This window comes from Polaromonas sp. CT11-55, from assembly GCF_047303325.1.
In the GTDB taxonomy this organism is placed as follows: domain Bacteria; phylum Pseudomonadota; class Gammaproteobacteria; order Burkholderiales; family Burkholderiaceae_C; genus Polaromonas.
Window position 1 is genome coordinate 56016 of sequence record NZ_JBKBEX010000007.1, and the last position, 108877, is coordinate 164892.

The following is a 108877-nucleotide window of genomic DNA, read 5'->3' on the forward strand; positions in this document are numbered from 1 at the left end:
ACCTGGGAGGAGGGTGAGCCCGCCGCACGCGCTCCGCAGCCGCTGTCGGGCAAGACCTTTGTCATCACCGGCACCTTGCCCACCCTGAGCCGCGACGAGGCCAAGGATCGGGTGGAGGCTGCGGGCGGCAAGGTGGCCGGCTCGGTCAGCAAAAAGACCGATTTCGTCGTGGCGGGCGAGGAGGCCGGCAGCAAGCTGGCCAAGGCACTGACGCTGGGTGTGCCCGTGATAGAGGAAGCGGCCTTGCTGGCCATGCTGGCCGGGCCGTCCGAGTGATGTTTCCTGACGATCTTCTCATGCTGAGCCAGGGCTGCCGCGGGGCCAGCACCACGAGGTAGCTGTCTCCGGCCTCGGCTTACATGGCGTTACCGGGGTTTGCACGCCGGACGTCAGGCCGGCTGCCCTCGCCGGACGTTGAAAAGACCTGTACACACAGGAGCTTTTCCATGAATAACAAACGTTTGCCCGCCTTGCTGGCCGCCGCCGGCTTTGCCGCCTTGCTGTCCGGCTGTGTGGTGGCGCCGATTGCCCCGCGCCCCGTGGCGGTCTATCCGGCTCAGCCCGTCTACGTCGAACCTGCTCCGGTCGTGGTGGCTCCGGGCTACTATCGCGGCTGGGGCTACAGGCACTGGCGTTAGAGCCGCTCAAAACCCTCCTGGTGTTGTTGCGCCGCCTTGCCAGGACCGCTTCGCTGGGTTTGTGAGCGGCTCCAAGTCATACCCAAACGAGCCTCGCGCCGCCATAATCGGCGCATGACCATTCGCGAAATCCTCAAGATGGGCGACCCCCGGCTGTTGCGGGTTGCCCAGCCCGTCACCGCCTTCGACACCGATGAGCTGCACCAGCTGGTCTCGGATATGTTCGACACCATGCGGGCCGTCAACGGCGCGGGCCTGGCGGCGCCGCAGATAGGCGTGGACCTGCAACTGGTGATTTTCGGCACCGACGCGGTAAACCCGCGTTACCCCGACGCGCCGCTGGTGCCGCGCACGGTACTGCTCAACCCGGTGATCAAGCCCCTGGGCCCCGAGGAGGAAGAGGGCTGGGAAGGCTGCCTCTCGGTGCCCGGGCTGCGCGGTGTGGTGCCGCGGTTTTCGCGCATCCACTATGCCGGTTTTGACCAGTACGGCGATGCGATAGAACGCACGGTGGAGGGCTTTCATGCGCGTGTGGTGCAGCATGAGTGCGACCACCTGATAGGCACGCTCTACCCCATGCGCATCCGCGACTTCAGCCGCTTCGGTTTTACCGAGGTGCTGTTTCCCGGGCTGGACGCATCCGACGACGACTGAATACCGGCCCAGGGGCTACACTGGCCACGGTTGAGGGCTATTTCGCCCCGTTTGAGCGTGTTGTACGCAAGGAAAGTTTTCCGCATGCCGCACGCTCCCGTCCCCGGGGTGGTTCCCGCCGCCGGAACCGCCCCTTCGTCGTCCTACCAGCTCAAGTATGAAACCGTGTGCGGCAGCGGCGAAGACCTGCAACTGCGCTCGTTGTTGGACCGGCAGCAATTCCACGATCCGCTGGGTGAGGCCGAGCGCGAGGGCATTTCTTCCTCGGCCTGGCCGCTGTTCGGGCTGCTTTGGCCCTCGGGCCGGGTGCTGGCCCATGCCATGCTGACCTTCGAGCTGGAAGGCAAGCGCATCCTGGAACTGGGCTGCGGCCTGGCGCTGGCCAGCCTGGTGGTCCACAGGCGCGGCGGCAACATCACCGCCAGCGATTGCCATCCGCTGGCGGCGGAGTTCCTGCTGGAAAATCTCAAGCTCAACCAACTGCCCGCGATGAAGTACCAGACCGGCAACTGGTCGCGGGCCAACCCCCTGCTGGAGCGCTTTGACCTGATCATAGGCAGCGACGTGCTTTACGACCGCGGCCAGCCCGAGGCGCTGTCGCGTTTCATCGAGCTGCATGCGCAGCCGCGGGTCGAGGTGCTGATCGTGGACCCGGACCGGGGCAACCGGGCCAGCTTCAATCGCAGGATGGATGGGCTGGGCTATTCACGCACCGAGACGCGTGTGACGCAACTGCCGGCCGGCGGCAGCTACAAGGGCCGCCTGTTGCAGTACTTGCGGGCTTGAAACTCAGGTATTGAGCGCTTCGAGCAGTTCGGTCTCGATCGCGATCTGCGCCTTGTTGTGCTGCAGTTCGGGGCCGTCGATCAAAAACGTGTCTTCCACGCGCTCGCCCAGGGTGCTGACCTTGGCCAGCTGCAGGTTGATGCGATGGCGTGCCAGCACCCGCGCGATGCGGTACAGCAGCCCGACACGGTCGCTGGCCGAGACGCTGAGCAGCCAGCGCTGGGCTTTTTCGTCGGGCCGCAGGTCCACGCGCGGCGCGATCGGGAAGCTCTTGACCCGGCGCGACACGCGGCCCTTGCCCGGCGGGGGCAGGGGGCCGGGCTCCTCGATGGTGCGGTCCAGGTCGGCCTCCACCATGGCCGCGAGTTCGCGGTAGTGGTCGGTCAGCGTCGGGCTGACGACCTGGAAGGTGTCCAGCGCATAGCCGTTTTGCGCGGTGTGGATCTTGGCATCCAGAATGCTGAAACCGGCTTCGTCAAAGTAGCCGCAGATGCGTGCGAACAGGTCGGGCGCGTCCGGCGTGTAGACCAGCACCTGCATGCCCTCGCCGGCCGAGGAGCGGCGCGCGCGCACCACTGCCTTGGCCTTGCCGACGTGGCGCGAGAGCTGGCGTGCGTGCCAGGCGATGTCGGAGGCTTCGTGGCGCATGAAATAGCTGACATCCAGCGTGTCCCACAGCGTCTTGTGCGCCTCGAAGGGCTCGGCATGCAGGGCCAGGATGGTCAAAGCCTCGCGCTTGCGGGCTTCGACCTCAGCATCCGCGTCGGGCGCGCGGCCGCCCAGCACGCGCAGGGTGTAGCGGTACAGGTCCTCGAGCAGCTTGCCTTTCCACGCGTTCCACACCTTGGGGCTGGTGCCGCGTATGTCGGCCACCGTGAGCAGGTAGAGCGCCGTCAGGTAGCGCTCGTTGCTCACACGCTTGGCGAAGGCCGCGATGACTTCAGGGTCGCTCAAGTCTTCCTTCTGGGCGATGCGGCTCATGCTCAGGTGCTCGCCGACCAGGAATTCGATCAGCCTGGCGTCCTCGGCCGCGATGCCGTGCTGGCGGCAGAACACATGGACGTCCTTACAGCCCAGCTCGGAATGGTCGCCGCCGCGGCCCTTGGCGATGTCGTGGAACAGCGCGGCGATGTACAGAATCCAGGGCTTGTCCCAGCCGCCCGCCAGCTGCGAGCACATCGGGTACTCGTGCGAGTGCTCGGCCATGAAAAAGCGCCGCACATTGCGCAGCACCATCAGGATGTGCTGATCCACCGTGTAGACGTGGAACAGGTCGTGCTGCATCTGCCCGACGATCTTGCGGAAGATCCAGAGGTAGCGGCCCAGCACCGAAGTCTGGTTCATCAGCCGCATGGCATGGGTGATGCCCTCGGGCTGCTGCAGGATGCGCAGGAAGGTCGCGCGGTTGACCGGGTCCTTGCGGAAGCCGGCGTTCATCAGGCCGCGGGCGTTGTAGAGCGCGCGCAGGGTGCGCGCCGACAGGCCTTTGATGCCGACAGTGGTTTCGTAGAGCAAAAAGGTCTCGAGGATGGCGTGCGGCTCGCGCGCGTACAGGTCGTCGCTAGCCACCTCCAGCATGCCGGCCTTGTCGCAAAAGCGCTCGTTGATGGGCCGCAGCGGGTAGGTGTTGGGGTTCAGGCGCTCCTCGATGTTGAGCAGCAGGATCTGGTTGAGCTGGGTCACGGCCTTGGCGGCCCAGTAGTAGCGCTTCATCAGCGCCTCGCTGGCGCGGCGCGGCAGCTTGCTGCCGTCGTCGGCCTCGGCCGAATAGCCGAAGGACTCGGCCACGGCGGTCTGCAGGTCGAACACCAGGCGGTCTTCGCGCCGTCCGGCGATCAGGTGCAGGCGCGCGCGTATCAGGCTTAGCAGGGCTTCATTGGCCTTGATCTGCCGCACCTCAAAGGCCGTGGCCAGGCCCTTACGTGCCAGGTCGTCCCAGGACTTGCCCAGGCCGGCGGCGCGCGCCACCCAGAGGATCACCTGCAGGTCGCGCAGGCCGCCCGGCGACTCCTTGCAGTTGGGCTCCAGCGAGTAGGGTGTGTTCTCGAACTTGTTGTGGCGCTGGCGCAGCTCCAGCGTCTTGGCCACGTAAAAAGCCTGTGGATCCAACACGGCGGCCAGGCGTTTTTGCAGCTGCTGGAAGTTCTTTTTGGCGCCGGCGACCAGGCGCGCCTCCAGCAGCGAGGTCTGCACCGTGACATCTTTGGAGGCTTCCTCCACGCAATCGGATGCCGTGCGCACGCTGGAGCCGATTTCCAGGCCGACGTCCCAGCAGGCGCCTATGAAGCGCTCGATCTTGGCCTTCAGTGCCGGGTCGGCGTCGACATCGGTGTGGTCGGGCAGCAGCAGCAGCACGTCCACGTCAGAGTGTGGGAACAGTTCGCCGCGGCCGAAACCGCCCGCGGCGACCAGGCAGGCCGCGGCCGGAAAGCCGGCGCCTTCCCAGAGCGCCTGCAGCGTGGCATCGGTGTGGCGGGCGAATTTTTGCAGCAGGCTGTGGATGCCGCGCGAGGACGCGCCGCTGGCGGCCAGCGATGCCAGCAGGGCGGCTTTGCCGGCCTTGTACTGCTCACGCAGCTGGGGCAGGCCGGTCATTGCCGTAGAGGCCGTGTCAGGGGACGCGCGCGGCACGGGCATGGAGGCCATGGGGGCGCCGCTCAGGCGCTGACCGTGGCCTGGACCGGGCTTTGCTGCGGCACAAAGGCCGGAATCGCCGGGCTGCCGGCCGACAGGGTCAGCACCTCGTAGCCGGTTTCGGTCACCAGGATGGTGTGCTCCCACTGGGCGGACAGCGAATGGTCGCGCGTCACGATGCTCCAGCCGTCTTTTTCGGGACCGTCCTTGATGTCGCGCTTGCCGGCGTTGATCATGGGCTCTATGGTGAAGGTCATGCCGGGAACCAGCTCTTCGAGCGTGCCGGGGCGGCCGTAATGCAGCACCTGGGGTTCTTCATGGAAGTTTTTGCCTATGCCGTGGCCGCAGAACTCGCGCACCACCGAAAAGCCTTGTTTTTCGGCAAAGGTCTGGATCGCAAAGCCGATGTCGCCCAGCCGTACGCCGGGTTTGACGCGCATGATGCCCTGCCACATGGCTTCGTAGGTGATGTTGCACAGCCGCTTGGCGGCAATCGAGGCCTCACCGACCAGGTACATGCGGCTGTTGTCGCCGTGCCAGCCGTCCTTGGTGATGACGGTCACGTCGATATTGACGATGTCGCCCTTTTTGAGCGGCTTGTCGTTGGGAATGCCGTGGCAGACCTGGTGGTTGACCGAGGTGCACAGCGATTTGGGGTAGGGCACATAGCCCGGGGGGCCGTAGCCCAGGGTCGCGGGAATGGTGCCCTGGACCTGGGTCATGTAGTCGTGGGCCAGCCGGTCGATTTCATTGGTGGTCACGCCCGGTTTCACGAAGGGGGCCAGGTAGTCCAGTACCTCGGAGGCCAGCCTGCCGGCCAGGCGCATGCCTTCGATCCCAGCCGCATCTTTGTAAGTAATACTCATGGCCCTGATTATCCCACCGCTCCCGTGGGCATGCATTTTCAGCATGAGTGCAAGGGCCTTTGGGGTGTTTGGCCCGAATGGATAGCGAAACTTGCCCGGCTTTGGCGGCTCCTCGCCTGCCGACACCCCAGTCGCTGATAAAATTACGGGTTAACGCGAACCCCGCAAAGGCCGGCCACAAACAGGGCAACAGGCGCTTGCAGGTGGTGTTAAACCCCCAGCCATGAGCTGCCTACTTCCCACTACAAGGCCACCGCTACCGTGACCCTGCACCTGACGACTTTTGAGGGCGAACCCCACGGGATCAGCGCCCTCAGCGACTTCCGCGTCCAGCAACTCCTTCCCCGCCTGCAAGCCATCCACGACAAGATCGTCGGCATCAGCGCCCGCTTTGTGCATCTGGTGGCGACCGAATCGCCGCCATCAGAGGCCGCCAAAGCCCAGCTCGCGGCGCTGCTCAGCTACGGCGAGCCTTGCGCGCCGGCCGCCGGCAAGGAGGGCGATGCCCTGGTCTTTATCGTCTCGCCACGTTTCGGTACCGTCTCGCCTTGGGCTTCCAAGGCCACGGATATTGCCCACAACTGCGGCCTGGCCGTCAAGCGCGTGGAGCGCATCACCGAATACCGCGTCACACTGAAAACCGGTTTTTTCAGCAAGACGGCCCTGAGCGCCGCCCAGCGCGAGCAGGTCGCCGGCCTGCTGCACGACCGCATGACCGAAAGCGTGATGTTCGATCGCGCGGAAGCCGCGGGCCTGTTCACCGAGCTGCAGGGCGCGCCGCTGCAGACCATAGACGTGCTGGCCGGCGGCAAGGCCGCGCTCGAAAAAGCCAATGCCGAGTTCGGCCTGGCGCTGGCCGCCGACGAGATCGACTACCTGGTCAATGCCTTCACGCAATTGAAGCGCAACCCGACCGACGTCGAGCTCATGATGTTCGCCCAGGCCAACAGCGAGCACTGCCGCCACAAGATTTTCAACGCCGATTTCACGATTGACGGCGTGCCGCAGGAAAAAAGCCTGTTCGGCATGATTCGCAACACCGAAAAGCTGCATCCCCAGCACACGGTGGTGGCCTATTCGGACAATGCCTCCGTCATGGAGGGCTACAAAAGCCAGCGCTTTTACGCCACGCCGGACGCCACCGGCCGCCAGACCTACAGCGCCACCGAGGACGTGCAGATGCACGTGCTCATGAAGGTCGAGACGCATAACCACCCCACGGCGATTTCGCCATTCCCGGGCGCTTCCACCGGCGCCGGCGGCGAGATCCGCGATGAGGGCGCGACCGGCCGCGGCTCCAAGCCCAAGGCGGGTTTGACGGGCTTTACGGTGTCCAGGCTGTTTGACGATGCTGCCACGTCTTATGGCAAGCCCGAGCACATCGCCAGCCCACTGCAAATCATGACCGAGGGCCCACTGGGCGGCGCGGCCTTTAACAACGAGTTCGGCCGGCCTAACCTTGCCGGCTATTTCCGCGAATACGAGCAGACCGTGGCCGGCCAGCGCTGGGGTTACCACAAGCCCATCATGATCGCGGGCGGCGTCGGCACGATTGACGCGGCTTTGACCAAGAAGATTCTGTTCCCGGCCGGCACCTTGCTGATCCAGCTGGGCGGACCCGGCATGCGCATCGGCATGGGTGGCAGCGCCGCCAGCTCCATGGCCTCGGGCGCAAACGCGGCCCAGCTTGACTTCGACTCGGTGCAGCGCGGCAACCCTGAAATCGAACGCCGGGCCCAGGAAGTCATCAACCAGTGCGCCCAACTGGGCGCGGCCAACCCCATCCTGGCCATCCACGACGTGGGCGCCGGCGGCTTGTCTAATGCCTTCCCGGAACTCGTCAACGACGCCGGGCGCGGCGCGAAGTTCGACCTGCGCGCCGTGCCGCTCGAAGAAAGCGGCCTTTCGCCCAAGGAAATCTGGAGCAACGAAAGCCAGGAACGCTATGTGATGGCGGTCGCGCCTGAGTCGTTGCCGCAGTTCCAGGCTTTCTGCGAACGCGAGCGCTGCCCGTTTGCCGTGATTGGTGTCGCCACCGAAGAAAAACAGCTGGTACTGTCCGACAAGGACACCGCGGCGCCCGTCGACATGCCCATGAATGTGCTGCTGGGCAAACCGCCCAAGATGCACCGCGACGTGAAAACCGTCAAGCACACGCTCAAGCCTATAGACCTGACCGGCGTGGACCTGCAAAAAAGTGCGATTGCCGTGCTGAGCCACCCCACGGTCGCTTCCAAGCGCTTTTTGATCACCATAGGCGACCGCACCGTGAGCGGCCTCACGCACCGTGACCAGATGGTCGGGCCCTGGCAGGTGCCGGTGGCCGATTGCGCCGTCACGCTGGCTGACTACAGCGGTTTTGCCGGCGAGGCCATGAGCATGGGCGAACGCACGCCGCTGGCCACCGTCAACGCGGCGGCCTCAGGCCGCATGGCGGTCGCCGAGGCCATCACCAACCTGCTGGCCGCGCCGATTGAGCTGCCGCGCGTCAAGCTCTCGGCCAACTGGATGGCCGCCTGCGGCGAGCCCGGCCAGGATGCCGCACTGTACGAAACCGTCAAGGCCGTGGGCATGGAGCTGTGCCCGGCGCTGGGCGTGTCGATTCCCGTCGGCAAGGACTCCTTGTCCATGCGCACCGTGTGGAGCGAGGGCGATACCGGCAAAAAGGTCACCTCGCCGGTCTCCCTGATCGTGAGCGCCTTCGCCACGCTGCCCGACGTGCGCGGCACGCTGACGCCGCAGCTGGACCGTGACGAGGCCGACAGCACGCTGATCCTGGTTGACCTGGGCAAGGGCAAAAACCGAATGGGCGGCTCCATCCTCGCGCAGACGCTGGACAAGGAAGAGGGCGAAGTGCCCGACCTCGACGACCCCCAAGACCTGGTCAAGCTGGTCAATGCCATCAATGCGCTGCGCAAGCAAGGCAAGCTCATGGCCTACCACGACCGCAGCGACGGCGGCCTGTTCGCCGCGGTCTGCGAAATGGGTTTTGCCGGCAATGTGGGCGTGTCGCTCAATATCGACATGCTGCTGGTCGAAGGCGACGGCATTTCCGACAGCCGCATGGACACGGGCGACAGCAAGAACTGGGCAAGCCAGGTCGGCGCGCGCCGCGAAGAGCTCACGCTCAAGGCCCTGTTCAACGAAGAGCTGGGCGCCGTCATCCAGGTGGCGACTTCCGCGCGCAACGAAGTCATGCAGACTCTGCGCGAGCACGGCCTCGCCAAATTCAGCCATTTCATCGGCAAGACCCGCCCGCAGCACGCCTCGCTGGAAGTTGGCAAGGGTGAAATCCAGGTCTGGCGCGACACCAAGGCCGTGTTCTCGGCCAAACTGCAGGACCTGCACCAGGTCTGGGACTCGGTCAGCTGGAAGATCTGCCAGCAGCGCGACAACCCCGACTGCGCCAACGCCGAACACGCGGCCGCCGGCGATCCCGCCGACCCCGGTCTGCATGTGCAACTGACGTTTGACTCGGCCAAAGTACCGGCGGCGCCCGCGCTCAACCTGTCGGCACGGCCGCGTGTGGCGGTGCTGCGCGAGCAGGGCGTCAACTCGCACATGGAAATGGCCTACGTCTTCACCGAAGCTGGTTTTGAAGCCTGCGACGTGCACATGACCGACCTGCAGAGCGGCCGTGCCAAGCTCGCCGACTTCAAGGGCATCGTCGCCTGCGGCGGCTTCAGCTATGGCGACACCCTGGGAGCCGGCGTGGGCTGGGCGCGTTCCGTGACCTTCAACCCGGTGCTGTCCGAGGAATTCAAGGCCTTTTTCGCGCGCCAGGACACCTTCGGCCTGGGCGTGTGCAACGGCTGCCAGATGTTCGCCGAGCTGGCCGACATCATTCCGGGCGCCGAGGCCTGGCCGCGTTTCACCACCAACCGCAGCGAGCGCTTCGAGGCGCGCCTGAGCATGGTCGAGGTGCTGGAATCGCCCAGCATCTTCCTTAAGGGCATGGCCGGCAGCCGCCTGCCGATCGCGGTCGCGCACGGCGAGGGCTATGCCAACTTCGCCTTCCGGGGCGACGCCTCCAAGGCGATTGCCGCGATGCGTTTTACCGACAACCACGGCCAGCCGACGGAGGCCTACCCGGCCAATCCCAACGGCAGCGCCAGCGGCCTGACGGGCGTGACCACGGCCGACGGCCGCTTCACGGCCATGATGCCGCACCCCGAGCGCGTGTTCCGCAATATCCAGAAAAGCTGGACCTCAGGCAGCCCCAGCGAGCGCAGCCCGTGGATGAGCCTCTGGCACAACGCGCGCAAGTGGGTAGGCTGATCGTCAACAACGCAGATGGGGGATGTCCATGAACCGGTTGTTTAAAAACATTTTCATTGCCGTCCTGTCCGGATTGCTCGCCTGCGGCGCCATCGCCGCCGACATGCGCGTGGCGCTGCCCGAGCGGCCGGCACTGATCATTCCGCTTCCCGTGGGCTGGCGCGGCCAGGTGCGGCGCGCCGCGCCTGAGCTGCCGCCCACCGTCCTCCTGTCGTCCATCACCGAAAAAAACTTCCAGATTCTGGTGACGCCCATATGGTCGGCGCGTGCCGACGCCAAGCCGCTGACGCCGGAGTTCCTGCGCGCGATGGTGGCGGCCGCTGCCGAGAAGGCCAAGCCGCAGGCTGTCGAGGCGGAGCTTCCCGTGCGTGAGCTGTCGGGCCAGGGCCTGTCCGGCGCCTACTTCTCGGCCACCGACCGGGCGCCCAAGTCCGGGGAATACCGCAACCTGACCCAGGGAATGGTCGCGATCGGTGAGCTGCAGGTGGGCTTCACCATCCTGAGTAACGGCGACGCGGCGGCGGTCAATGTGCCCGCGCTGCAGATGCTGCAATCCCTGCGGCGGGAGTGATTCCCGGGCGCTAGCGGCCGGGCGGCGCGACCGCCGCTCCCTGGATTCCGTGTCGCGCCAAGGCCTGCGCCACAAAACCCGAGGTCTTCATCTCTTCAATGAAGGACTCGAGGTAGCGCGCTCCGGCCTCACGCCCCTTGGGCAGGCCCATGGCCTGGTTGATCACCATAAAGCGCCCCGGCAGCAGGCGCAGGCCGGGCAGGCGTTTGGCGTCGGCTTCCAGCTGCTGCTTGACGCCCGCCGCCACTTCCAGGTTCTGCGCGACCATGACGTCGCTCACCGCCGGTGAGGTCGGGGCCTTCACCAGCCTGGCAGCCTTGAGTTCACGGCTCAGGTACAGGTCATAGGCGCTGCCATTGCCGACCACGACGCGGTTGCCCGCCTGGTCCACCTCTTCGTTGCGGCGTATCGGCGAGTCGTTTCGCACCAGGTAGGCCCCCTCGATGATGACGTAGGGCGGCGTCTGCAGCATGTCGGCGCCGCGCACCGGGTCTATCGCGACAAAGGCAATATCGACCTGCGCGTCCCTGACCGCTTCGACCACCTTGCCGGCCGACGTGAAGGTCACCAGTTCAACGGGTACGCCCAGCCGCCTGCCGAGTTCGCGCGAGAGGTCCACCGACACGCCGCGCGGCTCGCCGCTGGCGGCATCTTTCATCGCCAGGATGGGGTTGCCAAAATTGATGGCGGCTTTGAGCTTGCCGGAGGGCGCCAGCTCGGCCACGGGCGCCGGCGGCGCGGTGGCGCAGGCCGTCAGCGCAAAAGCGGCCAATGCGACAAGCCACCACAAGCCGTGCATGCGGGTGGAGGGTGAAAAAGCAGGGCGCTTGGGCATGAGGTCTCCAGAAGGTGTGAGCCATTGGAACGACCGTCGCCACCGGCGTCAATCGGCAATTCGCCCCATCTGCTGGGCTCCAAGAAAAAAAGCAGCCCAAAGGCTGCTTTTCTCAGGAAGGCGGGACGGGCAGGGTGCCCGCGGCGCTGTGCCGCTTATTCGACCTTGGCTTTTTTGCGCAGGTCGGCCTGGAAGGCGGCCAGTTTTTGCTGCTGCATCGACTGGGCAATCTGCGGCTTGACTTCGTCATACGAAGGCAGTTGCGCCGCGCGGATGTCGTCGACACGAATGATGTGGTAGCCGAACTGGGTTTTCACCGGGGTTTCGGTGGTCTGGCCCTTGCCCAGCTTGCCCAGCGCTTCGCTGAATTCAGGCACGTAGCTGGAAGGGTTGGCCCAGTCCAGGTCGCCGCCCTTGGCGCCGGATCCGGGGTCCTTGGACTTCTTCTTGGCGATCTCGTCGAACTTGCCGCCTTTTTTCAGGCTGGCGATGATTTCCTTGGCTTCGGCTTCTTTTTCCACCAGGATGTGGCGTGCCTTGTATTCCTTGCCGCCATTGGCCTCGGCGAACTTGTCGTACTCGGCCTTCATTTCTGCCTCCGTGACCGGGTTGTTCTTCTGGTAGTCGGCGAACAGCTCGCGGATCAGGATGGTCTGGCGCGCCAGCTCCATTTGCACCTTGACGTCCTCGCTCGTGGAGAGGCCGCGTTTTTCGGCTTCCTGCATGAAAACCTCGCGCGCGATTACTTCCTCGCGCAGTTGGGCCTCCATGTCCGGGGTCACGGGCCGGCCCGACTTGGCGACCTGCTGCGCCAGCGAGTCCAGGCGGGTCTTGGGAACAGCCTTGCCGTTGACGATGGCGAGGTTTTGCGCCAGGACGCCTTGGGCGCCCAGGGCCAGCAGGGCCGCAACAGCGGTAGCCAGTACAAATTGTTTCTTCATGGTGTCTTGCAGTCCTTTGGTGAATGCTTGGGTTAGCGTCTGGATGGTGCCTGGCCTTCGCGGCCGGAGTGACGGAGGCGCCGCGGATTTCAGGGTGACTCGACGATCTCGATCGCCAGGGCATGCAGGCCTTGGTCAATGAAATTTTGCAGTGCATCATACACAAGGCGGTGGCGCGCCACCCGGCTTTGGCCGGTAAAGAGCGGGCTCGCGATGCGGATGCGGAAGTGGCTGCCGTAGCCCTCGGCATTGGCGCCCGAATGCCCGGCATGGGCGGCGCTTTCATCGAGCACCTCCAGCTTTGTGGGCTGCAGCCGCGCCCGCAGCTGCAGTTCTATGTCATGGGCGCGCACGGGCAGGGCGCTGGAAACGCCGGCCATCATGGCGTGGTGCCGGGTTTGATGTGTTTGTTGAGGTAAACCGCCTGCGCCAGCACAAACACCACCATCAGGCCCAGGCCGCCGAAGAGCTTGAAATTGACCCAGGTGTCGGTGGAGAAGGTGAAGGCCACCCACAGGTTGAGCAGGCCCATGACGGCAAAAAAGCCGATCCAGCTGAAATTGACGGCACGCCAGATGGCGTCCGGCAGCTCCATCTGCGCACCCATCAGCGACTTGATGCCGTTTTTCTTGAAGACCAGCTGGCCGACCAGCAGGGCGCTGCCCATGACCCAGTAGAGCACGGTGGGCTTCCACTTGATGAAGTTTTCACTGTGGAAATAAATTGTGGCGCCGCCCAGCACCGTGACCAGCGCCAGGCTGACCCACAGCATGGTGTCCACTTTTTTGCCGCGTACCTTGAGCCAGAGAATTTGCGCCAGCGTGGCGATGATCACCACCACGGTGGCCAGCAGTACGGGTGCTTCCGATGGACCGACCACGCCGCCCGAGACCATAAAACCCAGCCAGTCGGTGGCCGTGCTGGCTGCCCAGTCCTTGTGGCCTTCGGCGTACTTGAACATGCCGAAAAACAGGACGATGGGTAAAAAGTCGAAAAGAAGTTTCATGTGCTGATTATCTGGCCTAAGCGCAGGCCCTTGAACGATCCCCAGCCGGGCGCGCGGCCCGGCCCCATGCTTTCCGTGCGCCTTCAGGCTTTGGGTTTGAAATCGAGGGAGGCCGAATTCATGCAATAGCGCAGGCCGGTTGGCGTCGGCCCATCCGGGAACACATGGCCCAGGTGGGCGCCGCAGCTGGCGCACACCGTTTCGGTGCGCACCATGCCGTGCTTGCGGTCCACGATTTCCTCGATCGCGCCCGGCACGGCTTCCTCGGAAAAGCTGGGCCAGCCGCAGCCGGCGTCAAATTTGGTTTCGGAGTCGAACAGCTTGGCGCCGCAGCAGATGCAGTGGTAACTGCCGTCGGCCCAGACGGCTTCGTACTTGCCGGTGTAGGGGCGCTCGGTAGCGGCGTGGCGGGTGACTTCAAAGGCGGCCGGTTCGGCCCCTTTTTCGGCCAGCAGGGCTTTCCATTCGGCGTCGGTTTTCTGGATCTTGGCGCTCATATTCCGGGTCCTGTGGTGTGGCTTTGATGTTACGAACTGCAACTAATTTCAATCGATGAAGCCCAGTCGGGCGGGAAACCGGCAAAACTCTCATGGCCGGGATGCTCCTCACATGGGGATTGCAGCAGGGCAAGCAAGGTATCGACACCCGAAAAGTCTTTTAGTTTCGCCGCGCGTATGGCTTCTTCGCCCAGGTGGTTGCGCAACACGAATTTCGGGTTGCTCCTGTGCATCAGGCCGGCCCGCAGCCCCTGGTCCGCGCCGGCCAGCCGCCGCGAATAGTCCTGCGCCCAGGGGTTGAAGGATTCGCGGTCGAAGAACAGGTCACGCACCGGCTCATGGCCGCTTTGCGGCGTGAAACCATTCAGGCGCCGCCAGAAGATGCTGTAGTCGACCTTGTTGGCGGCCAGCAGCTTGAAGCAGTTGTCCACCAGGACCTTGTCATCCGGCTGCTCGTCTGCCAGGCCCAGCTTGGTGCGCATGCGGGCGTACAAGGCGTCGGGAAACAAGGTCTTGTAGGGCTCCAGTGCGGCCAGGGCCAGTTCCTGCTCGCCTATCAGCGGCAACAGGGCCTGCCCCAGGCAGAACAAATTCCAGTAGGCCATATTCGGCTGGCGGTTGTAGGCATAGCGGCCCTGGGCGTCCGAGTGGTTGCAGATGTGGTTGGGGTCGAAGGCGTCGAGGAACTGGAAGGGGCCGTAGTCTATGGTCAGCCCCAGGATGCTCATGTTGTCGGTGTTCATCACGCCGTGGCAAAAGCCCACGGCCTGCCAGGCCGCCATCAGGTGGGCCGTGCGTTCGCTGACGGCTTCCAGCAGGGCCGCATAGGGCTGCGGCGCCTCGCGGCAATCGGGGTAAAAGCGGTCTATGACGTAGTCGGCCAGGGCCTTGAGCTGGGCATGCTGGCCGCTGTAGCTGAAGTGCTCGAAATGCCCGAAGCGGATAAAGCTGGGTGCGGTGCGCGTCACCACGGCGGCGGTTTCGATTTCCTCACGCCGCACCGGCGCGTCGGAGCCCGTGACGCACAGCGCCCGGGTGGTCGGGATGCCCAGGCCGTGCATGGCCTCGGAACACAAAAACTCGCGAATCGAGCTGCGCAGCACGGCCCGGCCGTCGCCCATGCGCGAATACGGGGTTTTGCCGGCGCCTTTGAGCTGGATTTCTTGCGGGCCGCCCGGGCTGTCTATCTCGCCCAGCAGCAGGGCCCGGCCGTCGCCCAACTGCCCGGCCCAGACGCCGAACTGGTGGCCGCTGTAGACGCTGGCCAGCGGCCGTGCGCCCGGCAGCAGGCGATTGCCCGTCAACGCCTCGAGTGTGTCAGCCGATTCCAGCCAGCTGTCCTCAAGCCCGAGCTCGCGCGCGAATGCGCGGCTCTTGCCCACCCAGTAGGGCGAGGGCAGGGGTGTGGGCTGAAGCTCGGTGTAAAAGTCCGGGCCCAGGGCGGCAAAGCTGTTGACCCAGTTCAGGCCGGGGGAGCCGGCCTGCGCCAATGTGTCTTCAGGCGTGTCGGTGGCGTGGAGTGCAGGGGTCATGACCTCATTGTGCTATTGCCCCAGTGCCTGTGCCGGGCTGGGGTTAAGCCTTGTCTTGCGTTGGCCGGCTGGCGTAGGCGGCCAGCGCCTGCTCATCGAGCAGGGCCACGCGGCCGAACTCCAGCGACACCAGGCCCAGCCCTTCCAGTGTTTGCAGCACGCGGTTGACGGTCTGGCGCGACAGGCCGGCCAGGTGGCCCAGTTCTTCCTGCGACAGCAGCAGCTTGCGCCGGCCTTGCCAGAACACCCGGCTCAGGTACAGCGCCACACGCTGCTCGGGCGCGCGCAGGCGGCCCGCCTCGATGATGGTCATGGCCTGGGCCAGGCGCCGGTTCAGGTGGGCGACCAGGTAGTGGTTGAAGTCCAGGGAACCGGCCAGCAGTTCGTCGAATTCGGCGCGCGGCAGGCACAGCAGTGTGGTGTCGCGCAGCGCGATCACGTCGTAGCGGCGCGGCTCGGTCTTGAGCGCTGAGCCTTCACCAAACCATTCGCCGTCGGGCACACCCAGGAAGGCCGACACCCGGCCTTCGGGCGAGGTGCTTTGCAGTTTCACCAGGCCCGACAGAACGGCATACCAGCCCTGGACCGGCGCGCCCGCGCCCAGCAGCACTTCGCCCTTGCGGCCGTCCAGCGTGAAGCTGCGCGCCAGCAAGCGCGCCTGGTGCTCCTGCGGCAGGCCGGGGAACCAGGGCTGGCCGCTGAGGAAGCGATGCGGCAAAGAGGCGAGGTCAAAGGGCATGGGTGTCATTGTCCTCCGGCTGCCGCACGGGGTATTTACCTAGGGTCTGCTAACGCTATTTATGCAAGATGCGTTGCGAGTCAAAAAGGCCTTGAGCAAGGCGCAAAACGCAGGCGGGGTGAACCCCGTCAAGGCTTTGCAACGCCGCGCAAGGCCTTTTTGATCGCAACCCGAAGGGAATGGGGTTAAAACGGCGCCACTGCGCGTTGCGCTCCTAACCCAGACGCCCGGTCTGGGCGTCGTCGCGCGCCTTGATTGGCACCGTTTTAACCCCATTCGCATTTGCATAAATAGCGTTAACAGACCCTAGAACCTGTCGGCCGGGCGACAGGCTTTGCCTTCCGCCCGCCAGGCGGCGACAGTAGGCTGGCCGGTGTCGCCAAGGCGCCGCCGCTGGGGACTTTCCCGAGGCCTGCGCGCAAGCCCCAGGGGTACCATGGCCGCGGAGAGATTTGATTCACCCATACGCCCACCGGGCAGGAAAGGAAAGCCGACGATGTTAGGTTTGATGCAAAGCCAGCCACTGCTGATTTCCGGTTTGATCGAATTCGCGGAGCGCCACCACGGCGACGCCGAAATCGTCTCGCGCCGCGTGGAAGGCGACCTGCATCGCTACAGCTACAAGGACATGGGCCGGCGCGCCCGCCGCGTCGCCAAGGCGCTGGACGGCCTGAAGCTGGCCTTCAGCGACCGGGTCGCCACGCTGGCCTGGAACGGCTACCGCCACCTGGAGCTGTATTACGGCGTGAGCGGCTCGGGCCGGGTGCTGCACACCATCAACCCGCGCCTGCACCCTGACCAGATCGCCTGGATCGCCAACCATGCCGAGGACCAGGTGCTGTGCTTCGACCTGAGCTTTTTGCCGTTGGTGCAGGCGGTGCACGCCCGTTGCCCGAACATCAAACACTACATTGCGCTGTGCGACGCCGACAAGCTGCCGGCCGACTCGGGCGTGCCTAACCTGCAAAGCTATGAAAGCTGGATAGGCGCGCAAAGCGCCGACTACGCCTGGCCCAGCTTTGACGAGAACACGGCTTCGAGCATGTGCTACACGAGCGGTACCACCGGCAACCCCAAGGCCGCGCTCTATAGCCACCGCTCCAGCACGCTGCATGCCTATGCGGCCGCGTTGCCCGACGTGATGTGCATCTCCGCGCGCGACGCCATCCTGCCCGTGGTGCCCATGTTCCACGTCAACGCCTGGGGCATTCCGTACTCGGCCGCGCTCACCGGCGCCAAGCTGGTGTTCCCCGGCCCGGCGCTGGACGGCAAGTCGATCTACGAGCTGATAGAGGCCGAGAAAGTCACCTATGCGGCCGGCGTGCCCACGGTGTGGCAGATGCTGCTGGGCCACATGAAGCCTGCGGGCCTGAAGTTCTCCACCTTGAAACGCACCGTCATAGGCGGCTCGGCCTGTCCGCCGGCCATGATCCATGCCTTCCGCGAGGACTACGGCGTGGAGGTGCTGCACGCCTGGGGCATGACCGAGATGAGCCCGCTGGGCACGCTGTGCACGCTCAAGAACAAGCACGACGCGCTGCCCGAAACCGAAAAAATGAAGATACGCCTCAAGCAGGGGCGCGCCATCTACGGCGTCGACATGAAAATCGTCGACGCCAATGGCGAGGAATTGCCCTGGGACGGCAAGGTCTTTGGCGACCTGTACGTCAAGGGGCCGTGGATCGTGCGCGAGTACTTCAAGGGCGAGGGCGGCGACCCGCTGGTGGACGGCTGGTTTCCCACGGGCGACGTCGGCACCATAGACCCCGACGGTTATTTGCAGATCACCGACCGCAGCAAGGACGTCATCAAGTCGGGCGGCGAATGGATCAGCTCCATCGAGATCGAGAACATCGCCGTGGCGCATCCGGCCGTGGCCATGGCCGCCTGCATAGGCGTGGCCCATCCCAAGTGGGATGAGCGCCCCATCATCGCGGTCGTCAAAAAGCCCGGCATGGATGTCACCCGCGACGAGTTGATCCGCTTCTACGACGGCAAGACCGCGAAATGGCAAATCCCCGACGACGTGGTTTTTGTCGACGCGATTCCGCTGGGCGCCACCGGCAAGATGCTCAAAACAAAACTGCGCGAGCTCTTGAAGGATTACAAATTGCCACAGTCATAAGTGTGGAAAAAAAGCGCGGCCGGTATTCAAACCAAGCAGGGGCCGCGGAACCGGCTTTGCCGGGCCGCAGGCGCAGCGGCCCCTCGGGGGCAGCGCACTACGTGAAGCGAGAAGCGTGGGGGTCACATCCGTGACATAGCGCTAGGGCATTCCCTGACGCAGTGCAGCATTAATTAACCTAACCTTTGCCGGTTCCCGTCAGGTTTCGTTCGCACATTCATAAATTTTCAGGAGACAAGGGATGACAACCCAAACCCGATTTTTCGCGCGGCATGCAGGCGTCGCCCTGGCGGTGTCCGCCATGTTTTACAGCGGCATGACACTGGCCCAGGCGCCAGCCAAGGCCGCCGCTCCGGCCAAAGCGGCCGTCGCCTCGCCCGCTGCCGGCGGCTCCGTGAACCTGAACCAGACCGTCAAGATCGCCTGGCTGGACCCGCTGTCCGGCCTGATGGCGGCGGTCGGCACCAACCAGCTCAAGGGCTTTCAGTTCCTGGCCGAGCAGTTCAGCAAAAAGAACAAGGCCGGCGTGAAGTTTGAAATCATCGGCATCGACAACAAGCTCAGCCCGCAGGAAACCACCAACGCGCTGAAGTCCGCCATCGACCAGGGCGCTCGCTACATCGTGCAGGGCAACGGCTCCGGCCCGGCGCTGGCCATCATGGACGCACTGTCCAAGTACAACGAACGCAATCCGGGCAAGGAAGTCGTCTACCTCAACTACGCCGCGGTGGACCCTGACCTGACCAACAGCAAGTGCGAGTACTGGCACTTCCGTCTGGATGCCGACACCTCCATGAAGATGGAGGCACTGACTGCCTTCATGAAGGAGCAGCCGGACATCAAGAAGGTCTACCTGATCAACCAGAACTACTCGCACGGCCAGCAGGTCGCCAAGTTCGCCAAAGCCAACCTTGCATCCAAGCGCCCCGACATCCAGATCGTCGGCGAAGACCTGCACCCGCTGGCCCAGGTGCGCGACTTCGCGCCCTACATCGCCAAGATCAAGCAGTCGGGCGCCGATACCGTGATCACCGGCAACTGGGGCTCGGACCTTTCGCTGCTGGTCAAAGCCGCCAACGAGGCGGGCCTGAACAACGTCAAGTTCTATACCTACTATGCCGGCGTCACCGGCACGCCGACCGCGCTGGGCGCGGGCTCGGCCGGGCGCGTCTACATGGTGGCCTACAACCACCTCAACATGGGCGGCGAGATCCAGCAGATCCAGGCCGACTACAAAAAGAAGTTCAACGACGACTTCTACACCGGCGCGATCTTCCACGCCTTCACCATCCTGACCGAAGCCATGGCCCAGACCAAGTCGACCGAGCCGGCCGTGGTGGCCAAGGCCATGGAAGGCCTGCGCTTCAAGAGCTTTAACGGCGACGTCGAGATGCGCAAGACCGACCACCAGCTGCAGCAGGGGCTTTACATCGACAAATGGGAAAAAGCCGGCGGCAAATACCCCTACGATGCCGAGAATACGGGCTACACCTTTGTGCCGGTCAAATACTATGAGCCCTATGTGGCCAGCACGCCCACTTCGTGCCAGATGAAGCGCCCGGGATGACACCGGCGTCCCGCTGACGGACCCAGGCCCGATCCGAGTTCGGGCCTTTTTTTCATCCGGCTTTTATTGCAACAGGCGCTTATCGATGAATCTGGAATCCTTCACCATCGCGATGCTCAACGGCCTCAGCTACGGCTTGCTGCTGTTCATGCTCAGTTCCGGCCTGACGCTGATCTTCAGCATGATGGGCGTGCTCAATTTCGCGCACGCGTCCTTCTACATGGTCGGCGCCTATATCGCCTACAGCACCTCGCAGGTCATAGGCTTTTGGTGGTCGCTGCTGGTGGCGCCGCTGCTGGTGTTTGCCATGGGCGCGGCCTTCGAGCGCTTTTGCCTGCGCAAGGTGCACAAGTTCGGCCATGTGCCCGAACTGCTGGTGACCTTCGGGCTGTCCTACCTGCTGCTGGAGCTGGTGCAACTGGTCTGGGGCCGCTCAGCCGTCAACTACGTGCTGCCCGAAGGCCTGCAAGGCCCGCTGTTCACGGTGTTCGGCACCAACTTCCCGAAATCGCGCGCCTTCATCATGTTCATCTCGCTGGCCATGCTGGCCGGCATCTGGCTGCTGCTCACACGCACCCGCATAGGCCTGGTGATCCAGGCCGCGCTCACCCATCCCGAAACGGTGGAGGCGCTCGGCCACAACGTGCCGCGTGTCTTCATGCTGGTTTTTGGCGGCGGCGCGGCGCTCGCCGGCCTGGCCGGCGTCATAGGCGGCAACACCTTCATCACCGAGCCCGCCATGGCCGGCTCGGTGGGCGCCATCATCTTTGTGGTCGTGGTGGTGGGCGGCATGGGCTCGCTGAGCGGCGCCTTCCTGGCCTCGCTGCTGATAGGCCTGATACAGACCTTCGCGGTGCAGATGGACCAGTCGCTGATGACCTTGCTGGCCCACTTTAACTACCGGGTGACGCCCGAGACCTTCGGCTACCCGCTGCTCAAGCTCACAATTTCGCAGGTGGGGCCGATATTGCCGTTCCTGTTCCTGGTGCTGATCCTGATCTTCAGGCCCAAGGGCTTGCTTGGTACGCGGGAAGGTTAAGGCAACAGCACATGTCCACCCCGTACTACCAATTCAAACCCTATAACGTCGGCCGCTGGCTGCTGTGGACGCTGTACGCGCTGCTGCTGATCGCCGCGCCGCTGATGTTCAAGAGCAGCCTGGCGCTGACCATGCTGTCGCAGGCCGGCTATCTGGTCATCATCTGCCTGAGCTACAACATCCTGCTGGGGCAGGGCGGCATGCTCAGTTTCGGCCATGCGGTCTATGCCGGGCTGGGCTCCTTCCTGGCCGTGCATGCGATGAACCTGGCCGGCAAGGGCTCGTTCTATATCCCGCTGTCGCTGATCCCGCTGGTGGGCGGCCTGTCGGGCCTGTTCTTCGCGGCGCTGCTCGGCTATGTCACCACCAAAAAGGCCGGCACCACCTTTGCCATGATCACGCTGGGCGTGGGCGAGCTGGTGTTCGCCATGTCGCTGATGTTCCCTGAGTTCTTCGGCGGGGAGGGCGGCATCACCACCAACCGGGCTTACGGCAAGCCGGTGTTCGGTATCAGCTTCGGCCCGCAGATCCAGGTCTATTACCTGATCGCGTTTTACTGCTTTATCTGCACCGCCGCGATGTTCGCCTTCACGCGCACGCCACTGGGGCGCATCCTGAACGCCGTGCGCGACAACCCCGAGCGCGTGGAGTTCATAGGCTACAACACGCAGCGCGTGCGCTACTACGCCTTCATCATCGCCGGCTTCTTTGCCGGCATAGGCGGTGGGCTGGCGGCCATCAACTCGGAAATCGTCACGGCTGAAGTCGTGAGCAGCCTGCGCTCGGGCAGCCTGCTGCTGTTCACCTTCCTGGGCGGGGCGACCTTTTTCTTCGGCCCCATCATTGGTGCCGGCCTGCTGGTGGTGGCGCTGATCCTGCTGTCGGAGCTGACCATGGCCTGGCTGCTGTATGTGGGCCTGATCTTTTTGTTTATGGTGATGTATGCGCCCGGCGGCATCGCCAGCCTGATCATGATGAATTTGCGCGTGGCCGCCTTCGGCAAGCTCAGGGAGTTGTGGGTCGGCTACCTGGGCCTGGCCGTGACGGCTTTCACCGCGCTGGCCGGCGCGGCCGCCATGGTCGAGATGGTTTACCACCTGCAGCTCAACGCGGCCCTGGGCCCCGAGCTTGGTTTTATGGGCGTGCGGCTCAATGCCACCAGCCTCAACAGCTGGCTGGGTGCGGGCTTTGTGCTTGCCACCGGCCTTGGGTTGTTTGAACTCACGCGCCGGCAATTCCTCACGCAATGGAGCCAGATCCAGGATGACATTGAAAAAGAAATCAAGCGGAGGGAACTGTTGTGAGTGCAATCACCTGTTCGCTTGAACTGAAGGATTTGCGGAAAAACTTCGGCAAGACCGAGATCATCCGCGGCGCCAACCTGAAGGTGCAGGCCGGCGAACGTGTCGCCATCATCGGCCCCAACGGCGCGGGCAAGTCCACGCTGTTCAACCTCATCAGCGGGCGCTTTGAGCCCACGAGTGGTGAGGTGTTGCTCAACGGCCAACGCATAGACGGCAAGAAGCCGTTTGAGATCAACAGGCTGGGCCTGTCGCGCAGCTTTCAGATCACCAACATCTTCCCCAAGCTCAGCGTGTTCGAAAACCTGCGCTGCGGCGTGCTGTGGAGTCTGGGCTACAAATACACCTTCTTCCGCTTTCTGGCCGATCTGGACGATGCCAACCAGCGCGCCGAGGAGTTGATGGCCATGATCAAGCTCGACAAGAAGCGCGACGTGCTGGCCACCAACTTGACCTATGCCGAGCAGCGCGCGCTGGAAATCGGTATCACGATTGCCGGCGGCGCCAGCGTCATCCTGCTGGACGAGCCCACGGCCGGCATGAGCCGCTCCGAGACCAGCCGCTTTATCAACCTGATCAAGGAAGTCACTGTGGGCAAGACTCTGCTGACGGTGGAGCACGACATGGGCGTGGTCTTCGGCCTGGCCGACAAGATCGCGGTGGTGGTGTATGGTGAAATCATTGCCTACGACACGCCCGAGGCCGTGCGCGCCGACCAGCGTGTGCAGGAAGCGTATCTCGGCTCATCCGTAGCTGACGCACAAGCAGGAGGGCACTGAATGCTGCATATCCAGAACCTCCACGCCTTCTACGGCAAAAGCCATGTGCTGCACGGCGTGCATTTCGACGTGCAGCCCGGCCAGATCGTCGCCTTGCTGGGCCGCAACGGCTCGGGCCGCTCCACCACCGCCAAGGCCATCATGGGCCTGGTCGACTGCCAAGGCTCCATACTCTGGAAAAAGCAGGAGATCGTCGGCAAGAAGGCCTACCAGATCGCCCACTTGGGCATAGGCTATGTGCCCGAAAACCGCGACATCTTCCCCAAGCTCACGGTGCACCAGAACCTGTTGCTGGGCCAGAAGGGATCCGGCAAGGGCTCGCGCTGGTCGTTTGAAGACATGTACCAGATGTTTCCCCGGCTGCGCGAACGCCAGCATACCGAGGCCGGTGTGCTCTCGGGCGGCGAGCAGCAAATGCTGACGCTGTGCCGCACGCTGATGGGCGACCCCGACCTGATCATCATCGACGAACCCACCGAAGGCCTGGCGCCCAAAATCGTTGAACTCGTGGGCCAGTACCTGCAGACGCTCAAGGCCAAAGGCATTTCGGTCCTGCTGATCGAGCAGAAGCTGACGATTGCCATGCAGATTTCCGACCGTGCGCTGGTCATGGGCCACGGCAGCATCGTGTTTGACGGCACACCCGACAGCCTGCGAGCCGACGCCTACATCCGCAAAGAGTGGCTTGAGGTGTAAAAAATGGTATGGACTGTCCCGGGCCTGTCACCGCAGGGACAAAAATAGACCAAACACCCCAACCCGGGCCTTGTGTCGTCACAAACGCCCCCTACAATAGAAAAAGAACGGTCGTACTTTTTTGGGCGACCGCTGGTGTCGCCACCAGGGCTTGCAGGGCCGCAGCGCCAGCCGAGACAACTGAAAACCGAAACTCCCATCAAGGAAAGAAGCACAGCAATGACCACTCTTTACGAAGTCCATGGCCCCGTCGCGCTCATCACGCTGAGCAACCCGCCCGTCAACGGCCTGGGCCATGCCACCCGCCTGAGCCTGACCGACAACCTGCAAAAGGCCAATGCCGATGCGGCCGTCAAGGCCATCGTGATCACAGGCGCCGGCAAGGCCTTCTCGGGCGGCGCCGACATCAAGGAATTCGGCACGCCCAAGGCGCTGACCGAGCCCAACCTGCTCAGCGTGATCCGCGCCGTTGAGAATTCCGCCAAGCCCGTCGTGGCCGCGATCCATACCGTCTGCATGGGCGGCGGCCTGGAACTGGCCCTGGGTTGCCACTACCGCATCGCCGCGCCCGGCACCAACATCGCCTTGCCCGAAGTCAAGCTGGGCCTGCTGCCCGGCGCCGGCGGCACGCAGCGCCTGCCGCGCGTGCTCGGCGTGGAGCCGGCCCTGAACATGATCGTGAGCGGTGAGCCCGTCAAGAGCGAATTGCTCGCGCAAATCCCCGGCCAGAAGCTGTTTGACAAGCTCGCCGCCTCGCCCGAATCGCTGGCTCAGGAAGCCCTGGCCTTTGCCCAGTCGATTTCCGACACCCGGCCGCTGCCGCTGGTGCGTGAGCTGCGCGCCAAGCACCCCAACGGCGACGCCTACTTCCAGTTCGCCCGCAACATGGTCAAGGGCATGTCCAAGAACTTCCCCGCGCCGCTCAAGTGCGTGGACGCCGTGGAAGCCGCCACCAAGAAGAAATTCGAAGAAGGCATGGCGCTTGAGCGCGAGTTCTTCATCAACCTGATGTGGACGCCTGAAAGCCGCGCGCTGCGTCACATCTTCATGGCCGAGCGCGCCGCTTCCAAGATTCCCGACGTGCCGGAAGACACGCCCAAGCGCGAGATCAATTCCGTTGCGGTGATAGGCGCCGGCACCATGGGCGGTGGCATCGCCATGAACTTCCTGAACGCCGGCGTTCCGGTCAAGATTCTCGAGATGAAGCAGGAGGCGCTGGACAAGGGCCTGGGCATCATCCGCAAAAACTACGAAGCCCAGGTCAAAAAGGGCAAGCTCAAGCAGGACAAGTATGAGCAGCGCATGAGCCTGCTCAGCACCACGCTGAGCTACGACGACCTGAAAGACGCCGACATGGTGATCGAGGCCGTGTTCGAGGATATGGGCGTGAAGGAAAAAGTCTTCAAGGAGCTGGACCGCGTGATGAAGCCCGGCGCCATCCTGGCTTCCAACACCTCGACGCTGGACGTCAACCAGATCGCCGCCTTCACCAAGCGCCCGCAGGACGTGGTGGGCATGCATTTCTTCAGCCCCGCCAATGTGATGAAGCTGCTCGAAGTGGTGCGCGGCGCCAAGACCGGCAAGGACGTGCTGGCCACCGTGATGGCGGTGGGCAAGAAAATCAAGAAGACGGCCGTGGTCTCCGGCGTGTGCGACGGCTTTATCGGCAACCGCATGATCGAGCAGTACGGCCGCCAGGGCGGTTTCCTGCTCGACGAGGGCTGCACGCCCGAGCAGGTCGACAAGGCCATCGAAAAATTCGGTTTCGCAATGGGCCCCTTCCGCATGGGCGACCTGGCCGGCAACGACATCGGCTGGGCCATCCGCAAGCGCCGCTACACCGAAAAGCCCGACATGAAGTACAGCAAGACCGCCGACCTGCTCTGCGAGAAAGGCCGCTTCGGCCAGAAGACGGGTGCCGGTTGGTACGACTATGTGCCCGGCAAACGTGACGCCATCCCGAACGCCGAAGTCGTCAAGATGATTGAAGACCATCGCAAATCGCTGGGCATCACGCCGCGCAAGATCTCCGACGAGGAAATCGTGCAGCGCCTGGTGTTCTCGCTGGTCAACGAGGCCGCGCACATCCTGGAGGAGGGCATTGCCTCCAAGGCCAGCGACATCGACATGGTCTACATCATGGGCTACGGCTTCCCCGTCTATCGCGGCGGCCCCATGCTGTACGCCGACCAGCTGGGCCTGTTCAACGTGGTGCAAAGCATGAACCGCTTCGCCCAGAACCCGCTGGACGACGCCAAATTCTGGAAGCCCGCGCCCCTGCTGGCCAAGCTCGCGGCTGAAGGCAAGACCTTCAACCCGACCGTCTGAACCCAGCGCACCGCACAGATCAACGCACCCAGATTCCGGAGAATTTCATGAGCTCAGCAGTCATTGTTTCCACCGCACGCACCCCCCTGGCCAAAAGCTGGAAGGGCTCTTTCAACATGACGCACGGCGCCACGCTGGGCGGCCACGCCGTCGAGCACGCGCTCAAGCGCGCCGGCATCGAGGCCGGCGAGGTCGATGACGTGATCATGGGCTGCGCCACGCCCGAAGGCGCGACCGGCGCCAACATCGCGCGCCAGATCGCGCTGCGCGCCGGTTGCCCCGTCACCGTGTCGGGCATGACGGTCAACCGGTTTTGCTCGTCGGGCCTGCAGACCATTGCCCTGGCGGCCCAGCGCGTGATCGCCGGCGAAGCCGACATCTATGTGGCCGGCGGCGTCGAAAGCATCTCCTGCGTGCAGCAGGAAATGAACACCCACATGCTGCAGGAAGCCTGGCTGGCCAAGAACAAGCCCGAAATTTACTGGAACATGCTGCAGACCGCCGAGCAGGTCGCCAAGCGCTACAACATCTCGCGCGACCGCATGGACGAGTACGGCGCGCTGAGCCAGCAAAAGGCCACGGCCGCGCAGGCCGCGGGCCTGTTTGAAGCCGAAATTGCCCCCATCACAGTGACAGCCGGCGTGGCCGACAAGGTCATGGGCCTGACGACCAAACAGGTCACCGTCAGCAAGGACGAAGGCATACGCGAAGGCACGACCAAGGAAGGCATCAGCGGCATCAAGCCGGCCATCCCCGGCGGCGTGATCGCGGCCGGCAACGCCAGCCAGTTCTCCGACGGCGGCGGCGCCGTGGTCGTCATGAGCGAAACCGTCGCGCAAAAGAAGGGCCTCAAGCCCCTGGGCCGCTTCCTCGGTTTTGCGGTTGCCGGCTGCGAACCCGACGAGATGGGCATAGGCCCGGTCTTTGCAATCCCCAAGGTGCTGGCCAAGCTGGGCCTGAAGATCGACGACATCGACCTCTGGGAACTCAATGAAGCCTTCGCCGTGCAGGTGCTGTACTGCGCCGACAAGCTGGGCATTCCCATGGACAAACTCAATGTCAACGGCGGCGCGATCGCCGTCGGCCACCCCTACGGCGTGACCGGCCAGCGCCTGACGGGCCATGCGCTGATCGAAGGCAAACGCCGCGGCGCCAAGCGCGTCTGTGTGACCATGTGCATTGGCGGTGGCATGGGCGCGGCCGGCATTTACGAAGTCCTCTAAACCGGGCAAGCACCATGGATGAAACCCTGCTCCTTCAGAAAGGGCAGGTGTTTCCTGCCTTCCCGCCTGCCTGCGTACCGGGGAGGCCGTCATGAGCCTCAGGCCCACGCTGGACTTCCTGCTGTACCACTGGCTGGACGCCGAATCGCTGAACCAGCGCGCGCGTTTCGCCGACCATTCGCGCGAGACTTTTGACGCGGTCTTCGACACCTGCGAGCGCATCGCGCGCGAGAAATACGCGCCTTTCAACCGCACGGTGGACACGCAGGAGCCGCATTTCGACGGCGAAAAGGTGATCCTTCCGCAGGCCACGCACGACGCGCAAAAGGCCTACGCAGCCTCCGGCATGCTCAGCGCCGCGCAGGACTATGAAGTCGGCGGCATGCAGCTGCCCTATACCGTCGAAGCCGCGGCCAACGCTTTTTTTGCCATGGCCTCGGTCAGCATAGGCTCGGGCCTTTTGACCACCGGCAATGCCAACCTGCTGATGGTGCACGGCACCGAGCTGCAAAAGGAAGTGTTCGCCAAAAACGAATTCTCGGGCCGCTTTTCGGGCACCATGTGTTTGTCCGAGCCGCAGGCCGGCTCCTCGCTGAGTGACGTCACCACGCGCGCCGTGCCCGACGGCGAAGGCTTTGAAGCCGACCCGCTGGGTGCGCGCTACCGCCTCAAGGGAAACAAGATGTGGATTTCGGCCGGCGAGCATGAGCTGACCGACAACATCATCCACCTGGTGCTGGCCAAGATACCGGGGCCGGACGGCAAGCTGATCGCCGGCACGCGCGGCATCTCGCTGTTCATCGTGCCCAAGAAGATGGTCAATACCAAGGGCGAGCTCACCGGCGTACGCAACGACGTGGCGCTGGCAGGCCTGAACCACAAGCTGGGCTGGCGCGGCACCACCAACACCTTGCTCAATTTTGGCGAGGGCAAATACCCGGTGGACGGCCAGGCCGGCGCTGTCGGCTACCTGGTGGGCAAGCCGCATGAAGGCCTGCGCTGCATGTTCCACATGATGAACGAGGCGCGCATAGGCGTGGGCACGGCCGCCACCATGCTGGGCATGGCGGGCTATTACGCGAGCCTCGACTATGCCAAAAACCGGCCGCAGGGCCGGCCTGTCGGCGTGGGCGGCAAGGACGCCTCCCAGCCGCAGATCCGCATCATTGAGCACGCCGACGTCAAGCGCATGTTGCTGGCGCAAAAAGCCTACTGCGAAGGCGCGCTGGCGCTGGAGCTGTACTGCGCGCGCCTGGTCGACGAGAACCATACGGCCGAGGCGCAAGCGGCCGATGATGCGCGCCTGCTGCTCGAGGTGCTGACGCCGATTGCCAAGAGCTGGCCCAGCGAATGGTGCCTGGAGGCCAATTCCCTGGCCATCCAGGTGCACGGCGGCTATGGCTACACGCGCGACTTCCCGGTGGAGCAGTATTGGCGCGACAACCGCCTGAACATGATCCACGAGGGCACGCACGGCATCCAGGCCATGGACCTGCTGGGCCGCAAGGTGCTGATGGAAGGGGGCAGGGGGCTGCAGCTGCTGGCCGCCCGCATCAACGCCACGATTGAAAAAGCCATACAGCGGCCCGAGCTGGCGGTGCACGCCAATGCGCTGGGCAAGGCGCTGCAGCATGTGGGCAGCGCCACCAAGGCGGCATGGGCCACGGGTGAGCCCGGCGAGGCTTTGGCCAATGCGGTACCCTATATGCAGGCCTTCGGCCACACCGTGCTGGCGTGGCTGTGGCTGGACGTAGCCCTGGCCAGCCTTTCATTAGCCCCGGATGCACCGCATGCGGGAAGAATGGGGGCCATGCGCTACTTTTATCATTACGAGTTACCCAAGATCGACGCCTGGCTCAAAGTGGTTGAAAGCCGCGACCTGACCTGCGCCGAGCTGCCCGAGGAGGCTTTTTAATGGCATTTTTCAAACCGTCCGCCGATCCTGTTTCCAACAAGAACGTGGCGCGCCTGCAGGCCCTGATCTGGATACTGATCTACGGCGGGTTGCTGACCCTGGTGCTGGGCCTGTCGGTCCAGCGCACGGACGACGCCATAGGCTGGTCGCTGGTGGTTGGCGGCGGCATTATCGCGGCGGTGGGTTTTTTGCTGATCTACGTGCGCTCCCGCATCAACGTGGGGTCGTGAGCACCGCCCCGGCGGAAGCCGCACAGAAGTCGCCGCCACGACAGCATGGGCTGCAACAGGCGCGATGTTGTGCCAACATGGCGAAGTCCCCACGCAAGTGAAAACACCGCGGCCTCGGCCGCCTGATTACCACCCTTGTTCCCAACCCATGACCCTAGCCCCAGGCCGCAAGCGCTGCCTGACAGGCAAACATGAACCACACACAGGAGACCCTCCATGACCCGTACCATCCAGCAACTGTTTGACCTCAAAGGCAAGACCGCCCTCGTGACCGGCGGCTCGCGCGGCCTGGGCCTGCAACTGGCCCAGGCGCTGGGGGAGGCCGGCGCCAGAGTCATCCTGAGCTCGCGCAAGGCCGAAGACCTGATCGAGTCCGCCGCTGAACTCAAGTCCGCCGGCATAGACGTCGACTGGATCGCCGCCGACTGCTCGAAAGAAGAAGACATACGCGCGCTGGCCGACGAGGCCATCAAGCGCCTGGGCCATGTCGACATCCTGGTCAACAACGCCGGTGCCGCCTGGGGCGCGCCCGCCGAGGACCACCCGGTCGAAGCCTGGGACAAGGTCATGAACCTCAACATTCGCGGCTATTTCATCCTGAGCCAGCACATCGCCAAGCACAGCATGATCGCGCGCAAGTCCGGCCGCATCATCAATGTGGCCTCCATCGCAGGTCTGGGCGGCAACCCGCGCGAGATGACCACCGTGGCCTACAACACCTCCAAGGGCGCCGTCGTCAATTTCACGCGCGCGCTGGGCTGCGAATGGGGCAAGTACAACATCACCGTCAACGCCATCTGCCCAGGCTTTTTCCCGAGCAAGATGACCGTCGGCACGCTCAAGGCGCTGGGCGAGGAAAAGCTCGCCTCGCACGCGCCGCTGGGCCGCCTGGGCGACGACGAGGACTTGAAGGGCCTGTGCGTACTCTACGCCTCCGATGCCGGCAAACACATCACGGGCCAGTGGCTGGCGGTCGATGGCGGCGTATCAGTAGTAACAGGTGGTTGATCAGGTGAAGGGTTGGGACGAGCTGATGGACTTCGGCGCCGACATTCCTTTCGTCAGGCATCTGGGCTTTGAGCTGGAGCTGTTCACGGGCGGCGCCTCGGCCATAGGCTATACGCCCCAACCCGAGCACCTCAACTCTTTTGCCGTGACGCACGGCGGCGCCATCATGACGCTGCTGGACGTGACCATGGCCACGGCGGCGCGCAGTGTGCAAAAAGACATGGGTGTGGTCACCATTGAAATGAAGACCAGCTTCATGCGCCCGGCGCCCGGCGACGGTAGCCGGCTCACAGCCAAGGGCCGGCTCATGCACCGCAGCGCCACCATGGCTTTTACCGAAGCCACGTTATACGATGTGCTGGGCCAGGCCTGCGCGCATTCGACCGGCACCTTTAAATACGTCAAACGCAAGCCCGCCGCCGTCCCGGCGGATGCGCCCGGCGGCGCGATTTCCACCGATTGACGCCCCCCGCCGCGACCTGAATCGCGGCACACACTATTCACAGGAGACCCCCATGCCCATCAACCAGCAAATCCTTCTCGACAACCGCCCCACCGGTGAAGCCAGCGCAAGCAACTTCATGCTGGTCTCCAGCGACACGCCGCCCCTGCAGGACGGCCAGGTGCTGGTGCGCCACCACTACCTGAGCCTGGACCCTTACATGCGCGGCCGCATGAACGACAGCAAAAGTTATGCGGCGCCCCAGCCGCTGGGCCAGGTCATGATTGGCGGCACGGCCGGTGAGGTGGTTGAAAGCCGCTCGCCCAAATTCCAGCCCGGCGACAAGGTCGTCGGCATGGGCGGCTGGCAGCAATACAGCGTGGTCAATGCCGACCAGCCCGGCGCGCTGCGCAAGGTGGACACCACCCATGTGCCGCTGTCGCACTACCTGGGCGCGGTCGGCATGCCCGGCGTCACTGCCTGGTACGGCCTGGTCAAAATCATAGAGCCCAAAGCCGGCCAGACCATGGTGGTCAGTGCCGCCACCGGCGCCGTCGGCAGCGCCTTCGCCGCGCTGTCCAAGGCCCGCGGCTGCCGCACGGTCGGTATTGCGGGTGGACCCGATAAATGCAAGTACGCGGTCGATGAACTCGGCTTTGACGCCTGCATAGACTACAAGCTGCACGCCGACGCGGCCTCGCTGTCCAAGGCCTTGCGTGATGCCTGCCCCGACGGCATAGACGGCTATTTCGAGAACGTGGGCGGCATGGTGCTGGACGCCGTGCTGCCGCGCATGAACGCCTTCGGCCGCATCGCGCTGTGCGGCGTGATCGCGGGCTACGACGGCCGGCCCTTGCCGCTGGCCCATCCGGCGCTGATCCTGACCAGCCGCCTCAAGATTGAAGGTTTTATCGTGGCCGAGCACATGGAAGTCTGGCCCGAAGCCCTGAAAGAACTCGGCACGCTGGTCGGCACCGGCAAGCTGCGCCCGCGTGAAAGCGTGGCGCAGGGCATTGAGTCGGCGCCCGAAGCCTTCCTCGGATTACTCAAGGGAAAAAATTTCGGCAAGCAGCTCGTCAAGCTGATTTAAGCCAAGCTCAGCAGGAGGTTTGCGATGAACCCCACCCATGAGGTCTTCAACCAGCCCGCGCCGCTGTCGGACTACAACCTGCTGGCCACCAACCGGCCGCTGCGCGATGCGTTGAAATTCAACGCGCCTGGCCTGGACAGCACGGAACTGGGCCAGCTGGGCGCCGCGCTGGGCAGCAGCGCCATGCAGACCCATGCGCGCCTGGCCAATGTGCATGGGCCGGTGCTGCACAGCCATGACCGCTTTGGGCGGCGTGTGGACCAAGTGGAGTTCCATCCGAGCTACCACGTGCTTATGAAACTGGCGACGGGTGCGGGTTTGCATGGCACGCCGTGGACCGGTGAGGAACCGTCCGCCCATGTCCGGCGCGCAGCAGGCTTCATGCTCTTTACCGAGCTGGAGCCCTCCATCCTGTGCCCCATTTCCATGAGCTATGCGGCCACACCCGCGCTGCGCGGCAACACGGCGATTTACGCCGACTGGGGCCCCAAACTGGCCAGCCGCGCCTACGACGCCGAACTCAAGCCCTGGCAGGCCAAGGCCGGCCTCACCATGGGCATGGGCATGACCGAAAAGCAGGGCGGCTCCGACGTGCGGGCCAACACCACGCGGGCCGAGCCCTCGGGCCGCGACGGCTGGGGCGAGCGTTATGCCATTACCGGCCACAAATGGTTTTTTTCGGCGCCCATGTGCGACGCCTTCCTGGTGCTGGCCCAGACCCAAAGCGGCCTGAGCTGTTTTTTCCTGCCGCGTGTGTTACCGGACGGCGGCCTCAACGCGATCCGCATCCAGCGCCTGAAGGACAAACTCGGCAACAAGGCCAACGCCAGCTCCGAAGTGGAGTTCGAGGGCGCCCAGGCCTGGCTGGTCGGGGAGGAAGGCCGCGGCATTCCGCAGATTCTGGAGATGGGCACCATGACGCGGCTTGACTGCGCACTGGGCACCAGCGGCCTGATGCGGCAAGCGCTGGCCCTGGCGTTGAACCACACCTCCCAGCGCAAGGCCTTCGGCAAGCTGCTGGTGGAGCAGCCCTTGATGCGCAATGTGCTGGCCGACCTCGCGCTTGAATCCGAAGCCGCCACGGCGCTTGCCCTGCGCCTGGCGCGGGCCTTCGACCGGCCGGGCGATGCCCACGAGGCCGCCATGGCGCGCCTGTTGACGCCGGTCGCCAAGTTCTGGATCTGCAAGCGCGGCAGCCACTTCGCGCAGGAGGCCATGGAATGCCTGGGCGGCAACGGCTATGTGGAGGAGGGCGGCGAAGGCATCATGGCCCGCGTCTACCGCGAAATGCCGCTCAACTCGATCTGGGAAGGCGCGGGCAACATCATGGCGCTGGACTTGCTGCGCGCCCTGCGCAAGGCCGATGCCGTGGCCGCGCTGGCGCAGGAACTGTCGGCCGCCAAAGGCGCGCACCCGGCGCTGGACAGGCTGGCCGCCGCCTTGCCCACGCGCATTGAAGAAATGGCCAGCGAAATCGAGGCGCGCCGCCTGGCGCAGGACGTGGCGCTCGCGGTGCAGGCCGCGCTACTGCTGCAGACGGCACCCGCTGCGGTCTTTGGCGCTTTTTGCGATTCCCGCCTGGCCGGCAACTGGGGCCAGTCCTTCGGCACGCTAGGCGCCGGCACCGATTTCGACGCCATCATCGCGCGGGCCATGCCTCGTTAATCCCACAAAAAATCCCGGAGACACCCATGAGTGAGCTGATTCTTCACCACTACCCCACATCGCCCTTCGCCGAAAAAACGCGGCTGATGTTGGGCTACAAAAACCTGGCATGGAAGTCCGTCATCATCCCGATGATCATGCCCAAGCCCGACGTGGTGGCGCTCACGGGCGGCTACCGCAAGACGCCCATTCTGCAGATAGGCGCCGACATCTATTGCGACACCGCATTGATCAGCGATGTGCTCGAACATTTGCAGCCGACACCCTCGGTTTACCCAGAGCCCAGCAAGGGCCTGGCGCGCACGCTGGCGCACTGGGCGGACAACACCCTGTTCTGGACCTCCATGGCCTACAACAGCCAGCCCAAGGGAATCGCGCAGATCTTCGAGAAAGCGCCGCCCGAAGCCGCGCGCGCCTTCGGCGAAGACCGCAAAGCCATGAGCTTTGGCATGCCGCGCCTGCGCGCCGGCGATGCTGCGGCGGCCTACAAGTCTTATTTGCGGCGCATCTCCGACATGCTGGACGACAGGCCCTTCCTGCTCGGTGAAGTGCCCTGCATCGCCGATTTCGCGATGTACCACCCGCTGTGGTTCACACGGGTGCAAACCCCGGTGCTCGCCGGCATTCTCAAGCTCACGCCGGCCGTGCTGGACTGGATGGACCGCATGGCCGCCATAGGCCAGGGCAGTTCTGAAAAGCTCAGCTCCACCGACGCCATCGCGGTGGCCGCCGCGTCCACCCCCGCGCCGCTGCATGACGACCTGTTCCAGGACGAGCACGGCATCCCGCTGGGTACCCTGGTACGAATCACCAGCGAAAGCTTCGGCCCCGAGCCCACCGAAGGGGAACTGATCGCCGCCACCCGCATGCACTACACGCTGCGCCGCAGCGACCCGCGCGCGGGCACGGTGCATGTGCATTTCCCGCGCATAGGCTATTCGCTGAAAGCCGCCACCCCCGAATGACCGGCATCCTCACCTGGCGTTTTCTGCCCTTCAGCGCGCTAAGCACGCTGGAACTGTATGAACTGCTGCAACTGCGCAGCGAGGTTTTTGTGCTCGAGCAAGCCTGCGCCTTCCAGGACCTGGATGGCTCCGACACCGAGGCCATGCATTTGCTGGGCGTGCGGGACGGCCGCCTGGCCGCGTATGCGCGCTGCTTTGCCGCCGGCGTGAAATTCGCCGAGGCCAGCATAGGCCGTGTGGTCACCCATGCCTCGGCGCGCGGCGGCGGAATCGGCCATGTGCTGATGAAAGAGGCGGTGGGACGTTTGCAAGCGCAGTGGGGCCCGCAAGCCATACGCATAGGCGCCCAGGCGCGGCTGGAGAAGTTCTACAACCAGCACGGCTTTGTGCAGAACGGCGAACCCTATATCGAAGACGGCATACCGCATATCGAGATGCTGCGGGCGGCCTGAATGACTCGAATGACCTGAGTTGCCTGGGTGACACGCGCAAGGACGTGCCTCATGGACAATTTTCCCATTCACGCAATCAAGGAAGACACGCAATGATCACGGACTTCAAAGGCAAAACCGCGGTGCTGACCGGCGCGGGCTCGGGCTTCGGCCTGGAATGCGCGCGCCTGGGCGCCAAACTGGGCATGAACCTGGTGCTGGTCGATGTGCAGCAGGACGCGCTGGACAAGGCCGAAGCGGAAATGAAGGCCGCCGGCGCCCAGGTGCTGTCCTTCAAGCTCGACGTCTCCAGCGCCGATCAGATGGAAGCCATGGGCAAGGCCGTGTTCGAGCGCTTCGGTGCGCCGCACTTCGTCTTCAACAACGCCGGCGTGGGCGCGGGCGGCCTGATCTGGGAAAACAGCCTCAAGGACTGGGAATGGGTGATGGGCGTCAACGTCATGGGTGTGGTGCACGGCGTGCGCATCTTCACACCCATGATGCTCGAAGCCGCCGCCAAGGACCCGTCCTGGCAAGGCCACATCGTCAACACCGCCAGCATGGCCGGCCTGCTGAACCCACCGAACATGGGTGTCTACAACGTCAGCAAGCATGCGGTCGTGGCCCTCAGCGAAACCCTGTACCAGGACCTGGGTCTGGTGACTGACCAAGTCGGAGCTTCGGTGCTGTGCCCCTTCTTTGTGGCCACCGGCATAGGCATGAGCCACCGCAACCGCCCGGCCGAGCTGGCCGCGGGCAAGCCCACCAAGAGCCAGATGATCCAGCAGGCCATGACCGGCAAGGCCGTGGGCTCCGGCAAGGTCACGGCGGCCGACGTGGCGCAGCTGGTGTTTGATGCCATCGCCAACAACCAGTTCTACATCTACAGCCATCCCAAGGCCATCCATTCGGTACAGACGCGCCTTGAAGACGTGCTGCAGGCGCGCAACCCGACAGACCCCTTTGCCGACAAGCCCGAGATCGGCCAGCAGCTGAAAGCCGCGCTGCGCGGCGCTTGATGCGCCACAGTCTCGCTGCCCTTGCGGGCCTGCTACTGTTTGGCTTGGCGGGGACGAGCGCGCTGGCGGATCAGATGAAAGTGGAGAAATGCCCCGACGGGAAATTCGCCGACGGGAGGGAGCGGGCAGGGGACAGCCGTCACTGCGTGGTGATCCGCAGATTGGCGCCTGATGCCACCACCTTTTCAACGCCGACCGCGCGTGCCAGGTTCAAAGTCCTGGTGGTCTTTCTGCACGGCGACAACGGCGGGCGCATTGAATTGAAGGCCGACAGCGGTACGACCGCCATGCTGACGGAAAAGCTTCAGGCCGTCACCATCGCCATCCAGCGGCCCGGCTACCGCAGCGAGTTGGGTGTGTCCGACGGCCAGTCGGGACCAGGCGATGACGACTACACGCCTGAGAATGTCGAAATAGTCGCCAGCGCGCTGGGCAACCTGCGCAGACTCAACTTCGACAAGAAGATTTTGCTGGTCGGCCATTCGGGCGGCGCGGCCATGGCCGCTTTGCTGGCCAGCCGTTTTCCGGGCAGCGCCGACGCCTACCTGCTGGCCGCCTGCCCTTGCGATGTGCCCGCCTGGCGCCAATGGCGGGCCGGCTCGGCCGGCAAGACCGGCGTTTGGACCAGCCTCTCGCCGCTGGCCGAGGCCGTAAAAATGTCGCCCGGTACGCCGATCAGCCTGGTCGTCGGCAACAAGGACGAGAACACCTTGCCCCTGTTCAGCGAAACCTACGCCAGGGCCTTGCAGGCCCGCGGCTTCAAGACCCGCGTGACCTATGCGATGAACGCGACCCATGTGTCGGTGCTGCGCTCACCGGAATTCTTCATGCTGGCGGGGGGATTGGTCGATTTGCTGTCGAAATAGGCTGGCTCGGCTATTCTTGGCCTTTCGTTCACAGACGGCCGACACCATGCCCAAACTCCTGTCCCCATTTTTCGCCACCGCGCTTATGGCCGCCACCCTGCTACTGGCCGGCTGCAACGATGCCCCCGAGGCTTCCTCGTCCAAAACCGCGGCGGCGGTACCCGTTTCGGTGGAAGCCATCGCGGCCGAGGCCAAGGGGTTTACCGCCGGCTCGCAAATGAGCAAGCGCACCGTCTATGTGTTTTTTGACGCGCAGTGCCCGCACTGCGCCGCGCTGTGGGAGGCCGCCAAGCCGCTCAAGTCACAGGCCAGGTTTGTCTGGATTCCCGTCGGCCTTCTGAACGCCGCCAGCACCTCGCAAGGTGCCACCTTGCTGGCCGCCGGTGACCCGGTGGCCGCCATGGATGAACACGAAGCTTCCATGAAAGCGGGGCGGGGCGGCATCAGCGCCGCCAGCAGCATAGACCCGCAAAAAGACGCCGTCGCCAAAAATACCGCCCTGATGACCCGCATGGGTTTCAGCGCCATCCCCAGCATCGTCGGCACCCATGCGCAGACCGGTGCGGTGGTGGCGCAGGAAGGCGCCTTGCCGACGGCCGCGCTGGCGAACCTGCTGGGTTTGCAGGTGCCGGCGCAGTAAGCCTCAGAACAAAACGCGGCTGCGTATGGTCCCGGGCACCTCGGCCAGCTTGGCCAGCGCCATGTCGGAGTGCGCGGCGTCGATGTCGATCACGACGTAGCCCACGGCTTCATTCGTCTGCAGATACTGCGAGGCGATGTTGATGCCGTTGCTGGCGAACACCTTGTTGATTTCCGACAGCACGCCGGGCACATTGCGGTGGATGTGCAGCAGGCGGTGCTTGCCGGGGTGGGCCGGCAGCGCGACCTCGGGGAAGTTGACGGATGAGGTCGAGGTGCCGTTGTCGCTGTACTTCACGAGTTTTTCGGCGACTTCGATGCCGATGTTTTCCTGCGCTTCCATGGTGGAGCCGCCCACGTGCGGCGTGAGGATCACGTTGTCCAGGCCGCGCAGGGGCGATTCGAAGATGTCCTTGTTGCTGCGCGGCTCCACGGGGAAGACGTCAATCGCGGCGCCCAGCAGTTTCCTGTTTTTCAGCGCTTCGGCCAGTGGCTCGATCTCGACCACCGTGCCGCGCGAGGCATTGATCAGCACGCCGCCGGGCTTGATCGCGGCGATTTCGGCCGCGCCCATCATCCATTGCGTGGCCTGGGTTTCGGGCACATGCAGGCTCACCACATCGGATTGGGCCAGCAGGTCTTTGAGCTGGGCCACCTGGCGCGCATTGCCCAGGGGCAGCTTGGTCACCACGTCGAAAAACACCACATGCATGCCCAGGGCCTCAGCCAGCACCGAGAGCTGCGTGCCTATGGAGCCGTAGCCGACGATGCCTAAAGTCTTGCCGCGAATCTCGTAGGCGTTCTCGGCCGACTTGAGCCAGCCGCCGCGATGCGCGACCGCGCTTTTTTCAGGCACGCCGCGCAGCAGCAAAATCGCCTCGGCCAGCACCAGCTCGGCCACCGAGCGGGTGTTGGAGTAGGGTGCGTTAAACACCGCGATGCCGCGCTCGCGGGCCGCGTTGAGGTCGACCTGGTTGGTGCCTATGCAAAAGCAGCCGACGGCAGCCAGCTTGGATGCCTGGGCGAACACTTCGGCCGTGAGCTGGGTGCGCGAGCGTATGCCGACAAAATGCACGTCGGCGATCTTGGCCTTGAGCTCGTCGTCCGGCAGGGCACCGGACAGGCTTTCAATATTGGAATACCCCGCGGCCTTGAGAACCTCCACGGCGGAGGGGTGTATGCCCTCGAGCAGCAGGAATTTGATTTTGTGCTTGTCGACCGAGGTTTTGTTCATGGAGGCGGGCGGGGGATGGATAAATGGCGTTAGCAGACCCTTCAGTATGACGCATGCCAAATACCCATGCTGCGCTGCATCATTCCAGCACCCGGCCCGTGGGCGGGTAGTCGCGCGACAGTACCTGCTCGTCTGTGAGGTCCTGGCCCTGCCAGATCGTGACTTCCGAAGCGCCGGCACCGAGGGCCATCTCGTGCAGGGCCCGTATCTCTATTTGGGTGAAGCCGCCGGCCGGATCGCCCTGGGGATGGAAGACCATGCGGGGCGAGGCGGCGAAGGCGCTACCCTTGGGCAGTTTTTTCACAAAGGCCTTGAGCACCTGCTCGCCCGCAGTGAAGTCGGACATCAGCGAGCGAGGGTGGCTGAAAGGGTTGAGCACCAGCGCCGACTTGCTGGATTTGTACAAGGCCGCTTCATCGCCAGCGCCCAGAACCTTGGGCTTGGGTCCGCGCGAGAGGGCGATTTCGGGTACTTCGGAAACAAAGGTGCCGGTTTTGACGTTGCGCACCGTCAGGCGAAAAGGGGACAGGCGTATATACAGAGGTGTCTGGAAAAGATCGAGCATGGTGCGAAAAATCTCAGTGAAATTCAGCCTTCGGAAAACGCGGCTTTCAGCGCCGCCAGCAGCCTGGCGCCCGCCAGCTTGAGCCGCGTCTTCAGGCGGCGCGCCACACGCCAGGCCCAGGAAGCCCTGGCCTGCGCGATGAGCTTGTCTTTCCAGGCCTTCCAGGGTGTATAAAGCCGCGCGAACCAGGCCATGCGCATCAGCGCCGGTTGCGTCAGCTGGAACAGGCGGGCCGCCATCGCCGTTCCCGCGATCTTCGCTGCAAGAATCAAGCCCAGCCCGACGGTGATGTGGCCCTGGCCAAAGAGGTACAGCGCCAGCAGCTTGATGGGAATCAGCGCCAGCACGGGCACGCCAAAGGCCAGCAGCGCGGCCCAGGGCGGCAGGCCGGTGATGAAACGCTCCAGCCGTCCCCACCAGGGCAACCGGCCCAGCGCCGCGAAGGCGGCGGCCAGCGGTTCCCAGCCCCATTCCTCGAACAGCAGGAACAGGGCCACGGGGGCCAGCAGCAGGCTTCGCAGGATTTTTTTGAGTTTGTTCACGCGGGCTTGGGCTCAGAAAGACGTGGGGTAAGCGCGGCTCCATCCCAGCAGCAGCGCACCGGCCGCCACGGCCCAGGCCAGGGTGGCGGTTGCCAGCGTCACCGTGAGCGAGGCGCGTATGCTGAGCCAGTACACCGCCAGCAGGTAAGTCGCATAGGGAATCAGCGACCACAGGCCGAACAGCGCGGTGGCGCGCAAATCGGCGGCGCTGCGCTCGCTGCCCACCATGTAGTGCGCAATCAGCGCGAAGGTGGGGAACAGCGGCACCAGGCCGGCAATGACAAAGTTGCGCGAACGGGACAGCAGGGCGATCAGCAGCACGGCCAGCGCGCCCAGCAGGCATTTGAGGAACAGGGAGATCATGCGAAAGAAAGGCGCGCGGGGCGGCAAGAAGGCATGCAACGGAGTTTAGCCAAGCGCCCGGCCCTCCTTGCGCATGGCAAAAACCCGCGCGTCCGACAGGTCGGGCACCACGGCAAAACCCAGGCGCTCGTAAATGGCCAGTGCCGGGTCGTTGTCGCGGTAGACGCGCAGCGTGAAGGCGGTGGCACCGGTGGCACGCGCGGCTTCGGCCATCAGCAATTCGCACAGCGTGGTCCCCAGTCCCTGACCGCGTGCCGTGGGCGCCAGGATGATGCGGGCCAGGTGGGCCACGCCGGGATCGCGCACCCAGAACTGCCCGAAACCCAGGGCCGGGGCTGCCGGGCCACGGCTCATCACAAAGCTGTTGGCGCCGGGTTCGGCCAGCAACTTCGAGAGCCGTGCCGGCCTGAACGGATACTTCAGCTTGGGTCCGGCCCAGCGCAGGCAGGTGTCGGCGTCCCGGACCCAGCCGCCCAGTGCCAGGTAGTCGGCGGCCTCAGGCGCGCGCAGGCCGGGTGGCAGTGAATAGGGCGAGGGCGCGGGCCGGGGATCCATTCCGCCATTGTGCGGCAAGCCTCAATTTTGCTAAACCGGGCATTGCAGGCTCACGGCCTGCAGGGTCTTGCCGGTTTTGGGGTCGAACACCACGAGGTTGATCTGGCGCTCATGGCCGGGGGTGGCGGCGATGCTGCGAAAGACCAGCTTTTGCGGCGTCGCGCCCTGGCCGGGGTATTCACCCGCCTGGGTGTACTGGCGCACCACAAAATCGTGCTTGAGGAAGGCGCCGGCGTTTTCCCCGGCCTGTACCTTGGAGTTGTGGCCGTGTTCGGTGACGGTCCAGTAGGCTGCCCACGAAGGGGACAGCTGCCGCTCGGCCACCGGTGTCACCACGGCTTCGAACTGGTCGGTGCCCAGTTGTGTCAGCACGATGGCCGCGCGCGCCGGTTCCTTGCCGCCGGGCGGCCTGGGCCCCCAGGCGGGCAGGTCCTTGCCGTTGAGCACGGCCTGCGGGGTGTAGACGCTGCGCAGGCCGTTGCGGTCGGCCACCTCGTGCTGGCGCCGGGTGTAGGCCGGCGCGGCGAAGCGATCCACCCAGCCTATGTAATCCCAGTAACCGACGTGAAAGGCCTGCACCACCATGCCCGAGCCCTTGAGCGAGGACAGCCATTTGTCGGCGGGCGGGCATGAACTGCAACCTTCGGAGGTGTAGAGCTCCATCACCGGGGTAACCGCCGGCCCCGATGTGGCGCTGCAGGTGTTTTGCGCGGCGAAGGCGCCGCAGCTGGCGGTCAGCAGGGCGGCGGCGATCCAGGGTGAAGGGATGGACATGGGCGTCTCCAATGGCGTTGAGCGGGCACCACACCCGGAGAGGGTGGATGCCGCAGGTAGCCGTTGGTCGCGGGACGCCGGACTTTCTTACACCACCACACCCTCATACCAGGGGCATGGTCAGGTGGTCTTTTTGCAGGCTGCTGATGCCGTTGCGCCGCTCAAGCTGGTCTTCCAGCTGGCCCACGGTGGCCGCCATGCTGTTGTCCATCTGTTCCAGCCGCGCCATCAAGGCCTGCTGCTGCTGGGCGAAGCGCTCGGCCAGCACGGTGGCCGCGGCGGCCTCGCGGTGCTGCGCGGCCAGCGCCTGCACCTCCAGGTAGCTGCGCAGTTCGGTGAAGCGCGAGGCCTCGGCCTTGTCGGCGAGTTCGCGCTGGGTATTGAGTTCGCGCGCGTACTTGCGGCTTTCCAGCAGGTGGGTACTTTGTATATAGAGCGTGCTGGCCAGGAAGACCACCGTGGCGATCACCAGCAACAGCAGCATGAGCAGCCCCAGCGACACCTGCACGGTGGTAAAGCCCAGGCTCAGCATGCTCACGCGCGTGAACTCGTCGAGGTTGAGGGCGACAAAACCCGACAGGAGCAGGATGCCCACCACCAGCAAAATCGTGCGAATTCGCATATCAGTCTCCCCTGGAATAAATGTAAGAAATTGCTTTTCAGCCGTTGCCCATTATTGGGAGTCGAGGGGTGTTTTGCCTGTGGGACAATGCCGACCCTTGGCGTCAGTTTGTGATTCGCGAATCCCTGCGCCCTGGCCCTCCATTCTTGTTTCGTCCTTCCAGCTTTTCAGCCTTTTTTCGACATGCAAAAAATCATCCGCCAGATCGCGACAGAAATCAAAGTCCAGGAACACCAGATCAAGGCAGCCGTGGAGCTGTTGGACGGCGGCGCCACCGTTCCCTTTATCGCGCGCTACCGCAAGGAGGCCACCGGCGGGCTGGACGACATCCAGCTGCGCGAACTGGAATACCGGCTGGGTTACCTGCGCGAGCTCGAAGAACGCCGCGAGGCCGTGCTCAAAAGCATCGAAGAGCAGGGCAAGCTCACGCCCGAGCTGCGTGCGGCGATTGAATTTGCCGCCACCAAGCAGGACCTGGAAGACCTGTACCTGCCCTTCAAGCCCAAGCGCCGCACCAAAGGCCAGATCGCTCGCGAAGCCGGCATAGAGCCGCTGGCCGACAAACTGTTCGCCGACCCGTCGCTGGTGCCGGCCGACGAGGCCGCGGCCTTTGTGAAGGCCGAGAAAAACGAAAGCGGCGACGACTTCACCACCGTGCAGGCGGTGCTGGACGGCGTGCGCGACATCCTTTCCGAGCGCTGGGCCGAAGATGCCGGCCTGGTGCAATCGCTGCGCAACTGGCTGTGGAGCGAAGGGTTGTTCAGCTCCAAGCTGGTGGCCGGCAAGGACGAGAACAATGCCGACAACAGCAAGTTCCGCGACTACTTCGAATACGACGAGCCGATCGGCCGCGTGCCTTCGCACCGCGCGCTGGCGGTGTTCCGCGGCCGTGCGCTGGAAATCCTGGACGCCAAGCTGCTGCTGCCCGAGCAGGCCGAGCCCGGCAAACCCAGCATCGCGGAAGGCAAGATCGCGCTGCACCTGGGCTGGAGCCACAAGGCGCGCCCGGCCGACGACCTGATCCGCAAGGCCGTGGCCTGGACATGGCGCGTCAAGCTCAGCCTCTCGCTGGAGCGCGACCTGTTCACCCGCCTGCGCGAGGAAGCCGAAAAAGTCGCTATCAAGGTGTTTGCCGACAACCTGCGCGACCTGCTGCTGGCCGCGCCCGCCGGCCCGCGCGTGGTAATGGGCCTGGATCCGGGCATACGCACCGGCGTCAAGGTGGCGGTGGTCGACGCCACCGGCAAGCTGGTGGAAACCGCCACCGTCTACCCGCACGAGCCGCGCAAGGACTGGGACGGTTCGCTGCACACCCTGGCCAAACTCTGTGAAAAGCATGGCGTGAACCTGATCGCCATCGGCAACGGCACGGCCAGCCGCGAAACCGACAAACTCGCCGCCGACCTGATCAAGGGTATGGCCAAGGTGGAGCAGGTGATTGAAAAAGTCGTGGTCAGCGAAGCCGGCGCCTCGGTCTATTCGGCCAGCGAATTCGCCTCGCAGGAAATGCCCGACGTGGACGTGAGCCTGCGCGGCGCGGCCAGCATCGCGCGCCGCCTGCAGGATCCTTTGGCCGAGCTCGTCAAGATAGACCCCAAATCCATAGGCGTGGGCCAATACCAGCACGACGTCAACCAGAGCGACCTGGCGCGAAGCCTGGACACCGTGGTCGAGGACTGCGTGAACAGCGTGGGCGTGGACCTGAACACCGCCAGCGTGCCGCTGCTGGCGCGCGTCTCGGGCTTGTCGCAAACCGTGGCCAAGTCGGTGGTGCGCTGGCGCGATGCCAACGGCGCTTTCGCCTCGCGCGCCGATTTGCTCAAGGTGACCGGCCTGGGTGCCAAGACCTTCGAGCAGAGCGCGGGCTTTCTGCGCCTGCGCGGCGGCAGCAACCCGCTGGACATGACCGGCGTGCACCCCGAAACCTACCCGGTGGTCGAAAAAATCATGGCCCATACCGGCAGGCCGGTGGCTGAACTCATGGGCCGCGCCGAAATGCTCAAGACCCTGAAACCCGAACTGTTCGCCAACGAGCAGTTCGGCGTGATCACCGTCAAGGACATCCTGACCGAACTCGAGAAACCCGGCCGCGACCCGCGCCCGGACTTCAAGGTGGCGCGCTTTAACGAGGGCGTGGAAGACATCAAGGACCTCAAGGAAGGCATGACGCTGGAAGGCACGGTCAGCAACGTCGCGGCCTTCGGCGCCTTTGTCGACATCGGCGTGCACCAGGACGGCCTGGTCCATGTGAGCCAGCTTGCCAACAAGTTCGTCAACGACGCGCGCGAAGTCGTCAAGACCGGCGACATCGTCAAAGTGCGTGTGACCGAGGTCGACGTGGCGCGCAAGCGCATAGGCCTGACCATGAAGCTGGACGCCGCGCCGGCGCGCCGGGACGGCCCGCGCGACAACCGCTTTGAAAGCGCGCGGCCCGGCGGGCAGGGCCGAGGCGGCAATTACGGTGGCAACTATGGCGGCGGGCGCGGCGCGCCGCAACCGGCGGCCGCCACCGCCATGGAGTCTGCCTTCAGCAAGCTCGCGGCCCTCAAGAAGTAAGCGGGGAGGATGGCCGTCCCGCAAAGGACAGCCGCGCCCCGTGCCCGATGCTCCAATACGCCTGCAGCCTCACCATCGTCCATGAAAGCCCTTCGCATCTACGCCGGCCCCAAGGCACGCCGGCACATTGAACAAAACGGCCTGCAGGCCAAGGACATCGGCGTGGTGCCGGGCGCGGCCGGTGGCCCCAAGGGCCTGATCCTGGGCGCGCTGGACCGCTTTATTTTTGGCGAGTGGCTCGCCAAAACCGATCACCCCGTCCATTTGGTCGGTGCGTCGATAGGCGCCTGGCGCATGGCCACGGCCTGCCTTAATGACCCGGCGGCAGGCTTCTCGCGGCTGGAGGACGACTACATCCACCAGCACTATGAATTGCAGCCCGGCCAGAAGCGCCCGACCGCGGACAGGGTGAGCGAGCAGTTCGGCGAGAGCCTCAAGGCCTTTTACGGCGGCCGTGTACACGAAGTGCTGCAGCACCCGCGCTACAAGCTGCACATCGTGACCTCGCGTGGGCGCCACATGCTGGGCCGCGAGCACAAAGTCGCCACGCCGCTGGGCTACCTGGGCGCCTTTTTGACCAACAGCCTGCATCGCAAGGCCATGGGCGCCTGGCTGGAGCGTGTGGTGTTTTCCACGCCCGGTGTGAAACTGCCTTTTGCCACCGGCGACTACCGCACGCGCCAGGTCGACCTCAGCGAGGACAACTTCCAGCCCGCGCTGCAGGCCAGTTGCTCGATTCCTTTTGTGCTGCGTTCGGTGCACAACGTGCCGGGCGGGCCACCCGGCGCCTACTGGGATGGCGGCATCACCGACTATCACCTGCACCTGAACTACGGCGCCAAAGAGGCGACAGGCGGTGCAGGTCTGGTGCTGTATCCGCATTTCCAGAAATCGGTGGTGCCCGGCTGGCTGGACAAAGGCCTCAAGTGGCGCCACAAGGCCACTCACTTCCTGGACAACATGGTGCTGCTCGCGCCCGACCCGGACTGGATCAAGACCCTGCCCAACGCCAAGCTGCCCGACCGCCAGGACTTTGTGAGCTACGGGCCGGATATGCAGGCCAGGGTGAAGGCCTGGAGCGCGGCCACCGCGGCCAGCGCGCAACTGGCCGAGGAGTGGCAGGCCTGGCTGGAGCGGCCTGAGCTGGGGCAGCTGGGCACACTCTAAACGAGGAGCGGTGGGACAACAGTGGACGCCTCAGCCATTGCCGGCGGAACGCGCTGCAAAGTACCGTGCGGGAGAGTCGCCAAAGGCGCGGCGGAACATGGCGATGAAGTTGCTGGCTGAGGCATAACCCAGCGCGTCGGAAACCTGCGTCACCGACTCCCCCCGTGCAAGCATTTCCAGCGCCTGCGTGAGCTGTGCCTGTTGTCGCCACTGCGCAAAGCTCAAGCCTGTTTCAGCCAGCATCTGTCGGCGCAGCGTCCTGGGCGACATCGCACCCCAATCCGCCCAGGCCTGCAGCGTTCGGGCGGAACCCGGCTCTTGCAGGATCGCCCGGGCAATGCGCTCCAGCCGAGGATGCGCAGGCATGGGCAGGTGCAGGGACTCATGCGGCGCCCGCCGGATTTCGTCGAGGATGACTTCGACGACGTGCTCCTGGTCCGGCGCCAGCGGGCTGCATTTGTCCCATTCAGCCGCCCGGCGCACCAGCGCGCGCAATACCTCGCTAATGCCGATCACGCACGGGCTGTCCGGCAACTGCTCGCTGGCCTTTGGCGTCACGAGCAGGCTCCAGCCCGTCAGCGCGCCGCTGACGCGTACCCGGTGCGGCACGTCCGGCGGCATCCAGCCCGCCCGGTAGGGCGGCAGCAACCAGGATCCGTGCGCCGTTTGCACATGGATCAAGCCGGCCTCCACGCAAAACACCTGACCCCGGTGATGCTGGTGCCAGCCGTACTCGCGGGTTCCAAGGCGGTATTCGCTGGCCTGGTCATCGTTGCCCAGCAGGGCGATGAGGCGGGGGCCGTCCGGCCACTCGCTGAAGTCGTTCCTGGCTGGCTCAGCATCAAGATTCATTTTGGCCATTTTTCACTACTTTAAGTCCATTTACCGTTATATGACTTTCCGCACCGCTACGCACACTGGGGCCTTGTCAAATTTTCGGGCGGCAGCCGCCACCCTTATTCCCTCCTTATCCCTCCTTATCCCTCCTGAAAGGTGCATGAATGTCTTCCCTATCCTCCATACCTTCCGTACCGGCGATGCCGCCATCTCCGCCGGTGCTGCTGCGCAGCGGTGTATCGGCCTGGGTTGCAACCCTCGTGGCCTGCTTGTGCGCCTTTATGGTCGTGGTGGACGGCGCCATCGTGAACGTCGCGCTGCCGGCGATGCGCGATGAGCTGGGCCTGTCGCCCGTCCAGTTGCAATGGGTGGTCGACATCTATCTGCTATTGCTGGGCGGCTTCATGCTGCTGGCTGCCCGCGCCAGCGACATCTATGGGCGCCGGCGCCTTCTGCTGTGGGGCCTGGCGCTGTTCACCGGCGCCAGCTTGCTGGGCGGTTTGGCGGCTTCCGCTTCCATGTTGTTGGCCGCCCGCGCGGTGCAGGGTCTGGGCGCATCGGTCCTGGCGACTTCACCGCTGGCGCTCATCGCCGCCGCCCACCCCAAGGGTCCCGGGCAGGAGCGGGCCATCGGCCTGTGGGCGGCTTGCGCCGCCATGGGCTCGGCCTTTGGTGTGTTCATCGGCGGCTTGCTCACCAGCCTGGCCGGCTGGCGCTGGGTCATGTTCGTCAACGTGCCTGTCGGTCTCTTTCTGGCCGCGATTGTCGCGGGCTGCCTGCGCGCCCGGCGTGCAGGTGAACTCCCGGCCAAACTGGATGTTGCGGGCGCGTCCTCCGTCACGCTGGCCTTGGCCTCGTTCCTTTACGCCATTTCCCAATCCGTGCATGCGGGCTGGACCTCCGGCCCCGTGCTGGGCGCGCTTGCGTTCGCGCTGCTGATGTTTATGGCCTTTATCGCCGCCGAACGCCGCTCGGCGCAGCCCCTGGTCGATTTCGGGATCTTTCGCTTGCGAAACGTGACGATAGGCATGGTCCTGGTGCTGAGCCTGGGCGCGGTGCTCACCGTGTCGATGTTCTTTCTGTCGCAGGCACTGCAGCGCAGCTACGGGCGCAGCCCGCTTGACACGGGCCTGGCCTTGCTTCCGATGGCTTTGGCATTGGCCGCCGCATCAATCGCATCGCGCTACCTGCGGGACGCCGGATTCACCCGCTTGCCCTTTGTGGGCGGCCTCGTGTCGGCAACAGGCCTGATCTGGCTGAACTGGTTGCCCGCCCACCTCTTGCAGGCCGGCGATTTTTTGCTACCCACCTTGCTGGTGGGGGCCGGCAATGGCCTGGTAATGATGAGCGCGACCCAGGCCGTTCTCGCGGGAGTTCCGCGCCAGGACTCGGGGCTTGCCGCGGGACTGCAGAACACCGCGCGCCAGCTGGGTGGGGCAGTGGGTATCGCCGTGCTGGGTGCCGTGGCCCACGCGGTGACGGCCAGGCAGCTGGAGTTGGGGCAATTGCCGCAGATCGCCGAGCTGGCGGGCTACCGCTTTGCATTCCTGCTGGCGGGAATCCTCAGCGTCATCTCGGCGCTCGCATCATTGATGCTGCGGCTCGCGCCTTCATCGAAACCGTAAAAGCGGGTTCCGCAGCCAGACTGCCTTAGAACATGTGCGCGATACCCGCGTACACCGACTTCGGGCTCTGGCCGACGGCCGAGAGCGCCAGGCCCGGCGAGCTGCCGCCGCCGCCGCTGATGGTGTAGCCGGCATTGGCCTGGTTGCTGATCCGGGTTGCGCCGCCGTAAATCGTGGTCCGCTTGGACAGCGGGTAGTCGTAGCGCACGCCTATGGCCTTGGAGTCCGAATTCGCCGTGGTCTTGTTTTTGAGCTGGCCGTAGGTGGCGATCAGCTTGCCGACGCCCACGGGGGCCGAGGCGCCGATCTGGTAGGCGTCGAGCGCGGGCGCGCCGGCCATGTCGCCGCGGCGGCGCACAAAAATCGCCGAAGGCTTGACCACCCCAAAATCGTAGGACGCCGCGAGAACCGTGTACTTGTCGGTGTTGCCGACGATGTAAATGGTTTTTTCCGTCATGTAGCTCGCTTGTGCCGACAGCGTGCTGCTGCTGTAGCCGGCCGCGATGTTGAGCGTGTTGCCGGTGGACTTGGGCTGACCGCCCGCGCCGGTCGATTCGCCGAAGGCGTAGAACAGATTGGCCTTGAAGCCGCCCCAGGTCGGCGTGGTGTACTGGATGGAGTTGTCGCGTCGCGTGGTGGCGTCGGAGAGCGAGCCGCCATTGATGCCTACGCCGGGGCCGGCGTAGTAATTCAGGGCGCCCGACATGGTGAAGCCGGCCGGGTCAAAAGCCGCCATGGTGCCGAAGTGCGGCGTGTATTGCCGGCCTATGTTGACGGCGCCGAAGTCGCCGCTCAGGCCCACCGTCGCCAGGCGCTGGAACATATAGGCGGCGCCCGTCGGTACAGTGCTGGTCGGGATGGTGGCGGTGCCGGTGCTGGCGCCCGTGTCCATCAAGATGCCGGCTTCCAGGATGAAGTTCGCCTTCAGTCCGCTGCCCAGGTCTTCCGTGCCGCGAAAGCCGAAGCGCGAGCCCATGGCGCCGCCGCTGGAGACGCGCGTCACGGTGCCGGCGCCTGCGGAGGCCAGCTCAAGGTAGGAATCGAGCACGCCATACACCGTGACGGAGCTCTGGGCTTGCACCGCGCAGCTGGCGGCCGACAGCACCGAAAGTGCGAACAATTGGGTCTTCATGATGTCTCCTGATGTTGTTGATCTGGCGTGCTCAGCGACCTGGCGCCCCCACGGGGCCGTGCGTCCGCAACCCGCCTGCGGCCGGTTGCGCGGAAATCGTTAACCACAAGCCGAAGCGTAACGGGATTTTGGTTATAAATAATAAGTAAATAGACTCTTGCCAAGTCGCCCGTTTATGGTTATGAAACGTAACCATATTCGGAATTTCCGCTCCCCGGGCTTCTGCCGGAAAGCGCCATAGCGGATGCGCGTGGATGTGCGTGCGCAAGGGCTGCCGCGGCGCGGTGGCGCGGGTGCGCAGCCTGGGGAGGCTTGGGAGAAAAAGGTACCTGCGGCTTGGCCTGGCAGGCCAGTGTGGCTAGAGCGAAGCCGCCAGCATCTCTTCGTATTCGCCCGCGCTGGCAATGCGCGGGTTGGTCTTGTGGCAGTGGTCGGCCAGCGCGCCGGTGATGATCTGGCTGAACTGCCCGCGTTCCACGCCCATGGCGGCCAGCCCGGTGGGCAGACCCAGCCGGGCGTTCATGTCGCGTATCGCCTCGGCGATGTCACCGCCCGAGGCCAGGCCCATGGCGCGGGCCATGCGGTCCAGCCGCCTGTCTTTTTGCACCGACTCGGCACCGGCGTTAAAGCGCACCACGGCCGGCAGGAACATCGCGTTCAGCGTGCCGTGGTGCAGGCGCGGGTCCACACCGCCCAGGCTGTGGCTTAAGGAATGCACGCAGCCCAGGCCTTTCTGGAACGCCATGGCACCCTGCATTGATGCACTCATCAGGTTGAAGCGCGCTTCCCGGTCGCTGCCGTCGCGCGTAGCACGCTCGATGTGGGCCCAGCCGCGCTCCAGGCCGTCCAGCGCAATGCCGTCGGCCGGCGGGTTGAAGGCGGCCGACATATAGGTCTCCATGCAGTGCGCGATGGCGTCCATGCCGGTGGCGGCCGTCAGCTTGGCGGGCAGGCCCAGCGTGAGTTCGGGGTCGCAGATGGCGGTCTTGGGCACCAGGTGCCAGGAGTGGAAACCCAGCTTGCGGTGATCGTCCACGATGATGATGGCGCCGCGCGCGACCTCGCTGCCGGTGCCGCTGGTGGTAGGCACGGCGATCAGCGGCGCGGCGCGGTCGGTGATCTTCGGCGAGCCGCCTTCTATGGTGGCGTAGGTGGTGAGCGGGCCTTCATGCGTGGCGGCAATGGCCACACCCTTGGCGCAATCGATGGCCGAGCCGCCACCCACGGCGACCAGGCCGTCGCAGCCGCTGGCTTTGTAGAGTTCGGCGGCGGCGCGCACGGCGGCCTCGGTCGGGTTGGAGGGCGTCTGGTCGAACACCGTGACCGTCATGCCGGGCAGGGCGTCCAGCGCTTTTTGCAAAATGCCCGCGGCCTTGACGCCGGGGTCGGTCACGATGAGAGGGCGCGTGATGCCCACGCGCTCGCATTCCTGCTTGAGCAGTTTCACGGCGCCGAACTCGAACTGGATCTGGGTGACGTAGTAAATGAAGGCCATGCGGGCTGTCTTTCTGCGTTGTACGATGTGGGGCGATGCGGATCCTTGCACTGACTTTAATGGCTTTCAAGGCCTTCTGCCCCTTTTTGCCCGGATACCCCGCACGCCAACGCCTGTTCCCGTCACCTCGGCGATAGCGCCCGCGCCGCCGCCCCACGCCTTCACTGATGCCGCCGAATCCGCAAACCCTGTTGACCCCCGCCATGCGCGATGTGCTGAGCCGCATCGCGCGCGCCAATCGCCCGGCCTTCCATACCCTCACACCCGACCAGGCCCGCGCCGCCTACGAAGCCGGTGCCGGCGTGCTCGAAATCCCCAAGCCGGCGCTGGCCCGGGTGGAGGATTTACAGATCCCCGCGCGCGACGGCGAATTGCTGGGCGCGCGGCTGTATGCGCCGAAGGACCAGGCCTTGCCGGTGCTGCTGTTCTTCCATGGCGGCGGCTTCACGGTGGGCAGTGTTGCCACGCATGACATCCTGTGCCGCCAGCTGAGCCTGCTGGCCGGCATTGCCGTGGTCTCGCTGGATTACCGGCTGGCGCCGGCGTACAAGTTTCCGACGGCGGCCAACGATGCGTGGGACGCACTGCAGTGGCTGGCGGCCCACGGTGCTTCACGGGGCCTGGACGCCAGGCGCATGGCCGTGGGCGGCGACAGCGCGGGCGGCACGCTGGCCGCCATGTGCGCGGTGCTGGCGCGCGATGCCGGCTTGTCGCTGGCCCTGCAGCTCTTGATCTACCCGGGCTGCGCCGCCCACCAGGACACGGCTTCGCACAAGACCTTTGCCGAGGGCTTTGTGCTGAGTGAAGCCGACATCACGTGGTTCTTCAGCCAGTATGTGCGCAGCCCCGCGGACCGCGACGACTGGCGTTTCGCGCCGCTCAATGCGCCCGACGTGGACGGCGTGGCGCCGGCCTGGGTGGGCCTGGCCGAGTGCGACCCGCTGGTGGACGAAGGCGTGATGTACGCCGACAAGCTGCGCGCGGCCGGCGTGGCGGTGGACCTGGAGATTTACCGCGGCGTGACCCATGAGTTCATCAAGATGGGCCGCATCATTCCCGAAGCCAGGCGCGCCCATGCCGATGCGGCGGCTGCGCTGCGCGGCGCCTTCGGGCTGGATCATTGAGGGGACGACAGCCATGAAACGACAGGACTTCCGCTTTTCCCACCGCCTGCGGGTGCGCTGGGCCGAGGTGGACATGCAAAAAATCGTGTTCAACGCGCACTACCTGATGTACTTCGACACGGCCATCACCGACTACTGGCGCGCACTGGCCTTGCCCTACGAAGAGGCCATGGTGCATTTGGACGGCGACCTTTACGTCAAAAAGGCGACGGTGGAATACCACGGCTCGGCGCGTTTTGACGAGCAGGTCGACGTGGCGCTCAAGTGCGCGCGAATCGGCAATTCGTCGATGGCGTTTACGGGTGCGATCTTTCGCGGCGATCAACTGCTGATCAGCTGCGAGCTGGTTTATGTGTTTGCCGATCCGGCCTCGCAGACCTCCAAGCCGGTGCCGGAGGCCTTGCGCTGCGTGCTGACGGCTTATGAAGCCGGTGAGGCCATGCTGCAGCTGAAGACCGGCGGCTGGGCCGCACTGGGCGCCGATGCCGGCAAGGTGCGCACGGCGGTTTTTGTGCAGGAGCAGGGCATTCCCATGGAGATGGAGTGGGATGAGGCCGACAGCACGGCCCTGCATGCCGTCGCCTACAACGGCCTGGGGCAGGGCATCGCGACCGGGCGGCTGGTGCGCCAGGCGGATGGCGTGGGCAAGATAGGCCGCATGGCAGTGCACCATGCGCTGCGCGGCTCACGCGTGGGCAGCGACATCCTGCGAGCGCTGATGGATGCGGCGCGCGAGCGCGGCGACAGGGAAGTGATGCTGTATGCCCAGCGCAGCGCCGAGGGCTTTTACCAGCGGCTGGGTTTTACGCCGCGCGGCGAGCCTTTTGAGGAAGTCGGCATTCCGCACATAGAAATGGTTAAGGCGCCTTGATCTTCAATTGCTCGCGGTGTACCGCGGCGGCGGCCAGGCCTTCGCGGCCATGGGTACGCTCTTCCAGTTCAACATCCCAGTCGCTGCCGGAGGCCGTCGCCAGCAGCACTGTGCTGCAACGCGTGCCGTAGCCGCGGCCAGGCACTTCCACAAAGGCGCTGGAGAGCGCCTCTTCAAGCTCGGGTGGCACGCCGGTATGCGGAAGGTCCGCGGGCAAGGCGCGTTGCCGGCTGCCCAGCGCCGTCCATAGCTTTTGCAGGCCCTCAGGGCCGTCGCCGCTTTGCAAGGCAGCTGCCAGCACGCGTTTGAGCTCCAGGGTTTTGGGCCAGGGTGTGTCCAGCCCAGCGTTGGACAGGCCGTAGAGGCCGGGCGCCAAAGCCTGGGCATGCAAGGCCGGCGCGCCTTCATATTTGTTGGTGACCCAGGTCCAAGCCTTTTGACGCAAGTCGCCCAGCACCAGGTTAAAGCCGCCAAAGGCCGCGCCTTTATCTTCGAGCGCCGCCACAAAATCCGCTGCGTCACCGGCGCCTTCGAGCCAGCGCGTGACCAGCTCCCCACGCGAGCGCGGCGCGGCGTCGGGCTGGGCCTGGCGCACATTGGTCAAAAAAGCGATACGGCCGGCTGGCGTGATGCCCATCCAGGTGCCGCCGGCGCGAAGGTCGCGGCCGGAGATGATTTCCTGCCCGGACGCGGTGCCCCAGCGCGCCAGGGGCAGCGTGGGCCGCTCCAGGAATTCATCGCGGTTGGCCGCGATCAGCAGCGGCCAGCGTGCGGAAGCGCCGACAGCAAACGCAACCAGGCACATCGTTAAATATCTTCTAGCAGGGCGTAGGGCAGGGGGAGCAGGGTCAGGGCTTCACCGGAAGCACTTCCCAAAGTCAGGCGGCCGTCCGCCGCGTCAGCCGCGGCGGAGGTCTGCATGGACACAATGGCGTCAAAACCGCCGGCCGGGTTGGGCGCCGCCGCGGCGACCAGGCCGCAGGGCTGGGAGGCATCGGAGGCGTGGAACACCTCCTGGCCGACCGCAGGCGATCCGGCGGTGTGGGCCACATAAGCGCGCCGCTTGAGCGTGCCGCGGAACTGGCTGCGCGCCACGATTTCCTGGCCGGGGTAGCAGCCTTTCTTGAAATTCACGCCGCCCACGGATTCATAGTTCAGCATCTGCGGCACAAAGGCCTCGAAGATGGGCTGGGTGATCATGGCAATGCCGGAACGCACGCCCAGCCATTGCCAGTCGGCCAGGCTGATGGGCGAGCCCTGGGGTGCGGGCGAGCCGGCCGGCACGCAGCACAGTGCGCGCGCCTGGCCGGCGCCGGGATGCAGAAACACCAGGCTGGTTTCGCCGATTTCGGCTTTTTCCCACAAAGCGCCGTTGCGGCCCGCGACCTGGGCCACGGCGGCGCCGGCGACACCGTACAAGGTGAATTCCGCGCTGGCATCGCTCAGTTTGGCCTTGGCGCGCAGCACAAACATGGACAGGCGCTTGAGTGTCGCGGGCAGGATGTCGCGGCTGCAGACCAGCAGCAGATCCGCGCCGCTCCTGAAGACCACAAAGCTGGCCTGCATGCGGCCTTTGGCATTGCAAAAAGCCGCCAGGCGGGCTTCGTTGCTAGCCATCAGCGCCACGTCTTGCGTCAGCTGGCCTTGCAGAAAAGTGACGGCATCGTCGCCCGCGACGCGGATGACGCCCAGGTGCGTCAGTTCGGTGGTGCCGGAAATCGGGTGGGCGGTGCTGGGCAGGGTCATGGGGTCTTCACGGTCGGTGGGGAGATGGGCTGAATTATCATAGGCCTGAGCTTTTGCGTTCTGTACAGAAAAGGTAGCTGGGTTGTGCGTCGTGTCTTTACAAGTCTGTTGATACTGGTATTTGCCGGCGCCCTGCTGTTGTTCGGTGCGGGCTTGTGGTGGCTGCACGAGCCGATTCCGCTGCGCCTGGCGCCCGGCAGTCAGGTGGTGGACCTGGAAATCGAGCCCGGCACGCCCGCCAGCGGTGTGGCCGAAACCATCGTGGCCAGCGGCGCAGACGTGCCGGCGGTATTGCTCCATGCCTGGTTCCGCTTTTCGGGTCAGGGTCGGCTGATCAAGGCCGGCAGCTATGAACTGGCGCCCGGCACCACGCCGCAAAAGCTGCTCAGCATGCTGGTGCGGGGTGATCAAGCCCTCAAAAGCGTGACGCTGGTCGAAGGCTGGACCTTCAACCAGGTGCGCGCGGCCCTGCAAAAAGCCGAGCAGCTGTCGCCCGACACGCTGAACCTGGCGCCCGAAGCCATCATGGAAAAGCTGGGCAAGCCGGGCGTGCACCCCGAGGGCCGCTTTTTCCCCGACACCTATACCTACGCCAAGGGCTCCAGCGACCTGGCCGTGCTCAAACGCGCGGCACGCGCCATGGACAAGCGCCTGGACGCCGCCTGGTCCCTGCGCAGCCCGGACACCCCGCTCAAAACCCCGGATGAGGCACTGATCCTGGCCAGCATCGTCGAAAAAGAAACCGGCAAGCCCTCGGACCGGCCACAGATAGGCGGCGTTTTCAGCAACCGGCTGCGCCTGGGCATGCTGCTGCAAACCGACCCGACGGTGATCTACGGCCTGGGGAGCAAGTTCGACGGCAACCTGCGCAAGCGCGACTTGCTGGCCGACACCCCCTACAACACCTACACCCGCGCCGGCCTGCCGCCCACGCCGATTGCCATGCCGGGCCGGGCCGCCTTGCTCGCGGCGGTGCAGCCTGCACCCACCAAGGCCATCTACTTTGTGGCGCGCGGCGACGGCAGCAGCCAGTTCAGCAGCAGCCTCGATGAGCACAACCGTGCGGTGAACAAATACATCCGAGGCCAGTGAACCATGAGCACCAGACCTCTGAGCGGCCTCTTCATCAGCTTCGAAGGCATAGACGGCGCCGGCAAGTCCACGCATATCGCCGGCCTGGCCGAGGCTTTCAAAGACCAGGGCAGGGCGGTGACCTTGACGCGCGAACCCGGCGGCACGCCACTGGCTGAAAAACTGCGCGCCATGGTGCTCAACGACGCCATGGATCCGCTGACCGAGGCGCTGCTGATCTTCGCGGCGCGGCGCGACCACATCGTGAACGTGATCGCCCCGGCACTGCTGCGCGGCGAGGTGGTGCTGTGCGACCGTTTCACCGACGCTACTTTTGCCTACCAGGGCGCGGGCCGCGGCTTTGACCTGAAGCTGCTGGCCACGCTGGAGCAATGGGTGCAGTCCGACGAAGGCTTGCTGGGCGACCCGGCCGGCAACACACCCATGAAGCCCGAGGTCGAAACCGTGATCGAGCCGCATTTGACGGTCTGGTTCGATCTGGCGCCCGAGGAGGCCGCCTTGCGCCTGGCTGGCGCGCGTGTGCCCGACAAGTTTGAAGCTCAGCCCGTGGAGTTTTTCCGCCGCGTGGCGCAGGGTTATGCCGACAGGCAGAAAAACCACCCCGAACGTTTTGCCCGCATCAATGCCGCCCAGAGCCGCGACGCGGTCTGGCAGGCGGTGCGCCAGGTGTTCGAGGCCAAAGGCTGGTTGCCATGAGCGACACCGAAACCGTGGACAGCGCAGCCGTATCCAACAACCCGCCGCTGGCACCCTGGCTGCAAACCCAGCTGGAAAGCCTGCTGGTACAGCGCGGCCACGCCTGGCTGCTCAGCGGGCCGTCAGGCCTGGGCCAGTTCGAGTTGGCGCTGGCGCTGGCCCGCGCCTGGCTTTGCGAAGAGCCCACGCCGCAAGGCGCCTGCGGCCATTGCGGCAGTTGCCATGCGGTGGACGTGCACACCCATGCCGACCTTTGCATGCTGATGCCCGAGACCTTGTCGCTGGCGCTCGGCTGGCCGCTGGACGAAAAAACCCAGGACGAGCTCGACAGCAAAAAGCGCAAGCCCAGCAAGGAAATCAAGGTCGACGCGGCGCGCGAAGCCGTGTCCTTCACCCAGTTCACGCGCTCGCGCGGCACGACCAAGGTGGTACTGGTGTTCCCGGCCGAGCGCATGAACAACGTGACGGCCAACACCCTGCTCAAGACGCTCGAAGAACCGCCCGGGGCCGTCAAATTCATTCTGGCCACCGATGCGGCCCACCAGCTGCTGCCCACCATACGCAGCCGCTGCCTGGGCCACACCATGGTCTGGCCGGATTTTGAGCTCGCGCTGGGCTGGCTGCAGCGGGAAATCAGCCAGGCGGGCGAGGGCGGCGGCAAAAAAGCCGCGCCCGCGCCCAAACCGGCCGACCTGCAAACCCTGCTGGTAGCCTCGGGCGGGCGCCCGGCCGATGCGCTGGCCTGGGCCCAGGATGCACCGCCCGGCGAAGCGGCCCAGCACTGGCAGGCCCTGCCCAAAGCCATGGCGCGCGGCGACGTGAGCGCCCTGTCGGACTGGGCGCCAGCGCAGGCGGTCGACGCGCTGCAAAAGCTTTGCCACGACGTGCTGGCCGTGCGCATGGGCGCCGCGCCGCGGTTTTTCAGCGCGGCCGACCTGTCCGCCGCGACCGGCAAGGCAGGCGCCGGGCTGTATGCGCTGGCCAGCTGGTCGCGCGAGCTGGCGGCCATCGCCCGCACCGTGGAGCACCCTTACAACCCCGGCTTGATGCTGGAGTCGCTGGTCAGCCGCGCCCGGCTCGCGCTCAATGCCAAATAAAGCCCGCCATTCATCCCGCAATTTTGCGGACACCGCCGCCTTCAAACCGATAAACTAGCGCCATGAGCACAACGCCCCCCGCCAGTTCCCCCGCAGCCGCCGGCGCCCGGCCCAGCGTCGTCCAGCTGGCCATCAAGGAAAAAGCGGCTTTGTACGCCGCCTACATCCCGCTGTTCAAGGAAGGCGGCGTCTTCATTCCCACGGCACGCGACTACAAGCTCGGCGACGATGTCTACGTGCTGCTGACGCTGCCCGAAGACACGCAGCGCTACCCGGTGGCCGGCAAGGTGGCTTGGGTCACGCCGGGCAGGGCGGCCGGCAACCGCACCCAGGGCGTGGGCGTGCGTTTCCCGTCCGACGAGAAATCCCGCCTGCTCAAGATCAAGATCGAAGAAATCCTGGGCGCGCACCTGGCCTCCGACCGGCCCACCCAGACGATTTAAGCGAACCGGCGGCCACGCCGGCCGCTTCGCTTCCCATGTCTTTCGCCCTGTCCCTCTATATATAGTGGGACAGCGGCACCCATCCAGAGCCATTGCGCCATGTTTACCGACTCCCATTGCCACCTAAGCTTTCCCGAGCTCCAGGCCCAGCTGCCGCAAATCCGCCAGGCCATGCAGGAGGCCCAGGTCGACCGGGCGCTGTGCATTTGCACCACCCTGGAAGAATTCGAAACCGTCCACGCCCTGGCCACGGGCTACGACAATTTCTGGGCCACCGTGGGTGTGCATCCCGACAACGAGGACGTGCGCGAGCCCAGCCTGGACGACCTGCTGCAGCGAGCCGCGCTGCCGAAAGTGGTTGGCATAGGCGAAACCGGGCTGGACTACTACCGCCTGGGCGAGCGCACCGTGGCCGACATGGAATGGCAGCGCGAGCGCTTCCGGGTGCACATACGCGCGGCCCGCCGAACCGGCAAGCCGCTGGTCATCCATACCCGCAGCGCCTCCGACGACACGATTGCCATCCTCAAGGAGGAGGGCGGCAGCGTAGGGCAGCCAGGTGCCGCCACCGGTGTTTTCCACTGCTTTACTGAAACCCTGGCCGTGGCCCGCGCGGCGCTGGACCTGGGGTTTTACATCTCGTTTTCCGGCATCCTGACCTTCAAGAATGCGGCCGATTTGCGCGAAGTGGCGCAATTCGTGCCACTGGACCGCATGCTGATAGAGACCGACAGCCCGTACCTGGCGCCCATGCCTTACCGCGGCAAAACCAACAACCCGTCTTACGTCCCCTTCGTGGCCAAGCAGATCGCGGAGCTGACGCAGCAACCGCTGCAAACCATCGCCGAGGCGACCAGCCGCAACTTCGAGCAGCTTTTCAGTGGGGTCAAAGCCTAATGAAAAACTTCATCCAATACTTTAAAAAGGCAATTTATCTTATTGTCATTACTGGGTTTTCTTTGGCGAATGCCGGCTCCTATGAAGACTTCTTCATGGCCATCCGGCAAGACAATCCCGCCGTCATCCAGAACCTGCTGCAGCGCGGCTTCGACCCCAACACCCTGGACCCGACGGGCCAGACCGGCTTGTACTTGGCCTTGCGCGAGCCTTCACCCAAGGTTGCCGAAGCACTGATCGCCTGGCCCAAGACCAACGTCAACATCCTCAATAGCAAGGATGAAAGCGCCCTCATGCTGGCCGCGCTCAAGGACCACCAGGCACTGGTCGAGAAGCTGATCAAAAAGGGCGCCGACGTCAACAAGACCGGCTGGGCCCCGCTGCATTACGCCGCCAGCAACGGCAACGTGGCCATCATCAGCCTGCTGCTGGAGAACAATGCCTATATCGACGCCGAGTCGCCCAACGGCACAACGCCGCTGATGATGGCTGCCATGTACGGCACGCCGGCAGCCGTCAAGCTGTTGTTGGAGGAAGGCGCTGACCCCCAGCTCAAGAACCAGCAAGGCCTGACCGCCTTGCAATTCGCGGAGCAAGCCAACCGTCCGGATGCCGTCGAAGCGATATCCGCCGCGATCCGGAGCAAGCGGCCGGCCGGGCAATGGTGAGCATCCGGTGAGGTGGCGGCAGTCCCTGGCAATGCTGGGCGATCTGCTCGCGCTTGCATTGGTGCTCTGGCTGGGCTACGCATGCCTGAACTCGCTGCTGACCGCGGAGATCCGTTTTGGCCGCGCTACCAGGGTCATCCGGCTCGCCGACGCCCCCAACTGGTTCTGGTTCGCTTTCTGGTTTCAGTTCATTCTCGCCGTGCTGGGCGTTTTGGCATGCCGGCATTCCATCCGTAAGCGGATTGCGGCGATTCGTGCGGCCAGCCGAGGCAGCACCCAGTCAGCCAGACCCGAGCGCCCATCAGGTCCTCGACCCGGTCTTCTGAATTTCAAGCACATTCCACGATGTATATTATGTTAAGTATTATCTGGATTGAACGAAGCAAACAAGGAAACCCGTTCCCCGTGGACGCCAAGCCCTCCAACCCTCTCTCTCAGTTCACAGCATCAGCTTGACACCAAACGCCGCCATCAGCGCCGCACAAGCCCGGTCTATAGGCCGGCGCAGCGTCATATAGCCTTCGATCACGCGCGGCGTCGAGAACAGGCAGGCGGCCAGGCTGTACCAGAGCAGCGCGTCGAAGAGCACCAGACCGACCGCCGCGGCGCGAAGCGGCCAGCCGGCGTCGGCCGGCACCAGCAGCACAAAGATGCTTCCGAAGTAAGCCAGCGACTTGGGGTTCAGCAGGCCGGTGGCCAGGCCGCGCAGCAGCGCCTGGCGCGCCGGCTGCGCCGCCCTTTCATTTTCAGAGACGGCTACCGTGGGCTTGGGCCCGGCGTGCGAGCGCCACAGGCGCAGGGCAATGTACAAAAGATAGGCCGCGCCTGCGATGCGGATCGCCGTCTGCAGCGAAGGCATCAGCTCAAAAACCGCCGTCAGGCCGGTGACCGCGATCAACGCCCACATGGCGCCGGCGGCGGCCAACCCCACGGCAATCAGCAAGGCGCCGCGCCGGTCGCGCTCGGCGGCCGCATGTACGACCAGCAAGATGTTGGGGCCCGGGCTGACGATGGCCAGGCTGTCGATCAGGAACAGCGAGAGCAGGACGAGTGCGGTATCCATCTAGGCATCACCCTTTGTTTCAGGTTTTATTTCATGTTTCCGGCCCGCAGGATGGCATGCCATCTGGTACCTTTGAAGCTCCACAATTTGCTAATTCATAAGGGCCAGAACCGGCATGGAATTTCACATCGATATGCCCGCGGCCGGCTCGCGGGAGCGCTTCGCCGCCCTGCACCGCCAGATCCGGGCGGCGATCATCGACGGGCGCCTGGCCGCGGGCGTACGGCTGCCGACCACGCGTGAACTCGCGGACAGGCTGGGCGTGTCGCGCAACACCGTGCTGGCCGCGTATGACCACCTGGCGGCCGAAGGCTATCTGCTGCCGCGCCAGCGCGCCGGCACTTTTGTCGCCGCGACCCTGCCGCCGCGTGGCCCTGCGGCATCGCCATCAAGCCCAGCCGGCCCGCCACGGACCGACCTGCCCGAAGCATGGCGGCGTGTGGCGCCCTGGTCCGCCGAGGCCATGCCGCCGGGGCCGCGCTTTGACTTCCGGGTGGGCCTGCCGGACCACTCGCAATTTCCCTGGGATAGCTGGCGGCGCCTGTGCGGCCGCGCCCAGCACGACTTCGCACGCGCCCCCAGGGCTTACACCGACCCTGCCGGCGACCCCTTGTTGCGTGAAGCGATTGCCGGCCATGTGTCCTTGTCGCGCGCGGTGGCCTGTAGCGCCGACGACGTGTTCATCACCTCGGGCGCTCAGCACGCCTTCGCCCTGCTGGCCGATGTGCTGGTCACACCGCAGGCCACGGTGGTGGCCGTCGAGGACCCGGGTTATGCACCCCTGCACGCGGCCATGGCGTTTCGCGGCGCGCAGCTGCAGCGCGTGCCGCTCGACAAGGAAGGCCTGCGTGTGGACCGCCTGCCGCCAGAGGCCAAGGTGATCTGCGTGACGCCCTCGCACCAGTTCCCGGTCGGCACGGCGATGTCCCTGAACCGCCGCTCGCAGCTGCTGGAATTCGCGCGGCAACACCAAGCCGTCGTGATCGAGGACGACTACGACGGCGAGTTCCGTTACGGCGGCCGTCCGCTGGACGCGCTGCATTCGCTGGACGACAGCGGCCTGGTGTTTTATGTCGGCACCTTTTCGAAGGTGATGTTCCCTGCCCTGCGCGCCGGCTTCGTGGTGGCGCCGGCCTGGGCGCGGGAGCGGCTCGCGGCGGCGCTGCACGCCACCCACGGCGCGCCGCCCTTGCTGACCCAACTGGCGCTGGCCGCCTTCATCCGCGAAGGCCATCTCGCGCGGCACGTGCGGCGCATGCGCCGCATCTATGCGGGGCGGCGCGACGCCCTGCTGCAGGCGATGGAGCAGCATGCGGAAGGCTTGCTGATACCACTGCCGTCAGCGGCCGGGCTGCATGTGAGCGCCATGCTGGCGCCGCAGTTCGAGGCCTACAAGGTGGCGCGCGCGGCCGCCGAGGCGGGCATCGCGGTGGAAGCGCTGGACCGGTCCGGGCTGCGGCGGCTGCGCTACAACGGCCTGACCTTCGGGCTGGGCCTGATCGGCGACGGCGAGGTGACGGCGGGGCTGCGGGCCCTGGTCAAGCTATTGGGTTGAGCCCGCCCTGCCCTGCGGCATATCCGGCATGACGCCCACATAACGCCCGCGCGGCCGGATCACCTGTGCAACGCCCAGCTGCTCCAGGCTGTGCGCCAGCAGGCCCACGCTGCGGGCCGTCGCGAAGAGGGCAAAAGCCGCGTCGGCGGGGAGCCGGTAGTGGGCGACCAGCGCGGCCAGGGCCACGTCGATATTGGGCTGCAGGCCGGTCAGCTGCGTGGCCTGTTCGATAAAGCGCGTGATCATTTTCGACGGTTCAAACAAGGCCAGCAGCGCGGCTGCGCGCGGGTCGCCGTCCGGGTAGATGTGATGGCCGAACCCCGGCAAGGCCAGGCCGCTCGACAGGTAATGGTCTATGGCCTTGTCTTCGCCCAGCCGTTCCACCTCGCCGAACAAGGCATGGACACGGCCGGAGGCATCGCCGTGCAGCGGGCCCGAGAGCGTGGTCAATCCCGCCAGCAGGCAGGCTGGCAATGAGGCGCCTGTCGAGGCCGCAATGCGCGCGGCGAAAGCCGAGCCGGTGAGTTCGTGGTCGGCCAGCAAGACCATGGCCGTGCGCAGCAGCTCAGCCACCTCGGGTGGCTGTTTCCAGCCTTGCGCGAGGCGCACATGCAGCGGCTTGCTCCCTTGCCGGGCGCCGAAGGCGTTGGCCACCAGGCCCACAAGGCGCTGCCCCTCGCCGTGCAGCACCCGCGTCAGGCGCCCGCGCGTCGAATGCCCTTCGGCCGCCAGGCCGGCCAGGGCGGTAAAGGCCAGGGCCCTCCCCGGCTTGCCCGGCGCAGCTTCAGGCGACGAAAAATCGACCACCTGTTCGGCATTCCACAAGAGCTGCGCCACGTCCTCCAGAGTGGCGGAGGCCGACAGGCCGATCACGTCCCGGCCCCGGTAATACGGGCGCCCGCGGAAAAAGGCGGTCAGCGCCGTCGGGATGCTGGGTTCCGCGCCGAACAGCGTGTTGGCGGCCACGGTCTCGTGCTTGCGGCCGGCCTGTTTGCGTTTGGCCAGGGCCGCCACGTCTTCGGCGCGGTACAGGCTGCGGCGCGTGTCGACCGGGTCGGGTGCGACCTCGAGTTTGCCGCGGCTGACATAGGCGTAAATCGTCTGCGGCCGCACGCCGAGAAGCTCACAAGCCTCGTTCATTGAAATCCAGGAAGCCATGGTGATGGGAAGAATGAATTTATATTGATTTTATACATCAATATTGACGATCTCATCAATTCATTCATACCATGCGCTTCACCTCGCTCCATGAACTGAATCCTCTCCATGAAACCCCGGATCCTCCAACTCAATCCCATCCTGATCCCCGCCATCAACGACAAGCTGGCCTCCCTTTACACCGTGCACAAGCTGTTTGAGCTGGCCGACCCGCAAGCCTGGCTGCGGGAACACGGCGCGTCCATGGACGCCGCCATCACCGGCGGGCATACCGGCATTTCACGGGCCATGCTCGAGCAACTGCCCGGGCTCAAGGTGGTGGCCGTCAACGGCGTCGGCACCGACGCGGTCGACCTGGCCTACTGCCGGGCCCGCGGCCTGCCCGTCACCGCGACCCTGGGCGCGCTGACCGAAGACGTCGCCGACCTGGCCATAGGCCTGCTGATCGCCGCCTGCCGCAACCTGTGCGCGGGCGACCGCTTTGTGCGCGAAGGCCAATGGGAGCTGCGTCCCCAGCCCAGCGCCCTTCCGCTGGCCCGCCGCTTCAGCGGCATGCGCGTGGGCATTGTCGGCATGGGCCGGGTCGGGCGCGCCGTCGCGCAGCGGGCCGCGGCCTTTGCCTGCCCTGTCAGCTACACCGACCTGCAGCCCATCGACGGCGTTGCACATCCTTATGTGCCGGACCTGCTGGCGCTGGCGCGCGGCTCCGATGCGCTGGTGCTTTGCGCCGCGGCCGACAAGGCCGAAGGCATCATCAATGCCGCCGTGCTGGACGCGCTGGGCCCGCGCGGCTTCCTGGTCAATATCGCGCGCGGCCGCCTGGTCAACGAAGCCGACCTGACAGAGGCCCTGGCCGCGGGCCGCATTGCCGGTGCGGGCCTGGATGTTTTTGTCGACGAACCCCGCGTTCCCCTGGCACTGCGCCAATCCGATGCCGTGACGCTGCAAGCCCACCGCGCCAGCGCCACCTGGGAAACCCGGACCGCCATGGGCGAGATGGTGCTGGACAGCATTGCCCAGGCCCTGGCGGGCCAGCGGCCGGCCATGAGCCTGACGACCTAGGCCCCCGCTTTCGCCTTTTGCAGACCGAACCCAAAAACAAATGACGGAGACAAAAAATGATCAGCAGACCTCTTGCCCTTGCCATGGCTTTCGCCGTGGCCGCCCTCGCCTGCACTGGCACTGGTGCGCAGACCTTTCCCACCCGGCCGGTCACGCTGGTGGTGCCCTTCCCGCCCGGCGGCGGCAGCGACACGGGCGGCCGCATCATTGCCGAGCAACTGACCAAACGCTGGGGCCAGCCCGTGATCGTCGACAACAAGGGCGGCGCGGCCGGGCAGATAGGCGCCGACTTCGTGGCCAAGGCGCCGCGTGACGGCTACACCTTGCTGCTGGGCAATATCGGCACCCAGGCCATCAACCCCTCGCTCTACCCCAAGCTGCCCTATGACCCGGACAGCGCTTTTGCCCCGGTGTCGCTGGTGGCCGAACTGCCGCTGGCCATGATGGTCAACCCGGCGGTGCCCGCGAAGACCGCCGCCGAATTCATTGCGCAGGCCAAGTCCCGGCCCGGCCAGCTGACCTACAGCAGCTCAGGCGCCGGCGGCGCGCCCCACCTCGCGGCCGAGATGTTCAAGGACCAGACCGGCACCTTCATCCTGCATGTGCCCTATCGCGGCGGCGGGCCGGCCATCGCCGACCTCATCGCGGGCCATGTGCAGCTGTCTTTTATGACCGTGCTGGAAGCCTCGGGCCACATCAAGGCCGGCAAACTTCGCGCCCTGGCCGTGACCGGCGACAAGCGCGTCGCCGCCCTGCCCGATGTGCCCACCCTCGCCGAAAGCGCGCTCCCGGGCTTTAACGCGATTTCATGGATAGGCCTGCTGGCGCCCGCGGGCACGCCGCCCGATCTGGTGGAAAAGATCGCCGCCGACGTGCGCGCCGTCATGGCGGACGAAGCGGTCAAGGCGCGTTTCGCCTCACTGGGGGCCGTGCCGCGCACCACCTCGCCGCAGGAATTCTCCAAACTGATTTCAGCGGACAAAAACCGCTACGCCCAGATCATCCGCAGCCGCAAGATCACCACGCAATAAGGTGAGCGGGCCCGAACCACAAACAAGGAGACAAACATGCAACGCACAACCCTCATCAGGGCCCTTGCCGTTTCGGCCTCGCTGGCTCTGGTCCCGGCCCTGGCCCTCGCCCAGGCCTACCCCACGCGCGCCATCAAGATCATCGTGCCCGCGCCGCCCGGAGGCGCCATAGACACCATCGCCCGGGTCGTCGGCGACAAGCTGGCAATCTCCATGGGGCAACCGGTGATCGTCGACAACCGGCCCGGCGCGTCCAACAACCTGGGCACCGAAGTGCTCGCGAAGTCCGCGCCTGATGGCTACACCATAGGCATCGTGGGCGGCAGCCACAACACCAACAAATTCCTGTTCAAAAACCTCGGCTGGGACCCGGAAAAAAGCTTTGAGCCCATCGTCTACACCCACGAGGTTCCGCTGGTGTTTGCCATGTACCCGCAGATTCCGGCCAGGACCCTGCCCGAGTTCGTGGCCTGGATGAAAGCCAACCCGGACCAGGCCAAAGTCGCCACCTCGGGCCGCGGCAGCGCCCAGGAAATGGCGGCCGAGATGTTCCGCATGGCCAGTGGCGCGCAGATGCTGCTGGTGCCCTACAAAGGTTCTTCGGCCGCCCACCCGGATTTACTGGCGGGCCGTACCGCGCTGTACATAGACACCATCAGCGCCATCCAGTCGCAGGTCAAGGCCGGCAACGTCCGGGCGCTCGCCGTGTCGACGCGCAAACGAATCCTGTCGCTGCCGGACGTCCCGACGGCCGACGAACAGGGACTCAAGGGCTATGACGCCAACACCAACGGCGGTTTTCTCGCGCCGGCCGGCACGCCGCCGGCCGTCATCACCCGGCTCAACACTGAAATCAACGCGGCGCTCAAACTGCCCGACGTGAAAGCCAAGCTCGAGGCCGCCGGCATAGAAATCCAGGGCGGCACACCCCAGGAATACGCCGCACTGATCAAGTCCGACCTCGCCAAATGGGCCAAGGTCGTCAAGGCCGCGAACATCCAGGCGGATTGAGCCCGGTCCGCTGAATTTCTCCCCGTTGTCTCTCCTGTCACTTTGGTGGTGACAACTTCATCCCGCATGAGAACTGCGGGATTTTTTTGCCTGGCTCGTCAAAGCGCAAGCCCGGCCGTGTTTCAGGCGGGCGAGTTGGACAGAGGGCCGGTGACTGGCCGCCTCCTCGGGTTGAACTGAGCGTCTACGGACGAACTCGCTCGGGGTCAAGTGGCCGAGCGAGCCGTGAGGACGATGATGGTTGTAATTGTCCAAGGCTTGTCGGCGCGGAGCCCGCGCCGACAAGCGGAAAATGCCGCTCTCTATAACTTGACCTTGTTGCCCTTGGCCGCGCGCTCGATCTCTTCCTGATGTGCTTTGACCGCGGCGACCAGCAATGCGCGCTCGTCAACCAGGCGCTGGCCTTCATAGGTTGCCACATGGATTTCCGAGGCAAGCGCGCCTGGGCCAGCCAGGATGTTTGCAGAGGTGGCCGTACCGCATTGTGGTTTCGGCGTGACACTCTCGATCGGAGACTGGGCACTAACGGCGCATTCCGTATTACCAACCGGTGCACCAGCTGCCGTATAGGTCCAGAGTAAGCTGTTCGGGCTGCTGCGGAAGGTCGGTTGGCCGTATTTTTGGATGAGGCTGTCGACAGCGGCCTGATGCAGCACGCCGTTGCCGACCTTCAGCACACGCGTGACAAACAATGCCTTTTTAGAGAGATGACCAAAGGTAACGACGATTTCGTCTTTGCATGGCCCATCAGGCACCGCTGAGCTGCAACCACGGATCTTGGCTATCGAGGCTGGGACGCCAGGCTGGGCCCTCCAGCTCGCCAGGTCGGCGATCTTCATCGTAGCGTCATGTGCCTTCAGCGCCGCGCGCGCCTCATCAGGTGACATGCCCAACTTGAGGCCGACGATGTCGGTGGCCTTGGCTTGGCCGAAAGACTGACCCGAGAGGCCCAATGTGGTGACTGCTACCACTATGGTGAGTAAAAACTTCTTGTTTTTCAAACTTGTAATCATGCTTCTCCCTTAGGTTCTCGATAAAAAAAACAGGCCTTGGGCAAACACTCCCTTTGGCCTGCGTTGCGACGGCGCGTCCCTGCCGCGCCGCGGGCCATCTTAGCGAGCGCCCCACAGCGGCCTGGAGAGGCACGCACATGAATTGCAACGAACCGTTTCCGGGGCGGGATTTATTCCTGGAGAATGTGAAATAGTTGGCAGGGCCACGCGCGCTCGCAGGCGAACTGCGTGATCGCTGTGGTGTGCCGATGAAGACCGAGCGGGCTTTGCCTGCGGATGCAGGCCCGCCTTCACGGCGCCGCTGCAAAAATTTTTTACCCCCACCTCACGAAGTTAATCCGGCGGTGCCCGCATGGGGCTGCTCAGGGGATTGGGGCGGCGGTGCCTGGGTCTGCGGGAATCTGCAGAATACGCTGGATGGTGCTTAACAGCTCCATGCTGGAGGTACGGGCCTTGAGCAGGACTGCCTCGGCCCGCTTATCTTCCGTCAGGTCCGTGTCGCTGGGCGAAAACACGATCACCGGCGGCCGCGGATCGAGCGCGTCAATGTCCTCGACCAGGTCCCAGCTTGACTCCTTGCCCGGCCCCAGGTCCAGCAGCACCAGGTCAAAGGGCTGCTCCCGCAGCAGGGCACGGGCTTCGTCCAGCGTGGCGGCAGATGTGAAGTTGGCGAAATCCTGGGCCACCGCGGCGACGATGCGCTGGATATCGGGATCGGCTTGCACATGCAGTATGCGCGGCTTGCCGGCCTGTATGCCGGCGACGGCCCGGCGTACGCTGAGGACCAGCAGATCTTCATCAATCGGCTTTTGCAGCCAATCCGAAACCGTGAGAGGTTTGTGGTTGAACTGCAGTTGCCCTTCCTCTGCCAGGGCCGAAATCACCACGACCGGCAGTTTGCGGGTGCTTTCGTCGTCGCGCAGCGCGCTGATGAAGGCAATGCCGTTCTGGCCGGGAAGCTTCAGGTCCACGGTCACGGCATCGTAGTGGCTCCCCGCGAGGCAGGCCCGAGCCTGTTCGGCGCTATAGGCCATCTCGGTTTCAAATCCCGCCTTGTCCAGCATCATGCTGATCAGCCTGGCCACGTCGGGGTCATCCTCGCAAATCAGGATGCGCAGCTGAAAGACGTCAGCCTTGGCCCGGAACGGCTGCGCCAAAGGCACCGGAGTCCGCCACTCGGGCAACTCGAAGAAGAAAGTGGTGCCCGTGCCCACCACGCTGGTAAAGCCTATGCTGCCGCCCATCTTCTCGATGAGCGCCTTGGAAATGTTGAGCCCGAGACCGGTCCCGCCTTTTTGCCGGGTGTCGGAGGAATCCGCCTGCGAAAATTTCTGGAAGATACGGCCGCGAAACTCTTCCGGAATGCCCGGGCCGCAATCCACCACTTCGATCCGCACACTCTGGGCCGTGCGCGACACCCGCACCTCCACCACTCCGCCCGGTGGCGTGAACTTCACCGCATTGGACAGCAGGTTGGTCAGCACCTGGATCATGCGGTCCCCATCAATGCGCACCTGCAGCGGCACATCGGGCGCCCGCAGCCGCAAGGTCGCGCTGTATTGGCCCGCGAAACCCTCGTTGGCGGCCAGCACCTGCTGGATCAGCGGCCTGAGGTCAATGACCTGCAGGTCCAGGCGCATCTTGCCGGACTCGATCTTCTCGCTGTCCAGCATGTCGTTGATCAGCCGGATCAGGCGCTCACAGTTGCTCTTGGCGATGCCCACCAGGTTCTTCACGGTCTCGGGCAACTCGCCGCCCACACCGCCGAAGATCAGCCCGAGCGAGCCGCGAATGGAGGTGAGCGGGGTTCTCAATTCATGTGAGACCGTCGAAATGAATTCATTTTTCATGTTTTCGACCCTCTTGCGCTCTATCAGGTCGTAGGCAACGCAAAGAAAACCCGTCAGCGCAAGCTGCTCATCCCTCAGCGCCGTGACCGATACCATCACAGGCAAACGGCTGCCGTCCTTGCGGATATAAGTCCATTCCCGCTCGTCCGCCAAGCCGCCGCGCGCCCTGGCAACAAGCGCTTCAAAACCGGCTTTGACCGGTTGTCCCAGTTCGAGGCTCAGCTGCCGCGCGCGCTCCGCCATTTCGGTTTCGTCGTGCAGCAAGTCGGGTGTATGCCGGGCGAAGAGCTCGCTGGCTGAATAACCCAGCATGCGATGCGCCCCATTGTTGAACAGGCGGATCACTCCGTTGGTATCCGTCGAGATGATGGAGAAATTGGCGCTGTCCAGGATTGCCTGCTGCAGTTCCGTGCTTTCCGACAGCTGATGATTCAGCGTGCGCTCGACCTCCCTGGAGCGTTTGTGCGCCACCAGCCAGAACAGCAGCGCCAGGACGAACGCGACGGACGTGGAGACTGCAACGATGAATCGCGCCTGTTCCGATTGCGCATTGTTGCTCGCGACCAGTTCCTGCATATGCGCGACCTGCTCGTCGGACAGCTGCTGTACCGCGGCCTGAAAGCCGTTCTGCGCATACATCAGCTCCTGCTCAATGATGCGGGTGACTTCGCGCTCGTCGCCGGCCTTTTTTGCCTGGAATGCGTCGGCGCGGATCTTCTGGTATTGCAGGCGCCGTTCGGTTGCCGCGGAAAAGGTCTCCACAATCGGGTCATCGTGCAAGGCCGTATCCAGTTTGCGCAGGATAACGTTGACTTTTTTGACCGTTTCGTCGATCTCGGCGCGAACTTCCTTTTCCAGTGCCGGGTCATTGGTTTTGAGCAAAAGCAGCGTCCGCAAGGTATTGGCCCGCGTCAAGCGATGCCATTCCTTGATCTGCCGCTCCACCACCAGTCCGGCGTCAACCATCTCGTCGTTGACGCGCTCCAGCTTCATGATCCACCACACGCCCGTGATGGCGATCAGCGCGGTGAATCCCAGCATGGAACCCAGGCCAACGAGGAGTTTTCCTGTGACGCCGCCGAATTGCCAATGTTTCATCGCAGTCTTTTCGTTCCGCATGCAATTTCGCCGCGTTTGTTATAGAAGAATTTCACGCAATGCGAGCTGTATCGCGTGCCTTAGCCGCAACGGCAATCGGCAAATCGTCCAGGCGATTGCGTACCTGCTGCAGATAGTCTGACCGGAAACGGCGCAAAATGAAATCCCGGTAATCGTTGTGTTCCAGCTCCTGCCAGGCGCGCCGCTTCGCGATCCCGGAGCATTCGCGGGAATCCGCCATCATGCTGTCGCTGATCGCTGCCTGTGCATCGGTCATCAGTTCATAGCCGTAAAGCGCCATGTAGTCGCGCGCCAAGGTCTCGATCACTTCGATTTCCTTCATCGAAAGCTGCGTTTTGAACTTGTCCGCGTTGGCGGCTATCGGCGCGAAACAATTCGAAGCCCAGAGCGCCGACATATGGGATAGCTGCTGCGCCTCGTGTGAACGCGTTACATCCAGCATTTGCGGCAGGTACTCGATGCCGAAGAAGCGGCAGATCCTGCGCAGCGTGCTCTCCTGATCGGCAAGAAAATCCTCATAGCGCACGGTAAGCACCCGTTCCGGATAACGCTCCGCCAGCGACAGCGCCACACGATACGCATCAACCCATGCCATCGCGTTCAGGGTGGCATCGAAGTCGTGGATGATGGCGCGGGTCATGGATGCCACCTGCGCGCGGGGATCCCGCACGACATTCAGGAACAGCAGCTGCGGAAACAGGCTCATCAACTCGTCCGCGTAGTGCACGCTGTCCAGCGATTTATCCATGACGATTCTTGCGTCATGCAGCTCTCCGGCGCGTAGCAGCAACTCCCAGACGACGCGATGCACACTGCGCCTCTCGAGGCGTATCGCCTCGAATATCTGCCTCGGATCAAATACCACGTTGGGCCACTTGACCGGGCTTGCCGCCTGCAAACCCACCACGTCCACCACCATGCGGAAATACGCCCGGTCATCGGAAAGATCGCCATAGAGCGGCACCAGCGGCATGAAATCCACGATATGCAAGGGATAGGGCGAGTAAAAGTGCGGATTGAAGCTCAGGCGCAAGCGCAAGGCATGGCTGCCGCAGCGCCGCAGCGGGATCATCAGCACGGGCCGTGGGCGAGAGTGCACAAGGGCGCCGGCATCTTTTGCTTCTGCTACCTCCATACGCCTGCTCCTGTTATTGCTTACCTTGAGTCAGCTGAAATATTCAGCGCACAACGGCCAAAGAAATTGTTGACCCGTCGATCATGAGGCCTGCTTTGTGTTGCGGCTCATTTGAAGCAGCGCTGCGCAACCAGGTCGAGCAAGGTCTGGGTCGAATCTTTCAAAGGCAATGCGTCGGTGTCGAGCACCAAATCAGGTATGAGCGGCGTTTCGTAGGGAGACGAAATTCCGGTAAATTCCGCAAGCTGTCCGGCGCGCGCCCGCACATACAGCCCTTTCGGGTCGCGCTGTTCACAGACGGTTGCCAGCGTACTGACATGGACTTCAACGAATCGTGCATCGCCGATGATGCCTCGCGCCATTTTCCGGTCGTCCCGGAACGGCGAGATCAAGGCTGTGATCACGATCAATCCGGCTTCGTTCATCATGTGCGCGACTTCGGCCGTGCGTCGAATATTTTCACGCCGGTCTGGCGCAGAGAATCCCAGGTCTTTGCTCAGCCCATGGCGCAGGTTGTCCCCGTCCAGAACGAAGCAAGGGTGGGCGAGATCCAGCAGCATGGCTTCCAATGCGTACGCGAGCGTGGACTTTCCCGCACCGCTCAATCCGGTCAACCAGATCGTGGCCGGGGTCTGCCCGAGCAAGGCTTGCCTGCATTGCCCGGTGACCATGCCGGCATGGTAGAAAACATCTGTGCCAGGCAAGCTGCGGCTCTGTTCTGAAGGCTGAACGACCATTGAGGCAATGTCAGCCGCGGAGCCCTTCGCCACATCGAACATACGCATAGACGTTCTCATGCTGAGAGTTCCTCGCTTGAATGCGTTCGTCCGCCAATCGGGTTGTTGCGCAAGCGCAATATCGGCGGGTCAGTATCAGACAGAAGCGCGCAAAGGCCACCAAAGACAAGCACAAGATACTCTGCGGGGACTTTTAGTCAATACTACCTTCGTCTATATGGGCGTTATGGGCAATATTACCTTCGCGCCGAAGGCCAAGTTCCGATTCACACGCCCATGTTTATTGCGAGCCTGAAGGCCGCGCCGTCACGGCGTCACCCGCATAAAACATCCCGCCCGACCTCACGAAGTTGCCGCCACCCAGGTGGTGGATGGTCTGCAGCTCGCGGTTGTCCTCACCGAAGCGCCAGTGCCCATTCTGGAATACACGTTCATCGGCGGCCGCGGCCACGACCTCCGCGAAACAGGTGTCGTAGGCATCCTCGGTGTGCGGCTCGGGGATCAGCCGGCATTCCAGCCAGGCCGCGCAGCCCTCCTCCAGCAAGGGCATGCCCAGGACGGGACCGCTGCGGGCCTTCAGGCCGTAGTGTGCGAACTTGTCGATGTCGCGCCCGGACTCGCTGCCCACCGCATGCGTCAAGGCGGCCAGGGTGCTGCCCGGTATGCAGATGCCGAAACCGCCGCTGACCATGATCAGTTCACGCGTATAGGTCTTCTTGTCGATCACCACAGAGATACGCGGCGGCGTGAACTCCACCGGCATGGACCAGGCCGCAGCCATCACATTGCGGGCTTTGCCGTGCGCGCTGGTCACCAGCACCGTGGGGCCGTGGTTGATCAGCCGGCTCGCGTGCTGGAGCGCGACCTCCCTGAAATGGCTCATGTCACTTGGCAAACAGGTTGTCCAGGCTGGCAAAGGCCTTGAACTCGATGGCGTTGCCGGACGGGTCCAGGAAAAACATGGTGGCCTGCTCGCCCGGCTCGCCCTTGAAGCGGACATAAGGCTCGATGACAAATTTCGTGCCGGCCGCCTTCAGGCGCGTCGCCAGCGCGTCCCACTCTGGCAGCGACAGAATCGCGCCGAAGTGGCGGACCGGAACGTTGTGGCCGTCCACCGCGCTGGTCTGGCGATGGCCGCATTCTTCGGGCGCCAGGTGGGCCACGATCTGGTGGCCGTAGAAATTGAAGTCCACCCATTCATTGGAGCTCCGGCCTTCGGAGCAGCCCAGCAGTTCACCATAAAACTGGCGCGCCACGGCCAGGTCGTGGACGGGGAATGCCAGGTGGAAAGGTGGGAGGGCTTTGGCGGGGGGGGCGGTGTTGTGTGCGGTCATCGTGAGCCTTGTGAAATCGTGAAAGCCTTACTTTAGGGCGATTCATGAAGTTTGAAAAACGATATATATTCAAACTGAGAATCAATAATTTCGATGAATTAAAGCCCTCCCCCCATGATCACCGAGCTCAAAACCCTGATCGCGGTCGTTCGCTACGGCGGTTTTTCCGCGGCCGGCGAGCAGATCGGGCTCACCCAGTCCGCCGTGAGCAGCCAGATCCAGCGGCTGGAGGAATCTCTGGGCTTTGCGCTTTTCGACCGCACGCGGCGTTCCGCCGTGCTCAACGAGGCCGGCGCCAGGGTGCTCGCGCGCGCCGAAGACATTGTGGCGCTGTATTCAAAGCTGGGCGATGCGGGCGGCGATGAGGAACTCGCCGGCACCTTGCGCATAGGCGCCATTGCCTCGGTGCAGTCTTCGGTGCTGCCGCGCGCGCTGGCCTCGCTGCGCAAAGACAATCCCAGGCTGCTCGTCAACATTCTTCCCGGCGTGTCCATGAGGCTGATGGACCAGCTCGACAGCGCCGAGATCGACGCGGCCATCATGATCCGGCCGCCCTTCGGCATCCTGCCCGAGATGAGCTGGCAGCCCCTGATGCGCGAGCCCTTCAAGCTGCTGATCCCCAAAGACAGCAAAGGCCGGGACTGGCGCAAGCTGCTCGAAACCCAGCCCTTTTTGCGCTATGAGCGCACCTCCTTCGGCGGGCGGCTGGTGACGCGTTTTTTGCGCGACAACAAGCTCAGCGTGCGGGACGCCATCGAACTCGACGAAATCGCGGGCCTCATGAAGCTGGTCGCCGAGAGCCTTGGGGTCGCGCTGGTGCCCATGGTCGAGGCCTACCTGCCCCTGCCGCCAGGCGTGCGCGCCATTGACCTGGGCGACAAGACTTTTTACCGCGAGATCGGCATCCTGCGCAAAGGCCTGGGCTCGCGACAGCCTGTTGTGCTGGCCCTGCAAAAACACCTGCGGGAGGCGATTGCGCCCTTGCCGGCCTAGCCGCCCGTGCGGGGCCCCTGTTTCAAGCCTGATCGAAAAGCCGCCTCAGCACAGGCGCGATGAGAAGCACCGCGTAGCCCGCCAGATGCACCGCCGCAAGCGCGCAGATGCCGAGCGCCAGGCCGAACAGGAGCTCGGTGGTGCTGGAGGCTTTTTCTTGCTCTTCCCCGGGCGTGGGGGCCTCGATCACGGGGGGATGGATCAAAGTGTTCATGCCGCATCATCCGCAAACAAAATCATTCACGAGGTCGGGTGATGCCTTGTCTCAGGCTCGGAGGAAAACCTACAGGGAAACCCTCAGTCCTCGAGCATTTCCGGTGTCTCCCTGCCGCGGCGAAAATAGCGCCTGACCTGCTCGGGATCGCTCCCCACGGCGTACACGGCCGCGCGCAGTTCGTGCTCGGTGCATTGCAATTCAGCGCACCAGGCCTGCACGACCCGTGGATCAAGCAGGGTGATGCGGTCAATCGCCGCGGCGTTTGGGGGCGCTTGCGAAGCCATCATGGTTCTCCCTTCAGGTGGGACATTTCATGCTGCCGGAATGCGCCAAGCCTGTTCCCAAGCCTGGATACATCCTGCTACATAACTCTGCTACCTTTTGGGCTATAGCGCATCCCCCAATTGGAGGAGGTGGCTGGAAACGCGAGCTTACGAATTCAGGAGATTCAGGCCGGGCCAGCCAAGGCGCAGAAGTCCCGGACCGCGGCGCCTGCCTGTTGCAGGGGCGCCTCACCGATCGCATAGGCGAAGCGCAGGTGATGCGCCAGGCCGAAAGCCGAGCCATGCACCACACCCACGTTCGCTTCCTCGAGCAGCGCGACCGCAACGGCCTCGTCGGAATCGAGCAGCGCGCCGCCCGCGCTGCGCCTGCCTATCAGGCCGGCACAAGAAACAAATGCATAGAACGCGCCGGCGGGCGTCTCACAGCGCAGCCCCGGGGCCTGGTTCAACTGCGCGACCAGCAGGTCGCGTCGCCGCTGGAACTGGGCGCGGCTTTGCGCGATGAAATCCTTGGGGCCGTTGAGCGCCGCGACGGCGGCATGCTGCGAGATCGAGCAGGCGCCCGAGGTCTGCTGCCCCTGCAGCTTTTCCATGGCCTCCAGCAGCCACCGGGGCCCGGTGCCAAAGCCGATGCGCCAGCCCGTCATCGCGTAGGCCTTGGACACACCGTTCATGGTCAGCGTGCGTTCCCGCAGTGCCGGCACGGCCTGGGCCAGGGTGCAAAACGCCGCGCCGTCGAAGATCAGGTGCTCGTAGATGTCGTCGGACAGGATAAGGACGTGCGGGTGCGCCAGCAGCGCGCGACCGAGTGCCTCCAGTTCTTCGCGGCTATAGACCGCACCCGTGGGATTTGACGGGGAGTTCAGGATCAGCCACTTGGTTCGGGGCGTGATCGCGGCCTCAAGGGCAGCGGGCGTCAGCTTGAAACCGGTTGCCGCGTCGCAGGCAACGATCACGGATACGCCACCGCAGATCTGGACCATCTCCGGGTAGCTGACCCAGTATGGCGACGGAATGATCACCTCGTCGCCCTCGTTGAGCGTGGCGGCCAGGGCGTTGTACAGCACCTGCTTGCCGCCCGAGCAGACGATGGTGTCCTGCCACGCTACGTCGAGCCCGTTTTCGCGCTGGTATTTTGCGGCCACCGCCTCGCGCAAGGCCCGCAAGCCGGCCACCGGCGTGTAGCGCGTATGCCCCGCCCCAATAGCGGCAATGCCCGCTTCGCGCACATGGAGCGGCGTGTCGAAGTCGGGCTCTCCCGCGGTCAGCGAGATCACCGGGTGGCCGGCGACTTTTCGTAGCGCGGCGCGGTCCATCATGCGATAGGTTGCGGAGGGCTGCGCGGCGGCCAGTCGGGTGTTCAGTACCTGGGCGCTCGTCACTTCTGCGGCTCCACGGCAATGGCTTCAAATTCCTTGTCGTGCATCACGTCGGCGACGGAGCGCCCTGCCCTGACTGCGGCCACCATGCCTTCCTGGCGGCGGTTAATCTTTTCCCCCAGGGCCAGCACTTCTTCGATCTTTTCTTGTGGGATAAAGACGGTGCCGCAACGGTCCGCAATCACGTAGTCGTTTTCATGCACGGTCACGCCGGCCATTTGCATCGGTTTGCCGGCGTCGAGCTGGACCACGCGGTTGCGCGCGCTGACCATAGTGATGCCTTTGCCGTACACAGGGTAGGAGATGGACTCGCTGCCTTCGATGTCGCGGCTGCAGCCGTCAATGACGGTGCCGCGGATTTTCTTGGCCGTGGCGGCGTTGGCCAGGATGTCGCCCCAGCAGGAGACGCCCTCGATGCCGCCGGCAATCACCAGCACCCTGTCGTCCGTTGTGATGGCGTCGATCACGGGCGAGATCAGGTGGACCGTGGGCTTGGCTTCGGTCTTGGGCCCCAGCAGGACGGTGCTGGCCCGGCCCACGACCTTGGGGCAGTCCCAGAGCGGCCTCAGCCCATAGGTGGCGCCGGGCAGCCCCAGGAAATCCAGTGCGTCGGAAACGGTGTTGCTGTCCAGCGCCGCGAGGCGCTGCAAAGTCGGCTTGTCCATGGTGTCAAACGCCTTTCTGGCTCAGGGTGGCATCCACCCAGGCCGATGAGTATGTACCCGCGAGGATCGCGGCGATGGTGGCCTGCTCGTCCCGCACCTTGGCATGGGCTTTTTCCGCGACCTGCACCGAAAGCGCGACGGGCACTGCGACAATGCCGTCCGAGTCGCCAACAATGATGTCCCCGGGCTGGACCAGCATACCGCCCACAGTCACGGGCACATTGATGCTGCCGGGACCGTCCTTGTAAGGGCCGCGCAGGCTGACGCCCCTGGCCCAGCACGGAAAGCCCTGTGCCTCGAAGGCGTCGACGTCGCGGATCGCGCCGTCCATCACAAAGGCCGCGGCGCCGCGCATGCGCGCCGTCGTCATCATGATCTCGCCCACCAGCGCGCGCGAGATGTCCCCCTCCCCGTCCACCACCAGCACATCGCCGGCCCGCAGCATGTCCAGGGCCTTGTGGATCAGCAGGTTGTCGCCGGCCCGCACGCGCACCGTGAAGGCATTGCCGCAGCAGCTGACCATGGATCGGTTGACGGGCCGCAGCGCGGTGGTGCCGACCAGGCGCCCGCCCATGACGTCGCCGATCACCGAGCTGGGCAGGCTGCGCAAGGCGTCCAGCGCGGCGGCGTCTTCTTTCACCCGGGGGTGGATCTCGATTCCGTTGAATGCCGTCATGCTCAATCCACCTTCGCGCCGGAGCGCTTGACCACGGACTCCCACAGGGGCAGCTCCGAGGCGATGAATTTGGCGAAGGCTTCGGGCGTACCCTTGACGTCGGCCGATCCCATTTTGTCCAGGCTGATGCGCGCTTCCTTCGAGTCGAGCACGGTGTTGAGCGCACTGTTCAGCCGCTTCAGCAGCGCCGCCGGCGTGCCGGCCGGCGCGAACAGGCCGTACCAGTTCTCGGTCACGAAGCCGGGCATGCCCTGCTCCTTCATGGTCGGCACATTCGGCAAGCCGGCTGAGCGGGCCGCGCCCGTGGTGGCGAGGGCGCGTATGCGGCCCGACGCGAGCTGCGGCACGATCACGCTCATGGCTTCGAAAGACATTTCCACCTGCCCCGCTACCACATCCTGGATCGCCGGCCCCGAGCCTTTGTAGGGGATGTGGGCCAGGGATATCTTTTGCTCCAGCTTGAGCAGCTCGCCCATCAAATGCTGCGGGCTGCCGCTGCCGGCCGATGCGTAGCTGAGTTTGCCCGGGTTCTTTTTGGCAAGTTCCACCAACTGGGCGAGGCTGGTGGCCGGCACGCCGGCGCTGACATACAGCACCAGGGGCACGGAGGCGACCTGGCCGATCGGCGCGAGTCCCTTCACCGGGTCCACGCGCAGCTTGTACAGGTTCCGGTTGATCACGATGCCGGTATTGCTGCCCAGCAAAAGCGTGCATCCGTCCGGCGCGGCGGTGGCCACAAATTCAATGCCGATATTGCTGCTGGCGCCCGCCTTGTTCTCGACGATCACGGGAGTCCCGAGTTCCTTCATCAGGCCGGGCTGGATCAGCCGCGCCAGCAGGTCGGTGGTGCCGCCCGGGGGATAGGGCGACACGAGCTTCACCGCAGGGCAAGGGTAAGCGGCTTGTGCACAGGCCGCGCCCGATGCGATGGCAAGAACGGTGGAAGTGGCAAGCGTGGAAAGAATACGAACGGGATTCATGTTGTTTGTCTCCGGGAAATAGGGATTCAGGCCGCCAGCGGCGAATCGGCCGCGCGCTGCAACGTGTGGTACTTGAACTGCTTGCGGGCCTCGGCCAGCGGCGTGCCGGCCAGGGCTGCGGCGAGGATCTGTTCCTCAATCACCCGGGTTTCCAGCGCCTTGGCCAGCACGTCCTGCAGGCGGGCTCGCGGCACCACCACAATGCCGTCCGCATCCCCGACGACCAGGTCGCCCGGGCAGACCCGCACGTCGCCCAGCGTCACCGGCTGCTCATAGGCCTCGACCTGCACGCGGTCCTTGCCGGTGCGCATGAAACGGCCGTGGGCGTACAGCGGGTAGCCCACTTCATCGGCCTCCGCCGTGTCGCGGCAGACGCCGTGGATGACCGTGCCGGCCAGGCCCTTGTGCGCGGCCAGCCGGCTCAGGATGCCGCCCCACACCGTGCAGTCCAGGCGGCCGCCGTTGTCGAGGACGGCGACGGTGCCGGGCTTGAGCGTGTCGATAAAGTCGCCCACGGTTCCGGGCGAGGAGCGGTCTATGGGCGCGAAGCGCACGGTGAAGGCGAAGCCGAACAGCTTGGCCGGGCCGGCCACAGGGCGTATGCCCAAAGCGCTGCCGGGCAGCTTCAGCGCGTCCAGCGCATCGGAAATTTCGGCGGTGGACAGGGCTTTGGCCTGCTGGAACCAGGCAGCCTGGCTGATGTCTTGGGAGGTGTCGTTGCTCATGGATCGCATCATCAAGCAGTGAATATCTGAATGCAATCGCCGATTTTTGAATTAATATTCAAAAATAATGAACTTAAAGCAAATCAGATACTTTTGCGAAACCGTGGACGCCGGAAATGCCCGTGCCGCGGCCGAAAAACTGTTCGTCGCGCCGACGGCCATCAGCATGCAGATCAGCCAGCTGGAGGCCTTGCTGGGTGGCGCCCTGTTTGACAGGGCAACCCGGCCCATGGGCCTGACGCCGCTGGGCCAGTTTGTTTACTCCAAGGGCACGGAGCTGCTGTCGGCCAGCGGCCGGCTGGAAGTCGAGGCCAAAGGCATGGCTGCGGGCAAGCTAGGCTGGTTGGGCATAGGTTTTACGCGCTCCACGATTTTTTCCATCCTGCCCGAGGCCGTGCGCGCCATGCAGTCGGCCTTGCCCGACGTGCGCATCGACCTGGAGGAAATCCTTACCGAGGAACAACCGGCCGCCTTGCGCAGCGGCGCCATCCACCTGGCCATCGCGCGCACCCTGGGCGCGTTCACGCGCGAACCCGACCTGCACTACACCGAACTCTTCGATGACCCGCTGGTCGTCGCCCTTCCCGCGCAGCATCCGCTGGCGGCGCAGGCCAGCCTGCGGGCCGCGGAGCTGAACGCCCTGCCCTATGTGAGCTACCCCAAGGTGGCCAATGCGCACTTTTCCCGGCAGGTGCTGAACATCCTCGAGCAGGCCGGCGCCAAGGTCCAGGTCGGCCATGAGGCCAAAGAAATCAACACGGCGCTGGGACTGGTGGCCGCGGGCGTGGGCGCGACGGTGGTGGGCCGCAGTGTCGCCACGAACAACCGCGGCGACATCCGCTTTGTGCCGATTGCCGACCTGTCCGTCGGCAGCAAGGTTCTCGCGGTCCGCAAAGCCGGCCCCGCAAGCGCACTGGTAGAGGCCTTTCTGGACAAGCTGCGCGAGCAGGTGCCAGGCCGCGACTAAGGCTTGCTGTTCAGCGCCGCAGCGGCGCGCACCAGCGCCTTCAAGGCCTTTTCGTCGATCTTGTCGCCCTCGTGGATATCGATGGCGCGCCGGGTGTTGCCTTCGAGGCTGGAATTGAACAGGCCTGACGGGTCCTCGAGCTTCGCACCCTTGGCGAAGGTCATCTTCACGGCGCTCTTGTAGGTCTCGCCGGTGCAGATGATGCCGCCGTGCGACCACACCGGCACTCCGCGCCACTTGAGCTCCTCGACCACGTTCGGAACCGCTTGCTGGATGATCTTGCGGATGCGGGCCAGCGTTTCGCCGCGCCAGTCATTGAGCTCACGAATCTTCAGGTCGATCTGGGCGGAGGCGGAAGCGCCCTCACTGGCTTTCGCGTCGCTGTTCGTTGCTTTTTTCATGGTGGATGCTGCTTTCTCTTGAGGTTTTAGCCGCTCACATTTTTTCGCCGGGCAATTCGCTGGCCTGCCGGATCCAGGCGGCCAGCTGGGCCTCATCGAACCGGCCGTCCTCCAGGATGTGGAGATAACGCGTGTCCTGGCTTTTGGATTCGACCGGTGGCACGGGGCGTAGCGACAGGCCGCGAAAGAAGGCTACCTTGACGTAGTGCGCAAAGCAATGAAAGCTCAGAAACCAGCCCTGGCCCGCCACGCCGTAAAACGGTGAATTCCATTTGACGGCCTTGTGCACGCCGGGCACGGTGCGGGTGACCAGCGCATCGAGGCGCCGCCCCACATCGCTTTTCCAGCCCGGCATGGCCGCGATATAGGCCTGCACCAGGGCATCGCCCTCGCCTTTCGGGATTTGCGGGTTGCCGCCCGCGAGCAGCGCCGGCTTCGCGCGGGCCTTGCTGTCCGTTGTTTTCATCTCCGGGCCTTCTTGCGAAGAATGCGGGCCTCAGTCCGCCCGCACCAGCACCTGCTCCAGTTGGGCAAAGAACTGTTGCCAGCCGTGTTTCGCGCCCTGGTAAGCCTGTTCCTGGTCGGTGCGGAAGCCCTCCTGCTCCATGCGTAAACGGGTGCCCGTGCCTGTGGGCGTGAGCGTCCAGGTGACCACGCTCTCCAGGCCGTAGGCGGCCCAGGTGTAGGACAGGGTTTTCTCGGCTTCAACGGTTTTCACCTCGCAGTCGACGGAACCCCAGTCGGCGCTGAGCTTGAAGCTGCGGCCCACAACGGGCTGGAAGTCGTTCTTCATGAGCCATTCCGCGATCAGGTGCGGCTGCGTGAGCGCGCGCCAGATCTTGGCCGGCGGGTGGGGAATCTCCCGTTCAACAATAACGGAGCGGGTTTCGGTAACGGCTTGGGCTTGGGTCATTGGTCCATCCTTTTCAACAGTGATTCAAGGTCATCGAAGCGTTCATTCCAGAACGCGCCATAGGTGCTCACCCAGTCGCGCAGCGGTGCAAGTGCCAGCGGCTGGGCGCTGTAATGCGTCTCGCGGCCCTGCTGCCTGTCGTTCACGAGTTTTGCCTGTTTGAGCACGCGCAGGTGCTTGGACACCGCGGGCTGCGACACTCCGGCGCGGTCGGTCAAGGCGCGCACGGTCTGCTCCCCGTCGCGGGCCAGGCGCTCAAAGATCGCCCGGCGTGTCGGGTCGGCCAGGGCTTTGAAAACTTCGTTCGCGAGGGCTTGCATGGCCAAATCATAACCATATGGTTATTGATTCGTCAAGCGCTCCCCCGGCCGCTTCGATGGCGGCGGCGTGCCAGAAACCTGGGACAGGTGAGAGGAAGAAAAAAGGGCAGCCAGCGGCTCAGGCCAGGCCGCACCACTGGGCGATGCGATGTGTCATGTCGCCCCACAAGCCAAAGAGCGCGGCCAGCACCAGCACGCCGCCGCCGGCGCGCACGCCAAGCTGCCCGCCCAGGCGGTTACCGGCCTGCCGCAGCCCGGCGAGCATGCGCGGCGCGAGCAGCAAGGAGACGCCGCTGCCCACAGCAAAAGCCGCCATGGCGAATGCACCCTGCAGCGGCCCGCCGCCCAGCGAGGCCACCAGCAGCGCCGAATACAACAGGCTGCAAGGCATAAAAGCCCAGAGCATACCCACCGAGAACATGCCGCCCCGCGATGCGGCCACCACGCCCACCCTGGACCAGGCCGATCGCCCTGCCCGGTCCGCCCAGGCCGGCTGGCTGGCATTGACCACCAGCACCAGACCCCAGCCAAGCACAGCCAGGTGAAACAGCATCCAAACCGGTTTGAACGCGGCCGCGTGTTCCGCCATCCAGGCAAGACTTTGCACCGCGGCGGCGGCCGCCGCGCCTGCGGCGGAATAACCGACCAGCCGCCCGGCCTGGAAGAGTAGCGGCGACTGCGGCCGCCGGTTTGGGTCCATGCGCCGCAAGCCGCCGCAGGCCGCGCCACACATCACGGCGCAATGCGGGCCTCCGGCCAGGCCCATCAGCAAAGCGGTGGTGGCAAGCGCGTAGCTCATGGGCGCTTAAATAATGCGCGAGAAGCGGCTGCGGTTGAGGTCGGACTGCAGGTAGCGGTCGAACACCATGGCTACCGCCCTCAGGACGAAGCGGCCTTCGGGCGTGACGTGAAAGCCGCTGTCCGACAGCACGACCAGGCCGGCGTCTTCCAGTTCGCGCAGGCGCTCGAGCTCGGCGGCGAAATAGCGCTTGAAGTCCAGCATCCAGGCCAGTTCCACCGACTCGAACCACACCTGGCCCTGGCACATGATGGCCATGATCACCGCGCGCCGCGCCAGGTCGTCCCGGCTCAGCGCCAGGCCGCGCGTAACCGGGAAACGCCCCTGGTCCAGCAGGTCGCAGTACTCCTCCATGGTTTTGGCGTTCTGGCTGTAAGTGGCGCCCACCGCGCCTATGGCCGACACGCCCAGGCCCACCAGGTCGCGGTCGGGCTGGGTGCTGTAACCCTGGAAGTTGCGGTGCAGCCGGCCCTCGCGGCCGGCCACGGCCAGGGCGTCGCCGGCCAGCGCGAAATGGTCCATGCCGATGTACTGGTAGCCCGCGCCTTGCAAACGCGCCATGGCCTCGGACAGCATGGCGGCCTTGTCTTCGGCCGCCGGCAGCAAGGCCGTCGGGATGTGGCGCTGCGGCTTGAAGCGCTCCGGCAGGTGCGCATAGGCATAAAGCGCGATGCGGTCCGGCCTGAGTTCTTCAATCTGGCCAATGGTGCGCGCAAACGAGGTCTGCGTCTGCCGCGGCAGGCCATAGATCAGGTCCACATTGATGGACTCAAACCCGAGCGTGCGTGCGTCCGCCATGAGCGCGAACACCTGTTCCGCGGGCTGGACGCGATGCACGGCTTTCTGCACGTCGGGATCAAAATCCTGCACGCCAAAGCTCAGGCGGTTAAAACCCAGCGCAGCCAGGGCGGCCAGCCGGGCCTTGTCCACGGTGCGCGGGTCCACCTCGATGGCCATCTCGGCGCCGGCCGCGATGTCGAAATTGCGCCTGAGCATGTCCATCAACCGGGCCAGTTCCGCATCGGAGAAAAAAGTCGGCGTGCCGCCACCCAGGTGCAACTGGCTGACAGGCTGGCCCTGGCCCAGGCGCGCCGTGTACAGCGCGACTTCGCGCTCCAGGTAGCCCAGGTAGGCGGTCGAGCGCGCATGCTGTTTGGTGATGATCTTGTTGCAGGCGCAGTAGTAGCACAGCGATTCGCAGAACGGGATATGCACATAGAGCGACAGCGGCGCCGCCGATGCCTCGGCCCGCGAGCGCCTGTCGTCCAGCGCGCGGCCGTGGTCGGCGGCGCTGAAGGCCTCGACAAAGCGATCCGCCGTGGGAAAGGAGGTGTAGCGCGGGCCCGGGATATCAAAACGCTTGAGGGCCTGGGGTAATACAGCGGACATGGGATGCTTCAACCTAGAAACGGCAGTTGGATGCGTCTGAGTGTGCTGCGCAGGGCGTGCCAGGCAAGGCGCGACAACGCTGTGGGCTATTGCCCACAAGGCGGAGCAACGCTGCATGGCGCGGCCTGCGCGGCGCAATCGGGCGCATAGCGCTGGTATCCAGACAGGTACCGTTAACGAAGAGGAAAAAGTCAGTGTTCATGAGGCCCTCGAGAGGTTTGCAAGCGGTCAACTGCGGTTTCTAGGTTGAAAGGTGAGGCCTCCACTGTGCCGCCGGCGCGCCAAGGCCGCGTTGATGTGGATCAACGGCGGTGCAAGACGGGCGCCGCGCCGGCGCGTTTGCCTTGCGCTTGACCTGCGTCAAATCCCGGAAAACGCGGCGCCCTAAGCTGGCGGCTTCCCCATCGCCCCGGGCCTGACAGCCCTGGCGCCTACCTTTGATCCTCATGCACTCCACCCAGATCACCCAAGCCATCTCCCCCGCAACGCCCCTTCCCCACCGAAAAATCCTGCGTTCCTGGCTGGCCCCCATTTCGGCCAAAAACACCGGCATCGCCCTGGCGCTGTCCGTGGCGGACTTTGCCCTGTTCGCCGCCTGCATGGCTGGCGCGGTGCTCACGCGCCACCCTGTACTGCAAGTGCTCATGGGCCTGGCGGCCGGTTTCATGATCGCCAGGCTGTTTATCCTGGGCCACGACGCCTGCCACCAGAGCTTCACGCCGCACCGCAGGCTCAACCGCTGGCTGGGCCGGCTGCTGTTCCTGCCCTCGCTCACTCCCTACAGCCTGTGGGACGTGGGGCACAACGTCGTGCACCACGGCTATACCAACCTCAGCGGCTTTGACTTCGTCTGGCAGCCCGCGACGCTTGAGGCCTATCAGCGCATGCCCGCCTGGAAACAATGGCTGGAGCGCGCCTACCGCAGCGGCTGGGCGCCCTGGCTGTATTACGCGGTGGAGATCTGGTGGAAGCGGCTTTACTTTCCCTCCAAAGCCGTGATGCCCACACGGCGCGGCATTTTTATCGCCGACAGCCTGCTGGTCACCGCCGCCGCAGCAGCCTGGGTCGCGGGCCTGGTGATGGCTGCGCCGGCCACCGGCCAATCCACCGCCTGGTTGCTCGCCGTCGGCTTCTTCTTGCCGCTGCTGGTATGGAAGGCCTTGATGGGTTTTGTGGTCTATGTGCACCACACGCACACCCGCATCGCCTGGTACGACAACAAAAAGGACTGGTCGGCCGCCAACCCCTTTGTTTCGACCACCGTGCACCTGCGCTTCAACGGCTTTTTCGGCACGGCGCTGCACCACATCATGGAGCACACCGCCCACCACGTGGACATGGGCGTGCCGCTGTACCGCTTGAAGCAGGCCCAGGCCGTGCTCGAAGAAAAGCTGCCCGGCCACATCGTAGTGCAGCCGTTTTCCTGGCGCTGGTACTTTGGCACCGCGCGCCGCTGCAAGCTCTATGACTTCGGGCGGCGGCAGTGGACGGATTTTTCCGGCAGGCCGACTTCTGAGTCCATGGCCGGTGCCGTGTAAACCGGGAAAAGCCGCTTAGTGGACGCGCGTCTCGAAGATGCGCTTGAGCGCCTCGGCATCGAGGATGCGGATGTGGCGCTTGTCGACTTCGAGGATGCCCTGCTGCTGGAAGGCCGAGAAGGTGCGGCTCACGGTCTCCAGCTTCATGCCCAGGTAGCTGCCGATTTCGGCGCGCGACATGCGCAGGTGGAACTCGCTGGCCGAGTAGCCGCGCAGCTTGAGCCGCTGCGACAGGTTCAGCAAAAAGGCGGCCAGCCGCTCCTCGGCATTCATGCTGCCCAGCAGCATCATCAGGCTGTGTTCCCTGACGATTTCGCGGCTCATCAAGCGGCTCACGGCCTGCTGCATGCTGGCGCTGGCCGCGGCCAGGCCGCTGATCTGTTCGTAGGGAATGGTGCAGACCTCGGTGTCCTCGAGCGCGGTGGAGTTACTGGCATAGACGCCGTTGGCGATGCCGTCCAGGCCCATCAGCTCACCGGCCATCTGGAAGCCGCTGACCTGCTCGCGGCCGTCCGCCAGCGTCAGGCTGGATTTGAAGGTGCCCATGCGCACCGCGTAAATATTGCGGAAGGACTGGCCCTCATGGTAGAGCGCCTGCCCCGCCTTGACCTTGGTGCGGCTGAAATGGAGCTCGTCCAGCCCGCCCACGTCGGCGGGTTTCATGCCGCAGGGCAGGCACAGGTCGCGCAGGTTGCAGTTCGAGCAGTGGGTCGTCAGTGGCGGAATGGCGGCAACTGAAGCGTCGCTGGCGGATGAACAGGCTAAGGACATGATGACTCCTTGGGTTAAAGGGAAGAAACAGGTTGCGCGGCAAGCGTGGCCACGGCCTTCACTTGGCCGGCGAGCTGGTAAAACTCGGTGTGTTTGTCGAGAAAGCAGGCAGCGCCCGCCGCGAGGTAGCGTGCGCGGTAGGCCGGCTCGGCGTGGTTGCTCAGAATGATGAAGGGGGTGCCCGGCGCGGCCTTGAGCACGGCCCGCAGCACTTGCATGCCGGTGCCTTTTTCGAATTGCACATCGAGCACCGCCGCGTCGGGCCGCACGGCCAGGATGCCGGAAATGGCCGACTCGGGCGTGTCGGCCTGGCCCACGACCACCATACCCTGGGCCGTGAGCATCTCGGCCACACGGCGGCGGCTCAGCTCGGAGTCGTCGGCCAGGAAAACCCGGATGGGTGAAGTGCTGTCTTGCATGCCCCTACTGTCGCGCAGGCGGCGCATTCAGGACATCGGGCTTTGCTGAAAGCCCGGCTCGGATAAAGCTGGTTTGCCGGCGCCGGCGCCCCTAGCCCGGCTCGGAATTTTCCTAGTGGGCCATCAGCACCGGCAGCGTCATGCTCTTGAGCACGGTGCGGGACGCGCCGCCCAGCACCCATTCATGGGCGCGGGTACGGCCGTAACAGCCCATCACCAGCAGGTCCGCCTGCAGGTCAAAGGCGCGCGACAGCAGCAGCTCGCCCAGCTTGTCAGGCTCTACCGCTTCGCGTTGCCATTGAGCCTGTACGCCGTGGGCCTGCAGGTAGGAGACGATATTCGGGCCTTCAGCAGCGTCCGCCGCCGCGTCCTCGCCCCAGCTCAGCACATGCACCGAGCCGGCCTTTCGCAGCAGGGGCAGCGCCGCCGCCACGGCGCGCGCTGCCCCGCGGGTGGGTTTCCAGGCGATCACCACATTGCCCGGCAAGCCGGGCCTGGCCGAGGTATAGGGAAGCACCAGCGCCGGCCGCCCGCTCAGGGCGATCACGGTTTCCGGGAAATCCGCGGGCATCAAGGTGGACCAGCCCTCGCCCGGGCCGTGCTGGCCCAGCACCAGCAGGTCGGCATACAGCGCCTGCTGCGCGAACGCCGGGGCCAGCGGAAACTCATGGACTTCCGCCCAGCTTGCCCGCAATCCCGCGGGCTTGAGCTGCTCAAACACCGACCGCGCCCGCGCCAGTTCGGTGTCCTGTGTGTTGTCGCGCTGCACGGCCAGGCCGGGAATGCCGGCGGCCACCGGGAGCGCCTCCGAGGCCGAAGGCGAGGCATACAGCGCTGTGAGGCCGGCGCCGTGCCGGGCGGCAAGCCGGCCGGCAAATTCAAGGCGCTGCGCGAATTGCGGCGACGCATCGGCGTGGACCAGCAGCTGTTTGAGTTCATCGCTCATGGAACACCCCCAGGCTCAGAGTTTCAATACCTTGACTGTAGGCAGCCGTGCCCCGGGCTGTGTTGATCCTGGTCAACACGCCGTTATTTGATCGCTGGCCCTCAGGAGCGTCGGCGGGAGTTCACCTGCAGTTGAACGGGAATACGATAGCGTCATTCACTCCTGGACCCTTATGGAACTCCGCCAACTCCGTTATTTCGTGAAAGTCTGCGAACTGCGCAGCATGGGCCGAGCAGCCATCGAACTCGGCGTGGTGACATCTGCGCTGAGTCAGCAGATAAGCCGTTTGGAGAGCGAGCTCAGCACCCGATTGCTTCAGCGTGGCAGTACCGGCGTAAGCCCCACCGACGCGGGCGTGGCCTTCTTGCAGCAGGCCCAGCTCACGCTGCGCCACGCGCAAGAGGCCGTGCGCGCAGCCCAGCAGGCGCGTCTTTCGGGCCATGTGAGCGTGGGCCTGGCGCCGACCACGGCCTCGGTGCTTGGCCTGCCGCTGATGCAGGCCATGCGTGCGCGTTACCCGGATGTACGGCTGCACCTGGTGGAGTCGCTGTCGGGCCACCTGGCCAGCATGCTGCAAGCGCGCCAACTCGATCTGGCCGTGCTGTTCGAGCCCACCACGCCGCGCCGCTGGAGCATCGAGCCCCTGCTCGACGAAAAGCTGTTCGTCCTGGCCGCCACCGGTTTGGTTCAGCGCCCTTGCGGCCTCAAGGTGCGGCTGGCCCAGCTCGCCGACGTGCCGCTGATCATGCCCAGCGCCGGCCACGGCCTGCGCGCCACCCTCACCGCCGCCTTTGCCCGCGCGCGCATTGAGCCCGACGTGGTGGCCGAGATCGACGGCCTGGCGCTGCTGATGGATGCCGTCCGCGCCGGCCTGGGCGCCACCATCCAACCGGGCGCCGCCGTTGCGCGGCAGTCAACGAAGGACGTGCTCAGCAGCCAGATCACCGACGCGCATGTGAGCCGGCGCAACCTGCTGGTCAGCCTGTCGGACGACGAGCTGTCGCCAGCCGCGCTGGCCACGCGGGTGGTGATGGCCGACACAGCGCGCACCTTGGTGCGCGAAGGCCGCTGGGCCGGCGCAAGCCTTCTCGAAAACTGAACACCTGTTGCCCGATCCGGCCTTTCGCAGGAAGGGCCACCAGCCTAAAGTCTCCTGACCCACAAGGAGACAAGAAGTGAGCGATGAGCAGGTCGATGTACTGGTCATAGGTGGCGGCAATGCCGCACTCTGCGCCGCGCTGATGGCGCGTGAGGCCGGCGCCAGCGTGCTGCTTCTCGAAGCCGCGCCCAAGGCCTGGCGCGGCGGCAATTCGCAGCACACGCGCAACCTGCGCTGCATGCACGACGCGCCGCAGGACGTGCTGGTAGAAGCCTACACCGAGGAGGAATACTGGCAGGACCTGCTGAAGGTGACCGGCGGCCTGACCGACGAACACCTGGCCCGGCTCGTCATCCGCGCCTCGTCGAACTGCCGCGACTGGATGCGCCGCCACGGGGTGCACTTCCAGCCGCCGCTCTCGGGGGCACTGCATGTAGCGCGCACCAACGCATTTTTCATGGGCGGCGGCAAGGCGCTGGTGAACGCCTATTACCGCAGCGCCGAACGACTGGGCGTGCAAATCCGTTACGAGACGCCGGTGGCTTCCGTGGAGCTCGACGGCGAGCGCTTCACCGCGGTAAACACCGAAGCCGGCGAACGCATCACCGCCAAAAGTTGCGTGCTCGCCGCCGGCGGCTTCGAGTCCAACCGCGCCTGGCTGCGCGAGGCCTGGGGTCAGAACGAGCGCGGCGAATGGCCGGCCGACAACTTCCTGATCCGCGGCACCCGCTTCAACCAGGGCGTGCTGCTCAGGCAGATGATCAAGGCCGGTGCCGACTCCATCGGCGACCCCTCGCAGGGCCACATGGTGGCTATCGACGCCCGCGCCCCGCTCTTTGATGGCGGCATTTGCACCCGCATCGACTGTGTGTCGCTGGGCGTGGTGGTCAACCGCGAGGCCCGGCGTTTCTACGACGAGGGCGAGGACTTCTGGCCCAAGCGTTACGCCATCTGGGGCCGGCTGGTGGCCCAGCAGCCCGCCCAGGTGGCCTATTCCATCATCGACCAGAAGGCTGTGGGCCGCTTCATGCCGCCGTTGTTTCCCGGCACCACCGCCGACACGCTGCAAGGGCTGGCGCGGCAGCTCGGCCTGGACGAGCCCGGCTTCCTGCGCACCATTGCCGACTACAACGCCGCCTGCCGCGTCGGCCGCTTCGACCACACCGCGCTGGACGACTGCCGCACCGAGGGGCTGGCACCCGCCAAGACCCACTGGGCCCGGCCCATTGACACCGCGCCCTTCTACGCCTACCCGCTGCGCCCCGGCATCACCTTCACCTACCTGGGTCTGAAGGTGGGTGACACCGCCGCCGTGCGCTTCGGCGGACGGCCCAGTCCCAACCTCTTTGTGGCTGGCGAAATGATGGCCGGCAACGTGCTCGGCAAAGGCTACACCGCCGGTGTCGGCATGAGCATCGGCACCGCCTTCGGACGCATCGCGGGCACCCAGGCCGCAGCCGCCGCCCTGAAGCAGAAGGACTCCCACCATGCAAACGCTTGAAGCCCTGGCACGCGAGGCCGCGTCGCTCGCGGACGGTCCGCGCCGTGTCATTCCCATTCTTTCCACCGCCGAGACCGAGGTCGGCCGGCAGATGCAGATCTGCAACGCCTGCCGCTACTGCGAGGGCTTCTGCGCCGTGTTCCCGGCCATGACCCGACGGCTCGAATTCGGCAAGGCCGACATCCACTTTTTGGCGAACCTCTGCCACAACTGCGGCGCCTGCCTGCATGCCTGCCAATACGCGCCGCCGCATGAGTTTGCCGTGAACGTGCCCCGGGCCATGGCGCAGGTACGCGGCCAAACCTATGTGGACTACGCCTGGCCGCCCGCACTCGGCGTGCTCTACCAGCGCAACGGGCTCACGCTGTCACTGGCCCTGGCCGCGGCGCTGGTGCTGTTCCTGGTCATGGCCGTGGCGATGAAGGGCAGCCTGTGGGGCGCCGCGCCAGGCGATACCTTCTACAGTGTGTTTCCACACAACCTGCTGGTGAGCCTGTTCGCCCCCGTGTTCCTGTTTGCCGCATTGGCGCTGGCCATGGGCGTGCGGCGCTTCTGGCGCGACATCACGCCCGCTACCAGCGGCGCGCCGCTGAACGCGCCCGCCGCCGCCGAAGCCGCCGATGCGGTGCTGCGCCTCAAATACCTCGACGGCGGCCACGGCGACGGCTGCCACAACGAAGACGATGCCTACACGCTGTCGCGCCGGCGCTTTCATCACCTCACCCTCTACGGCTTCATGCTGTGCTTCGCTGCCACCAGCGTCGCCACGCTCTACCACTACGCCTTCGGCTGGGTGGCACCCTACGCCCTGCCCAGCCTGCCTAAGCTATTCGGCGTGGCCGGCGGCATCAGCCTGGTGCTGGGCACCGCCGGCCTGTGGCGCTTGAACCGCGAGCGCCATCCCATGCATGGCGACCTGGCGCAAAAATCAATGGACCTGGGCTTCATCGCCCTGCTGTTCCTCACCAGCGCCAGCGGCCTGGCCCTGTGGCTAGGGCGTGGCACACCCGCCCTGGCCCTGCTGCTGTGCCTGCACCTGGGCGCTGTCATGGCCCTGTTCGCCACCCTGCCCTACGGCAAGTTCGGCCACGGCATCTTCCGCAGCGCCTCGCTGTTGCGCCACGCCGTCGAAAAACGCCTTCCCAATCCGATTGGCCTTGGCGCCGATTGAAAACCACAAGATACAAGCACCCCAAGGAGACAAAGCATGAACAAACGAAAATTTCTGCGCACCACCACGATGACGGTGGCCGCGCTCTGCGCAACCGGCCACGTACCGGCTCAAGACTTCCCCCCCAGGAAACCCATCACGCTTGTGGTGGGCTTTGCCCCTGGCGGGGCAGCCGATGCCGCGGCGCGCCTGATTGCGAAGAAACTTGGCGAGGACATCGGCCAGACAGTGATCGTGGACAACAAAGCCGGTGCTGGCGGAAACATCGCCCACCAGTATGTGGCTAATGGACCCACCGACGGCTCGATGCTGTTGTTCGGCTCCGTCGGACCGCTGACCATTGCACCTCATGTCATGAAGGTTAGCTACGACCCTTTCAAGGACCTGGCCGCGATCTCTGGCGGGGTGAACTTCCCTAATATGCTGGTGGTGCACAAGGGCCTGGGCGTGAAGACCCTGGCCGAATTCGTTGCGCTGGCCAAAAAGAAGCCCGGCAGCATCGACTTCGCCTCTACCGGCGCCGGCTCGGCTTCACACCTGGCCGGGGAACTATTTAACCAGCGCGCCAGTATTGACATGGTGCACGTCCCGTACAAAGGCGGCGCTCCGGCCCTGCAGGATCTACTGGGCGAACGCGTCGCCTCATACTTTTCGGCACCGCCCACCGCGATGCCGCACGTCGAAGCCGGCAAGCTGATTCCCTTGGCTACCACCGGCCTCACCCGCCCTGCCTACATGCCCAACATCCCGACGGTGGCTGAATCGGGCTACCCCGGGTTCGAGGCGCTTAACTGGTACGCCTTCCTGGCACCCGGCAAGACGTCCGTGGCCATCCTTGACCGCTGGAATCAGGCCATTGTCAAGGTGTTGGCCGACCCCGGCGTGAAGGAGGCCCTTAACAAGCACGGCCTGACGCCGCAGCCGACTACCCGCGCACAGTTCACCGACTTCATGCGAAAGGAAGATGCCAAGTGGGGCGCCATCGTGCGCGAGCGGAAGATCACCGCAAACTGATGGGGTGAAATCCTGCCAAGCCCCCTCAGGGTTCCGCCAGGCCGTGCTTGAGCGCGTAGCGGATCAGTTCGCTCTGGTTTTGCAGACCCATCTTCTGCATGAGGTTGGTTTTGTGGGTGCTGACGGTCTTGACCGAGAGGTTCAGTTTTGTGGCGATGTCCGTCAGGGAAACGCCGGCCACCAGCTGCTGCAGTACCTCGAATTCACGGTTGGACAGGCTTTCGTGCGGCACCCCCTCGCTGCCGGGCATGGCGCCCAGCGCCAGCTGCTCGGCCACCTCGGCGCTGATGAAGGCGCCGCCCGAGGCCACCTTGCGTATGGCCTGCTCCAGCTGGGCCGGCGCGCTTTCCTTGGTCAGGTAGCCGCTGGCGCCGTTCTTGATGGCGCGCACCGCGTACTGCAGCTCCTGGTGCATGCTCAGCACCAGGATGCGCAGCTGCGGCTTTTCGGCGCGTACCAGCTTGATCAGCTCCATGCCGCTGCGCCCGGGCATGGACAGGTCCAGCACCAGCACGTCGAAGGCCAGTTCGCGCACGCGCTGCATGACTTCCGTGCCGTTGCCGGCCTCGCCTATGACTTCCATGCCTTCAATCGACGACACGATGCGCTTGAGGCCTTCGCGGACGATGGCGTGGTCATCAGCCATCACAATCTTGATCACGTCATATCTCCTGTTTCTGCGGCGTCGGCCGTTTCGGGCACCGGGATAAGTACGCGTATGCGGGTGCCGCGGCCCGGCGCCGTGTCAATCTCCACCGTCCCCTGCAGCAGTCGCGCCCGTTCGCGCAGGCCCATGAGGCCCAGCGAGCTGGCCTTGCGCGGCGCGTCCAGCGCGAAGCCGGCGCCGTCATCGGCCACTTCTAGGACCACGGCCGCGCCCGTCCTCTCGACGCGCACATCGACCCGCGACGCGCCCGCATGCTTGGCCACGTTTACCAGCGACTCCTGCACGATGCGGAACACCGCCGTGGCATAGGGCTCGCCGAGCTCCACGTCCTCATCCAGCGAGAGTTTGCACGGCACGCCATGGCGCTGGCTGAAGTTGTGGGTCAGCCACTCGATGGCCGGCACCAGCCCCAGGTCGTCCAGCAGCAGCGGCCGCAGGTCCGAGGCGATGCGGCGCGTGGCGGCGACGGTGGTGTCCAGCAGGCCCAGCATGTCGTCGAGCTTGGCCCGCACGGCACTCGCCTCACGGGGGATTGCCTCGCGGACCAAAGTGGCGTCCATCTTGATCGCCGTCAGCGACTGCGCGAGTTCGTCATGCAGCTCGCGCGCGATGCGGGTTTTTTCGCTTTCCCGGATGGCATGGGCCGCCGAGGCAAAGGCGCTCAGTTCCTCGGCGGCACGCACGCGCTCGGTCACGTCGCGCAGGATTACGGTGTAAAGCTTGCCGTGCGCGGTGTCCAGCTGCGAGATCGAAGCCTCCAGCGGGAATTCCTCGCCGCTGGCCCTGAGCCCATACAGCACCGTGCCGTCGCCCATGCGCCGCGAGGTCGTGCCGGTCTGGCCGAAACGCCGGACCTGCCCGCCATGTGCGTCCCGATGCCGCTGCGGGATCAGGCGCGTGAGCGGCTGGCCCAGCATCTCGCGCGTGGGCCAGCCGAAGATTCTTTCGGCGGCCTTGTTGTAGAGGATCACGTTCTGATCGCTGTCCACGGTGATGATGGCGTCCATGGCCGAGTCCAGCAGGCCCGCCAGCCTGGCGTCCGCGCCTTCGAGCGCCCGCTTGCCGGCGCGGTCCCGCGCTGCATCGCGCCCGGCCACCAGCCAGGCGATGCCACAGGTGGCGGCGGCCAGCGCCGCGACCAGCGGCAGGCCCGGCAGCGAGTGCGGGCTGAATACCAGATGGACGGTGGCCAGCAGCGTCAGGGTCGCCAGCACGGCCAGCACAATGGCCGTGGAGCGCCGGCGTTTGGGCAGCGTATCGCCTACATGGGGGAACTGGGACATGGCACGCTTCGGGAGTGGGAGCCCGATCTTACCGCCCTGCCCCGCGCCGGTTTCAGTCCTCATCCACCGCACGCGCCGGATCCGCCCGCGTCCGGCGTGAAGCCGCCTGCCCCGCATCCGGCGCGGGCCCGGTCAGCAGCACGCTCAGCGCGCTGGACGCCGCGCAGGCCAACCAGAAAACAAAAAACACGGCAGTCTGGAATGCCAGCCGCGAAAGCCCGGCCGGCTGCCCGTCCCTGAGCATCTCCTGGGGGTCAAACAGCCCGAACAGCAGCAGCTCCAGCAGGCAGGCCGCCAGGAAAGCCGGCCAGGCAATGCCCAGTATCTTGTTGGCTGACATCACACGTTGCCTCCTGTTGTTATTTGCGCTTGCGGGTTGTCGGGGTGATCAGGCCGATCAGGGGCGTGTGGCCTTGTCGGGCGTGGCCGCGTGGTTGCGCCCTTCCAGCGCCGGCGCCAGGGCCCTGGCCTGCGGCGGGCCGCCGCGCGCGGCCCGCGCCGGCTCCTGCCCGCCTATCACGGCATCGGGGTATTTGACGGCCAGGAAAGCCGTCACGACGCCGGCCACGACGACCAGCGCGGGCCCGGAAACCACCAGCCAGACATGGCCGTGTTTCCACCAGGGGGCAGTTTGGGTGGGGATGGTAGTCATGAAAGGCCTTTCATCGCGATTCATCGCGGAACAAGGAACACGGACTTTTCTTCGACATGGGCGCGCCCGCTTTCATCGGCGACGCGGAACAGGATGGGGTGCGAGCCGGCCTCGACCGAACCATAGGGAATCTGCAACCGCACCGCGACCCAGCGCGATTCGGTAGGGCCGACCTTGACCTCGGCCTCCGAGGCGACTGCCAGGCCTTCGAGCCCGGACGCCACGATGCGATAGCGCTGGGGCTGCTCCGTGGCGTTCATGATCTGCAGGCGGTAGACGTTTTCCAGCTTTCCGCCGGCCACGATGCGCGAGAGCGCAGCGCGGTCGCGCACCACGTCCACCTTCAGCGGCATGCGCGCCACCAGGCTCCACAGCAGCGCCAGGCACAGCACGCCCAGCAGCGTGGTGTAAACCAGCACACGCGGGCGCAGCACACGGCGCAGCATATGTGAGGCGCTCCATTTGCCGGCCAGCGCGTTTTGGGTGGTGAAGCGGATCAGGCCACGCGCATAGCCCATCTTGTCCATCACGCCGTCACACACGTCCACGCAGGCCGCGCAGCCTATGCACTCGTACTGCAGGCCCTTGCGGATGTCTATGCCGGTCGGGCAGACCTGCACGCACAGCGTGCAGTCGACGCAGGCGCCCAGGGACAGCGCGGCCGGGTCGGCCTGGCGCGAGCGAGCGCCGCGCGGCTCGCCGCGCGCCGGGTCGTAGCTCACGATCAGCGTGTCCTTGTCGAACATCGCGCTCTGAAAGCGCGCATAGGGGCACATGTATTTGCACACCTGCTCGCGCAGGAAGCCGGCATTGCCGTAGGTGGCAAAGCCGTAGAACAGCACCCAGAAGATTTCCCAGCCGCCCATTTTTGTCTGCAGGAACTGCAGGATCAGCTCGCGCGCCGGCACGAAGTAGGCGACAAAGGTAAAACCGGTCCACATCGCCACGCCTATCCAGAGGATGTGCTTGAACCACTTCTTGACCAGCTTTTCCAGCGAAAACGGCGCGCCGTCCAGGCGCAACCTGGCCGTGCGGTCGCCCTCCACCTTGCGTTCTATCCAGAGGAAGATTTCGGTGTACACCGTCTGCGGGCAGGCAAAACCGCACCACAGGCGGCCCGCCACCGCCGTGAACAGGAACAGCGACAAGGCGCTGGCCACCAGCAGGCCGGTCAGGTAGATGAAGTCCTGCGGGTACAGCACATACCCAAACAGGTAAAAGCGCCTGGCCTCCAGGTCGAAGAGCACGGCCTGGCGCTGCCCCCACTGCAACCACGGCAGGCCGTAAAACACCAGCTGGGTCAGGGCCACAAAAACCCAGCGCCAGCGCGCGAAACGCCCGCTGACCGAGCGCGGGTAGATCTTTTTTTGCGCCTCGTACAGGGATCCGCCTGCCGGCTCGCTCACCGGCACGATGGGGATGATTTTGCGCAAGGCCGGTTGTGTCACTGTCGCCTCAAAGCTTGGCCGCGGGGGCCTTGTTGGACAGCCCCCAGATGTAGGCCGTCAGCACATGGATCTGCGCTTCGGTGAGCTTGCCGGCCTGCGCGGGCATCTCATTGATCTTGCCCTTGTTGACGATGTCGACAATGGCCTGCTCGCCCCAGCCGTGCAGCCAGATGTCGTCGGCCAGGTTGGGCGCGCCTATGGTCGTGTTGCCCTTGCCGTCGACGCCGTGGCAGGCAGCGCAGGCCGTGAACTTCGATTTGCCGAGCTGGGCACGCACCGAATCATGCGGGCCGCCCGACAGGCTCAGCACGTACTGCGCCACGTTCTTGACGTCCTCGGGTGACCCCACGGCCGCGGCCATGGGCGGCATCTGCCCCTTGCGGCCCTGGGTCAGGGTTTCCTTGATCTTCTCGGTCGAACCGCCGTGCAGCCAGTCGGTGTCGGTGAGGTTGGGAAAGCCCTTGCTGCCGCGCGCGTCCGAGCCGTGGCACTGGGAGCAGTTGTTCATGAAGAGGCGCTCGCCCACGGCCATCGCATTGGTGTCGCCCGCGAGCTGCTCGGCGCTTTTGGCGGTGAACTGGGCGTACAGCGGCGCAAGCTCCTTGTCCGCCTTGAGCATCGCGCTGTCGTATTCGCCGCGCGTGCTCCAGCCCATCTCGCCCGGGTAAGCGCCCAGGCCCGGATAGGCGACAAGGTAGAGCAGCGAATAGATCACGGTGAAGACGAACAGCCACATCCACCAGCGTGGCATGGGATTGTTGGCCTCGCGCAGGTCCTCGTCCCAGACGTGGCCCGTGGTGTTGTCGCTGCTCGGGACTATTTTTTTTCGGGCCGTGGCCCACAGCAGCACCAGCGCGCCAATGATGCCGACCAGGGTCAGCGCGGCCACATACCAGGACCAGAAGTTGTCGGTGAAATCGCTCATAAGCCGCACCCGATGCGTTGTGGAATAAAAAATGAAAACTTGGAGATAAGGGACATAGCTAATCCTGCAGGAAGGGGATCTTTGCGTCCTCTTCAAAGCGCTTGCGGTTGCGGCCCGAATAGGCCCACACGAGCAGGCCGATGAAGGTGGCAAAGCACAGCAAGGTGGCGATGATGCGCAGCGTGTTGATGTCCATGGCGTCCTCCTTTATTTCAGGGCCTTGCCCATGACTTGCAGATAAGCCACCAGGGCGTCCATTTCCGTCTTGTCCTTCACCACGGCGGCAGCTTCGGCGATTTCCGCGTCGCTGTAAGGCACACCCACCGTGCGCAGCGCCTTCATGCGCGGCGCCATGTCGGCCGGGTTGACGCTGGCTTTTTCGAGCCAGCTGTAGGCCGGCATATTCGATTCGGGCACCACATCGCGCGGATTGTTCAGGTGGATGCGGTGCCACTCGTCCGTGTACTTGCCGCCCACACGTTGCAGGTCGGGGCCGGTGCGCTTGCTGCCCCACTGGAAGGGGTGGTCGTAGACAAACTCGCCGGCGACCGAGTAGTGGCCGTAGCGCAGCGTCTCGGCGCGGAAGGGCCGGATCATTTGCGAGTGGCAGTTGTAGCAACCCTCGCGCAAATAGATGTCGCGGCCGGCCAGCTGCAGCGCACCATAGGGCTTGACGCCTTCTATGGGCGCGGTGGTCGACTTCTGGAAGAACAGCGGCACGATCTCGACCAGGCCGCCCACGGCGATCACCAGCAGGATCAGGATGATCATCAGGAAGTTGTTGGTCTCAATCTTCTCGTGCGAGAAGCCGGCCGCGCTTGTGTTGTCGTCTTTCATGGAATGTGCTTTCTATGTTTATGCGTGCGCCAGCGCCGGAACCGGTACCCGGACGGGGCGTCCCCGGGCCACCGTCATGCAGACGTTCCAGGCCATCAGCACCATGCCGCCCAGGTACAGCACCCCGCCGAAGAAGCGCACCACGTAGAAGGGATAGGTGGCCTTGACCGATTCGACGAAGGTGTAGGTCAGGGTGCCGTCGGCGTTCAGGGCGCGCCACATCAGGCCCTGCATCACGCCGGCGATCCACATGGCCGCGATGTAAAGCACGATGCCCACGGTGGCCACCCAGAAATGCACCTCGATGGCGCGCACCGAGTACATCCGCTTTTGCCCGAAGAGGCGCGGGATCATGTAGTACAGCGTGCCCATGGAGATCAGGCCCACCCAGCCCAGCGCGCCCGAATGCACATGGCCCACGGTCCAGTCGGTGTAATGCGACAGCGCGTTGACGGTCTTGATGGACATCAGCGGGCCCTCGAAGGTGCTCATGCCGTAAAAAGACAGCGAGACGATCAGGAAACGCAGGATGGGGTCCTCGCGCAGCTTGTGCCAGGCGCCCGACAGCGTCATCACGCCGTTGATCATCCCGCCCCAGCTGGGCGCCAGCAGGATCAGCGAGAACACCATGCCCACCGATTGCGTCCAGTCGGGCAAGGCCGTGTAGTGCAGGTGGTGCGGGCCCGCCCACATATAGGTGAAGATCAGCGCCCAGAAGTGGACGATGGACAGGCGGTAGCTGTAGACCGGCCGCTCGGCCTGCTTGGGAATGAAGTAATACATCATGCCCAGGAAGCCCGCGGTCAGGAAGAAGCCGACGGCGTTGTGGCCGTACCACCACTGCACCATGGCGTCCTGCACGCCGGCATAGGCCGAATAGGACTTCATCCAGCCGGCCGGCACTTCAGCGCTGTTGACCACATGCAGCACCGCGACCGCCAGGATGAAGGCGCCGTAAAACCAGTTGGCCACATAGATGTGCCTGACCTTGCGCACGCCCAGGGTGCCGAAGAACACCACCGCGTACGCCACCCAGACCAGGGTGATCAGGATGTCTATGGGCCATTCCAGCTCGGCGTATTCCTTGCCGGTGGTGTAGCCCAGCGGCAGGCTGATCGCCGCGGCCACGATGACCAGCTGCCAGCCCCAGAAGGTGAAGGCCGCCAGGCGCGGCGCGAACAGCGGCACGCCGCTGGTGCGCTGGACCACGTAGTAGCTGCTGCCTATGAGCGCGCAGCCGCCGAAGGCGAAGATCACCGCGTTGGTGTGCAGCGGCCGCAGCCGGCCGTAGCTGAGCCAGGGGATGCCGAAGTTCAGTTCAGGCCAGGCCAACTGGGCCGCGATGAACAGGCCCACCGCCATGCCCACCACACCCCAGAGCACCGCCGCCAGCGAGAACTGACGCACCACCGTGTCGTGATAGGCGATCCCTTGTGTTGTTTCTTGGTTCATGAAGCACCTTTTGTCTAGATGCTTCAAAGTGTCGGCGCGGCGGGCGGCGCGGCATTTGATACAAGTCAATCACCGTGAAGAATGCGCTCTGCTTCCTGCTCCAGTGCCTCGAATTGCCCACGCCATACGGCCCAGCCCAGCGCGCCAATGATGAGCAGCGCCAGCACGACGGACAAGGGGATCAACAGGAAAAGAATGTCCATCTAGTGTTCAGGCGCAACGCGCGCCAGCCTCGCGGAATTGGCCACCACCAGCAGCGAACTGGCCGCCATGCCGAAGCCGGCCAGCCAGGTCGGCATCAGGCCTGCAATTGCCAGCGGCACGCAGGCCGCGTTGTACAGCGCGGCCCAGACCAGGTTCTGGCGCACCACACTCCTCGTTCGCCGCGCCTGCGCCAGCAGCGCCGCCACGGTGGCAAGCCGGTTGCCGGTCATGATGAAATCCGCCCTGGCCTGGGCCAGCGGCACGGCCTGGCCCATGGCCATGGACACATCGGCCGCGGCCAGCACCGGCCCATCGTTCATGCCGTCGCCCACCATCATGACGCGGTGGCCTTCGCGCTGCAGCCTGCGCACATGTTCCAGTTTCATCTCGGGCGTGCATTCGCCGAAGCACCACTCGATGCCGGCCCGGCGCGCCAGGTGGGCCACGGCCTGGCCGGTATCGCCCGACAGCAGCTGCACGCGGACACCGAGTTGGAGCAAGGCAGCCACGGCCTGCGCCGCGTCGGGACGGATGGCCTCATCGAGCTCAAAGCCCGCCAGGTAATGTTCGCCGTCGGACAGATGCGCCTGCAGCACCGGCACATCGCGGCCCTGAACAGGCGCACGGCAAAAAGAGGCCGAGCCCAGGTAAAGGTAGCGCGCATCGCTGCCGTCGAGCCTGGCGACCTTGCCGCGCAGGCCGCGGCCCGCGACCTCCTCCACCTCGCTGGCCACCCAGCCCGGCGCGGAAGCATTCACCGGAAAGCGCGCGGCAATGGCGCGCGAAACCGGATGCAGCGACTGCCTGGCCAGCGCTCCCGCCCTGTCACACACTTCGCCCCGATCCACGCCTTGGGGGGTGTGGGCCAGGACAACTTCCATGCGGTCCTCTGTCAGCGTTCCGGTTTTGTCGAAGACCACGGTGTCCACGGCCGCGCAGCTTTCGAGCGCCTGCAGCCTGCGAACCAGCACGCCGCGCCGCGCCAGCGCGCCCGCGCCGGCCAGCATGGCCGCCGGCGTGGCCAGCGACAGCGCGCAGGGGCAGGTCACGATCAGCACCGAGACCGCGACCGCCATCGCATGCGCCTGGCCCAAAGGCCACCACCACCAGGCCGCGCCGGCGGCGGCCAGCAGCACGGCCACCAGGAAAGGGCTGGCGATGCGGTCCACCAGTTGCACCAGGCCGGGTTTTTCGAGCGAGGCCTGCTCCATCAGCGCCACGATTTCGGCGTAGCGGGTCTGCGCGCCGACCCGCCGCACGCGCACCAGCAGCAGGCTGGTGAGGTTGTGGCTGCCGGCAATGACGCCGTCGCCGGCGCGCCGCAGAAGGGGTTTGGATTCACCGGTCAGCAGCGACTGGTCGACCCGGCTCTCGCCTCTTTCCACCTCCCCGTCGGCCGGAAAGGCCTGGCCCGGCAGCACCCGAACCAGATCGCCCACAGCAAGCCGGCGCACGGCCACCGCGCGAAAGCTGCCGTCGGCCTCCTGCCGCTCCACGCTGTCCGGCAGGCGGCGCATCAGGGCCTCCAGCGCGCCGGCGGTGCGGTCGCGCAGGCGCTGCTCCAGCAGCCGGCCCGACAGCAGGAAAAACACAAACATGGGCACCGAGTCGTAGGAGGCATGCTCGCCCCAGGGGCTGGCCGGGTCAAAGGTCGCGGCCGTGCTGGCCCCGAAGGCGATCAGCACGCCCAGCGCCACCGGCACGTCCATGCCTATGCGCAGGTGCCGCACGTCACGCAGCGCCGCCGAAAAAAACGGCCAGCAGGAAAACAGCAGCACCGGCAGGGTCAGCACCCAGGAGGCCCAGCCCAGCAGCGCCCGGATGTCGGGCGTGATCTCGCCGGCCGGCGCCAGGTAGGCCGGCGCCGCATACATCATGACCTGCATCATGCAAAAGCCGGCCACCAGCCAGCGCCAGAGCATCAGGCGCTGGGCCCGCTGCCGTTTGCCGGCCAGCAGCAGGTCGCCGGCCGGCAAGGCGCCGTAGCCGGCCTGGCGCAGCGCGGCCATCCAGGCCGAAGGCCGCGTGGCCTGCGGCTGCCACTGAAGCCGCGCCACGGCCGTGACGCCGTTGACCTGCACCGCATCCACGCCGGGCAGCTTGCGCAAAACCGACTCGACGGTGAGCGCGCAGGCCGCGCAATGCATGCCTTCGATTGCCAGGCAGGACTCCCACCAGCCCTCATGCCCCGGCACCGGGCGGCTAAAACCCTCCCACTCAGCCGGCTCGTCCAGGGCGGCCCATGGCGTGGCGCTGCCCGCGGCAGGCGGCACGGGGCCGGCGGAAAGCAACGGCAAGGAGGGGACGGTTTGCATGGCGAAAGCTTAGCCAGCGCAGAGTGCCGCGCCCTTGACATGGATCAAACCAGGGGCCATGGGCACTTCCGCGGATGTCAGCGGGTGTCGGCCTGGCAGTCTGGCGCTGTGGCTTAAGTCTGGTGGCGAACAGACACCTCCCCACGCCGCGCGCACAGTCACCTCGTGGCATCGGACATCTTCCGGGCCGATGCGTTTTTTCACACATCGAAAGACCCCATCAAAACCGCGGAACAGAGGCTAGAGATCATGTGCCGCGCCCTTGACCTGGATCAAGCCAGGGCCCGGACGGCGCTCCTAGACTGCGGCACATCAACACAGGAGAACCATCATGTACAAACGCATTCTTGTTGCCACCGACGGATCCACACTTTCCAAAAAAGCGGTCAAGGACGCCATCACCCTGGCCGCATCCCTGGAGGCCGGCCTGGTGGCGCTCAACGTCGTGCCGCGTTATCCCGTGAGCTACTTCGAGGGTGGCGCCACGGTGTCGCCGCAGGAAGTCGGGCGCATCGAAAAGGACTGGGCCGACAGGGGCCAGGCCGTCGTCGACGCGGTGTGCAAGACCGCCGAAGCCGCGGGCGTCAAGGCCAAGGCCGTGACCGTCAAATCCGACCTTGTCGCGGCCTCCATCCTGACCACGGCCAAAAAGAACAAGTGCGACCTCATCGTCATGGCCTCGCACGGCCGCAAGGGCATCTCGCGCATCCTGCTCGGCAGCGAGACCCAGCAGGTGCTCACGCACAGCGGCATTCCCGTCCTGGTCCTGCGCTGAGCGCGCCGTTTCATCCCCTTCCCGGAGAACAGCATGAGAGTCCTTCTGGCCGTTGACGGCAGCAAGTTCACCAAAAAAGCCCTGGCCTTCCTGGTCACCCACGAAACCCTGATGGGACCCGGCGCGGAGCTGATCGTGCTCAATGTGCAGATCGCCGTCTCCCCTCGCGTCAAGACCATGCTGGGCGCCGCCACCGTCCGCGCCTGGCACCAGGATGAGGCCGACAAAGTGCTGCAGCCGATTGAGCGTTTCCTCAAGCGCCACGGCATCCCCTATCGGGCTTCCTGGGTCGCGGGCACGCCGGCCACGCAGATCGTGCAGGCGGCCAAACGCGAGAAGGTCCACATGGTGGTCATGGGCACCCACGGCCACGGCCTGCTGGGCCGCGCCCTGCTCGGCAGCGTCGCCCAGCGCGTGGTGGCCGATGTCGACGTGCCGGTACTGCTGGTCAAGTAGCCCCTCCCAACACATCAGCCGAAAGCGAGAACACGCCATGAGCACACTGTCAAACACCCGGTCCCCGGTGTCGCCGGCGCGGACCATTCCCACCACACGCCAGGCACAAAGCAGCCTGGGCCTGGGACTGCTGGTCGCGCTGGTGACGGGCTCCATCATCGGCAGCGGCATCTTCGGCCTGCCGCAAAACATGGCGGCGGGGGCAGGCGCCGGCGCCATCCTGATCGGCTGGCTGGTCACCGGTGTGGGCATGCTGGTGCTGGCGCGGGTCTACCAGATGCTGGCGCTGCGCAAGCCCGAACTGGACAACGGCGTCTACGCCTATGCCCGGGCGCTTTCAGGCGATTACATCGGCTTTAACTCCGCCTGGGGTTACTGGATCAGCGCCTGGATAGGCAACGTCGGCTACCTGGTGGCCGCGTTCGGCGCGCTCGGCTATTTCTTCCCGGCTTTCGGCGAAGGCAACACCCCCGCGGCCGTCGCCGGCGCGTCGGTGGTCTTGTGGGTGGTCCATGCGCTGGTTCTGCGCGGCATCAACACCGCCGCCTGGGTCAATGCCGTGGTCACGGTGGCCAAGGTCATTCCGCTGCTGCTGTTCATTGTGCTGGCCGCGGCCGCTTTCCAGGCGCCCACCTTCAGCCTGGACTTCTGGGGCGGTGCCAAGCTGGGCTCCGTGCTGGAGCAGGTCAAGAGCACCATGCTGGTGACGGTATGGGTGTTTATCGGCATCGAGGGTGCCAGCGTCTATTCGGCGCGCGCGCGCCAGCGCAAGGACGTCGGCAAGGCCACGGTCATAGGCTTTCTGATCTGCCTGGCCCTGCTGATGGCCGTCTCGCTGCTGTCCCTGGGCATCTTCACCCAGCCGGAACTGGCCGGGCTGAAAAACCCTTCCATGGCCGGCGTGCTGGAAAAAGCCGTGGGCACCTGGGGCGCCGTGCTCATCTATATAGGGCTGATCGTTTCCGTGGGCGGCGGTTTCCTGGCCTGGACGCTGCTGGCCGCGGAATCGCTGTTCACGCCGGCCAACAGCGGGGTGATGCCCGAATGGCTGGGCCGCCAGAGCGGCAAGGGCGTGCCGGCCAATGCCTTGTGGCTGAGCAGCGCCATGGTGCAGCTCTTCCTCATCGTCACCCTGGTGTCCAAGGCGTCCTACCTGGCGCTGATCTCGCTCTCGACCGCCATGATCCTGCTGCCCTACCTGTTCAGCGCGCTCTACGGCTTCAAGCTGGCCGCTCGCGGTGAGGGTGCAGGCCCGGCCCGCGGCGCACTGGACCTGCCGGTGGCCGCGCTTGCCTCGGTGTATTGCCTGTGGCTGCTGTATGCCGCCGGCGCCAAGTACCTGCTGCTGAGTGCCCTGCTCTACGCCCCCGGCGCGGCCCTGTATTTCATCGCCAAACGGCAGGCTCGCCGTGAGCCCTTCACCCCGGGCGAAAAAGCCATGCTAGCCGCGGTGCTCGCGCTCGCGGTGGTCGCGGGCTGGATGCTTGCCGCCGGAAAGTTGAGCCTGTGATGGCCGGCGTCCATTCAGAGACGGGCCGGCTGCGCAAGGTGCTGGTCTGCAGGCCCGGCCTGGCGCACACGCGCCTGACGCCCGCGAACTGCCGGGACATGCTGTTCGACGACGTGATGTGGGTCGCGCAGGCCAAAAACGACCACTACGCCTTTACCAGCGCCATGACGGAGCATGGCGTGGAAGTGCTGGAACTGCACGACCTTCTCGCGGTCACGGTCGGCAACCCAATGACGCGCGACCGGCTGCTGGACCGCGAACTGGCCGGCACCGACTTTGAAGCCGCGGCTGTGCTGCGGCCCTGGCTGCAGGAGCTGACGCCGGCCCGGCTGGCCGAATTCCTGATCGGCGGGCTGACGCCGGCGGACCTGCCCTTCAAGCTGCCCGGCCTTACGGCTGCCTGCGCCAGCCCCTCGGACCTGCTGCTGCCCGCCCTGCCCAACACCCTGTTCACGCGCGACAGCAGTTGCTGGATAGGCGACGGCGTGGCGCTGGGCGCCATGTACTGGCCCGCGCGCCAGCGGGAAAGCCTGCTCATGGCGACCATCTACCGCTCCCACCCGGCATTCGCGGGCAAGGTCACCGAATGGTGGGGCGACCCGGGGCAGCCGCACGCGCAGGCCTCGCTCGAAGGCGGCGACGTCATGCCGCTGGGCAAGGGCCTGGTGCTGGTCGGCATGGGCGAGCGGACCTCGCCGCAGGCCGTGACCCAGCTCGCGCGCAGCCTGTTTGCCCGCGGCGCCGCGACCCGGGTGCTGGCCGCCCAGTTGCCCAAATCGCGCGGCGCCATGCACCTGGACACGGTGCTGACCTTTTGCGACCGCGACCTGGTGACGGTGTTCCCGGAAATCGTGCAGGCTATCCGCGCGTTCAGCCTTCGCCCCGGCGAGAAGCCGGGCGAGCTGGACGTCAGGGCCGAAACCGAGCCCCTGCTGGAGGTACTCGCGCAGGCGCTGGGCTTGCCCAGGCTGCGCGTCGTCGCCACCGGCGGCAATGCCTACGAAGCCGAGCGCGAGCAGTGGGACGACGGCAACAACGTGCTGGCGCTGTCGCCCGGCGTCGTCATGGCCTACAACCGCAACACCCATACCAACACCTTGCTGCGCAAAGCCGGCGTCGAAGTCATCACCATTCCCAGCGGCGAGCTGGGGCGCGGGCGCGGCGGCAGCCACTGCATGTCCTGCCCGATTGAGCGCGACGCCGCCTGACCTGTCACTGCGACAAAACGAAAGACGGCCCTCCCCCATGAGCTTTAACCTTCACAACCGCAGCCTCCTGGACCTCAAGGACTTTTCCCCGCGGGACATCCGTTTCCTGCTGGACCTGGCCGCCGAGCTCAAGCGCTCCAAATACGCGGGCAACGAATTGGCGCGCCTGAAGGGGAAAAACATCGCGCTGATCTTCGAAAAAGCCTCCACCCGCACACGCTGCGCCTTCGAAGTCGCGGTGCACGACCAGGGCGGCCATGTCACTTACATCGACCCAGTCAGCTCGCAGCTGGGCCACAAGGAATCCCTGAAAGACACGGCCCGGGTATTGGGCCGGCTGTACGACGGCATCGAGTACCGCGGCTTTCACCAGACGGTGGTGGAGGAGATCGCACGCTTTTCGCATGTGCCGGTGTGGAACGGCCTGACCGACGAGGCCCACCCCACCCAGGTGCTGGCCGACCTGCTGACCATGGAGGAGTTCGGCGAAAAGCCGCTGCATGAGCTGTCTTTCTGCTACCTGGGCGACGCCCGCTTCAACATGGGCTGCTCGCTGCTGGTCGGCGGCACGCAGATGGGCATGGACGTGCGCATCGCCGCTCCCGCGGCGCTGATGCCGCCGCCCGCGCTGGTCGCTGACATGCGCGAGCTGGTGAAAACGACAGGCGCGCGCATCACCCTTAGCAGCGATCCGGCCGAAGCCGTCAAGGGCGCAGACTTTCTCTACACCGACGTCTGGGTCTCCATGGGCGAACCCGAGGAGGCCTGGAAGCAGCGCATAGCGCAGCTGCTGCCCTTCCAGGTCAACAGCGCCTTGATGAAGGCCACCGGCAAGCCGCGCACCCGCTTCATGCATTGCCTGCCGGCTTTCCACAACCTGGATACCGAGGTGGGGCGCCAGATCCACGAGCGTTACGGCCTCAGCGAAATCGAAGTGACCGACGAGGTCTTTGAATCCGATGCGTCCGTCGTGTTCACGCAGGCGGAAAACCGCATGCACACCATCAAGGCCGTGCTCGTGGCCACGCTGGCATGAGGCTGGTCGTGGCGCTGGGCGGCAATGCCTTGCTGCGCCGGGGCCAGTCGCTCAGCGCGCAGCACCTGCTCGAAAACATCCGGGGCGTGGCGGCCCAGCTGGCGCGCGTCGCGCTGCACCATGAGCTGGTGGTGACGCATGGCAACGGGCCGCAGATAGGCCTGCTGGCGCTGCAGAACTCGGCCTACGCGGCGGTGCCGCCCTACCCGCTCGACATGCTGGGCGCACAGACCGAGGGCATGATCGGCTACCTGCTGGAGCAGGAACTCGCCAACCAGCTGGCGCCCAAGCGCTCCGTGGTCACCCTGCTCACGCGCGTGGAAGTCGATCTCAACGACCCGGCTTTCGGCCGGCCCACCAAACCCATAGGACCTGTCTACACCCAGGAGGAAGCGCAGCGGCTTGCGCAAGCCATGCACTGGCATGTCGCGCCCGACGGCGAAAGCTTCAGGCGCGTCGTGGCTTCGCCCCTGCCCCTGCGCGTGCTGGCCGTGGATCCGCTGCGCTGGCTGTTGCAGCACCAGGCCGTGGTCATCGCCGCGGGCGGTGGCGGCATTCCGGTGGCATGTACGGCCGGCAGGCGGGCACTGGAAGGCGTGGATGCCGTGATCGACAAGGACCTGACCAGCGCCCTGCTCGCGCTGGAGCTGGGTGCCGACTGCCTGGTGATCGCCACCGACGTGGACGCCGTCTACCTCGACTGGGGGCTGCCGACGCAGCGCGCTCTCGGCAAGGTCGGGCCGCAGGAACTGCTGGGCCACAGCTTCCCCGCGGGCTCCATGGGCCCCAAGGTGCAGGCCGCCGCCAGCTTCGTCCTCAAGACGGGAAAGAAGGCCTTGATAGGTTCGCTGGACCGGATCGAGGAGATGCTGGCGGGCCGCGCCGGCACCGAGGTCAGTCCCGGCGGCGGCCCGGCGGCATAAGCCGGCGTGGAAGGGCCCCGCCCCGCCGCATCGCGCGGGGCTTGCGCAACAAGCCATCGCTTGAGGAATATCAAGACAGGCACCGCCTCGCCTGCCTACAGTGGCATCACCACCCTGTGGTGGTGACCACTTCATCCAAGGAACAAGCCATGAAAACCGATTTTCAGCTCAAGGCTGATGTCACCGCCGAACTGGCCTGGGAACCCGCCGTCAATTCAGCCGGCATAGGCGTTCTCGTCAATGACGGTGTGGTGACGCTCACAGGGCACCTGAACAGCTTTGCCGAAAAAGTCGCGGCGGAACGGGCGGTTCGCCGCGTGGCCGGTGTGCGCGGTCTGGCCATCGAGCTGGATGTCAAGCTGGTGGCGGACCACCAGCGCAGCGACTCCGAAATCGCCACGGCCGCCGCATCCGCGCTGCGCTGGAGCGCGCTGCTGCCGCCCGAGCGGATCAGGGTCGAGGTGGAAAAAGGCTGGCTCACCCTCACGGGCGACGTCGACTGGGCCTACCAGTGCAGAACCGCCGAGAAATGCGTGCGCGGCCTG

The 108877-nt window shown here is 65.1% G+C and carries 111 protein-coding genes (2 of these 111 only partly in view); 55 read left to right on the plus strand and 56 right to left on the minus strand.

The window, feature by feature from the left end:
- From ligA to ACEN8I_RS09115, 4 genes are all read left to right on the plus strand, one after another.
- Positions 1–276 carry the 3' end of an NAD-dependent DNA ligase LigA gene (gene ligA, locus ACEN8I_RS09100; RefSeq protein ID WP_413328047.1) on the plus strand. The gene continues 1797 nt to the left of window position 1, outside the view, so 276 of the gene's 2073 nt are visible here — the last part of the coding sequence; its start codon lies off the left edge, out of view; its stop codon occupies positions 274–276.
- 170 nt (positions 277–446) lie between these two features.
- The gene (locus ACEN8I_RS09105) at positions 447–638 is read left to right on the plus strand and encodes a hypothetical protein (protein ID WP_413328049.1); all 192 of its coding nucleotides are present in this window, start codon (positions 447–449) and stop codon (positions 636–638) included.
- A 114-nt stretch (positions 639–752) separates the two neighbouring features.
- A complete protein-coding gene (def, locus tag ACEN8I_RS09110) occupies positions 753–1292 on the plus strand; it encodes a peptide deformylase (RefSeq protein WP_074574241.1) in 540 nt (179 codons plus the stop codon).
- 84 nt (positions 1293–1376) lie between these two features.
- A complete protein-coding gene (locus tag ACEN8I_RS09115) occupies positions 1377–2078 on the plus strand; it encodes a class I SAM-dependent methyltransferase (RefSeq protein ID WP_413328050.1) in 702 nt (233 codons plus the stop codon).
- Positions 2079–2081: 3 nt separating this feature from the next.
- Here ACEN8I_RS09115 and ACEN8I_RS09120 read toward each other — a convergent pair whose 3' ends face one another.
- Positions 2082–4673: a [protein-PII] uridylyltransferase gene (locus tag ACEN8I_RS09120; RefSeq protein ID WP_413328188.1), complete on the minus strand. Its 2592-nt coding sequence runs from the start codon at positions 4671–4673 to the stop codon at positions 2082–2084.
- A 62-nt stretch (positions 4674–4735) separates the two neighbouring features.
- Positions 4736–5578, minus strand: a complete 843-nt coding sequence (map, locus tag ACEN8I_RS09125) for a type I methionyl aminopeptidase (RefSeq protein ID WP_413328052.1) — start codon at positions 5576–5578, stop codon at positions 4736–4738.
- Positions 5579–5839: 261 nt separating this feature from the next.
- Between map and purL the strand changes: the two genes are divergently transcribed.
- Positions 5840–9856 carry a phosphoribosylformylglycinamidine synthase gene (gene purL, locus ACEN8I_RS09130; RefSeq protein WP_413328053.1) on the plus strand — a complete coding sequence of 1339 codons (4017 nt, stop codon included), beginning with the start codon at positions 5840–5842 and terminating at the stop codon, positions 9854–9856.
- Positions 9857–9884: 28 nt separating this feature from the next.
- Positions 9885–10427, plus strand: a complete 543-nt coding sequence (locus ACEN8I_RS09135; RefSeq protein WP_413328054.1) for a hypothetical protein — start codon at positions 9885–9887, stop codon at positions 10425–10427.
- Positions 10428–10437: 10 nt separating this feature from the next.
- Here ACEN8I_RS09135 and ACEN8I_RS09140 read toward each other — a convergent pair whose 3' ends face one another.
- From ACEN8I_RS09140 to ACEN8I_RS09170, 7 genes are all read right to left on the minus strand, one after another.
- Positions 10438–11226 (minus strand): ABC transporter substrate-binding protein, encoded by a 789-nt coding sequence (locus tag ACEN8I_RS09140; RefSeq protein ID WP_413328190.1) that lies wholly within the window; start codon positions 11224–11226, stop codon positions 10438–10440.
- Positions 11227–11417: 191 nt separating this feature from the next.
- Positions 11418–12203, minus strand: a complete 786-nt coding sequence (locus ACEN8I_RS09145; protein WP_413328055.1) for a peptidylprolyl isomerase — start codon at positions 12201–12203, stop codon at positions 11418–11420.
- 89 nt (positions 12204–12292) lie between these two features.
- A complete protein-coding gene (locus ACEN8I_RS09150) occupies positions 12293–12586 on the minus strand; it encodes a BolA family protein (RefSeq protein ID WP_413328056.1) in 294 nt (97 codons plus the stop codon).
- Positions 12583–13209 (minus strand): septation protein A, encoded by a 627-nt coding sequence (locus ACEN8I_RS09155; RefSeq protein WP_413328057.1) that lies wholly within the window; start codon positions 13207–13209, stop codon positions 12583–12585. The genes ACEN8I_RS09150 and ACEN8I_RS09155 overlap by 4 nt, the downstream gene beginning before the upstream one ends.
- Positions 13210–13292: 83 nt before the next feature.
- Positions 13293–13706, minus strand: a complete 414-nt coding sequence (gene msrB / locus ACEN8I_RS09160) for a peptide-methionine (R)-S-oxide reductase MsrB (RefSeq protein ID WP_074574249.1) — start codon at positions 13704–13706, stop codon at positions 13293–13295.
- Positions 13707–13735: 29 nt separating this feature from the next.
- Positions 13736–15238: a protein adenylyltransferase SelO gene (locus ACEN8I_RS09165; protein ID WP_413328058.1), complete on the minus strand. Its 1503-nt coding sequence runs from the start codon at positions 15236–15238 to the stop codon at positions 13736–13738.
- A gap of 43 nt (positions 15239–15281) precedes the next feature.
- The gene (locus tag ACEN8I_RS09170; RefSeq protein WP_413328059.1) at positions 15282–15977 is read right to left on the minus strand and encodes a Crp/Fnr family transcriptional regulator; all 696 of its coding nucleotides are present in this window, start codon (positions 15975–15977) and stop codon (positions 15282–15284) included.
- Positions 15978–16473: 496 nt separating this feature from the next.
- Between ACEN8I_RS09170 and ACEN8I_RS09175 the strand changes: the two genes are divergently transcribed.
- The 19 genes from ACEN8I_RS09175 (at position 16474) to ACEN8I_RS09265 (ending at position 37306) form a co-directional block, all read left to right on the plus strand.
- Complete coding sequence (locus tag ACEN8I_RS09175) at positions 16474–18102, plus strand: 3-(methylthio)propionyl-CoA ligase (protein WP_413328061.1); 1629 nt, start codon at positions 16474–16476, stop codon at positions 18100–18102.
- A gap of 241 nt (positions 18103–18343) precedes the next feature.
- Positions 18344–19669: a branched-chain amino acid ABC transporter substrate-binding protein gene (locus tag ACEN8I_RS09180; protein WP_413328062.1), complete on the plus strand. Its 1326-nt coding sequence runs from the start codon at positions 18344–18346 to the stop codon at positions 19667–19669.
- Positions 19670–19754: 85 nt separating this feature from the next.
- Entirely contained in the window at positions 19755–20708 is a 954-nt protein-coding gene (locus ACEN8I_RS09185; protein ID WP_413328063.1) for a branched-chain amino acid ABC transporter permease, read from the plus strand.
- Positions 20709–20719: 11 nt separating this feature from the next.
- The gene (locus tag ACEN8I_RS09190; RefSeq protein WP_413328064.1) at positions 20720–22012 is read left to right on the plus strand and encodes a branched-chain amino acid ABC transporter permease; all 1293 of its coding nucleotides are present in this window, start codon (positions 20720–20722) and stop codon (positions 22010–22012) included.
- The gene (locus ACEN8I_RS09195; RefSeq protein ID WP_413328066.1) at positions 22009–22788 is read left to right on the plus strand and encodes an ABC transporter ATP-binding protein; all 780 of its coding nucleotides are present in this window, start codon (positions 22009–22011) and stop codon (positions 22786–22788) included. Before ACEN8I_RS09190 ends, ACEN8I_RS09195 begins: the two co-directional genes overlap by 4 nt.
- Positions 22789–23484, plus strand: a complete 696-nt coding sequence (locus ACEN8I_RS09200; protein ID WP_413328067.1) for an ABC transporter ATP-binding protein — start codon at positions 22789–22791, stop codon at positions 23482–23484.
- 219 nt (positions 23485–23703) lie between these two features.
- Positions 23704–25812 carry a 3-hydroxyacyl-CoA dehydrogenase NAD-binding domain-containing protein gene (locus tag ACEN8I_RS09205; protein ID WP_413328069.1) on the plus strand — a complete coding sequence of 703 codons (2109 nt, stop codon included), beginning with the start codon at positions 23704–23706 and terminating at the stop codon, positions 25810–25812.
- A 47-nt stretch (positions 25813–25859) separates the two neighbouring features.
- Positions 25860–27035 (plus strand): acetyl-CoA C-acyltransferase, encoded by a 1176-nt coding sequence (locus tag ACEN8I_RS09210; RefSeq protein WP_413328070.1) that lies wholly within the window; start codon positions 25860–25862, stop codon positions 27033–27035.
- A 91-nt stretch (positions 27036–27126) separates the two neighbouring features.
- Positions 27127–28950: an acyl-CoA dehydrogenase gene (locus tag ACEN8I_RS09215; protein WP_413328071.1), complete on the plus strand. Its 1824-nt coding sequence runs from the start codon at positions 27127–27129 to the stop codon at positions 28948–28950.
- The gene (locus tag ACEN8I_RS09220; RefSeq protein ID WP_413328073.1) at positions 28950–29180 is read left to right on the plus strand and encodes a hypothetical protein; all 231 of its coding nucleotides are present in this window, start codon (positions 28950–28952) and stop codon (positions 29178–29180) included. The genes ACEN8I_RS09215 and ACEN8I_RS09220 overlap by 1 nt, the downstream gene beginning before the upstream one ends.
- Positions 29181–29396: 216 nt before the next feature.
- Complete coding sequence (locus tag ACEN8I_RS09225) at positions 29397–30188, plus strand: SDR family oxidoreductase (protein ID WP_413328074.1); 792 nt, start codon at positions 29397–29399, stop codon at positions 30186–30188.
- 25 nt (positions 30189–30213) lie between these two features.
- Positions 30214–30651: a PaaI family thioesterase gene (locus ACEN8I_RS09230; protein WP_413328191.1), complete on the plus strand. Its 438-nt coding sequence runs from the start codon at positions 30214–30216 to the stop codon at positions 30649–30651.
- A 52-nt stretch (positions 30652–30703) separates the two neighbouring features.
- Positions 30704–31720 carry an NADP-dependent oxidoreductase gene (locus ACEN8I_RS09235; RefSeq protein WP_413328075.1) on the plus strand — a complete coding sequence of 339 codons (1017 nt, stop codon included), beginning with the start codon at positions 30704–30706 and terminating at the stop codon, positions 31718–31720.
- A 24-nt stretch (positions 31721–31744) separates the two neighbouring features.
- Positions 31745–33385 (plus strand): isovaleryl-CoA dehydrogenase, encoded by a 1641-nt coding sequence (locus ACEN8I_RS09240; RefSeq protein ID WP_413328076.1) that lies wholly within the window; start codon positions 31745–31747, stop codon positions 33383–33385.
- A gap of 26 nt (positions 33386–33411) precedes the next feature.
- Positions 33412–34350 carry a glutathione S-transferase family protein gene (locus ACEN8I_RS09245; protein WP_413328077.1) on the plus strand — a complete coding sequence of 313 codons (939 nt, stop codon included), beginning with the start codon at positions 33412–33414 and terminating at the stop codon, positions 34348–34350.
- A complete protein-coding gene (locus tag ACEN8I_RS09250; RefSeq protein ID WP_413328079.1) occupies positions 34347–34802 on the plus strand; it encodes a GNAT family N-acetyltransferase in 456 nt (151 codons plus the stop codon). The genes ACEN8I_RS09245 and ACEN8I_RS09250 overlap by 4 nt, the downstream gene beginning before the upstream one ends.
- 92 nt (positions 34803–34894) lie before the next feature.
- Positions 34895–35800 (plus strand): SDR family oxidoreductase, encoded by a 906-nt coding sequence (locus ACEN8I_RS09255; RefSeq protein ID WP_413328080.1) that lies wholly within the window; start codon positions 34895–34897, stop codon positions 35798–35800.
- Positions 35801–35874: 74 nt separating this feature from the next.
- Positions 35875–36666, plus strand: a complete 792-nt coding sequence (locus tag ACEN8I_RS09260; RefSeq protein WP_413328081.1) for an alpha/beta fold hydrolase — start codon at positions 35875–35877, stop codon at positions 36664–36666.
- Positions 36667–36712: 46 nt separating this feature from the next.
- The gene (locus ACEN8I_RS09265) at positions 36713–37306 is read left to right on the plus strand and encodes a thioredoxin fold domain-containing protein (protein WP_413328082.1); all 594 of its coding nucleotides are present in this window, start codon (positions 36713–36715) and stop codon (positions 37304–37306) included.
- Positions 37307–37309: 3 nt separating this feature from the next.
- On the opposite strand, the gene serA is transcribed toward ACEN8I_RS09265, so the two are convergent.
- The 7 genes from serA to ACEN8I_RS09300 form a co-directional block, all read right to left on the minus strand.
- Positions 37310–38539 carry a phosphoglycerate dehydrogenase gene (gene serA, locus ACEN8I_RS09270; RefSeq protein WP_413328083.1) on the minus strand — a complete coding sequence of 410 codons (1230 nt, stop codon included), beginning with the start codon at positions 38537–38539 and terminating at the stop codon, positions 37310–37312.
- Positions 38540–38618: 79 nt separating this feature from the next.
- Positions 38619–39104, minus strand: coding sequence for a rod shape-determining protein (locus ACEN8I_RS09275; RefSeq protein WP_413328084.1), 486 nt, complete (start codon positions 39102–39104; stop codon positions 38619–38621).
- 23 nt (positions 39105–39127) lie between these two features.
- Complete coding sequence (locus ACEN8I_RS09280; protein WP_413328085.1) at positions 39128–39646, minus strand: hypothetical protein; 519 nt, start codon at positions 39644–39646, stop codon at positions 39128–39130.
- Positions 39647–39658: 12 nt separating this feature from the next.
- The gene (locus ACEN8I_RS09285) at positions 39659–40009 is read right to left on the minus strand and encodes a GlpM family protein (protein WP_413328087.1); all 351 of its coding nucleotides are present in this window, start codon (positions 40007–40009) and stop codon (positions 39659–39661) included.
- Between the two features lie 45 nt (positions 40010–40054).
- Positions 40055–40564 carry a GNAT family N-acetyltransferase gene (locus ACEN8I_RS09290; protein ID WP_413328088.1) on the minus strand — a complete coding sequence of 170 codons (510 nt, stop codon included), beginning with the start codon at positions 40562–40564 and terminating at the stop codon, positions 40055–40057.
- A 30-nt stretch (positions 40565–40594) separates the two neighbouring features.
- On the minus strand, positions 40595–41338 hold the full coding sequence (locus tag ACEN8I_RS09295; protein ID WP_413328089.1) for a DUF1223 domain-containing protein: 744 nt from the start codon (positions 41336–41338) through the stop codon (positions 40595–40597).
- 103 nt (positions 41339–41441) lie between these two features.
- Positions 41442–41960, minus strand: a complete 519-nt coding sequence (locus ACEN8I_RS09300) for a hypothetical protein (protein WP_413328090.1) — start codon at positions 41958–41960, stop codon at positions 41442–41444.
- A 183-nt stretch (positions 41961–42143) separates the two neighbouring features.
- Between ACEN8I_RS09300 and ACEN8I_RS09305 the strand changes: the two genes are divergently transcribed.
- Both ACEN8I_RS09305 and ACEN8I_RS09310 read left to right on the plus strand, forming a co-directional pair.
- On the plus strand, positions 42144–44516 hold the full coding sequence (locus tag ACEN8I_RS09305) for a Tex family protein (protein ID WP_413328091.1): 2373 nt from the start codon (positions 42144–42146) through the stop codon (positions 44514–44516).
- Between the two features lie 81 nt (positions 44517–44597).
- A complete protein-coding gene (locus tag ACEN8I_RS09310; RefSeq protein WP_413328092.1) occupies positions 44598–45683 on the plus strand; it encodes a patatin-like phospholipase family protein in 1086 nt (361 codons plus the stop codon).
- Between the two features lie 30 nt (positions 45684–45713).
- Here the strand turns inward: ACEN8I_RS09310 and ACEN8I_RS09315 are convergent, their stop codons facing one another.
- A complete protein-coding gene (locus ACEN8I_RS09315; RefSeq protein ID WP_413328093.1) occupies positions 45714–46535 on the minus strand; it encodes an AraC family transcriptional regulator in 822 nt (273 codons plus the stop codon).
- Between the two features lie 185 nt (positions 46536–46720).
- Here ACEN8I_RS09315 and ACEN8I_RS09320 point away from each other — a divergent pair, with 185 nt between their 5' ends.
- A complete protein-coding gene (locus tag ACEN8I_RS09320; RefSeq protein WP_413328094.1) occupies positions 46721–48145 on the plus strand; it encodes an MFS transporter in 1425 nt (474 codons plus the stop codon).
- Between the two features lie 25 nt (positions 48146–48170).
- On the opposite strand, the gene ACEN8I_RS09325 is transcribed toward ACEN8I_RS09320, so the two are convergent.
- Both ACEN8I_RS09325 and ACEN8I_RS09330 read right to left on the minus strand, forming a co-directional pair.
- Positions 48171–49277 carry a porin gene (locus ACEN8I_RS09325; RefSeq protein ID WP_413328095.1) on the minus strand — a complete coding sequence of 369 codons (1107 nt, stop codon included), beginning with the start codon at positions 49275–49277 and terminating at the stop codon, positions 48171–48173.
- 358 nt (positions 49278–49635) lie between these two features.
- Complete coding sequence (locus ACEN8I_RS09330; RefSeq protein WP_413328097.1) at positions 49636–50772, minus strand: iron-containing alcohol dehydrogenase; 1137 nt, start codon at positions 50770–50772, stop codon at positions 49636–49638.
- 167 nt (positions 50773–50939) lie between these two features.
- On the opposite strand from ACEN8I_RS09330, the gene ACEN8I_RS09335 reads away from it, so the two are divergent.
- Together ACEN8I_RS09335 and ACEN8I_RS09340 are read left to right on the plus strand one after the other, a co-directional pair.
- Entirely contained in the window at positions 50940–51896 is a 957-nt protein-coding gene (locus ACEN8I_RS09335) for an alpha/beta hydrolase (RefSeq protein WP_413328098.1), read from the plus strand.
- 13 nt (positions 51897–51909) lie between these two features.
- Complete coding sequence (locus ACEN8I_RS09340; protein WP_413328099.1) at positions 51910–52767, plus strand: YbgC/FadM family acyl-CoA thioesterase; 858 nt, start codon at positions 51910–51912, stop codon at positions 52765–52767.
- Here ACEN8I_RS09340 and ACEN8I_RS09345 read toward each other — a convergent pair.
- Positions 52754–53572: an NRDE family protein gene (locus tag ACEN8I_RS09345; RefSeq protein WP_413328100.1), complete on the minus strand. Its 819-nt coding sequence runs from the start codon at positions 53570–53572 to the stop codon at positions 52754–52756. The genes ACEN8I_RS09340 and ACEN8I_RS09345 overlap by 14 nt on opposite strands.
- A gap of 2 nt (positions 53573–53574) precedes the next feature.
- Positions 53575–54513: a YgfZ/GcvT domain-containing protein gene (locus tag ACEN8I_RS09350; protein ID WP_413328101.1), complete on the minus strand. Its 939-nt coding sequence runs from the start codon at positions 54511–54513 to the stop codon at positions 53575–53577.
- An 84-nt stretch (positions 54514–54597) separates the two neighbouring features.
- Here ACEN8I_RS09350 and mltG point away from each other — a divergent pair, with 84 nt between their 5' ends.
- The 7 genes from mltG to ACEN8I_RS09385 all read left to right on the plus strand — a co-directional run bounded on the left by mltG (position 54598) and on the right by ACEN8I_RS09385 (position 59767).
- Positions 54598–55605: an endolytic transglycosylase MltG gene (gene mltG / locus ACEN8I_RS09355; RefSeq protein WP_413328103.1), complete on the plus strand. Its 1008-nt coding sequence runs from the start codon at positions 54598–54600 to the stop codon at positions 55603–55605.
- A gap of 3 nt (positions 55606–55608) precedes the next feature.
- Positions 55609–56301, plus strand: a complete 693-nt coding sequence (gene tmk, locus ACEN8I_RS09360) for a dTMP kinase (protein ID WP_413328104.1) — start codon at positions 55609–55611, stop codon at positions 56299–56301.
- Positions 56298–57398 (plus strand): DNA polymerase III subunit delta', encoded by a 1101-nt coding sequence (locus ACEN8I_RS09365; RefSeq protein WP_413328105.1) that lies wholly within the window; start codon positions 56298–56300, stop codon positions 57396–57398. Before tmk ends, ACEN8I_RS09365 begins: the two co-directional genes overlap by 4 nt.
- Before the next feature lie 62 nt (positions 57399–57460).
- Entirely contained in the window at positions 57461–57841 is a 381-nt protein-coding gene (locus ACEN8I_RS09370; RefSeq protein ID WP_007874426.1) for a PilZ domain-containing protein, read from the plus strand.
- A gap of 99 nt (positions 57842–57940) precedes the next feature.
- Positions 57941–58738: a TatD family hydrolase gene (locus tag ACEN8I_RS09375; RefSeq protein ID WP_413328106.1), complete on the plus strand. Its 798-nt coding sequence runs from the start codon at positions 57941–57943 to the stop codon at positions 58736–58738.
- The gene (locus ACEN8I_RS09380) at positions 58738–59406 is read left to right on the plus strand and encodes an ankyrin repeat domain-containing protein (RefSeq protein ID WP_413328107.1); all 669 of its coding nucleotides are present in this window, start codon (positions 58738–58740) and stop codon (positions 59404–59406) included. The genes ACEN8I_RS09375 and ACEN8I_RS09380 overlap by 1 nt, the downstream gene beginning before the upstream one ends.
- Before the next feature lie 31 nt (positions 59407–59437).
- Positions 59438–59767, plus strand: coding sequence for a hypothetical protein (locus ACEN8I_RS09385; protein ID WP_413328108.1), 330 nt, complete (start codon positions 59438–59440; stop codon positions 59765–59767).
- A gap of 78 nt (positions 59768–59845) precedes the next feature.
- Here ACEN8I_RS09385 and ACEN8I_RS09390 read toward each other — a convergent pair whose 3' ends face one another.
- Positions 59846–60469 carry a LysE family transporter gene (locus ACEN8I_RS09390; protein ID WP_413328109.1) on the minus strand — a complete coding sequence of 208 codons (624 nt, stop codon included), beginning with the start codon at positions 60467–60469 and terminating at the stop codon, positions 59846–59848.
- 115 nt (positions 60470–60584) lie between these two features.
- Between ACEN8I_RS09390 and ACEN8I_RS09395 the strand changes: the two genes are divergently transcribed.
- Positions 60585–62024, plus strand: a complete 1440-nt coding sequence (locus ACEN8I_RS09395) for a PLP-dependent aminotransferase family protein (RefSeq protein WP_413328111.1) — start codon at positions 60585–60587, stop codon at positions 62022–62024.
- Here the strand turns inward: ACEN8I_RS09395 and ACEN8I_RS09400 are convergent.
- Entirely contained in the window at positions 62013–63182 is a 1170-nt protein-coding gene (locus tag ACEN8I_RS09400) for a citrate/2-methylcitrate synthase (RefSeq protein WP_413328112.1), read from the minus strand. The genes ACEN8I_RS09395 and ACEN8I_RS09400 overlap by 12 nt on opposite strands.
- Positions 63183–63290: 108 nt before the next feature.
- On the opposite strand from ACEN8I_RS09400, the gene ACEN8I_RS09405 reads away from it, so the two are divergent.
- Genes ACEN8I_RS09405 through ACEN8I_RS09415 form a run of 3 tightly spaced genes read left to right on the plus strand, consistent with a single transcriptional unit; the run spans position 63291 to position 66286 of the window.
- Positions 63291–64244, plus strand: a complete 954-nt coding sequence (locus ACEN8I_RS09405; RefSeq protein ID WP_413328114.1) for a 2-hydroxyacid dehydrogenase — start codon at positions 63291–63293, stop codon at positions 64242–64244.
- A gap of 56 nt (positions 64245–64300) precedes the next feature.
- Positions 64301–65275, plus strand: coding sequence for a Bug family tripartite tricarboxylate transporter substrate binding protein (locus ACEN8I_RS09410; protein ID WP_413328116.1), 975 nt, complete (start codon positions 64301–64303; stop codon positions 65273–65275).
- A gap of 36 nt (positions 65276–65311) precedes the next feature.
- Positions 65312–66286 (plus strand): Bug family tripartite tricarboxylate transporter substrate binding protein, encoded by a 975-nt coding sequence (locus tag ACEN8I_RS09415; RefSeq protein WP_413328117.1) that lies wholly within the window; start codon positions 65312–65314, stop codon positions 66284–66286.
- 302 nt (positions 66287–66588) lie between these two features.
- Here ACEN8I_RS09415 and ACEN8I_RS09420 read toward each other — a convergent pair whose 3' ends face one another.
- From ACEN8I_RS09420 to ACEN8I_RS09445, 6 genes are all read right to left on the minus strand, one after another.
- Positions 66589–67299: a hypothetical protein gene (locus ACEN8I_RS09420; protein WP_413328118.1), complete on the minus strand. Its 711-nt coding sequence runs from the start codon at positions 67297–67299 to the stop codon at positions 66589–66591.
- Positions 67300–67661: 362 nt separating this feature from the next.
- Complete coding sequence (locus tag ACEN8I_RS09425; protein ID WP_413328119.1) at positions 67662–70247, minus strand: ATP-binding protein; 2586 nt, start codon at positions 70245–70247, stop codon at positions 67662–67664.
- 52 nt (positions 70248–70299) lie between these two features.
- On the minus strand, positions 70300–71403 hold the full coding sequence (locus tag ACEN8I_RS09430; protein ID WP_413328121.1) for a sulfotransferase family protein: 1104 nt from the start codon (positions 71401–71403) through the stop codon (positions 70300–70302).
- Positions 71404–71510: 107 nt separating this feature from the next.
- Positions 71511–72188 carry an adenylyl-sulfate kinase gene (gene cysC / locus ACEN8I_RS09435; protein ID WP_413328122.1) on the minus strand — a complete coding sequence of 226 codons (678 nt, stop codon included), beginning with the start codon at positions 72186–72188 and terminating at the stop codon, positions 71511–71513.
- A 232-nt stretch (positions 72189–72420) separates the two neighbouring features.
- The gene (locus tag ACEN8I_RS09440) at positions 72421–73023 is read right to left on the minus strand and encodes a flavin reductase family protein (RefSeq protein WP_413328124.1); all 603 of its coding nucleotides are present in this window, start codon (positions 73021–73023) and stop codon (positions 72421–72423) included.
- A 1-nt stretch (position 73024) separates the two neighbouring features.
- The gene (locus tag ACEN8I_RS09445) at positions 73025–73474 is read right to left on the minus strand and encodes a VOC family protein (RefSeq protein WP_413328125.1); all 450 of its coding nucleotides are present in this window, start codon (positions 73472–73474) and stop codon (positions 73025–73027) included.
- Between the two features lie 114 nt (positions 73475–73588).
- Here ACEN8I_RS09445 and ACEN8I_RS09450 point away from each other — a divergent pair, with 114 nt between their 5' ends.
- Positions 73589–74467: a LysR family transcriptional regulator gene (locus ACEN8I_RS09450; protein WP_413328126.1), complete on the plus strand. Its 879-nt coding sequence runs from the start codon at positions 73589–73591 to the stop codon at positions 74465–74467.
- A gap of 22 nt (positions 74468–74489) precedes the next feature.
- On the opposite strand, the gene ACEN8I_RS09455 is transcribed toward ACEN8I_RS09450, so the two are convergent.
- The 7 genes from ACEN8I_RS09455 to ACEN8I_RS09485 form a co-directional block, all read right to left on the minus strand.
- On the minus strand, positions 74490–74681 hold the full coding sequence (locus ACEN8I_RS09455) for a hypothetical protein (protein WP_413328127.1): 192 nt from the start codon (positions 74679–74681) through the stop codon (positions 74490–74492).
- Positions 74682–74764: 83 nt separating this feature from the next.
- Positions 74765–74971, minus strand: a complete 207-nt coding sequence (locus ACEN8I_RS09460) for a DUF3606 domain-containing protein (RefSeq protein WP_413328128.1) — start codon at positions 74969–74971, stop codon at positions 74765–74767.
- Between the two features lie 161 nt (positions 74972–75132).
- A complete protein-coding gene (locus ACEN8I_RS09465; protein ID WP_413328129.1) occupies positions 75133–76350 on the minus strand; it encodes a pyridoxal phosphate-dependent aminotransferase in 1218 nt (405 codons plus the stop codon).
- Entirely contained in the window at positions 76347–77012 is a 666-nt protein-coding gene (locus tag ACEN8I_RS09470) for an RraA family protein (protein ID WP_413328130.1), read from the minus strand. The genes ACEN8I_RS09465 and ACEN8I_RS09470 overlap by 4 nt, the downstream gene beginning before the upstream one ends.
- A gap of 4 nt (positions 77013–77016) precedes the next feature.
- On the minus strand, positions 77017–77688 hold the full coding sequence (locus tag ACEN8I_RS09475) for an RraA family protein (RefSeq protein ID WP_413328131.1): 672 nt from the start codon (positions 77686–77688) through the stop codon (positions 77017–77019).
- 2 nt (positions 77689–77690) lie between these two features.
- Positions 77691–78668 (minus strand): Bug family tripartite tricarboxylate transporter substrate binding protein, encoded by a 978-nt coding sequence (locus ACEN8I_RS09480; protein WP_413328133.1) that lies wholly within the window; start codon positions 78666–78668, stop codon positions 77691–77693.
- 26 nt (positions 78669–78694) lie between these two features.
- Entirely contained in the window at positions 78695–79393 is a 699-nt protein-coding gene (locus ACEN8I_RS09485; RefSeq protein ID WP_413328134.1) for an RraA family protein, read from the minus strand.
- A gap of 67 nt (positions 79394–79460) precedes the next feature.
- Here ACEN8I_RS09485 and ACEN8I_RS09490 point away from each other — a divergent pair, with 67 nt between their 5' ends.
- Entirely contained in the window at positions 79461–80360 is a 900-nt protein-coding gene (locus tag ACEN8I_RS09490; RefSeq protein ID WP_413328135.1) for a LysR family transcriptional regulator, read from the plus strand.
- Here the strand turns inward: ACEN8I_RS09490 and ACEN8I_RS09495 are convergent.
- The 6 genes from ACEN8I_RS09495 to hemN form a co-directional block, all read right to left on the minus strand.
- A complete protein-coding gene (locus ACEN8I_RS09495) occupies positions 80357–80761 on the minus strand; it encodes a DUF1801 domain-containing protein (RefSeq protein WP_413328136.1) in 405 nt (134 codons plus the stop codon). The genes ACEN8I_RS09490 and ACEN8I_RS09495 overlap by 4 nt on opposite strands.
- Before the next feature lie 34 nt (positions 80762–80795).
- On the minus strand, positions 80796–81227 hold the full coding sequence (locus tag ACEN8I_RS09500; RefSeq protein ID WP_413328137.1) for a DUF1801 domain-containing protein: 432 nt from the start codon (positions 81225–81227) through the stop codon (positions 80796–80798).
- A gap of 30 nt (positions 81228–81257) precedes the next feature.
- Positions 81258–81674 (minus strand): SRPBCC family protein, encoded by a 417-nt coding sequence (locus ACEN8I_RS09505; protein ID WP_413328138.1) that lies wholly within the window; start codon positions 81672–81674, stop codon positions 81258–81260.
- Complete coding sequence (locus ACEN8I_RS09510; protein WP_074575104.1) at positions 81671–81994, minus strand: ArsR/SmtB family transcription factor; 324 nt, start codon at positions 81992–81994, stop codon at positions 81671–81673. Before ACEN8I_RS09510 ends, ACEN8I_RS09505 begins: the two co-directional genes overlap by 4 nt.
- A 118-nt stretch (positions 81995–82112) precedes the next feature.
- Complete coding sequence (locus tag ACEN8I_RS09515) at positions 82113–82793, minus strand: sulfite exporter TauE/SafE family protein (RefSeq protein WP_413328139.1); 681 nt, start codon at positions 82791–82793, stop codon at positions 82113–82115.
- 6 nt (positions 82794–82799) lie between these two features.
- Positions 82800–84182, minus strand: coding sequence for an oxygen-independent coproporphyrinogen III oxidase (gene hemN / locus ACEN8I_RS09520; RefSeq protein ID WP_413328140.1), 1383 nt, complete (start codon positions 84180–84182; stop codon positions 82800–82802).
- A 446-nt stretch (positions 84183–84628) separates the two neighbouring features.
- On the opposite strand from hemN, the gene ACEN8I_RS09525 reads away from it, so the two are divergent.
- The gene (locus tag ACEN8I_RS09525) at positions 84629–85720 is read left to right on the plus strand and encodes a fatty acid desaturase (protein ID WP_413328141.1); all 1092 of its coding nucleotides are present in this window, start codon (positions 84629–84631) and stop codon (positions 85718–85720) included.
- Positions 85721–85735: 15 nt separating this feature from the next.
- Here ACEN8I_RS09525 and ACEN8I_RS09530 read toward each other — a convergent pair whose 3' ends face one another.
- The 3 genes from ACEN8I_RS09530 to ACEN8I_RS09540 form a co-directional block, all read right to left on the minus strand.
- Positions 85736–86491: a helix-turn-helix domain-containing protein gene (locus ACEN8I_RS09530; RefSeq protein WP_413328143.1), complete on the minus strand. Its 756-nt coding sequence runs from the start codon at positions 86489–86491 to the stop codon at positions 85736–85738.
- 14 nt (positions 86492–86505) lie between these two features.
- Positions 86506–86910 carry a response regulator transcription factor gene (locus ACEN8I_RS09535; RefSeq protein WP_413328144.1) on the minus strand — a complete coding sequence of 135 codons (405 nt, stop codon included), beginning with the start codon at positions 86908–86910 and terminating at the stop codon, positions 86506–86508.
- Between the two features lie 112 nt (positions 86911–87022).
- Entirely contained in the window at positions 87023–87856 is an 834-nt protein-coding gene (locus ACEN8I_RS09540; RefSeq protein ID WP_413328145.1) for a universal stress protein, read from the minus strand.
- Positions 87857–88028: 172 nt separating this feature from the next.
- Here ACEN8I_RS09540 and ACEN8I_RS09545 point away from each other — a divergent pair, with 172 nt between their 5' ends.
- From ACEN8I_RS09545 to ACEN8I_RS09560, 4 genes are all read left to right on the plus strand, one after another.
- The gene (locus ACEN8I_RS09545; RefSeq protein WP_413328146.1) at positions 88029–88955 is read left to right on the plus strand and encodes a LysR substrate-binding domain-containing protein; all 927 of its coding nucleotides are present in this window, start codon (positions 88029–88031) and stop codon (positions 88953–88955) included.
- 76 nt (positions 88956–89031) lie between these two features.
- Positions 89032–90456, plus strand: a complete 1425-nt coding sequence (gene tcuA / locus ACEN8I_RS09550; RefSeq protein ID WP_413328147.1) for an FAD-dependent tricarballylate dehydrogenase TcuA — start codon at positions 89032–89034, stop codon at positions 90454–90456.
- Positions 90443–91627, plus strand: coding sequence for a tricarballylate utilization 4Fe-4S protein TcuB (gene tcuB / locus ACEN8I_RS09555; RefSeq protein WP_413328148.1), 1185 nt, complete (start codon positions 90443–90445; stop codon positions 91625–91627). Before tcuA ends, tcuB begins: the two co-directional genes overlap by 14 nt.
- 69 nt (positions 91628–91696) lie before the next feature.
- On the plus strand, positions 91697–92641 hold the full coding sequence (locus ACEN8I_RS09560; RefSeq protein ID WP_413328192.1) for a Bug family tripartite tricarboxylate transporter substrate binding protein: 945 nt from the start codon (positions 91697–91699) through the stop codon (positions 92639–92641).
- A 25-nt stretch (positions 92642–92666) separates the two neighbouring features.
- Here ACEN8I_RS09560 and ACEN8I_RS09565 read toward each other — a convergent pair whose 3' ends face one another.
- The 11 genes from ACEN8I_RS09565 to ACEN8I_RS09615 all read right to left on the minus strand — a co-directional run bounded on the left by ACEN8I_RS09565 (position 92667) and on the right by ACEN8I_RS09615 (position 102424).
- Positions 92667–93302, minus strand: a complete 636-nt coding sequence (locus tag ACEN8I_RS09565; protein ID WP_413328150.1) for a response regulator — start codon at positions 93300–93302, stop codon at positions 92667–92669.
- Positions 93299–94591 carry a PAS domain-containing sensor histidine kinase gene (locus tag ACEN8I_RS09570; protein WP_413328151.1) on the minus strand — a complete coding sequence of 431 codons (1293 nt, stop codon included), beginning with the start codon at positions 94589–94591 and terminating at the stop codon, positions 93299–93301. The genes ACEN8I_RS09565 and ACEN8I_RS09570 overlap by 4 nt, the downstream gene beginning before the upstream one ends.
- 52 nt (positions 94592–94643) lie before the next feature.
- Positions 94644–94934: a hypothetical protein gene (locus ACEN8I_RS09575; protein ID WP_413328152.1), complete on the minus strand. Its 291-nt coding sequence runs from the start codon at positions 94932–94934 to the stop codon at positions 94644–94646.
- A 54-nt stretch (positions 94935–94988) separates the two neighbouring features.
- Positions 94989–95243: a nitrogen fixation protein FixH gene (locus ACEN8I_RS09580; protein WP_413328153.1), complete on the minus strand. Its 255-nt coding sequence runs from the start codon at positions 95241–95243 to the stop codon at positions 94989–94991.
- 20 nt (positions 95244–95263) lie between these two features.
- Positions 95264–96691 (minus strand): cytochrome c oxidase accessory protein CcoG, encoded by a 1428-nt coding sequence (gene ccoG, locus ACEN8I_RS09585; RefSeq protein ID WP_413328155.1) that lies wholly within the window; start codon positions 96689–96691, stop codon positions 95264–95266.
- 7 nt (positions 96692–96698) lie between these two features.
- Positions 96699–97616, minus strand: coding sequence for a cytochrome-c oxidase, cbb3-type subunit III (gene ccoP, locus ACEN8I_RS09590; RefSeq protein ID WP_413328156.1), 918 nt, complete (start codon positions 97614–97616; stop codon positions 96699–96701).
- Positions 97617–97674: 58 nt separating this feature from the next.
- Positions 97675–97812 (minus strand): cbb3-type cytochrome oxidase subunit 3, encoded by a 138-nt coding sequence (locus ACEN8I_RS09595; protein ID WP_413328157.1) that lies wholly within the window; start codon positions 97810–97812, stop codon positions 97675–97677.
- Positions 97813–97823: 11 nt separating this feature from the next.
- Positions 97824–98453, minus strand: coding sequence for a cytochrome-c oxidase, cbb3-type subunit II (gene ccoO / locus ACEN8I_RS09600; protein ID WP_413328158.1), 630 nt, complete (start codon positions 98451–98453; stop codon positions 97824–97826).
- 18 nt (positions 98454–98471) lie between these two features.
- Positions 98472–99905, minus strand: coding sequence for a cytochrome-c oxidase, cbb3-type subunit I (gene ccoN / locus ACEN8I_RS09605; protein WP_413328159.1), 1434 nt, complete (start codon positions 99903–99905; stop codon positions 98472–98474).
- 65 nt (positions 99906–99970) lie between these two features.
- Positions 99971–100108 carry a cbb3-type cytochrome oxidase assembly protein CcoS gene (gene ccoS / locus ACEN8I_RS09610; protein WP_074574359.1) on the minus strand — a complete coding sequence of 46 codons (138 nt, stop codon included), beginning with the start codon at positions 100106–100108 and terminating at the stop codon, positions 99971–99973.
- On the minus strand, positions 100109–102424 hold the full coding sequence (locus ACEN8I_RS09615) for a heavy metal translocating P-type ATPase (protein WP_413328160.1): 2316 nt from the start codon (positions 102422–102424) through the stop codon (positions 100109–100111). It lies immediately after the preceding gene.
- A gap of 331 nt (positions 102425–102755) precedes the next feature.
- On the opposite strand from ACEN8I_RS09615, the gene ACEN8I_RS09620 reads away from it, so the two are divergent.
- The 7 genes from ACEN8I_RS09620 to ACEN8I_RS09650 all read left to right on the plus strand — a co-directional run.
- Positions 102756–103199 carry a universal stress protein gene (locus ACEN8I_RS09620; protein WP_413328161.1) on the plus strand — a complete coding sequence of 148 codons (444 nt, stop codon included), beginning with the start codon at positions 102756–102758 and terminating at the stop codon, positions 103197–103199.
- A 33-nt stretch (positions 103200–103232) separates the two neighbouring features.
- A complete protein-coding gene (locus ACEN8I_RS09625; protein WP_413328163.1) occupies positions 103233–103655 on the plus strand; it encodes a universal stress protein in 423 nt (140 codons plus the stop codon).
- 37 nt (positions 103656–103692) lie between these two features.
- The gene (gene arcD / locus ACEN8I_RS09630) at positions 103693–105165 is read left to right on the plus strand and encodes an arginine-ornithine antiporter (protein ID WP_413328165.1); all 1473 of its coding nucleotides are present in this window, start codon (positions 103693–103695) and stop codon (positions 105163–105165) included.
- Positions 105165–106373, plus strand: a complete 1209-nt coding sequence (locus ACEN8I_RS09635) for an arginine deiminase (RefSeq protein WP_413328166.1) — start codon at positions 105165–105167, stop codon at positions 106371–106373. Before arcD ends, ACEN8I_RS09635 begins: the two co-directional genes overlap by 1 nt.
- Before the next feature lie 37 nt (positions 106374–106410).
- Positions 106411–107409 (plus strand): ornithine carbamoyltransferase, encoded by a 999-nt coding sequence (gene argF / locus ACEN8I_RS09640; RefSeq protein ID WP_413328169.1) that lies wholly within the window; start codon positions 106411–106413, stop codon positions 107407–107409.
- A complete protein-coding gene (gene arcC, locus ACEN8I_RS09645; RefSeq protein ID WP_413328170.1) occupies positions 107406–108332 on the plus strand; it encodes a carbamate kinase in 927 nt (308 codons plus the stop codon). Before argF ends, arcC begins: the two co-directional genes overlap by 4 nt.
- Positions 108333–108481: 149 nt before the next feature.
- A protein-coding gene (locus ACEN8I_RS09650; RefSeq protein ID WP_413328172.1) for a BON domain-containing protein crosses the window boundary here: on the plus strand, positions 108482–108877 show its 5' portion. 273 nt of this gene lie beyond the right edge of the window; the window shows 396 of its 669 coding nt (coding positions 1–396); its start codon is at positions 108482–108484; the stop codon falls past the right edge of the window.

What these genes read in the sequence shown, in the direction of transcription:
- ACEN8I_RS09190 (WP_413328064.1), top strand. Translation starts at nt 20,720, where the DNA reads ATGTCCACCCCGTACTACCAATTCAAACCCTATAACGTCGGCCGCTGG.
- arcC (WP_413328170.1), top strand. Translation starts at nt 107,406, where the DNA reads ATGAGGCTGGTCGTGGCGCTGGGCGGCAATGCCTTGCTGCGCCGGGGC.
- ACEN8I_RS09625 (WP_413328163.1), top strand. Translation starts at nt 103,233, where the DNA reads ATGAGAGTCCTTCTGGCCGTTGACGGCAGCAAGTTCACCAAAAAAGCC.
- ACEN8I_RS09340 (WP_413328099.1), top strand. Translation starts at nt 51,910, where the DNA reads ATGAAACGACAGGACTTCCGCTTTTCCCACCGCCTGCGGGTGCGCTGG.
- ACEN8I_RS09230 (WP_413328191.1), top strand. Translation starts at nt 30,214, where the DNA reads ATGGACTTCGGCGCCGACATTCCTTTCGTCAGGCATCTGGGCTTTGAG.
- ACEN8I_RS09455 (WP_413328127.1), bottom strand. Translation starts at nt 74,681, where the DNA reads ATGAACACTTTGATCCATCCCCCCGTGATCGAGGCCCCCACGCCCGGG.
- ACEN8I_RS09325 (WP_413328095.1), bottom strand. Translation starts at nt 49,277, where the DNA reads ATGAAGACCCAATTGTTCGCACTTTCGGTGCTGTCGGCCGCCAGCTGC.
- ACEN8I_RS09250 (WP_413328079.1), top strand. Translation starts at nt 34,347, where the DNA reads ATGACCGGCATCCTCACCTGGCGTTTTCTGCCCTTCAGCGCGCTAAGC.
- ACEN8I_RS09350 (WP_413328101.1), bottom strand. Translation starts at nt 54,513, where the DNA reads ATGACCCTGCCCAGCACCGCCCACCCGATTTCCGGCACCACCGAACTG.
- ACEN8I_RS09185 (WP_413328063.1), top strand. Translation starts at nt 19,755, where the DNA reads ATGAATCTGGAATCCTTCACCATCGCGATGCTCAACGGCCTCAGCTAC.
- ACEN8I_RS09205 (WP_413328069.1), top strand. Translation starts at nt 23,704, where the DNA reads ATGACCACTCTTTACGAAGTCCATGGCCCCGTCGCGCTCATCACGCTG.
- ACEN8I_RS09505 (WP_413328138.1), bottom strand. Translation starts at nt 81,674, where the DNA reads ATGACCCAAGCCCAAGCCGTTACCGAAACCCGCTCCGTTATTGTTGAA.
- ccoN (WP_413328159.1), bottom strand. Translation starts at nt 99,905, where the DNA reads ATGAACCAAGAAACAACACAAGGGATCGCCTATCACGACACGGTGGTG.
- ACEN8I_RS09475 (WP_413328131.1), bottom strand. Translation starts at nt 77,688, where the DNA reads ATGACGGCATTCAACGGAATCGAGATCCACCCCCGGGTGAAAGAAGAC.
- msrB (WP_074574249.1), bottom strand. Translation starts at nt 13,706, where the DNA reads ATGAGCGCCAAGATCCAGAAAACCGACGCCGAATGGAAAGCCCTGCTG.
- ccoO (WP_413328158.1), bottom strand. Translation starts at nt 98,453, where the DNA reads ATGAAAGACGACAACACAAGCGCGGCCGGCTTCTCGCACGAGAAGATT.
- ACEN8I_RS09510 (WP_074575104.1), bottom strand. Translation starts at nt 81,994, where the DNA reads ATGCAAGCCCTCGCGAACGAAGTTTTCAAAGCCCTGGCCGACCCGACA.
- ACEN8I_RS09225 (WP_413328074.1), top strand. Translation starts at nt 29,397, where the DNA reads ATGACCCGTACCATCCAGCAACTGTTTGACCTCAAAGGCAAGACCGCC.
- ACEN8I_RS09145 (WP_413328055.1), bottom strand. Translation starts at nt 12,203, where the DNA reads ATGAAGAAACAATTTGTACTGGCTACCGCTGTTGCGGCCCTGCTGGCC.
- ACEN8I_RS09385 (WP_413328108.1), top strand. Translation starts at nt 59,438, where the DNA reads ATGCTGGGCGATCTGCTCGCGCTTGCATTGGTGCTCTGGCTGGGCTAC.
- ACEN8I_RS09305 (WP_413328091.1), top strand. Translation starts at nt 42,144, where the DNA reads ATGCAAAAAATCATCCGCCAGATCGCGACAGAAATCAAAGTCCAGGAA.
- tmk (WP_413328104.1), top strand. Translation starts at nt 55,609, where the DNA reads ATGAGCACCAGACCTCTGAGCGGCCTCTTCATCAGCTTCGAAGGCATA.
- ACEN8I_RS09330 (WP_413328097.1), bottom strand. Translation starts at nt 50,772, where the DNA reads ATGGCCTTCATTTACTACGTCACCCAGATCCAGTTCGAGTTCGGCGCC.
- ACEN8I_RS09440 (WP_413328124.1), bottom strand. Translation starts at nt 73,023, where the DNA reads ATGAGCCATTTCAGGGAGGTCGCGCTCCAGCACGCGAGCCGGCTGATC.
- ACEN8I_RS09515 (WP_413328139.1), bottom strand. Translation starts at nt 82,793, where the DNA reads ATGAGCTACGCGCTTGCCACCACCGCTTTGCTGATGGGCCTGGCCGGA.
- ACEN8I_RS09315 (WP_413328093.1), bottom strand. Translation starts at nt 46,535, where the DNA reads ATGAATCTTGATGCTGAGCCAGCCAGGAACGACTTCAGCGAGTGGCCG.
- ACEN8I_RS09245 (WP_413328077.1), top strand. Translation starts at nt 33,412, where the DNA reads ATGAGTGAGCTGATTCTTCACCACTACCCCACATCGCCCTTCGCCGAA.
- ACEN8I_RS09285 (WP_413328087.1), bottom strand. Translation starts at nt 40,009, where the DNA reads ATGATCTCCCTGTTCCTCAAATGCCTGCTGGGCGCGCTGGCCGTGCTG.
- ACEN8I_RS09425 (WP_413328119.1), bottom strand. Translation starts at nt 70,247, where the DNA reads ATGAAACATTGGCAATTCGGCGGCGTCACAGGAAAACTCCTCGTTGGC.
- ACEN8I_RS09485 (WP_413328134.1), bottom strand. Translation starts at nt 79,393, where the DNA reads ATGAGCAACGACACCTCCCAAGACATCAGCCAGGCTGCCTGGTTCCAG.
- def (WP_074574241.1), top strand. Translation starts at nt 753, where the DNA reads ATGACCATTCGCGAAATCCTCAAGATGGGCGACCCCCGGCTGTTGCGG.
- ACEN8I_RS09460 (WP_413328128.1), bottom strand. Translation starts at nt 74,971, where the DNA reads ATGATGGCTTCGCAAGCGCCCCCAAACGCCGCGGCGATTGACCGCATC.
- argF (WP_413328169.1), top strand. Translation starts at nt 106,411, where the DNA reads ATGAGCTTTAACCTTCACAACCGCAGCCTCCTGGACCTCAAGGACTTT.
- ACEN8I_RS09500 (WP_413328137.1), bottom strand. Translation starts at nt 81,227, where the DNA reads ATGAAAACAACGGACAGCAAGGCCCGCGCGAAGCCGGCGCTGCTCGCG.
- ACEN8I_RS09420 (WP_413328118.1), bottom strand. Translation starts at nt 67,299, where the DNA reads ATGATTACAAGTTTGAAAAACAAGAAGTTTTTACTCACCATAGTGGTA.
- ACEN8I_RS09210 (WP_413328070.1), top strand. Translation starts at nt 25,860, where the DNA reads ATGAGCTCAGCAGTCATTGTTTCCACCGCACGCACCCCCCTGGCCAAA.
- ACEN8I_RS09150 (WP_413328056.1), bottom strand. Translation starts at nt 12,586, where the DNA reads ATGATGGCCGGCGTTTCCAGCGCCCTGCCCGTGCGCGCCCATGACATA.
- ACEN8I_RS09400 (WP_413328112.1), bottom strand. Translation starts at nt 63,182, where the DNA reads ATGGCTTCCTGGATTTCAATGAACGAGGCTTGTGAGCTTCTCGGCGTG.
- ACEN8I_RS09495 (WP_413328136.1), bottom strand. Translation starts at nt 80,761, where the DNA reads ATGAAAAAAGCAACGAACAGCGACGCGAAAGCCAGTGAGGGCGCTTCC.
- ACEN8I_RS09135 (WP_413328054.1), top strand. Translation starts at nt 9,885, where the DNA reads ATGAACCGGTTGTTTAAAAACATTTTCATTGCCGTCCTGTCCGGATTG.
- ACEN8I_RS09390 (WP_413328109.1), bottom strand. Translation starts at nt 60,469, where the DNA reads ATGGATACCGCACTCGTCCTGCTCTCGCTGTTCCTGATCGACAGCCTG.
- ACEN8I_RS09490 (WP_413328135.1), top strand. Translation starts at nt 79,461, where the DNA reads ATGAACTTAAAGCAAATCAGATACTTTTGCGAAACCGTGGACGCCGGA.
- ACEN8I_RS09375 (WP_413328106.1), top strand. Translation starts at nt 57,941, where the DNA reads ATGTTTACCGACTCCCATTGCCACCTAAGCTTTCCCGAGCTCCAGGCC.
- ACEN8I_RS09410 (WP_413328116.1), top strand. Translation starts at nt 64,301, where the DNA reads ATGATCAGCAGACCTCTTGCCCTTGCCATGGCTTTCGCCGTGGCCGCC.
- ACEN8I_RS09265 (WP_413328082.1), top strand. Translation starts at nt 36,713, where the DNA reads ATGCCCAAACTCCTGTCCCCATTTTTCGCCACCGCGCTTATGGCCGCC.
- ACEN8I_RS09345 (WP_413328100.1), bottom strand. Translation starts at nt 53,572, where the DNA reads ATGTGCCTGGTTGCGTTTGCTGTCGGCGCTTCCGCACGCTGGCCGCTG.
- ACEN8I_RS09405 (WP_413328114.1), top strand. Translation starts at nt 63,291, where the DNA reads ATGAAACCCCGGATCCTCCAACTCAATCCCATCCTGATCCCCGCCATC.
- ccoS (WP_074574359.1), bottom strand. Translation starts at nt 100,108, where the DNA reads ATGGACATTCTTTTCCTGTTGATCCCCTTGTCCGTCGTGCTGGCGCTG.
- ACEN8I_RS09260 (WP_413328081.1), top strand. Translation starts at nt 35,875, where the DNA reads ATGAAAGTGGAGAAATGCCCCGACGGGAAATTCGCCGACGGGAGGGAG.
- ACEN8I_RS09275 (WP_413328084.1), bottom strand. Translation starts at nt 39,104, where the DNA reads ATGCTCGATCTTTTCCAGACACCTCTGTATATACGCCTGTCCCCTTTT.
- ACEN8I_RS09155 (WP_413328057.1), bottom strand. Translation starts at nt 13,209, where the DNA reads ATGAAACTTCTTTTCGACTTTTTACCCATCGTCCTGTTTTTCGGCATG.
- map (WP_413328052.1), bottom strand. Translation starts at nt 5,578, where the DNA reads ATGAGTATTACTTACAAAGATGCGGCTGGGATCGAAGGCATGCGCCTG.
- ACEN8I_RS09370 (WP_007874426.1), top strand. Translation starts at nt 57,461, where the DNA reads ATGAGCACAACGCCCCCCGCCAGTTCCCCCGCAGCCGCCGGCGCCCGG.
- ACEN8I_RS09560 (WP_413328192.1), top strand. Translation starts at nt 91,697, where the DNA reads ATGACGGTGGCCGCGCTCTGCGCAACCGGCCACGTACCGGCTCAAGAC.
- ACEN8I_RS09450 (WP_413328126.1), top strand. Translation starts at nt 73,589, where the DNA reads ATGATCACCGAGCTCAAAACCCTGATCGCGGTCGTTCGCTACGGCGGT.
- ACEN8I_RS09180 (WP_413328062.1), top strand. Translation starts at nt 18,344, where the DNA reads ATGACAACCCAAACCCGATTTTTCGCGCGGCATGCAGGCGTCGCCCTG.
- ACEN8I_RS09620 (WP_413328161.1), top strand. Translation starts at nt 102,756, where the DNA reads ATGTACAAACGCATTCTTGTTGCCACCGACGGATCCACACTTTCCAAA.
- ACEN8I_RS09115 (WP_413328050.1), top strand. Translation starts at nt 1,377, where the DNA reads ATGCCGCACGCTCCCGTCCCCGGGGTGGTTCCCGCCGCCGGAACCGCC.
- ccoP (WP_413328156.1), bottom strand. Translation starts at nt 97,616, where the DNA reads ATGAGCGATTTCACCGACAACTTCTGGTCCTGGTATGTGGCCGCGCTG.
- ACEN8I_RS09310 (WP_413328092.1), top strand. Translation starts at nt 44,598, where the DNA reads ATGAAAGCCCTTCGCATCTACGCCGGCCCCAAGGCACGCCGGCACATT.
- tcuB (WP_413328148.1), top strand. Translation starts at nt 90,443, where the DNA reads ATGCAAACGCTTGAAGCCCTGGCACGCGAGGCCGCGTCGCTCGCGGAC.
- ACEN8I_RS09580 (WP_413328153.1), bottom strand. Translation starts at nt 95,243, where the DNA reads ATGACTACCATCCCCACCCAAACTGCCCCCTGGTGGAAACACGGCCAT.
- ACEN8I_RS09175 (WP_413328061.1), top strand. Translation starts at nt 16,474, where the DNA reads ATGTTAGGTTTGATGCAAAGCCAGCCACTGCTGATTTCCGGTTTGATC.
- ACEN8I_RS09445 (WP_413328125.1), bottom strand. Translation starts at nt 73,474, where the DNA reads ATGACCGCACACAACACCGCCCCCCCCGCCAAAGCCCTCCCACCTTTC.
- ACEN8I_RS09470 (WP_413328130.1), bottom strand. Translation starts at nt 77,012, where the DNA reads ATGGACAAGCCGACTTTGCAGCGCCTCGCGGCGCTGGACAGCAACACC.
- ACEN8I_RS09235 (WP_413328075.1), top strand. Translation starts at nt 30,704, where the DNA reads ATGCCCATCAACCAGCAAATCCTTCTCGACAACCGCCCCACCGGTGAA.
- ACEN8I_RS09215 (WP_413328071.1), top strand. Translation starts at nt 27,127, where the DNA reads ATGAGCCTCAGGCCCACGCTGGACTTCCTGCTGTACCACTGGCTGGAC.
- ACEN8I_RS09255 (WP_413328080.1), top strand. Translation starts at nt 34,895, where the DNA reads ATGATCACGGACTTCAAAGGCAAAACCGCGGTGCTGACCGGCGCGGGC.
- hemN (WP_413328140.1), bottom strand. Translation starts at nt 84,182, where the DNA reads ATGTCCGCTGTATTACCCCAGGCCCTCAAGCGTTTTGATATCCCGGGC.
- ACEN8I_RS09295 (WP_413328089.1), bottom strand. Translation starts at nt 41,338, where the DNA reads ATGTCCATCCCTTCACCCTGGATCGCCGCCGCCCTGCTGACCGCCAGC.
- ACEN8I_RS09320 (WP_413328094.1), top strand. Translation starts at nt 46,721, where the DNA reads ATGCCGCCATCTCCGCCGGTGCTGCTGCGCAGCGGTGTATCGGCCTGG.
- ACEN8I_RS09430 (WP_413328121.1), bottom strand. Translation starts at nt 71,403, where the DNA reads ATGGAGGTAGCAGAAGCAAAAGATGCCGGCGCCCTTGTGCACTCTCGC.
- ACEN8I_RS09290 (WP_413328088.1), bottom strand. Translation starts at nt 40,564, where the DNA reads ATGGATCCCCGGCCCGCGCCCTCGCCCTATTCACTGCCACCCGGCCTG.
- arcD (WP_413328165.1), top strand. Translation starts at nt 103,693, where the DNA reads ATGAGCACACTGTCAAACACCCGGTCCCCGGTGTCGCCGGCGCGGACC.
- ACEN8I_RS09530 (WP_413328143.1), bottom strand. Translation starts at nt 86,491, where the DNA reads ATGTCCTTAGCCTGTTCATCCGCCAGCGACGCTTCAGTTGCCGCCATT.
- ACEN8I_RS09480 (WP_413328133.1), bottom strand. Translation starts at nt 78,668, where the DNA reads ATGAATCCCGTTCGTATTCTTTCCACGCTTGCCACTTCCACCGTTCTT.
- ACEN8I_RS09170 (WP_413328059.1), bottom strand. Translation starts at nt 15,977, where the DNA reads ATGCCCTTTGACCTCGCCTCTTTGCCGCATCGCTTCCTCAGCGGCCAG.
- ACEN8I_RS09395 (WP_413328111.1), top strand. Translation starts at nt 60,585, where the DNA reads ATGGAATTTCACATCGATATGCCCGCGGCCGGCTCGCGGGAGCGCTTC.
- ACEN8I_RS09300 (WP_413328090.1), bottom strand. Translation starts at nt 41,960, where the DNA reads ATGCGAATTCGCACGATTTTGCTGGTGGTGGGCATCCTGCTCCTGTCG.
- ACEN8I_RS09415 (WP_413328117.1), top strand. Translation starts at nt 65,312, where the DNA reads ATGCAACGCACAACCCTCATCAGGGCCCTTGCCGTTTCGGCCTCGCTG.
- ACEN8I_RS09200 (WP_413328067.1), top strand. Translation starts at nt 22,789, where the DNA reads ATGCTGCATATCCAGAACCTCCACGCCTTCTACGGCAAAAGCCATGTG.
- ACEN8I_RS09535 (WP_413328144.1), bottom strand. Translation starts at nt 86,910, where the DNA reads ATGCAAGACAGCACTTCACCCATCCGGGTTTTCCTGGCCGACGACTCC.
- ACEN8I_RS09240 (WP_413328076.1), top strand. Translation starts at nt 31,745, where the DNA reads ATGAACCCCACCCATGAGGTCTTCAACCAGCCCGCGCCGCTGTCGGAC.
- serA (WP_413328083.1), bottom strand. Translation starts at nt 38,539, where the DNA reads ATGAACAAAACCTCGGTCGACAAGCACAAAATCAAATTCCTGCTGCTC.
- ACEN8I_RS09380 (WP_413328107.1), top strand. Translation starts at nt 58,738, where the DNA reads ATGAAAAACTTCATCCAATACTTTAAAAAGGCAATTTATCTTATTGTC.
- ACEN8I_RS09615 (WP_413328160.1), bottom strand. Translation starts at nt 102,424, where the DNA reads ATGCAAACCGTCCCCTCCTTGCCGTTGCTTTCCGCCGGCCCCGTGCCG.
- ACEN8I_RS09365 (WP_413328105.1), top strand. Translation starts at nt 56,298, where the DNA reads ATGAGCGACACCGAAACCGTGGACAGCGCAGCCGTATCCAACAACCCG.
- ACEN8I_RS09540 (WP_413328145.1), bottom strand. Translation starts at nt 87,856, where the DNA reads ATGAGCGATGAACTCAAACAGCTGCTGGTCCACGCCGATGCGTCGCCG.
- ACEN8I_RS09525 (WP_413328141.1), top strand. Translation starts at nt 84,629, where the DNA reads ATGCACTCCACCCAGATCACCCAAGCCATCTCCCCCGCAACGCCCCTT.
- ACEN8I_RS09545 (WP_413328146.1), top strand. Translation starts at nt 88,029, where the DNA reads ATGGAACTCCGCCAACTCCGTTATTTCGTGAAAGTCTGCGAACTGCGC.
- ACEN8I_RS09220 (WP_413328073.1), top strand. Translation starts at nt 28,950, where the DNA reads ATGGCATTTTTCAAACCGTCCGCCGATCCTGTTTCCAACAAGAACGTG.
- cysC (WP_413328122.1), bottom strand. Translation starts at nt 72,188, where the DNA reads ATGCGTATGTTCGATGTGGCGAAGGGCTCCGCGGCTGACATTGCCTCA.
- ACEN8I_RS09165 (WP_413328058.1), bottom strand. Translation starts at nt 15,238, where the DNA reads ATGACCCCTGCACTCCACGCCACCGACACGCCTGAAGACACATTGGCG.
- ACEN8I_RS09570 (WP_413328151.1), bottom strand. Translation starts at nt 94,591, where the DNA reads ATGTCCCAGTTCCCCCATGTAGGCGATACGCTGCCCAAACGCCGGCGC.
- ACEN8I_RS09335 (WP_413328098.1), top strand. Translation starts at nt 50,940, where the DNA reads ATGCCGCCGAATCCGCAAACCCTGTTGACCCCCGCCATGCGCGATGTG.
- ACEN8I_RS09595 (WP_413328157.1), bottom strand. Translation starts at nt 97,812, where the DNA reads ATGGACATCAACACGCTGCGCATCATCGCCACCTTGCTGTGCTTTGCC.
- ACEN8I_RS09105 (WP_413328049.1), top strand. Translation starts at nt 447, where the DNA reads ATGAATAACAAACGTTTGCCCGCCTTGCTGGCCGCCGCCGGCTTTGCC.
- ACEN8I_RS09120 (WP_413328188.1), bottom strand. Translation starts at nt 4,673, where the DNA reads ATGACCGGCCTGCCCCAGCTGCGTGAGCAGTACAAGGCCGGCAAAGCC.
- ACEN8I_RS09635 (WP_413328166.1), top strand. Translation starts at nt 105,165, where the DNA reads ATGGCCGGCGTCCATTCAGAGACGGGCCGGCTGCGCAAGGTGCTGGTC.
- ACEN8I_RS09140 (WP_413328190.1), bottom strand. Translation starts at nt 11,226, where the DNA reads ATGCACGGCTTGTGGTGGCTTGTCGCATTGGCCGCTTTTGCGCTGACG.